Raw genomic sequence first — 115,343 nt, 5'->3', positions numbered from 1 at the left:
TTCGGCGCCGCGTTCGGTGACGATGTCGGTGGCGCCGAATTCGAGGGCGAGCTTCTGCCGCGAGGCGTGGCGGCTCATGGCGATGATCCGCTCGGCGCCGAGTTCTCTGGCGGCGATGACACCGCACAGGCCGACCGCTCCGTCGCCGACCACCACGGCGGTGGAGCCGGGCCTGACCTCAGCGGCGAGGGCCGCGTACCAGCCGGTGCCCATCACGTCGGACACGGCGAGCAGGCCGGGCACGAACGCGCCGTCCGGGTGGCCGTCGGTGGCGACGAGGGTGCCGTGGGCGTTGGGGATGCGGACGTAGTCGGCCTGGCAGGTGCTCATGAACTCGCGGTGGAGACAGCTGGACTGCCAGCCGCCGCGGCAGTTCGCGCAGGTGTTGTCGGAGGTGGCGAACGAACCGACGACGAACTGGCCCGGCTTGACGGAGGTGACCCCGCTGCCGACCTCCTCGACGACGCCGACGTACTCGTGCCCCATCGGATGCGGGTCGCCGATCGGCTCCAGACCTCGGTAGGGCCACAGGTCCGAACCGCACACGCAGGTGGCGACCGTGCGGATGACCGCGTCGGTCGGGTGGGCGATCTTCGGGTCGTCCAGGGTTTCGAAACGCACGTCGCCGGGGGCGTGGATGACTGCTCCGCGCATGAGGGTGCTTCTTTCGGTGCCGGGGTCGGTGTGTGCGGCAGCCGGAACGAGGACGAACGGCTGCTCGCGGTCGAGCCTCACAGGCGGGGGCAGGCGCGAAAAGAGGAGAAAACCATCCCGGGAGGGAAACATCCTGGGAGTAATTCCTCCCCCCTTTCCCGGGTGGGATCGGTGTCATGCTGGGAAGCATGACCGGCAACATCCCCCTCAATGAGCTGGGAGAATTCCTCAAAAAGCGCCGCTCCGAGCTGAGCCCGCGCACGGTAGGCCTGCCCGAGAGCGGCCGCCCCCGCCGGGTGGCGGGGCTGCGCCGTGAGGAAGTCGCCCAGCTCGCCAGCATCAGCACCGACTACTACACCCGTCTCGAACAGGGCCGCATGCAGGCATCGGCGCCGGTCCTGGACGTCCTGGCCCGGGTACTGCACCTGGACGACGACGAGCGGGGCTACCTCTTCCAGCTCGCGGGCAAACCCACCACGCGCACCCGGCGGCGCGGCAGGCAGAAGGTCCAGCCGCAGTTGCAGCGGGTCCTGGACGACCTCACCGCCACCCCGGCCATCGTGCAGGGGCGGCGCGGCGACATCCTCGCCTGGAACGCGCTGGCCGCCGCCCTGGTCACCGACTTCTCCCGCATCCCGGAAAAACACCGCAACTACCCGCGGATCATCTTCACCGATCCGGCGATGCGCACCCTGTACGCCGACTGGGAGTCCTCCGCCCACATCGCCGTGACCCAGCTGCGGATGGAGGCCGCGCGGTATCCCGAGGATCCCCGGTTGACCGAGCTGGTCGGTGAACTGTCCATGCGGGACAAGCAGTTCGCCCAGTGGTGGGGCGACCACCGCGTCGCCGCCCGCACGGTGGGCACGAAGACACTGAACCATCCGGTCGTGGGCGAGCTGGTGCTGGACTGGGACACCCTGACCGCCAACACCGACCCCGACCAGCATCTGACCGTATGGACGGCCCCGCCCGGTTCCCCCACCCACGAACGGCTGCGCATCCTCGCCTCCTGGGCCGCCGACCACGACCTGCCCGCCTCCGCGTCCCCGACCTGACCCAGGCGGTCAGAGCAGCGCCTCGGCGGTGATGGGGAGTTGGCGGACGCGGCGGCCGGTGGCGTTGTGGACCGCGTTGGCGATGGCGGGTGCCACACCGACGTGGACGACCTCGCCGAGGCCCTTGACGCCGAGCGGGTCGGCCTCGGGGTCCTCGCCGTCCAGGTAGATCGCCTTGACGTCGGGGACGTCGGCGTTGACGGGGACGAGGTAGTCGGCCAGGTTGGCGTTGACGATCCGTCCGTCGCGGTGGTCGGTGACGGTGTGTTCCAGCAGCGCCGTGCCGATGCCGCCCACGATGCCGCCGATCGCCTGGCTCTCGGCGAGCTTGGGGCTGATGATGCGGCCCGCGTCGTACACACCCAGCATCCGCCGCACCCGCACCAGCCCGAGTGTCGCGTCGACCGCGACCTCCGCGAAGGTCGCGTTGTAGGCGTAGAAGGAGTGCCGCTGCGATCCGGACGGTCCGGTGAAGGAGCCGAGAGCTTCGAGGTGGGTGCGGTTGTTGCGGGCCAGCAGTGTCCGGTAGGTCTCGCCGCGCGTGGGGTTGTTCTTCAGGTGCAGCCGGCCGCCACGGACCACGATGTCGTCCGCTTCCGCCCCGTACAGCGGCGATTCACGGTCCTCGACGGCCAGGGTGATGGCCTGGCGTCGCACCGTGTCGCAGCCGTCGAGGACGGCGGAGCCGACGCTGGCCATGGTCATCGAGCCGCCGTGCGGCGGGGTCGGCGGGTAGCGGGAGTCGCCGAGCCGGAAGGTGACGGTGCGCATGGTCAGCCCGAGGGCGTCGGCGGCGACCTGGGTCTGGGAGGTGTAGGTGCCCGGCCCCATGTCGCTGGAGGCGGCCTCGACCACGGCGGTTCCGTCCGCGTCCAGGCGGACCCGGGCCTTGGCGGTGTTGCGCGCGGTGTCGTAGACGCCCGCGGCCATGCCCAGGCCGATCAGCCAGTCGCCCTCACGGCGGGAGCGCGGCCGGGAGGCGCGGCGGTGCCAGCCGAACTCGCGGGCCCCGGTGGTGTAGCACTCGCGCAGACGGCGGGTGGAGAACGGCAGCCCGGACGACTCGTCCTCGTTCGGTTCGTTGCGGCGGCGCAGTTCGATCGGGTCGATGCCGAGTGTGTCCGCGAGTTCGTCCATGGCTGACTCGATGACGAACGACGCCGTGGCGAAGCCGGGGCCGCGCATCCAGATCGGGGTGTGCACGTCCAGCGGCACCGTCCGGTACGCCTGGCTCACATGGGGCATGCTGTAGAGCATCTGCCCGGCGGGCAGGACCGCCTCGGTGAACGTCTCGTACGAGGAGGTCTCGGCGTCGATGTCGTGGACCGCGGCGGACAGACGGCCGCGCCGGTCGCTGCCCAGCCGCAGCCGGTACGCGTAGGAGGGCCGGAAGCCGGTCCCGAAGTACATCTGCCCGCGACTCAGCACCAGCTTGACCGGACGGCCCGTCTCCCGGGCGGCCAGCGCGGCGACGACCACGTGGGGCCAGCAGCGCAGCCCGCTGCCGAAGGCCCCGCCGACGAAGGGCGAGATGACGCGGACGGAGTCCATGGGCAGGCCGAACACCGTGGAGAGTTCGGTCTGCGTGCCCACCACCCACTGCGTCTTGTCCCACACGGTCAGCTGGTCGCCGTCCCAGCGGGCGATGGTGGCGTGCGGCTCCATCGGGTTGTGGTTGTTGCGCGCCAGCCGGTACGTCAGGTCCAGCCGCACGGCGGAGGAGCGCAGACCGGCTTCCGCGTCGCCGCGCGCGTAATGCGTCGGATCGCCCGGTTCGGCCTCGGTGAGGTCGGTCGAGGGCTGCTGGGCGTCGTAGCCGACCTTGACCAGGCTCGCGCCGTGCTGCGCCGCCTCCAGGGTGGTGGCGACGACGACGGCGACCGGCTGGCCGTGGAAGAGCACCCGGTCGTCCTGGAACACCCGCAGCCGACGGCCGCCGGGCGGATTGTTGGAGCCGGGGTTGTCGCGGTACGGCAGCGTCGGGGCGTTGCGGTGGTGGAGCACGCGCAGTACGCCCGGGTGGGCTTCGGCGTCGCCGGTGTCGATCGAGGTGACGCGGCCGCGCCCCACGGAGGCGTCGACGATGACGGCGTGCACGGCACCGTCGACCTCGTGCTCGGCGGCGTACAGCGCCTTCCCGGTGACCTTCAGCCGGCCGTCCACCCGGGACAGCGGCGCGCCCACGGCTGACTGCGGCTGGGGGCTCACTTCGTACCTCCTACGATGCGCAGCTGGCGTTCGACGGTCCGTTTCAGCAGCTCGACCTTGAATCGGTTGTGCTGGAGCGGACGGGCTCCGGCCGCCGCTCGCTCGGCGGCCGCCGCCCACAGGGGTGCGGAGGGGCGCTCACCGACGAGGTGCCGCTCGACCTCGGGCAGTTTCCACGGCACGGTCCCCACGCCACCGGCGGCGACCCTCGCCTCACGGATCACCCCACCCCGGATGTGCAGGGCGACCGCCGCCGAGGTCAGGGCGAACTCATAGGACTGCCGGTCACGCACCTTCAGATAGCCCGACCTGAGCGGACGCGGATGCGCCGGGATCTCGACCGCTGTGATCAACTCACCTTTGCGCAGGGCGTGTTCGCGGTGCGGGGTGTTGCCGGGCCGCAGCAGGAAGTCGGCGAAGGGGACCTGACGCTCCCCGTCCGGCCCCGTCAGACGCACCCGCGCGTCCAGGGCCGCGAACGCCACGGCGACGTCGGAGGGATGGGTGGCCACGCAGTGGCCGGAGGCGCCGAGGATCGCGTGAGTGCGGTTGACCCCCTCCCGGGCGGCACAACCCGAGCCGGGCGCACGCTTGTCGCAGTCGGCGGTCACGTCACGGAAGTACGTGCACCGGGTGCGCTGCATGATGTTGCCGCCGATGGTGGCCATGTTCCGCAGCTGGGCCGACGCGCTCAGCTCCAGCGCCTCGGACACGACCGGGTACAACGTCCGCACCTTGGGGTGCGCCGCGGCCCCGGCCATGGTCACCAGGGCACCGATGCGCAGCCCGCCGCGCTCGGTGGCGGTGACCTCGTCCAGCGGCAGAGCGCTGATGTCGACCAGCGTCCCGGGGCGTTCGACGGTCTCGCGCATCAGGTCGACCAGGGTGGTGCCTCCGGCGATGTAACGCCCACCGCGGTGACCGGCGGCGAGGGCTTCCCCGGTGTCGGAGGCGCGGGTGTAGGAGAAGGGATGCATGACGGCCCGGCCTCACTTCCGGCGCGCGGTCCGCTGGACCGCGCGCACGATGTTCACGTAGCAGCCGCAGCGGCAGATGTTGCCGCTCATCCACTCCCGGATCTCCTCCGGCGAACCGGTGTGCCCCTCCTGGACGCACCCCACACCGGACATGATCTGGCCAGGGGTGCAGTAGCCGCACTGGAAGGCGTCCTCCTCGATGAACGCCTGCTGCAGGGGATGGAGTTGGTCGTCGCCGTCGGCCAGGCCCTCGATCGTGGTGACCTCGGCGCCCTCCAGCCGCACGGCCAGCGTCAGACAGGAGTTGACCCGGCGCCCGTCGACCAGGACCGTGCACGCCCCACAGGCACCCGCGTCGCAGCCCTTCTTCGACCCGGTCAGACCGAAGTGCTCGCGCAGCAGGTCCAGCAGCGAGGTGCGGTTGTCCACCGTGACGGTCCGCCGGGTCCCGTTGACCGTCAGGGAGACATGGCTGGAGGGCGCCGGTGCCGAGGCGGCCGCGTCTCCGGAGCCGACGAGGACCGCCGACCCTCCGATCACGCCACCCGCGACGACGACACCACCGACCGCCGTACTGGTGGTGACGAAGGTGCGCCGGGTGGGCGCGGAGGAGGTAACAGCAGGTTCAGGGGATTCGGTTGGCATACCTAAGCCTTCGCATCACGGACGGATCGGCCCGTGGGAAGTCTGGCATCACGCGTCACGCCCGTGGCAGGGAGAGTTTTGTCCCCCCTTGGTTCGGCCGACGGTGGCGAGGGCCGCCGCATACTGCTCGTCGGTGACCGGCTCCAGCCAGGTGGTGCCGTCGCCACTCTCGTCGCCGACGACCATGGCGATGTGGGCCAGCAGCGTGGTGTCGGTGGCGCCGTGCCAGTGCTCTTCGCCCGCCGGACACTTCACGGTCTCGCCCGCGCTCACGCGCGCCACATGGCCGTCGCGGGTGCCCACCAGACCGACGCCGTCGGTGATGTACAGGACCTGCCCCTTGGCGTGGGAGTGCCAGTTGGTGCGGGCCCCGGGGGTGAACCGCACCAGGGCGGAGGCCAGCCGGGCCGGGTCGGAGGGCGCCTCGATCGGGTTGAGGTAGACGTCGCCGGTGAAGCGCTCGGGCGGGGCCTTGACGGTGGGGGTCTCGGTGATGTGTTCCACGACAGCTTTCCTCGATCGGATCAGGAGGGGAGGGTTCGGATTCGGTACCGGTGGCTGCGCCGGGCGGTCAGACGCCGCGCTCGTCGGCGATCTTCTTCAGCTGGGTGATCGCCGTCATGGCGTTGGGCCAGCCCGCGTAGAAGGCCAGGTGCGTGATCGCCTCGGACAGCTCCCGTACGCTCAGGCCGTTGTCGAGAGCGACGCCCAGGTGGTAGCCGAGCTGCTCGCCGCGGTAGAGAGCGGCCAGCACGCTCACGGTGACCAGACTCCGGTCGCGCGGCGAGAGTCCGGGCTGTTGCCAGACGTCCCCGAACAGGACCTCGTTGGTCAGCTCGACGAGCTTCGGCGCGATCTCGGCCAGTTCCGGGGGTGCGGACTGCGTCGGCATGAGGGGTGACTCCTTGTTCGTCACGAGGGGGTGGTTGCCGCCATCGAGGAAACCGCAGCTCAAGGCGGCGGGGGAGAGCCTGCTGTTACAGGTACTGACAGAGCCCCCCACGTGCGGGCCGCCCGGCCTGCGGCGCGAAGAGGTCGCCCTGCCGCGCACCGAGGCCGACCAGCCCACCCCGAACGGCGGCCTAACTGGATAGGGCAATCCGATTGCTAGGGTGGTCGGCATGAACCCTGGCGCCCAGCCCTCCGACGATCCCGCCGCCCCGCCGCTGCGGAGTGACGCCGAGCGCAACCGGGAGCGGATCATCGCCGCGGCGCGCACGGTGTTCGGGCGGGAGGGGCTGAACGCCTCCATGGCTTCCGTGGCCCGTGAGGCGGGGGTGGGGATCGCCACCATGTTCCGTCGCTTCCCCGCGAAGGAGGAGCTGGTCGCCGCCGTCTTCTCCGACCGCATGGACGCGTACGCCGACGCGGTCGCGGCCGCCCTGGACGACCCCGACCCGTGGCACGGTTTCGTCGGCTACATCGAGGCGGCCTGTGCGATGCAGGCCGCCGACTACGGCTTCGCCGACGTGCTGACCATGACGTTTCCCACCGCCAAGGCGCTGGAGGAGCGCCGCGACGAGGCGTACGGGGCCATGGTGGAACTCATCGACCGGGCCAAGGCGACGGGGCGTCTGCGCGAGGACTTCGACCCCTCGGATCTGGTGCTCCTGCACATGGCCAACGCCGGTGTCGTGAACGCCACGGGCGACGCCGCGCCGGATGCGTGGCGGCGCGTCGTCGCCCTGATGATCCAGTCATTCGAGGCCCCCGCCCGTGGCGCCCTGCCCGACTCGCCCGAACACGACGCCCTCTACCGGGCCATGCTCCGCGCCGGTCCGGGAGGCCCCACCGCCCCGGCGCCGGGCAAGAGCGGCTGACCTCAGGCCGGACCGGCCTTCGGGACGATGGCGGCAGGGCTGGTGCGGGTCTTGAGGACGAAGTCGAACCGCATGGTCCTGTAGGGGCCCGGGAAACCGCGTCCGGCGATGTCCTCGGGGGCTTCGTGCAGGAGGGTGTCGGCCCGCAGCGCGGGAGGGGCCAGGGTGCCGCCGACGAAGTCGACGGGGATGACGGGGTCGCCCGTGAAGTAGATCTCGCCCCGCCAGGGCGTGACGAGATCGGCGTGATGGATCTCGTAGTGGATGTGCGCCGGGCGGTAGAGGCTGCGTCCGAGGGCCGCGACGGCTTCGGTGACCCCGTCGACCGCCGTGACGTGGGGGTCGGCGTAGGCGACCGGGGTGATGGTGGTGAAGGTGTAGCGGCCGTCGTCGTCCGTGAAGAGGTGTCCGCGCAAGTTGTGCCGGGGCACTCCGTCGTCGTAAAGCCCGGAGTAGTCGCCGTTGTTGGCCGCGTGGTAGACGTCCAGCGTGGCGCCCGCGAGCGGTTGGCCGTGGCCGTCCACGACGCGGCCGGAGGCGACCAGCGGGGTCCCGGGTTCGTCGGGCCGCATCGGCAGGGTGCCGGGGTTGCCGACGTGCGGGGAGCCGGGAAGGTAGGTGGGGCTGTTGACGTCCTCGGAGGGCGTGTAGCCGTCCCGGCCGCCCTGGAAGACCTCGCTGAACAGCGGCATGGCGACCAGCGCCAGGGGAGCGCCGGTGGCCGTCTGGATCCGCTGTAGCAGGTCGGTGACCGCGTTGAGGTCGTCGAAGGTCAGCCCTTCCTCGTCGCGCATCCGCGCCAGGGCGCTCTTGAACGCCTCCACGAGACGCACCGCGCGGGGGTTGATCAGCGCTGGGTCGACGTAGGACGGATCGGTGATCGTGGTCATGCCGGACTGCTCCTTGGGGGAGGGGCGTCAGAGGCTGAAGACGCGCTCGGCCCGGTCGCGCTGGGTCGTGTGCAGCTCCCAGTAGACGGGGGAGATCTGCTCGGGCTGGGCCGTCGGCAGGCCGGGGATCACGGCGGTGCCGATCGATACGTCGATGCCGATGTGGGCGGCCTGGATTCCGGTGCCGGTCAGCTCGTTGTGCAGGTTGATCGCCCAGTTGCGCAGGGCCGCCGCGGCGGCGTTGACGTTGGCGACCCGCGGGTCGGGCTCGATGGAGCCCGCGCCGGTGGTGTAGAGCAGGGTGCCCGCGCCGGATGCGCGCATCGCGGGCAGCACGGCCTTGGTGGCGGCGATGGCCCCGTAGAGCTGGAAGTTCATCTCGAACTCCACCTGGGACGGTTCGGTCTCGGCCGGGGCGGTCAGGGTGGTGACGCCGAACGTCCCCACCGGGGAGTACTCCAGGACATCGATCCCGCCGAACCGCGTGGCGGCGTCCTTGAGCGCCTGGCCGAGCGCGTCGCGGTCGAGTACGTCCGCGGGGAACGCGGCGGCGGTGACGCCCTCGGCGGTGAGCTTGCCGACGAGGGCGTCCAGCTTCTCGCGGCTACGGGAGATCAGGGCGACGTCGAAGCCGCGCGAGCCGAAGGTGCGGGCGATGGCCAGCCCCAGCTGGGGCCCGGCTCCGACGATGGCGATGCTGGTCACGGCGAGTCCTTTCATGAAGGCGTGCGGAGGGAGGAGCACGATCCGGATAGGTCTATCCGTTTCGCTGCCGCCACGGTACCAGCAAAAGTGGATAAGGCAATCCACTTTCGACGGGAGTGGCCGGGCCGGGCACCCTCGGCCAGGTCAGGGCCTGGGTGGGTGGGGGCGGACGAGGCCGGTCTGGTAGGCGATGACGACGAGTTGGGCGCGGTCGCGGGCGTGGAGTTTGGCCATGGCGTGGTGGATGTGGGTGCGTACGGTCAGGGGGCTGAGGTACAGCTTCTCCGCGATCTCGGCGTTGGTGAGTCCCTCGGCGGCCAGAGCCATGACCTCGCGTTCGCGGTCGGTGAGGTCGGCCAGGCTCTTCCGGGCTGCGGGGTGGATGCCGGGCTGCGGGGCGGCGAGGAAGCGGGTGATGAGGTTGCGGGTGGCCTGGGGGGAGAGGAGGGAGTCCCCGGCGACGACGGTACGGATGCCCGCGACCAGGCCCTCGGCGCCGACGTCCTTGCCCAGGAACCCGCTGGCTCCCGCGTGCAGGGCCTTGGCGACGTGCTCCTCGGTCTCGAACGTGGTGAGGATGAGGACGCGGGTGGTGGCGAGGCCGGGGTCGGCGCAGATCGTGGCGGTGGCGGTGAGGCCGTCGGTGCCGGGCATGCGGATGTCCATGACGACGATGTCGGGGTGATGGGCGCGAGCGAGGGCGATGGCCTCGTCGCCGTCGGCGGCTTCGCCGACCACCTCCATGTCGGGGCGGGAGTCGACGAGGATCCGGAAGGTCTCGCGCAGCAGGGCCTGGTCGTCGGCGAGCAGGACGCGGATGGTCATGGGGTGCTGTCCTTGGCGGAGGTGAAGGGGGTCAGGGGGAGTTCGACGGTGACTTCGAAGCCGCCGGTGGGGCGGCGCCCGGCGCGTAGGTGTCCGCCGATGGACAGGGCGCGTTCGCGCATGCCTGCGAGGCCGTAGCCGCTCCCGGGAGCCGGGCTGGCGGAGGGACCGGTTCCGTGGTCGGTGACGCTGACGGCCAGTCGGTCGTGGTGATAGGTGAGGTCCACTTCCGCCGTGCGGGTGTGGGCGTGCTTGGTGACGTTGGTCAGTGCTTCCTGCACGATGCGGTAGGCGGTGAGGTCCGCTCCGGGGGAGAGCGGCTGCGGCTGCCCATGGGTGGTGAGGGTGACGGTGAGTCCGGCGGAGGTGTGCGCGGCGACCAGTTCGGGAAGTTGGGCGAGGCCCGGTGCGGGCTGCAGCGAGTCCTCGGAGGCGCCGCTCTGGCGCAGCAGTCCGACGGTGGCCTTCATCTCGCGCAGGGCCGCGGCGGTGGCGTCGCCGAGGGCGTTGACCATCTTCTCGGCCTGGGCGGGATGGCTGCGGATGAGCAGTGCGGCGGTGGTGGCCTGGGCGTTGGCCAGCGCGAGGTGGTGAGCGGCGACGTCGTGGAGTTCACGGGCGAAGCGCATGCGTTCCTCGGCGACGCGGTGCCGGGCCTCCTCCTCCCGCGTGTGTTCGGCGTATTCGGCGCGGGCCTGCACTGCTCCCAGGTACGCCCTGCGGAACCGGGCCGTGGAACCCAGGGCGGTCGGCAGCAGCAGCCAGGCGATGGGGCCGATCACGTTGAGCGCCACCGAATCCCCGGCGGGATCGGCGATCAGGGCGGCGCCGACGACGAGGATCACGGCGGCGAGGGTGAAGTTCCGGGCCGTCGTACGTTCGGTGCGCGCGGCCAGCGCGTAAAGCGCCACCATGAGCGGCGCCAGCAGCAGAACGGTCATCACATAGCCCGTCATGGCCATACCGGTGGCGCACAGCAGCGCGACGGCGGTGGCGAGGCGGGGGCGGGTGCGGCGGCACAGCAGCGCGGCGCAGGAGATACCGGCCAGCAGCACGCCGGGCCACCAGTCGGCGGGGGCGGCCACGTTGGAGACGCTGTACCTGCTGCCGGGGAAGGCCAGGACGAGGAGCAGCAGCGCCACCGCGGAGTCGACCGTACGGGGATGACCGCGCGGGTAACGCTGCCAGGTCGTGATCATCGTGCTTCCTGTCGGGTGTGGTGATCGTGGTGGAGGGCCGCCTTGTCGGTCGTCGCGGCAGCGGTGGCCGCATCGTGGGTCAGGGCGTGGCCCTCGACGTCGACATGGGGTACGACCCGCTCCAGTCGGCGGGGCATCGTCCAGGCACGCGTACCCAGCAGCGCGAGGACGGCGGGCACGATCGTCATCCGTACGACGAACGCGTCGAACAGCACGGCGATGGCCATACCGAATCCGATCATCTTGATCAGCGTTTCGCCGACCCCGATGAACCCGGAGAACACCGCGATCATGATCACGGCGGCGGCGACCACCACGCGAGCGCTGTGGCGGAAACCGGAGACGATCGCCTGCCCGGGACGTTCACCCCGCAGATGGGCCTCCCGGATGCGCGTGACGAGGAAGACCTCGTAGTCCATGGCGAGGCCGAAGACGATACCGACCATGACGATCGGCATGGTGTTCATGATCGGGCCGGTCTGGTTCACGCCCAACAGGCCGGCGAGCCATCCCCACTGGAAGACGGCGACGACCGCACCGAGGGCTGCCAGCACCGACAGCAGGAATCCCAGGGCCGCCTTGAGCGGAACCAGCACGGAGCGGAACACGATCAGCAGCAACAGGAACGCCAGTCCCACCACGAGCCCGAGGTAGGGCACCAGAGCGCCCTGGACCTTCTGGTCACTGTCGATGGTGCCCGCCGTGCTGCCGCTGACCATGAACGTCGCGTCGGTGGCCTTCTCGATCGCCGGGCGGTCGCCGCGCAGGGCGTGGATCAGATCAGTGGTCCGCTCGTCGTGGGGAGCGGTTGCCGGGGTGGCGGAGAAGACGGCGGTGTCTCCCGCGGTATTGAAACGCGCCGCCGAGACGGACACGACACCGTCGGCGGAGCTGATCTCCCGGGCGGTCGCGGCCACGGAAGTCTTGGGGTCCTTCGCCGACTTGGCGTCCACGACGATGGTCAGCGGGCCGTTGAACCCGGGGCCGAAGCCCTCGGCCAGGGCGTCGTACGCGCGACGCTCGGTGGTCGAGGTCGGCTTGGACTCGTCCCCGGCCGTGCCCAGGTGCAACTGCGCCGCGGGCAGGGCGATCACACCCAATGCCACCACCGCCGTGAGCATCACGGCCAGCGGGCGGCGGACAACCAGGCGGGCCCACCGGCTTCCCCCGTTCGCCTTGTCCCCGTCGGCACCGGGGTGTGCGCCGACGCGTGCGGCTCGCCGTGCCGAGCGCGCCAGGACGGCCCGGGGAAAGACGCCGAGCATGGCCGGGATCAGGGTCACGGCGACCAGCACCGACAGGGCCACGGTGCCGGCCGCGGCCAGTCCCATCTGGGTCAGCGTCGGGATGCCCACGACCGACAGACCGGCCAGACCGATCACGACCGTCAGGCCCGCGAAGACCACCGACGACCCGGCCGTGCCCACGGCCACTCCCGCCGCGGCCTGCGGAGCGAGGCCCCGGGCGCATTCCTCCCGGTAGCGGGAGACGATGAACATCGCGTAGTCGATACCGACCGCAAGACCCAGCATCAGCGCCAGCGTGCTGGTGGCGCTGGACAGGCCCAGCGGGCTGCTCAGCGCGAGGATCGTCGCGGTGCCGATCCCGACACCGACCAACGCGGTCAGCAGCGGCAGCCCGGCAGCGGCCAGCGAACCGAACGTGACCAGCAGGACCAGAGCCGCCACCACGACGCCGACCAGCTCGGTCACGCCGCCCGAGGGCTGAGAGGCCAGTACCGAACCGCTGACCTCGACCGTCAGACCCGCGTCCCGGCCCTCTTCAACCGCCTTTTCCAGCTCCTGCTTCGCGGCGTCGCCGACGTCCTTGGCCTTCACCTCGAACGTGACCGTCGCATACGCCGTCGATCCGTCCTCGCTGACCGCGTCCACCCGGAGCGGACCGGCCGCCCGGACGACCTGATCGACCTTGCCGACCTGGTCCACGACCTGGTCGATGACCGTCCGGTTCCGCTGCTCGGTGACCTGCTGCCCGTCGGGCGCCACGAACACGATCTTCGCGCTTGCGCCCTCAGAGCCTGCGCTCCCGAGGCCGTTGCCGGGGAAGCGCCGCTCAATGAGATCGAACGCCCGCTGTGATTCCGTGCCCGGCATCGAGTAGGTGCCGTCCGGTGCGGCCGGCGCCATCGCGGACGCTGTTCCCGCAGCGACGAGCGTCACCACCCACAGCAACAGGACGCGCCAGCGCCGCCGGAAGGCCAACCGGCCCAGTCGATCAAGAAAGACAGCCACAGGAAAGGTCTCCACATCCGAACTCGGGGAACCCGTCCAGCCTGTCCGGGCAGCCCCCGCCCGTCTTCGTGTGGCCGCCGATAGGCCCCTACCGCATGTGCAGTAGACGCTCCTTCGCAACGGCGATCCGTGCGGGGCGGGTCCTGGGGCCGAAGATGGCCAGGGCGATCGCCCCGAATATCCAGGTGCCGGCGATGAAGAAGAAGACGAACTGGTAGCCCGTCTTGTTGTAGAGGGCCGCGACGATCAGTGGGCCCGCGGCATTCGACAGCCGGCCCAGACCGTAGGAGATTCCGGTCCCCAGCGAACGGCTATGAGTGTCGAAGAGTTCGGGGGAGTAGGCGTAGGCCAGGGCCGTATAACCGCGCTCGAACAGGTTCACCAGGAAGCCGAAGACGACGATCAGGACCGGATTGAAGGTGAGCCCGTAGAAGAGGCCGCACAGCGCGATGGCCGTGCCGAAGGCCACCAGGCACCACTTGCGTTCGAACCGGTCGGTGACCAGGGAGGCCAGGAAGGAGCCGAGCGGTGCGCCGACCGTCGTGAGAGCGACGTAGAAGACCGACTTCTCGACGCTGAAGCCTTCCTTGGCCAGCAGGGTGGGGGCCCAGCTCGAATAGCCGAAGAATCCGATGGTCTGCGTCACCCACAGAACCGTGAGCAGGAGTGTCGGCGCGAGGTACTTCTTCTGGAGCAGGAGGCGCAGCGGGGCCTTGGTGGTCGGTGCCTCGTCGACCGGAGGCGCGGGCTCGGGGAGGGGTCCCATCTCGGCGGCGACCTGGAATTCGATCTGGTTGAGGACCGCGTCCGCCTTGCGGTAGTCGCCTCTGCTTTCGTGCCAGCGGGGCGACTCTTTGATGTGCCGTGTGAAGAAAACGAAGAGGATACCGAGGGAACCGAAGAGGAAGACCAGCCGCCACGACCAGTCGGAGAGCGGCACGACCGCGCTGGCGATGAGGTTGGTGGCCGGGGTGCCGCAGATGCCGATGACGATGGCGTACGCCTGGAACTTGCCACGGACGGCGGCAGGGTAGATCTCGTTGACATAGATGACCGCCACGACGGTCATGGCGGACAGCCCCGCCGAGGTGAGGACCCGGAATACGCCGAGCGAGACGATGTCCCAGGAGAAGACCGAGGCGAAGGAGAAGACCCCGAAGAACAGCGTGGTCAGGGTCAGCGCTCTTTTACGCCCCCACCGGTCGGCGATGCCGCTGGCGATGATGGATCCGAAGAACATGCCGACGAACGACAGCGAGGTGACATAGGCCACTTGGTCGATCGTGATGCCCCACACGTCGATGAGCTTGGGGGCGGTGGTGGCGAATGTGTTGATGTCCGCGAACTCGAAGAAGTAGGCGAAGGAGACGGCCAGCAGGGTGGTTTTGTGGAATCGGGAGATCGGCAGTCGGTCAAGCCGGTTCACCGCATTGGAGTGCTGCATGGAATGGCTACCTTGTCCGAGAAGTGCGATGGGACGTGGGGCAGACAGCCTCGCCCGGCCAGTAGAGCCGCATCGGGTTGTCGACGAGCAGCTTGTGCTGCTGCTCCGTGGTGACCGCCACCTGTGGGACGTAGTCGACCAGAAGCCCGTCATCGGGCATGTGGTCGGTGAGATTCGGATGGGGCCAGTCGGTACCCCACAGCACGAGATCCGGGAATTCCTCGACGGCTCGGCGAGCGAAGGGCACGACATCGGTGTAGGCGTGCCGCTGGCCGTCAAGAGCCGCCGGTCCGGTGGCGCTGAGGCGCTCGGGGCAGGTCACCTTCACCCATACGGTGTTGCGTTCGACGAATCGCAGGAAGCGGGCGAACTCAGGTCCGTTCACCGGTTCGGTGACGTCCGGCCGCCCCATGTGGTCCACCACCAGTGGGGTGGGCAGCGAGGCGAAGTAACCTTCCAGCTCGTGCAGGTCGGCGCTTTCGAAGTAGAGGACGATGTGCCAGCCAAGTGGCGCGATCTTCTCCGCGATGGTGGTCAGGTCGTCCCTGGGCGTGGTGTTGACCAAGCGCCTCAGGAAGTTGAAGCGCACACCGCGCACGCCCGCCGCGTGGAGCCTGTGCAACTCGGCGTCAGTGATGTCCGGACGGCCAGTGGCGATACCCCGTGCCCTGCCGCCGGACGCCTCGACGGCATCGACCATGGCGGTGTTGTCCGCTCCGTGGCAGGTGGCCTGGACGATGACATTGCGGCTGACGCCCAGGTGGTCGCGGAGCGCGAAAAGTTGCTCCTTGCCTCCGTCGCAGGGCGTGTACTTCCGTTCCGGAGCGAAGGGGTATTCGGCCTGTGGGCCGAATACGTGGCAATGGGTGTCGATGGTCCCCGGCGGTAGCGTGAAGGCGGGCTTGGACGGGTTCTGGTACCAGTCCAGCCATCCCGGGGTCTTGGGGGAGTGTGCGCTCACGGGATCTCCTCTGGGGCCGACCTCAGTCGATGTATCGCAGACCGGCGGCCTTGAGCGGTTCGCGCATCGCGTACATGTCGAGGCCGAGTTCCCCCGCGGCGAACCGCCGGCGCTTGTCCGCTTCGCTGGTCTCACGCCGATGGGCCGCTTCGGCGACCGCGCCGACGCGCTCGGCGGGCACGACGACCACGCCGTCGGTGTCCGCGGCCACCACATCGCCAGGGCGGACCATAGCGTTGGCGCAGACAACGGGAACGTTGACCGATCCCAGGGTGGCCTTGACGGTCCCCTTGGAGTTGATCGCCCGGCTGAAGACGGGGAAGTCCATCTCCTCAAGCGCTGCGACGTCGCGGCAGCCACCGTCGATGACCAGGCCCACGCCTCCCCGGGCGCGTACCGACGTGGCCAGGAGTTCACCGAAGAATCCGTCCTCGCACTCGGTGGTGCAGGCTGCCACGAGGACGTCGCCCGGCTGCAGCTGTTCCGCCGCCACGTGCAGCATCCAGTTGTCCCCCGGCTGGAGCAGTACGGTGACGGCTGGACCGCAGAGCTTCGCGCCGGGGTAGACGGGCCGGATGTAGGGGCGCATCAAGCCGCAGCGTCCCATGGCCTCGTGGAGGGTACTGACGCCGAAGGGCGCGAGCGCCTCGACGTCCGGGCGGGGAGGGCGGGTGATGTCGCGGTAGACGACTCCGAGTTCGTGCATGGTCTTGCTGTTCCTTCCGCGGGGTCAGCGTCCCTGCTGTTTCAGCAGTGCGTTCAGGCGTGGGTAGACGGTGCGGGCGTTGCGTTCGTGGATGTCGGCCAGATCGTCAGCGGACAGCCCGGCGTTCTCCGCATAGCGACGGGTGTCGTCGAAGTGGTGGCCTGTCCTCGGATCGATGTCGCGGACGGCGCCGATCATCTCCGAGGCGAAGAGGATGTTCCGGGCAGGGATGACGTCGAACAGGAGGTTGCTGCCCGGCTGGTGGTAGACACAGGTGTCGAAGAAGACGTTGCCCAGCACGTGCTCTTCCAGCGGCGGCTTCTCAAGGGCCATCGCCAGGCCACGGAAGCGGCCCCAGTGATAGGGAACGGCGCCACCGCCGTGGGGGATGATCAGGCGCAACGTGGGGAAGTCGGAGAACAGGTCCCCCTGGACGAGCTGCATGAACACCGTGGTGTCGGCGTTGAGATAGTGCGCGCCGGTGGTGTGGAAGGCGGGGTTCACGCTGGTACTCACGTGAACCATCGCCGGGATGTCGTATTCGACCATCTTCTCGTAGACGGGGTACCACGACCGGTCGGTCAGTGGCGGGGCCGTCCAGTGGCCGCCCGACGGATCGGGATTCAGATTCAGTGCGACGGCCCCGAGATCCTCGACGCACCGGGTGAGTTCCGGGACGCAGGTGGCCGGGTCGACGCCCGGCGACTGGGGGAGCATCGCAGCGGGAACGAAGCGCTCCGGGTACAGCTCGCTGACGCGGAAGCAGAGATCGTTGCAGATGGCCGCCCACTCGGAGGAGGTGCTGAAGTCACCGATGTGGTGGGCCATGAAGGACGCCCGGGGGGAGAAGAGCGTCACGTCGATGCCACGTTCGTCCATCAGGCGCAGCTGGTTCGCCTCGATGCTCTGGCGCAGGTCGTCATCGCTGATGTGCGGATCGGCGCGGCTGGGTGCGACGGCCGGGTCGGTGAGCCCGGCGATCTGCTGATCGCGCCACGTCCCCAGGGCCGGGGGTGCGGTGGTGTAGTGGCCGTGGCAGTCGATGATCAACGCTGTCCCTCCTCGTGGCGCCAGACGCGGTGGGGGACCAGGACGTCGCCAGCCATGATCAGCCGTGCGGTGCGGACCAGGGCCGACTTCGTGACGTGCTGGGTATCGGTCGGGCTCAGGCCGAGTTCGACGGTGAACTCACCGGCCGGGTGCTCCACCGAGACAGTGATGTCAGTGCCGTCGGCAACGGTGGCCATCTCGTGAGCGACCGTGCCGTCCAGCACGCAGGCCGTGGCCACGGTGACCGCGGCGAGGACGCCGATCGACTCGTGGCAGACATGCGGGATGAAGCTGCGGGTGTTGATCGTGCCGCCGCGGACCGGAGGGGAGACGAGCGTCATCTTGGGATAGTTCTTCGCGGTCACGTCGCCGAGCCCCATCAGCGCGCCGCAGGTGAGGCGTAGAGCTTCCAAGCGGTCCCTCAGTTCCTTGTCGACGTTCAGAGCGGCGACGGACTCGTGGCCGGTGCGATGGAGGTCGGAGGCGTCGACGATCACCAGTGGCTGCCCGTTGTCGACGCAGGTGACATCGACGGGCCCGATGCCCTCGACCGCGACGCGGTCGCGGGTGCGGCCCGTGGGCAGCAGAGCCGAGCAGACGGAGCCCGCGGTGTCGAGGAAGTTGATCGTGATGGGCGCCGCCGTACCGCGAACGCCGTCGATACGGGTGTCGCCCGCGTAGTCGACGTAACGGCCCGATTCGCCTTCCGGTGTACGGACGGTGATCTCGGCGACCAGCCCGGTGTTCAGGGTGAGTACGCGTGCCGTGGTCGTGTCGCCTTCCGGGACGAGCAGACCGGACTCGATGGCGAAGGGTACGACGGCCGCCAGCATATTGCCGCAGTTGGGTGTGGTGTCGACGCTATCGCTGCCGGGTTGCAGCTGTGCGAACTGGAAGTCGAGATCCGTGTCCGCTCGACTGCTGGGTCCGACGATGCCGGCCTTGCTGGTCAACGGGTTCGCGCCGCCCAAGCCGTCAAGCTGACGAGGATCGGGCGACCCCATGGCCGCCAGAAGCACCGCGTCACGCGCGGCGCGATCCGACGGCATGTCGTCGGCGCGGAAGAAGGGCCCCCGAGAAGTGCCGCCACGCATGAACCAGCAGGGAACCGCCACCTGGCTGCCTCGCAGCCGGGGAGGTGGACTCCCGGCAGGCGGGGACGTCGTGGGCTGCACGATTGCTCTCCTCTCGGTGTGATGTTGCCCGTCAACCTAACTGTCGGCGATATTGTTAACAATATGGCTGACGAAAAAACTTTGGTCGCGGACCAGCCGTAGGTGATGCGCCCCTGGGCCCTGCCGACCTGTGCCCGACGCCAGCGGATACTGGGGCGTATGCGTATCGACTTTGATCCTCAGACCGTCGGCCGGAACCCGTTCTACAAGCTGCTGACCTCGGTCGTCGTGCCCCGGCCCATCGCCTGGGTGTCCACCATCAACCCGGACACGCAGTCCGCGAATCTCGCGCCGCACTCCTTCTTCACCGTCGCCTGCGTGTCGCCGCCCGTCGTGCAGTTCACCTCCGTCGGGCGGAAGGACTCGCTGCGCAATGTGGAGGAGACCGGGGAGTTCGTGGTGAACCTCGCGCCGGAGCGGATGTTCGAGACGATCAATGGGACGGCTACGGACTTTCCGCGCGGGGTGAGCGAGTTCGAGGCGGTGGGGGTCGCGCGGGAGGAGAGCGTGCGGGTGCGGCCGCCGAGGGTGGCGGAGTCGCCGGTGGCGCTGGAGTGCGAGCTGCACAGCACCGTGCTGCTCGGGGACTCGACGGTGGTGTTCGGGCGGGTGGTGCATGCCGCGGTCGACGACGGGGTGATGGTCGACGGGCATCCGGAGGTCGGCAGGCTGCGGCCGCTGGCGCGGCTGGGGAAGAACGAGTGGGGGACGGTCGGCGAGGTACTGGAGATCGAGCGGGTCCGGTACGCGGAGTGGGCGGCGGGGGAGAAGGAGGCGTAGCGGTGATCGAGGTGGTGGCCTTCGACGTCGGTTCCACCCTGGTCCGGGAGGACCGCTACTGGGCCGCGTGGGCCGACTGGCTCGGCGTGCCCCGGCATACGCTGTCCGCCCTGGTGGGGGCCGTGGTCGCGCAGGGGCGGGACGACTCGGACGCGATCCGGCTGGCGAAGCCGGGGGTGGATGTCGACGCGGAGCGCCGGGCGTGGGACGCGTCGGCGCGGGCGGACTGGCTGGAGGAGCGCGATCTGTATCCGGACGCGCGGCCCGCGCTCGGGGCGCTGCGTGCGCTGGGGGTACGGATCGTGGTGGCCGGGAACCAGCCGGTGCGTACGGGGGAGCTGCTGCGCGGGCTGGAGCTGCCGGTGGACGCCATCGCGACGTCCGGCGAGTGGGGCGTGGCCAAGCCCGATCCGGGGTTCTTCGAGCGGGTCGTCGCGCTCGGCGGGGCCGCGCCGGACCGGACGCTGTATGTGGGCGACCATCCGGTGTTCGACGTCCGGGCGGCGCGGGCCGCCGGGCTGCGCGCCGCCCACCTCCGCCGGGGGCCCTGGGGGCACCTGTGGGCTGCCAGCGATGACGTGGCGCGGGCGGACTGGCGGATCTCGGAGTTGGGGGAGCTGGTCGAGCTGATGGGCTCCAGCTCAGGGGAGAGGTCGTACGGAGTGTGATGCATTCACACCCCGCGTGAACGGAGTGCTTGCATATATCTATCGCACACCCTCCCGCCACGCGTCCCGTGGCGGTTGACTCATCACATACCGCTCAGGGGGCGCCAGACCTGAGCGAAGGGGCCGCCGGACCTCCTCCCTCCTCGGCCGGCGGCCCATCCCCCATACGTCAGCCCGCGGACTCGGCCGCGTGCGCGCTCAGCACGTCGAAGCCGATCAGGGCGAAGAGCAGCAGGCCCAGCAGGATGCGGTAGATCACGAACGGCATGAAGCTCTTGGTGGAGATGAACTTCATGAACCAGGCGATGACGGCGTAGCCGACGACGAAGGCGATGACGGTCGCGAAGAGCGTCGGACCCCACTCGGTGTGTCCCTCGGACGCGTCCTTCAGCTCGAAGAGTCCGGAGGCCAGGACGGCCGGGACGGCGAGGAGGAAGGAGTAGCGGGCCGCGGCCTCGCGGGTGTAGCCCATGAGCAGGCCACCGCTGATGGTCGCGCCGGACCGGGAAACACCGGGGACGAGCGCCATCGCCTGGCATATGCCGAAGATCAGGCCGTCCCGGACGCTCAGCTCCTGCAGCGACTTGCGCTGCTTGGCGACACGGTGCTTGCCGCCCGTCTCGTCGCGGGCGGCGAGCCGGTCCGCGAAGCCGAGCACGACGCCCATGACGACGAGGGTGGTGGCGATGAGCCGCAGATCGCGGAACGGGCCCTCGATGGCGTCCTGGAGTGTGAGGCCGAGCACACCGATGGGTATCGAGCCGACGATCACCAGCCAGCCCATCTGGGCATCGTGATCGCCGCGCCACTCCTTGTTGAACAAGGAGCGGAACCAGGCGCTCACGATCCGGGCTATGTCCTTGCGGAAGTAGATGAGCACCGCCAGCTCGGTGCCGATCTGGGTGATCGCGGTGAAGGCGGGACCAGGGTCGTTCCAGCCCGCGAAGGCGGCGGTGAGGCGCAGATGGGCGCTGGAGGAGATCGGAAGAAACTCGGTCAGCCCCTGGACCAGCCCGAGGATGAATGATTCAAACCACGACATTGCGTCTACGCTATCCAAAGGCTGATCATGCGCTGCTCCGGGGCATGCCGGAACAGGCGGGGCGGCCGAGGTGAAGGTCGGTGGCCGGGGTTCGGCAACCGGTTGTGGTGGCAGCGTAGCGTCCCTGGGGGAACGGCCTGCCAAGGGCCCGGTCCGAAGGCCGTTTTAGCCGTGTGGGTCATCAACTCACGCCCGCCGCAAGCGGCCGCGCTTGCGCCAGGCCACGACCACCCCGCCGAGAGCGGGTACGGCGATACAGGCCAGCGCGATGAGGAAGACGGGCGAGGTGGGTGTGGCGGCGTGGCCGCCCGCCACCACGTACGCCGCCGTGTTCGGCACACAGCCGAGCCCGGTCGCCAGCAGGAACGCGGGCCAGCCCATCCGCGAGACCGCCGCGCAGTAGTTCGCGGCGGCGAACGGCACACCCGGGAAGAGCCGGATCGCCAGCATCGAGCGGAAGCCGTGCCGACTGAGCTGCCGGTCGGCCGCGCCCAGCCAGCGGCCCCGCAGCAGTGGGCGCAGCGCGTCCTGCCCCAGCAGTCTGCCCAGGCCGAACGAGATCCCGGCGCCGAGCACCGTTCCGGCGACGGCCGCCGCGAGGCCGACCTGGGCGCCGAGGAGCACACCCGCCGCCAGGTTCAGCAGCGGCCGGGGCACCAGCGCGGCGGTGCACAGCCCGTACGCGGCCGCGAACAGCACCACGGCCGCCGGGCCCGACAGCTGCAGCGGCCAGCCGTCCGCCAGTAGCCGGTGCGGCTGCCACACCCACACCGCGGTCGCGGCACCGGCCAGCAGCGCGGCGAGCAGCCCCAGCCGTGACCACGGCGAGAGCAGCACGGCGCGGGCGCGGCGCACGGCCGGTTTCGGGGCGGGGACGGCTACGTCGAGCATCGGGGGAGCGTAACCGACCGGGCCACGGGCGCGCTGTGATGTCGTTCGCTCGTCGGCTGGTTGTCGCCCGGCCGATACACCCGGGCGCGTCCCAGGGGTTCGCACCCACCACACCGGCCCCGCGCGCCACGAAAACCATTCGACGGTGACCGAACAGTGCGCAATGATCACGGCATGTTCCGGTATGCCTTCCTCATGACGACGTCCGCGGTCGCGGATGCTCCGAAGGCTGCCGCCATCTTCTCCGACGTCGCCGCCACCGTCGTGGCCGTGACAGCCGCCCCCGCCGACGGCGCCCGAAGCTGACCCTCCTCGGACCACTCCGACGGACCCCGCAGGGGAGGGTCGGCCAGGCACTGGGGTCCGCGCTTCCCTTGTCGTTCCGAGGAGGAACAGCCGCATGTCCGCCACGTCCAAGATGCCCAAGCAGGCCTACGCGCGCACCAAGCCGCATCTGAACATCGGCACCATGGGCCACGTCGACCACGGCAAGACCACGCTCACCGCCGCCATCACCAAGGTCCTCAGCGAGCGCGGCTCCGGCGGCACCTATGTGCCGTTCGACCGCATCGACCGGGCGCCGGAGGAGGCCGCGCGCGGCATCACCATCAACATCGCGCACGTCGAGTACGAGACCGACACCCGGCACTACGCGCACGTCGACATGCCCGGCCACGCCGACTTCATCAAGAACATGGTGACCGGCGCGGCCCAGCTCGACGGCGCCATCCTCGTCGTCTCCGCGCTCGACGGCGTCATGCCGCAGACCGCCGAACACGTGCTGCTCGCCCGGCAGGTGGGGGTCGACCACATCGTCGTCGCCCTCAACAAGGCCGACGCGGGCGACCCCGAACTCACCGACCTGGTCGAGCTGGAGGTGCGCGACCTGCTGTCCGCGCACGGCTATCCCGGCGAGACCACGCCCGTCGTACGGGTCTCCGGGCTGCGCGCGCTGGACGGCGACCCGCGGTGGACCGGCGCGATCGAGGCGCTGCTCGACGCCGTCGACATCTACGTACCGACGCCGGTGCGCTACACCGACGCCCCGTTCCTGCTGCCGGTGGAGAACGTACTCACCATCACGGGGCGCGGCACGGTGGTCACCGGCGCCATCGAGCGCGGCACGGTGCGCGTCGGCGACCGCGTCGAGGTGCTCGGCGCGGACGTGACGACGGTCGTCACCGGCGTCGAGACGTTCGGCAAACCCATGGAGTCCGCCGAGGCGGGCGACAACGTGGCGCTGCTGCTGCGCGGGGTGGCCCGGGACGCGGTGCGCCGTGGCGATGTGGTCGCGGCGCCCGGCAGCGTCGTGCCCCGGCGGCGCTTCACCGCGAGCGTGTACGTGCTGTCGGCGGCCGAGGGCGGCCGCCGCACCCCGGTGGTCACCGGCTACCGGCCGCAGTTCTACCTCCGTACGGCCGATGTGGTCGGCGAGGTGGACCTCGGCGCCGCCGGGGTGGCCCGGCCCGGTGACACCGTCACCCTGGCGGTGGAGCTGGGCCGCGCGGTGCCGCTGGAGCCGGGGCTCGGCTTCGCGATCCGCGAGGGCGGCCGCACGGTGGGCGCGGGCACGGTGCTCACCGTCCAGCCGTAGGGGCCGGTGCCCGCTCGCCCACCCCGCCCGGGGCGGGCGAGCGGGAGCCGGGACGGCACAATGGGACGGTGAACGAGCCGATACCCGTGACCCGGGCCGTGGACCACGGCACCGCCAAGCTGATGCCGGACATCGACCGCCCGCGCGCCTGGCTGCTCACGGTGGACGGCGCACCCCAGTCGTACGTCGACCTGGACGACCCCGGCCATCTGGAGTTCGAGTACGCGCGACGGCTCGGTCACGTCCTCGACGAGGCGGGCGGGACCGGCGCGCCCCTCGACGCCCTGCACCTGGGCGGCGGGGCGCTGACCCTGCCCCGCTATCTGGCCGCCACCCGGCCCGGCTCCCGGCAGCAGGTCATCGAGGCCGACGGCGGGCTGCTGGAACTGGTCGCCGAGCGACTGCCGCTGCCGCCGGGCGGCGCGGGCATCACCGTGCGCCTGGCGGACGCCCGCGCCGCGCTGGAGGCCGCGCCCGAGGCGTCCGCCGATGTCATCGTGGCCGATGTGTTCGGCGGCTCGCGGGTGCCCGCGCACCTCACGTCGGTCGCGTACGCGCGCGCCGCGGCCCGGGCGCTGCGCCCCGGGGGCTGCTATATGGCCAACCTCGCCGACAGCGCGCCGTTCACCTTCCTCCGCTCCCAACTGGCCACGTTCCGCGCCGTGTTCGTGGAGGTGTGCCTGATCGCGGAGCCCGCGGTGCTGCGCGGCCGCCGGTTCGGGAACGCGGTGCTGGTGGCGTCGCAGGGCGAGTTGCCGGTGGGGGCGCTGGCGCGGCGTACCGCGGCCGACGCGTTCCCGGCGCGGGTGGAGTACGGGGCGGCGCTGGAGCGGTTCATCGGCGACGCGGTGCCGGTGCGGGACGAGGACGCGGTGCCGTCGCCGGAGCCGCCGGGCGGCGCGTTCAGCGTCGGCTGACGGTACGGCGGCGGGCGCCACGTACAAGCGGCCCTCAGAGCTTCTCCGGCGCCGCCAACGGCGCGGTGACGGGCGTCCCCTCCGCCACCGGCTCCGGCTCGCGGCGCCGCAGCTGGCGTACGTCCGGTACGCACAGCACCGCGAGCGTCAGCAGCAGGATCAGCGCCGAGCTGCCCCACAGCGCGGCCGACCGCCCGAAGGCGCTCTCGGCCGGGCCCGCGAGGGCGGTGGCGAGGGGGACCATGGCGATGGAGCCCAGCCAGTCGTACGCCGCCACCCGCGACAGCTTGTCCTCGGGGATCTCCTGGTGCAGCGCGGTCATCCAGGACACCCCGAACACCTCGACCGACGCCCCGGCGACGAACATCACCGCGCACAGCCAGGGCACGGACAGCGGGACGGCGAGCGCGGCCGACGGCAGGGCGAACGGCAGGACGCACAGGCTGCCCGCGAGCAGGAGCCGCCGTGGTCTCCAGCGCATCATCGTCAGCCCGCCGACGACGGTTCCCGCGCCGAACGCCGCGAGCGCGAGTCCCCAGGGCCGTGCGCCGCCCAGATGTTCCTCGGCGATCAGTGGCCCGTACACCGCCTCTGCCGCGGCCACCACGGCGTTGACGACCGAGAACTGCACCACGATGGCCCACAGCCACGGCCGTCCGATGAACTCCCGCCAGCCCTCGCGCAGATCGCGCAGCATGCCGCCGCCGGGCTCGCGCGGTGCGATGTGGCTGACGTCGAGCAGCCCGCGCAGCGCTCCGGCCGCGGCGAAGGCGACGGCGTCGATGGCCAGCACCCAGCCCGGTCCGACGATCGCCACCAGCGCGCCGCCCAGCGCGGCACCGCCGATCTGCGAGCCGTGGGTGCCGACGCGGAACAACGCGAAGGCGCGGGCGGACTGTTCGGCGGTGACGCTGGAGAGCAGCATGCCCTCGGAGGCGGGGCCGAAGAACGCCTGCCCGATGCCGCCGAGCGCGGCGAGCACGGCCATCTGCCACAGCCGCGCCTCACCGGTGAGCACGAGCACCGCGAAGACGCCCTGCGAGGCGCAGTTGAGGGTGTTGGCCGCGACCATCACCCGGTGCCGCGGCAGCCGGTCCGCCAGCGCGCCGCCGATCAGCAGGAAGGCGACGAGCGGGAGGGTGCGGGCCGCGGCGACGAGCCCGACGTCGCCGCTGTCCCCGCCCGCGTCCAGGACCGCGAACGCCGCCGCGATGAGGGCCCCGGCGTTTCCGAGGCCCGTCACCACCGCGGCGGCGGTCAGCAGCGTGTAGTTGCGGCCCGCCCAGGCGGGGCGGAGCGACGGGGGACGCGAGGCCGGGGGAGTGGTCACGCAGCGGACTATTCCCGGGGGCGGGCCCCGGCGTCCAACCCAATTCCGGCCGCGCCCATCAGCTGGTGACTATCCCTCGGACTCCACCGGGCGCAGGCTGCTCATGATTTTCTTGATGGTGGCGTCCGGGACCTCGTCCTTGACGCCCTTGGCGGAGTAGAGCACCCAGGTCGCGAAGTCGCCGTTGATGTCCGTGTAGGTGACGGTGACCGCCTTGCCGTCGGTGACGCACTTGTCGGTCTTCTTGACGCCGGTGACCGTCGCCGTGGAGGTGTAGCCCTTGAGCCCGTGGGCGCTCTTGAACGGCTTGGGCTCGGTGACCTTGCGGGTGCCGGTCTCCTTCTGGTCGAAGCCGGCGAAGACCCAGTTCTCGGCCTCGACCTTGGCGGCGTCGGCCTCGGTCTTGGCGCCCTGCGCGCCCTTGGTGCCTGCCCCGGCGATGCCGCTGGTGTTCTCCTCGCCGTCCTCGTCCTTGACGGTGCAGGCGTTTTCCTTGTACTTGGCCGGGGCGGACATGATGACGAGCGGGTTGCCCTTGTCGTCCTCGAAGCCGATGCTCAGATCCGGCTTCTGCACCGCCCAGTTCGCGGGCACGTCGAACGCGTCGTGCCGCTTGGGGCTGACGACCGTCTGCCAGCCGGGGATGACCGGCTTCACCTCGGTCGCGTCGCCACCGGCGCGCGGGTTGTCCTCGTCGCCCCCGGCGGAGGGGTCCTCGGCCGGGGCGGACGAGGACGCGGGGGCGGAGGGCTTCTTGTCGTCCTTCGCCTGTTCGTCCTTGCCGTCGTCCTGGTTCAGGACGACGACGCCGGTGATCACGGCCGCCGCGACGACCGCCACCGCGGCGACGATCGCGATGGTCGCCGTGCGCTTCTTCTTGTCCTGCGGCGGCTGCGGCGCCCCGGCCGGTCCGGAGGGCGTATTCCAGCCGTGTGCGGGCTGGTTCTGCGGGTGCCCGTAACCCGGCTGCTGTCCCGGCTGGCCGGGGTAGCCCGGCTGTGGCTGCTGATACGGATTCGGCTGCTGCTGTCCCTGCTGCCCGTACCCCGGCTGCTGGTTGCCCTGCTGTCCGTACCCCTGCTGCCCGTAACCCGGCTGCTGGTATGGGTTGGGCTGTTGGTACCCCGGTTGCTGATAGGGGTTCTGATCCTGCGGGTTCTGCTCGCCCCCGGGCGGCTGCTGTCCTGGCCACATGGCCGATAACGATAGATGGGGTCGCCGACAGCGGCTACGGCCGCCCCTTCCCCGGATTTGCTACCCAGTGGTAACTTCCCCGGTATGTCAGAGACCCTGCCCTCCATCGGCGACATGCTCGCGGCCACCGTGCCCATGGTGCGCACCCTGAACCTGGAGTTCGTCGAGGCGTCGCCCGAACGCGCCGTGGTGCGCCTGCCCGACCAGCCCGACTTCCACAACCACGTCGGCGGACCGCACGCGGGGGCGATGTTCACGCTGGCCGAATCCGCGTCCGGCGCGGTCGTGCTCGCCGCCTTCGGCGACCAGCTCCAGCGCGCCGTGCCGCTGGCCGTGCGCGCCGAGATCGACTACAAGAAGCTGGCCAAGGGCCCGGTCACCGCGACCGCCCGGCTCGGCCGCCCGGCGGCCGAGGTGGTGGCCGGACTCGACGCGGGCGAGCGCCCCGAATTCCCCGTACGGATCGAGATCACGCGCGAGGACGGAGCGGTCACCGGGGAGATGTCCATCACCTGGACGCTGCGTCCGAAGGACTGAGACGCGCTCTCCCGCCGCCCGTACGGGCCCCTCCCGCGAGCCGACGTGGCCGGGAGCATCCATCGTGGAATGTGGCGACCGCGCCGATTGAGTACGCTTCCCGGGTGCGCTCGATCGGGCGTGCGCCGACAAGGGATCGGCATACGGGAGGGAACCGGCGTTGCACATCGAGGAATGGCTTGAGACCGTACCCGCGATCAGTGTGTATCTGCTCGTCGGCCTGGTCATCGGCCTCGAAAGCCTGGGCATCCCGCTCCCCGGAGAGATCGTCCTCGTCAGCGCCTCGCTGCTGGCCGCCTCCCAGGACCACATCAACCCCTACATCCTCGGTGGCTGCGCCATCGCGGGAGCCGTGATCGGCGACTCGATCGGCTATCTGATCGGGCGCAGGGGCGGTCAGCCCCTGCTCGCCTGGCTGGCCCGTAAATTCCCCAAGCACTTCGGCGCCGAGCAGGTGGCGACCGCCGAGCGGTCCTTCCAGAAGTGGGGCATGTGGGCGGTCTTCGTGGGCCGCTTCATAGCGCTGCTGCGCATCTTCGCGGGTCCGCTCGCCGGGGTGCTGCGCATGCCGTACTGGAAGTTCGCCATCGCCAACGTGCTCGGTGGCATCGTCTGGGCGGGCGGCACCACCGCGGTCATCTACTCCGTCGGGAAGGTCGCCGAGGACTGGCTCAAGCGCTTCTCCTGGCTCGGGCTCGTCCTCGCGCTGTGCTTCGGCCTCGGCTCGATGCTGCTGATGAAGTGGCGCTCGAAGAAGGCCCACGCGGCCCGGGAGGCCCAGCAGCCGGTGGCGGCGGCCGAGGCTGGACCCGAGGCCGTCAAGGCTGGATCTCAGGCTGGGGCCGCCAAGGCCGGAGCCGGGGCGGCCGAGCCGGAGCGCGTCCCGGCCGCCGAGTAGCCGCTACCGCTCACTCCTGCCTGGCCCGCTCCTCCGCCGCGGCGCGGTGGTGGCGGGCCAGCTCCACATAGCCGTCGGCGTTGAGCCGGACATGCTCCCGCTCCTCGTCGGTCAGCTCGCGCCTGACCTTCGCCGGAACGCCCGCGACCAGCGAGCCCGGCGGCACCCGCATCCCCTGCGGGACCAGCGCCTGGGCCGCGATCAGCGAGCCCGCGCCGATGTGCGCGCCGTTCAGCACCGTGGCGCCCATGCCGACCAGGACGTCGTCCTCGACGGTGCAGCCGTGCAGCACCGCGTTGTGGCCCACGGTCACCCGCTCGCCGACGGTGGCCGGGAAGCCGGGGTCGGCGTGCACGGTGCAGTTGTCCTGGATGTTGCTCTGCGTGCCCACGCTGATCGGCGCGGTGTCTCCGCGCAGCACCGCGTGGTACCAGACGCTCGCTCCCGTGGCCACCGACACATCGCCGATCACCACGGACGTCGGGGCGATGAACGCCTCCGGATCGACCTTCGGCTCCTTGCCGCCCACGCCCGCGATCAGTGCCCGCTCCGCCACCGCTGTCTCCTCCGGGTTCGTAACTCTCGCCGTCTCCCGGCACGTTAGCCCGTCGTCAGCAGCACACTGCCCACCAGGGCGAGCCCGGCGCCGGTCGCCTGCACCGCGCGCAGCCGCTCGCCCAGCAGGACGCGGGCGGCGAGCGAGGTCACCACGGGGTACAGCGAGGCGAGGACGGCGGCGATGGTGACCGGCCCCGAGTGGGCGGCCAGGTTGTACGTGCCGTTGGCGGCGACGTCGGCCAGCCCCACGAAGGCGAGTGCGGGCAGTGACGCCACGACGACGCGCATGCCGCCCTCGGGCAGCGCGCGGGTGCCGCGCCGAACCGAGATCAGCAGCGCGGTGCCGCCGACCACCACGTTGCACACCCGCTGTGTGAACAGCGCGAGGAAGAGCCCGGTCAGGGTGGTGGACGCCTCGGCGATCAGCGCCATCACCGAGCCGAAGCCCAGCGCGGCGACCAGGGTGAGCAGCAGGGTCTGCCGCTGGACGGGCGTGCCGCCGGTCTGCGGCCCCCCGGCCAGGACCACCCCGGCCACCGCCACCACGATCCCGGCCAGCTGGAGCAGCCCGGGCCGCTCGCCGAGCACGACCGCGACCGCGAGCGGCACCATGACCCCGCCCAGGGCGCCGAGCGGGGAGACGACGCCCATCGGGCCGAGCGCGAGCGCGCGGTAGAAGCAGAGCATGGCGGCCGGGCCCACCACGCCCGCCGCCGCGGCGAACCACAGCTGCGGCCCGGCCTCGGACCAGCCGCCGGTGGCCACCACGATCGCGCCGAGCACGGTCACCGCGATGATCTGCGAGACGACGACCACCGTGAGCGCGGGGGTGCGCCGGGTGAGCAGCCCTCCGCCGAAGTCGGCCAGCCCCCACATCAGGCTGGTGGCGAGTGCGAAGAGTGCGGACATGGAGGGACCTCGCCGTACAGTGTGATGGACGCTGGAGTACACCCCACCGTAGTTCACTATGCTCGACTTCGCCATTCACCATATTGGACTGGACTGGATTCTGTGACGGACCTCGATCAGCTCACGCAGTCGCTCGCCCGCAACCTCAAGCGCTGGCGCAACGAACGCGGCTACACCCTCGACGCCCTCGCGGCCCGCGCCGGGGTCAGCCGGGGCATGATCATCCAGATTGAGCAGGCCCGTACGAACCCCAGTGTCGGCATCACCGTGAAGCTCGCCGACGCGCTCGGCGTGAGCATCACGACGCTGCTCGACTACGAACAGGGCCCCCAGGTGACCTTCGTCCCCGCCGACCAGGCCGTACGGATGTGGTCCACCGAGGCGGGCAGCTACACCGCGCTGCTGGTGGGCACCGAGGCGAGGGGGCCGCTGGAGATGTGGGAGTGGCGGCTGATGCCCGGCGACGGCAGCGAGTCCGACCCGCACCCGGCCGGGACGTACGAGCTGCTGCGGGTGACGGCGGGCGAGCTGACCCTCGTCATCGGGGACCGGGAGCACACCGTGCCGACCGGTACCTCGGCCGCCTTCGAGGCCAACACCCCGCACACCTACCGCAACGACGGCGAGGTACCGGTGGAGATGACCATGGCCGTCTCGGTGCCGCCCGCCCGCTGAAACCCGGGCCTGCGCACCCCTCCCGGCCTGCTAGTTTGAGCCGTATGAGTACCCCGATGGACGCCTTCGACGAGGTCCGTCCCGCCGTGGAATGCCTGGACCTGCTGACCGCCCCGGTCGCCGGCGCGCTGCGCGACTGGCGCGGCGCCGAGCCCGTGGAGCAGGTGCTGTACGTGGACACCGACCCGGACAAGGCCGACACCGCCGTGCTGGTCGAGAACTACGGCGCCTGGCTGCTGGAGCAGTCCGCCAACTGCGTCGTGGTGGCCGGGAAGCGGGGCGGCGAGGTCACGCTCGCCGCGTGCCTGGTCCTCGCCCACACCCGCGCGGACGTCAACGGTGTGGTACGCCGCCAGCTGGGCGCCCGTAAGGCGTCGTTCGCGCCGATCGAGACGGCGACCGGCGAGAGCGGCATGGAGTTCGGCGGCATCACCCCGATCGGGCTGCCCGCCGACTGGCCGCTGCTGCTGGATGCCGCCGTCGCCGACATCCCGTACGCGCTCATCGGCAGCGGCAGCCGCCGGGGCAAGCTCATCGTGCCGGGCAAGGTGCTGGCCGGGCTGCCCGGCGCGGTCGTCCTGGAGGGGCTCGGCGCGTAGCGGTCAGCCCCGGCGCTGGGACAGATCCAGCGACAGCGCGGTGGAGTGCTCGGCGAAGCCGAGGCTCCGGTACAGCCGCTCGGCGTCGTCCGTGGCGTGCAGATCGACCCGGGTGACGCCCTGCCCGGCGAACCAGTCGAGCAGCGCCTCCGTCGTGGCGCGCGCGTAACCGCGGCCCTGGTAGCGGGGGTCGGTGCACACGTTGAAGATGAATCCGAAGCGCCCGGTGGGATGGATCGGCGCGGGCAGCCGCTCCTCCAGCCGCCCCATCGCGCACGCCCCCAGATGCGGGCCGCCGGGCTCGTCTGTGAGATCGCCGTCCACGACGAACGCCCCGAGCGCCCGCTCCGGCTCGTTCAACTGACGCCGTGCGATCTCCTCGGCCCGCGCCTCCCACGGCCCCGGCTCGTCCTCGCCGCGCATCGCCTGGAACATCAGCCGCCGCAGCCGGACCAGTTCGGCGGCGTCGTCGGGGCGGGCGGCCCGTATGCGGATCATGGAGCGAAGCTATCCGCCGGGCCGTGCCGCGCCCAAACGGTTTACCCGCCCAGCCGTGGGATCTCGATGGCCGGGCAGCGGTCCATGACCATCTCCAGGCCCGCCGCGCGGGTGCGCTCGTACGCCGCCGGGTCGATGACGCCGAGCTGGAACCACACCGCCTTGGCGCCGATCTCCACCGCCTGGTCGGCGATGGGCCCGGCCAGGTCGGAGTTGACGAACACGTCGACCACGTCGACGGGGAACGGGATCTCGGCGAGCGTGGCATAGCCGGGCTCGCCGAGGACCGGTTCGGCCTTCGGGTGCACGGGTACGACGCGCTTGCCGTGGCGCTGGAGCACCCCGGCCACGCCGTAGGCCGCGCGGGCCTGGTTGTTGGACAGGCCGACGACGGCCCAGGTGTCGCCCAGCTCGCGCAGGATCGTGCGGACCGTCGCTGCGTCGCCGTACATGGGGGCCTCCTGCGGGTGCGGTGTCCGGTGTCCATGGTCCTGTGTCCACGGGCGGAAACGGACACCGCGCCCCGGAGATTCCCTGACCGGGGGAGGGGTCAGGAGGCCATGCGCTCGCGCAGGCTGCGGGGCCTCATGTCGGTCCACACCTCGTCGACGTAGGCGGAGCACTCGTCCTTGGTGCCCTCCTTGCCGACGGTCTGCCAGCCGTCGGGGACGTCGAGGTCGGCGGGCCACAGGGAGTACTGGTCCTCGTCGTTGCGGAGCACCTGGTAGCGGGCGTTGTCGTCCATGAGTTTTCTCCTGTCGTGCGGTACGGATCTTCTGGTGGATGTGCTGGATGTGCTGGATGTGGTGGATGTGGTGCCTAAGCCCCCGTCGGCTGGTCGCCGGACGGGGCGTTCGTGGACAGCCCGCGCAGGGTCGGGCTGGCGGTGGCGAGGACGGCCGCGGCGGCCATTCCGGCCGAGCACACCAGGATCGCCTGGTCGCCCGGCAGGGCCTGGGTGAGCAGACCGCCCAGCGCGGGGCCCGCCGCGCCCGCGACGCCGCAGGCCAGGGCGAGGGCGCTGGTGAGCCTGCCGCGCAGCTCGTCGGGGGTGCGCAGCAACTGCTCCGTCATGATCGCGGTGTTGGCGGTGGGCGGGAACAGCGCCATCAGGGCGAACAGCACCCCGGTCAGATAGCCGCTGTGCACGACGGCGGCGACCGGGGTGAGCACGGTCAGCCCCCAGAACACCGCCACGATGGCGCGGTAGGGGCCGAGGCGGCTGTGGAGTACGGGCGCGGCGAGCGCGCCCGCGACGCCGCCCACCCCGAGCATGGCCGCCATCACCCCGACCTCCCCGGAGGGCACCCCCCGGGTTCCGGCGAGCACGATGACGACGAGGTAGAAGGCGCTGAAAAACAGGTTCAGCACGACCGCGCACAGGATGGTGACCCGGATGCGGCGCTCCTGCCACACCCACCGCAGACCGGCCAGCATCTCGTGGCCGAGCCTGCCCGGCGGGGCGGCGGGCCGCTCCGGTTTCGGCAGCCGCAGGAAGAGCAGCGCCACGAAGGAGAGCGTGTGCATGACGGCGTCGGCCAGGAAGGGGACGAAGCGCCCCACGGCGAACAGGAAACCGCCGGTCGCGGTGCCCGAGAGCTGACCCATCGACGCCCGCGCCGTGTTCATCGAGACCGCCGCGGGCAGCTGGGTGGTGTCCACCAGCAGCGGCAGCGCGGCGTTCTCCGCCGGTTCGAAGAGGGCGGCGGCGGCCCCGAACACGGCCGCGACGGCCACCATGTGCGGCACGGTGGCCGCGTCGGCCCACACCGCGACCACCAGGCTGATGGCGGACACCGCCTGGGCTGCCTCGCAGACCAGCATCAGCGCCTTACGGTCGTACCGGTCCACCAGCACCCCGGCGGGCAGCCCGGCCACCATCTGCGCGGCGGCGATCGTGCCCATCACCAGACCCGACGCGGCGCCCGAACCGGTGAGCGCCAGCACCAGCAGCGGGAACGCGATCATCGTCGCGTGGAACCCGAACTCCGACAGCGCCTGGCTGCCCCACAGCAGCCGGTAGCCGCGGTTGCGCGACAGCGGCACCGGCGGGGGCGCGGACGGGGGCGCCTCCACCGGGCCCGACGACGCGGCGCCCGGGCCCGACGGCACGCCACGCTCCCCGCTCATGCGCCACCCCGGCAGTCCTGGGCGATGCGGCGCAGCGCGTCCGCGAAGTCCTCGGCCACCGCCGCCACGGTCGACTCCTCGTGGACACCGGGACGGTAGTACCAGGTGAAGCCGAGGCGGCCGTTCTGTACCGCCCCCACGACCTCCAGCAGATGTGATCCGCCTTCGCGGGGGTCATGGTCCTGGCCGAACGAGCCGTGCTCGGCGTGGACGAGGCCGTCCTTGGCCTCGGCGGAGGCGGACCGGGAGTCCCACTGGCCCAGGTAGTTGAAGACGACCTGGGGCCCGGCGCCGGTGCCGGTCAGCCGCTCCCGTACCTCGGGCGACCCGAACGTCCGCAGCGCGCCGAAGCCGAAGCCATTGCCGGGGACGGCCCGCAGCCGCCGCCTGACCGACTTCACCAGGCCGCGCCAGTCGACTGCCGAGGTGTCCCGGGCGGCGGGCAGGTCGAAGGAGACCGGGTACATCGTGGTGAACCAGCCCACCGTACGGGAGAGATCGGCGCCCTCGATGACGTCCTCGCGCCCGTGGCCCTCCAGTTCGACGGAGACCCGGTCCTGTCCGGTCCAGCGGGACAGCGCCAGCGCGAGGGCGGCCAGCAGTACGTCGTTGATGCGGGTGCGGTACGCGGTGGGGGCGGCGCGCAGCAGCGCCTCGGTGTCCGCCTCGTCGATCTCCACCGGGACCGCCCGGCTCTCGGTTCCCGGGGCGGGCGTCTCATGGTCGACCGGCAGCGGTCGCGCGTCCAGGGCCGTGGCCCAGTGGTCGGCCTCGTGGTCCAGGGCGCCGTCGCCGACCTGCTCGGCGAGGTGCAGGGCCCAGTCCCGGAACGAGGTCGACTTGGTGCCGAGGTCGACCGCCTCGCCGCGCACGCTCTGCTGGTACGCGGTGTCCAGGTCGTCCAGCACGATCCGCCAGGACACTCCGTCGATGACGAGGTGGTGGGCGGTCAGGAAGAGGAACGGCCGCCGGGCGTCGCCGAACCGGAAGAGTGCGGCCTTCAGCAGCGGACCGCTGCCGAGGTCGAAGCCCGCGTGGAGGGCGTCGGCCGTCTCCTCCATGGCCGTATCCGCCCCGCCTGGCGGCAGTCCGGACAGGTCGTACCGGGCGAGGACGGCCCCCGCTTCGGGCTCCGGGTTGTACTGCCGCCACTCGCCGCCGTCTTGGTCGCCGTCTCGCGTGAACCGCATCCGCAGCGCGTCGTGGTGGACGAGGAGAGCGGACAGGGCTTGTTCCAGTGCGGCCTCGTCCACGTCCTGGTCCAGCTCCAGCAGGGTGGACTGGTTGAAGTGGTGCGGATTGACGGTGTGGGTGGCGAAGAACCAGCGCTGGATCGGGGTGAGCGGAAGGTCTCCGGTCACCGGCTCCGCGCCGCCCTCCTGCTCTTCCGTCGTGGCCACGGCGGCCAGGGCGGCCACCGACTGATGGCTGAACAGATCCTTGGTGGTCACCCGCAGCCCCGACTGGCGGGCGCGGGAGACGACCTGGATGCTCAGGATGGAATCCCCGCCGAGGTCGAAGAAGTTGTCGTGCACGCCGACCCGGTCAAGGCCGAGGACATCCGCCCAGATCGCCGCGATCCGGCTCTCCATCGGGGTGCGCGGCGCCACATGGTCCGCGCCAGGAGCCGGTGCCGGATCAGGGTCGGGCAGGGCGCGGCGGTCGACCTTTCCGTTGGGGGTGAGCGGCAGTTCCGCGAGGGTGGCGAACGCCGAGGGCACCATGTGGGGCGGCAGGATCCCGCCCAGGAAGTCGCGCAGCGAGCCCGCGGTCGGTGCCGCGTCCGCCGCCGGGACCACGTAGCCGACCAGCCGCTTCAGCCCGGACGGATGCTCGGGCGTGGCCCCGGTGTTCCGTACGGCCACCACCGCATCGCGCACCTCGGGGCTGCGCCGCAGCGCGCTCTCCACCTCGCCCAGCTCGATCCGGAAGCCCCGGACCTTGACCTGGTCGTCGGCCCGGCCGACGAACCGCAGCTCGCCCTCGGCGGTCCAGCGCACCACATCGCCCGTGCGGTACATCCGCCCGCCCGCAGGGCCGAACGGATCGGCCAGGAAGCGGGACGCGGTGAGCCCCGGCCGCCCCAGATAGCCGCGCGCCAGAGCGGCCCCGGCCACGTACAGCTCCCCGGCCACGCCCACCGGAACCGGGCGCAGCGCGGAATCCAGTACGTAGGCCCGAGTGTTGGGGATCGGCCCGCCGATCGGCGGCGCCCCCGAACCGGCGGCCAGCGGCCCGGACCAGGTGCTCACCACGGTCGCCTCGGTCGGGCCGTACGAGTTGACCATCCGGCGTCCGGGCGCCCAGCGGTCCACCAGTTCGGCGGAGCACGCGTCACCGCCGACGATCAGTGTGCGCAGCTCCGGCATCCCCGCCTCCCGCGCCGCCTCCGGCACGGTGGCCAGCGCGGCCGGGGGGATGAGGGTGTGGGTGATCCGCTGCTCGGTGAGCACCTGGGCCAGCCGCTCGCCGAGCAGCGGTCCCTCCTCCGCGACCACGAGCGCCGCGCCCCTGGTCAGGGATATGCACAGCTCCAGTACGGAGGCGTCGAAGCTCGGCGAGGCGAACTGCAGGACCCGGTCCCCGGCCCGGACGTCGTAGTGTTCGGCGGCGGCGGACGAGAAGCTCGCCAGCCCCGCGTGGGTGACCACGACCGCCTTGGGCACCCCGGTGGACCCGGAGGTGTAGATGACGTACGCGGGATGGTCCGGTGTCAGCGCGGGGACGACGGGCGCCTCGGCGGGGCCGTCCCCGGCCCATACCGACGCCGGGTCGTCGAGCACCACCAGCGGTTCGGCGTCGCGCAGCATGAACGCCACCCGCTCCGCCGGGTAGTGGGGGTCGACCGGCAGGAACGCGCCGCCCGCCTTCACCACCGCCAGCTGCGCCACCACCATCTCCACCGACCGTGGCAGCACCAGCGCCACCCGCTGCTCCGGCCCCACACCGCGCCCGATCAGCCGGTGTGCCAGCCGGTTCGCCGCCACCTCCAGCTCGGCGAAGGTGAGCGTGCCCGCCCCGTACCGTACGGCGGTGGCGTCCGGGGACATCGCCGCCTGCCGCTCGAACAGCTCGGCCAGCGTGGCCGCGGGGACGGGGCGCCCGGTGGCGTTCCACTCCACGAGGGTGCGCCGCAGCTCGGCCGGGGTGGCGAGCGGCAGCGCGCCCACCGCCCGGTCCGGGTCGTCGGCGATGCCGGTGAGGAGCGTACGGAGGGCCGCGCCGATGCGCTCGGCCGTCGGCGCGTCGAACAGGTCGGTGCTGTAGCTGATCAGCCCGCGCAGCACACCACCCTCGGCCTCGGCGAACTCCAGCGTGAGGTCGAAGCTCGCGGTGCTGGTCTCCGGGGCGATGTCCTCCAGGGCGAGACCGGGCAGGTCCAGCGGCCCGCCGGGGATGTTCTGCAGCACCACCATCGCCTGGAACAGCGGTGTCCGGCTGGTGTCGCGGACGGGCTGCACCTCGTCCACCACCCGCTCGAACGGCACGCTCTGGTGGGCGAAGGCGTCCAGGACGGTGCCGCGCACATCGGCGAGGAAGTCGGTGAAGCCGCGCTCGGGGTCGACCGAGGAGCGCAGCACCAGGGTGTTGACGAAGAAGCCGATCAGGTGCTCGGCCTCGGCGCGCTCCCGGCCCGAGGTGACCGTGCCCACGGAGATGTCCTCCTGGCCCGACAGCCGGGCCAGCAGCACCTGGGCGGCCGCCACCAGTGTCATGAAGAGGGTGGTGCCACGGGTCTGTCCGTACTCCTTGAGGCGCCGGTTCACCTCGGCGGACACCTCGAACTCGGCCGTCGCGCCGTGTCCGCCGCGCTCCGCCGGACGGGGCCGGTCGGTGGGCAGCTCCAGTGGCTCGGTGTCGCGCAACTGCCGCTTCCAGTAGGCCAGTTGCTCATCGGCGTACGGGCCGGACACTTCGGCCCGCTGCCAGGCCGCGAAGTCGGCGTACCCCACCGGAAGCGGTGGCAGCTGCGCCGCCTCGCCGCTCAGCGCCGCCCGGTACAGCTCGCCCAGATCGCCCATGAGCACACTGTTGGACCAGCCGTCCGTGATGATGTGATGCAGCGTCAGGGTGAGGGCGTGGTCCTCGGCGGTGAGCCGGATCAGACCGACCCGCAGCAGTGGGCCGCGCCGCAGGTCGAAGGGGCGTTCCCGCTCCCGCGCCAGCAGCTCCGTCAGCTCCGCCTCCCGCCGGTCGGCGGGCAGGTCCGACAGATCGTGGCGGGTGAGCCGGACCGGGGAGGGCTCGTGCACGATCTGCACGCCGCGCCCGTCCACCGCGTCGAAGGTGGTACGCAGCGACTCGTGCCGGGCCACCAGCGCGGTCAGCGCCTCCTCCAGCGCCCGGACGTCGAGGTGGCCGCGCATCCGCAGCGCCAGCGGGGTGAGGTACTCGGTGCTGTCCGGTGCGAAGGAGTCCAGGAACCACAGGCGCTGCTGCGGATACGACAGCGGCAGCTCCGCGTCCCGGGACACCGGGACGATCGGCGCGGACGCTTCCCCCGCGCCACCGCCGCTCGCCTCGGTAAGGGCCGAGGCCAGGGCGGCCACCGTCGAGTGGGTGAACACCAGCCGGGGTGACACCTCCGCCCCGAACGCCTCCCGCAGCCGCGAGGTGAGCCGGATGCTGAGGATGGAGTCACCGCCGAGGACGAAGAAGTCGTCCTCGGCACCGACCCGTTCGGCCCCCAGCACCTCGGCCAGGATCCGCGCCGTACGCCGCTCGGCCTCGTCGCGCGGGGCCACGTAGGCCGCGCGCTCCGGGGCGGCGCCGGGCGCGGGCAGCGCCGCGCGGTCCAGCTTGCCGTTGCGGCTCAGCGGCAGCGCGTCCAGCGGGACGAACACGGACGGCACCATGTAGTCGGGGAGGGCGGCCGCCGTGCGGGTGCGCAACTCCGCGAGGTCCACGGCCGGTTCGCCGCCGGACACCACATACGCCACCAGCCGCTTCACCCCGGGCCGGTCCTCCCGGGCCACCACCGCCACGTCCGCCACCCCTGGGTGCGCGGTCAGCACGGTCTCCACCTCGCCCGGCTCGATCCGGAAGCCCCGGACCTTCACCTGGTGGTCGGCGCGGCCCACGAACTCCACCGTGCCGTCCGGCCGCCGCCGCGCCAGGTCCCCGGTGCGGTACATCCGCTCCCCGGCGGGCCCGTACGGATCGGCGAGGAAGGCCGCCGCCGTCGCACCGGGCCGCCCCAGATAGCCACGGGCCACGCCCTCACCGGCGACGAAGAGTTCACCGACGACACCCGGCGGTACGATCCGCAGCCGCGCGTCCAGGACGTACACCCGCGTGTTGTCCAGCGGCCCGCCGATCGGCACCACATCGGGCACCCGGTCGGCCCGGGACATCGGGAACGCGGTCGCGAAGGTCGTCGTCTCAGTCGGCCCGTAGCCGTCCACGACGGTCAGCCCGGGGCACGCCGCCAGCACCCGGCGCACCGCGCCCGCTGGCACCACATCGCCGCCGGTCCACACCTCGCGCAGCCCCGCGAAACAGTCGGGGGCGTCCTGTGCCAGCAGCCGGAACAGCCCGGCGGTCAGCCACAGCCCCGTCACCCCGTGGTCGGCCACCAGCCGCCGCAGCGCCGCCGCGTCCAGCTCGCCCGGCGGGGCCACCACCACCTGGCCGCCGCGCAGCAGCGGCACCCACACCTCGTAGGTGGCGGCGTCGAACGCCACCGGGGAGTGCAGCGCCACCCGGTCGTGTCCGCCGCCCCCGAAGGCCCGGTGGAAGGCGAGCGCCGCCACATCGCGGTGGCGCACCCCCACGGCCTTCGGCTCCCCGGTCGACCCGGAGGTGAACATCACGTACGCCAGGTTGTCCCGGCGCACCGGCACGGCGGGCGGGACGCGCTCGCCGTCGCGTACGGCGGCCACGTCGTCCGCCGTCAGCACGACCTTCGCGCCCGTGGCCGCGAGCAGCGTCCGCTGCCGTGCGCGCGGCGCGCGAGCGTCCACCGGTACGTACACCCCGCCCGCCCTGACGACCGCGAGCTGGGCCACGACCAGTTCGGCCGACCGGTCCATGAGCAGCGCCACCCGGCCCTCGTGGCACACCCCCGACTCGGCCAGAGACGCGGCCAGTTGGCCGGACCACGCGTCGAGGTCGCGGTAGCTGAGGGCGGTGGCGCCATCCGTGACGGCGATGGCGTCCGGGGTGCGCGCGGCCTGCTCGGCGAACAGCTCCGCGAGCGAGCCCTGTGGCAGCGGCCGCGCGGTGTCGTTCCACTCCCGCACCGCCCGGCGCTCCTCGTCGCCGGTCAGCAGCCGCAGATCGTCCAGGGAGCGCCCGGCGCCATCGGCGATGCCGGTCAGCAGCGTCTCCAGATGGCGCGCCGCCCGCTCCGCCGTCGCCGCGTCGAACAGCGCGGGATCGTAGGCGATGTCGAACCCGAGCCGGTCGCCGAGATAGGCGCGCAGGCACAGCGGGAAGGTGGTGGCGTCCTCGGCCCGCACCTCCCGGATGGCGATCCCGGCACCGGACGCCGACTCCTCGTCGAACGGATAGTTCTCGAACACCACCATGGAGTCGAACAGCCCCTCGGCGGCGGGCAGTTCGCTCAGGGCCTGGATCCGGGCGAGGGAGACGAAGTCGAAGCGGCGGGACTCGCTCTGCTGGTCCTGGAGTTCCCGCAGCCACCCCGCCACCTCGCGGCCGCCATCGGCCACGGCCCGGGTGGGGACCGTGTTGATGAACATGCCGACCATCGTCTCCACACCCGGCAGCCCGTCAGGGCGGCCCGAGGCGGTGGTGCCGAACACCACGTCGCTCTCGCCGCCGTACCGGGACAACAGCAGCGCCCAGGCACCCTGCACGACCGTGTTCACGGTCAGCCCACGGCCACGGGCCATCTCGCGCAGCCGGGCGGACACCTCCCGGGACAGCTCCAGCCGGGTCAGCTCGCCGGAGGTGGCGCGGTGTGCCTCCCGGGGCGGCCGGTCGTACGGCAGCGGGGTCCGGGCCTCGAAGCCCGCCAGGACGTCCCGCCAGTGGCGCTCGGCGCGCTCCTGGTCCTGCTCCCGCAGCCAGCGCAGGAAGTCCCGGAACGGGCGCCGCGCGGGCGGGCTCACGGTGCGGCCCTCGGTGAGCGCCGCGTAGTGCTCGCACACCTCGGCGAAGATCTGCCCGGTGGACCAGCCGTCGAGCATCAGATGGTGTGAGGTCCACACCAGCATGACCTCGTCGTCGCTCTGCCGCGCGATCGCGATCCGGGACAGCGGGGCACGCGTCAGCTCCATCCCGGCCGCCCGGTCCTCGGCGAGCAGCCGCTCCAGCGCGGCCTGCCGCTCGTCCGGCGTCAGATCCCGCCAGTCGTGGCGGGCGGTGGGCAGGGCGACATGACGGCGTACGACCTGGACGGGCTCCTCCAGACCCTCCCAGCGGACCTCGCTGCGCAGCACCGGCGTACGGTCGGTGACCCGCTGCCAGGCGGCGGCGAACGCGTCCGGGTCGGCGATGCCGCCGACGCGCAGCGCGATCTGGTCGAAGTAGGCGCCCTGGGTGTCGACCAGGCCGTGGAAGAGCATGCCCGCCTGCAGCGGGGTCAGCGGATAGATGTCCTCCACGTCCCGGCCGTCGCCCGCGATCAGGTCCACCTGGCGCTGGTCGAGCCGGGCGAGCGGGAAGTCGGAGGGGCTGCGGCCGCCCGCGCCGGGCTCCGCGCAGTGCGCCACGATCTCCCGCAGCGCGGCGACCACGTCCTCGGCGAGACGGCGCACGGTCGCCTCGTCGTACATCAGCTCCGGGTACGTCCAGCCCAGCTCCAGACGGCCGTCCTGGACGGCCCCGGTGACCTCCAGCAGATACGTACGGGTCTCGCCGTCCGGCGCGTCCTTACCCGTCGAGGGCAGCGCGCCCCGGATGAGACCGGTGGCGTCTTCCGTGGCGGCGACATCCCACTGGCCGTGGTAGTTGAACCCGATCTGCGGCGCCGGGCCGCCACGCAACCGCTCGCCCGCCGTGGGGGAGAGGTGGCGCAGCGCGCCGTAGCTCAGCCCGCGGTGCGGGACGGCGTGCAGCTGCTCCTTGACGGACCGCAGCGTGTCCCGCCAGCCCGCGCCCGGCGCCACGGTCAGCGCGAGCGGGAACTCGGCGGTGAACCAGCCGACCGTACGGGAGAGATCCAGCTCGTCGAAGAGGTCCTCGCGGCCGTGGCCCTCCACCCCGATCAGCGCGGTGTCGCCGCCGGTCCAGCGGGCCAGACTGCGGCCGAGCGCGCTGAGCAGCACATCGTTGATCTGGGTGCGGTAGACCTCGGGGACGTCGCGCAGCAGCGCCTCGGTCTCGGCGCGGGTCAGGCGCGTGGTCACCGTGGCCGCCGTCTCCTGGGTGTTGGCGCCCTCGCGGTCGACGGGGAGCGGGGCGGGCGCGGTGTGCGCGGCCCGCTCCCAGTACGCCAGGTCGCCGTCGAGCCCGCCGGAGCGTACGTGCTCCGCCAGCCGGGCCGCCCAGTGCGCGTAGGCGCTGCTCGCCGGGGGCAGTACGGGCGTGGCACCGGCCGTGGCCTGGTCGTACGCGGTCTCCAGGTCGCCGAGGAGGACGCGCCACGAGACGCCGTCGACCACCAGATGGTGCACGGTGAGCAGCAGCTCGGGCGGCCGCTGCGGACCGTAGGTGAACAGCAGCGCCCGCAGCACCGCGCCCTCGGCGATGTCCAGCCCGCTCTGGGCCGCGACCGTGGCCTCGCGCACGGCGCGCGACCGCGCCTCGTCGCCGAGGCCGGACAGATCGTGCCGCTCCAGCAGCGGGCCGGGCGCGGTGGCCAGGACCTCCTGCCGCCACTGGCCGTCGATGACCAGGAACCGGGTGCGCAGCGCCGGGTGGTGCGCCACGAGCGCGTCCAACGCTCGGCGCAGGCTCAACTCATCTGTCTCACCAGTGAGTTGGAGCCGGTGAGTCATGGTGAAGTGGTGCGGATCGCCGGGCCGCCGCTCGTCCAGGTACCAGTGCTGGATCGGGGTCAGCGGCGCCGGACCGGTCGGCGGACCGGCCGGGGCGTGGTCCCGCGCGGGGGCGGAGCCGATGCTCAGCGCGAGTTCCGCGATGGTCTGGTGGCGGAAGACGTCCTTGGAGGTGATCCGCAGCCCGGCCTGGCGGGCCCGGGAGACGATCTGGATGCTGAGGATCGAATCGCCGCCGAGCGCGAAGAAGTTGTCCTCCACGCCGACCCGGGGGGTGCCCAGCACCTCGGACCACACCCGCGCGAGCACGGTCTCCGGCTCGGTGCGCGGCGCCAGATACGCGGTCTCCGCGTCCGGCCGCACAGGCGGCGCGGGCAGCGCCCGCCGGTCGACCTTTCCGGCGTCGGTGCGGGGCATCCGCTCCAGCGTCACGAAGGCCGCCGGGACCATGTAGTCGGGCAGGGTCCGCTTGAGCAGGGTGCGCAGCTCCGTCGCGCCGGGCGCGGTGTCCAGTTCGGTGGCCACGAGGTAGCACACCAGCCGCCGGTGGCCGGTGTCCTCCCGGACCACCACCACGGCGTCCTCGACCGCTGGATGGCTCAGTACGGCGGCCTCGATCTCACCGGGCTCGATGCGGAAGCCACGGATCTTGACCTGTTCGTCGGTGCGGCCGAGGAATTCGAGCACCCCGTCCGCCGTCCAGCGGGCCCGGTCGCCCGTGCGGTACATCCGGGAGCCGGGCGGGCCGTACGGATCGGCGGTGAAGTGGCGCGCGGTCAGCCCCGGCCTGCCGAGATAGCCGCGCACCACCTGGGCCCCGGCCAGATGCAGTTCGCCCGGCACTCCGGGCGGCACCGGCCGCAGCGCCTCGTCCAGGACGTACGCCCGCAGATTGTGCCCGGGGCGCCCGATGAGCGGCCGGTCGCCGAGGTCGGCGAGGCGCCCGTACACCGCGTCGACGGCGCACTCGGTGGGCCCGTAGAAGTTGTACGCCGCCACGCCGGGCACCGCGCGCAGCTCCCGCCACAGCGCCGCCCCCAGCGCCTCGCCGCCCACCATCACGATGCGCGGCTTGTGGTTGCCACTGAAGAGCCCGGTGGCCATCAGCTCCTGCAGATACGAGGGCGTGAGGTCGAGGAAGTCCAGCTCACGGGCGCGGATCAGCTCGACCAGGGCGTCCGGGTCGAGCCGTACCGCGTCGTCGATCAAGTGCACCTCCTGGCCCGCCGCCAGGAACACGGCGCCCTCCCAGGACGTGTCGAAGGAGAACGCGGCGGTCAGCGCGGCGCGCAGCGGACGGCCCGCCTCGGCCGCGTGCGGCGCGATGAGCCCGGCCAGATGGTCGTGCCACAGGTTGACCAGCTGGCCGTGCTCGACCGCGACACCCTTGGGGCGGCCCGTGGACCCCGAGGTGTAGTTGATGTACGCGGTGTTCGCGGGGCGCAGCGGGACGCGCCGGTCCCGGTCGGTGGGGTCGGTGGCGGGCAGGCTGTCGAGGGGCGCGTCGCGCAGCGCCTCGGGGGTGAGGACGGTCCCGGGCGCCGCGTCGTCCAAAATGAACTGAGCGCGCTCGGCGGGCAGTTCGGGATCCACGTACAGATACGTACCGCCCGCCTTGAGGACGGCGAGCTGCGCCACCATCAGCTCGGCGGTGCGCGGCAGCCTGACCGCGACCACCTGCTCGGGACCGGCCCCGAGGGCGATCAGATGGTGGGCCAGCCGGTTGGCGCGGGCGTTCAGCTCCGCGAAGTCGTAACGGGCGCCCGAGGCCACCAGCGCGGTGGCGTGCGGGGTGCGGGCGGCCTGCTCCTCGAAGAGGCGCGGGAAGGTGGTGTCCGCCACCGGCAGCGCGGTGGCGTTCCACTCCTCCAGCACGGTGTGCCGCTCCCGCGCGGTCAGCAGCGGGAGTTCGCCCACCGGGCGGCCCGGGTCGTCCGCCACCGCCTCCAGCAGCAGCCGCAGCTGGCGGGTCATCCGCCGCACGGTCTCCGCGTCGAACAGATCAGTGTTGTACTCCACGAAGCCGGTCAGGGCGCCCTGGTGCTCCACGAAGTCGAAGCCGAGGTCGAACGCGGCGGTCCGGCTCGGAATGCGGACGGCCTCCACGGCCAGCCCGGGCAGGCTCGGCACCTCGCTGCCCAGGTTGTGCAGCGCCACCATCACCTGGAAAAGCGGGGTGCGGCTGGTGTCCCGCTCCGGCTGGAGCGTGTCCACGATCCGCTCGAACGGCACGTCCTGGTGGGCGAAGGCGTCGAGGACGGTGTCGCGCACCTCCTGGAGCAGTTCGCCGAACGGGCGGTCCGCGCGCACCCGGCTCCGCAGCACGAGGGTGTTCACGAACATCCCGACGAGCCGCTCCAGCTCGGGCCGCTCCCGGCCGGAGGTCACGGTGCCCACCGCGATGTCCTCCTGCCCCGACCAGCGCGCCAGCAGCACCTGGCAGGTGGCGAGCAGGGTCATGAAGAGGGTGCCGTCGCCGCGCCGCCCGGTCTCGCGGAGCCGGTCCACCAGCTCCGCGTCCAGGGTGAAGTCCAGCAGCGCCCCGTTCTTGGTCTGCACGGCCGGGCGCGGCCGGTCGGTGGGCAGCTCCAGCGGGGCCAGCTCGGCGAGGGTCTTGCGCCAGTGGTCCAGCTGCGGTTCCACGGTGGCGGCGCCGCCTCGCGGATCGCGCTGCCAGGCCGCGTAGTCGGCGTAACCCAGCGGCAGCGGGGGCAGTTCGGGGCTGCGGCCCGCCACCGCCGCCGCGTACAGCTCGCTCAGATCGTCGCTGATGACGGCGGTGGACCAGCCATCCGTGACGATGTGATGCATCGTCAGCGTGAGGACGTGTTCCTCGTCGTCCAGCCGGATCAGCGACGCCCGCAGCAGCGGCCCGGTGGCCAGGTCGAAGGCGGTGGCGCCCTCGCGCTCCAGCAGCCGCTCCAGCTCCCGTTCACGCTCGGTGGCGGGGAACGCGGTGAGGTCGTGGCACGGCAGCTCGACCCGGTACGGGTCGTTGATCCGCTGCACGCCGTGGCCGTCCACCTCGGCGAACGTGGTGCGCAACGGCTCGTGCCGGGCTACTAGGCCGTCGAGGGCGGTGTGCAGGGCGCCGGTGTCGATCCGCCCGCGCAGCCGCAGCGCGAACGGGGTCACATACTCGGTGTCGCGGTCGTCGAAGCCGTCCAGGAACCACAGCCGCTGCTGCGCGTACGACAGTGGCAGGTCACCGCCCCGCGCCACCGCCGGGATCACCTCGCGCGGCGCGGCGCCGCCGTCCGGTGCCGCGCTCAGCGCGGTGGCGAGGGCGGCGACGGTGGCATGGGTGAACAGCGACCGTGGCGAGACGTCCGTGCCGAAGGCGGTACGCAGCCGGGAGGCCACCCGGATGGCGAGGATCGAATCGCCGCCCAGGGCGAAGAAGTTGTCCTCGGCCCCGGCTTCCTCGACGCCCAGGACATCGGCCCACACCCGGGCCACCGTGGCCTCCGCCTCGGTGCGCGGGGCGATCCGCTCGGCGCTCGTCGCGAAGCCGTCCGCGCCCGGGGCGGGCAGCGCCGCCCGGTCCAGCTTGCCGTTGGCGGTCAGCGGCAGGGTGTCCAGGGGCACGTAGGCGGCCGGAATCATGTGCTCGGGCAGGTTCTGCCCCAGGAATTCCCGCAGTTCGGCGGCGGGTGGCGAGGCCTCCTGGCGAGCGGCCACGGTGTAGGCGACCAGCCGCCGCACCCCGGGCGTGTCCTCGCGCGCGATCACCACGGCGTGTGCCACCGCCGGATGCGCGGTCAGGGCGGCCTCGATCTCACCGGGTTCGATCCGGAAGCCACGGATCTTCACCTGGTCGTCGGCGCGGCCCAGATACTCCAGCTCGCCGTCCGCGCTCCACCGGGCCCGGTCGCCGGTGCGGTACATCCGGTGTCCCGGCGGGCCGAACGGATCGGCGACGAAGCGGGACGCGGTCAGCCCCGGCCGCCGCAGATAGCCACGGGCCAGCCCGGCGCCCGCCACGTACAGCTCGCCGACCGCACCCGGCGGCACCGGCTGGAGCGCGCCGTCGAGGACGTAGATCCGCAGGTCGGGGATGCCGGTGCCGATGCCACTGCCGGTGGCGCTCGCCGCCGTGGCGCGGTCGAGGGCGGTGTGGGTGACGTGCACGGTGGTCTCGGTGATCCCGTACATGTTGACCAGCACGGGCGCGGTGTCCGCGTGCCGCGCGTACCAGCCCTCCAGGCGGCGCGGGTCCAGCGCCTCACCGCCGAAGATCACCCGGCGCAGCGAAAGCCGCGCCCCGGGGCTCTCTTCGTCGGCGCGCATCAGGGCGTAGAACGCCGACGGCGTCTGGTTGAGGACCGTCACCCGGTCGTCCGCCAGCAGCCGCAGGAACTCCTGCGGGGAGCGCGAGACCGCGTACGGGACCACCACGAGCCGTCCGCCGTGCAGCAGCGGCCCCCAGATCTCCCAGACGGAGAAGTCGAAGGCGTAGGAGTGGAACAGCGTCCACACATCGGTCTGGTCGAACGAGAACCACGGGCGGGTCCGCGAGAACAGCCGGACCACATTGGCGTGCGGGATGACCACGCCCTTGGGGCTACCGGTCGAGCCCGAGGTGTAGATGGCGTACGCCGGGCTGTCCGGCAGCGGCCGGGCGGCGGCCGGGAGAGTGGCCGGGCGGTCCCGCAGATCGGCGGCCACCGCCGGATCGTCCAGGCACAGCCGGGGCACGGCGGTGTCCGCCGCGATCCGCTCGGCCAGGTCGGCGGTGGTCAGCAGCAGCACGGGTTCGGTGTCGGCGAGCATATGGGCGATCCGCCCGGCGGGCTGGTCCGGATCGATCGGCAGATAGGCCGCACCGGTCTTCAGCACGGCCACGACCGCCACGATCATGTCGAGCGAGCGGGGCAGCGCCAGCGCCACATACCGCTCCCGCGCCGCGCCCCCGGCGACGAGCCGATGGGCCAACTTCCCTGCGTGCGCGTCGAGTTCGGCGTACGACAGGGACTCCCCGGCGCAGCTGACGGCAATCGCGTCCGGGGTCCGGGCGGCCTGCTCCTCGAACAGGTCCACCACGGTGTGCTCCGGTGTGCCCTGCTCCGAGCCGTTCCACTCCACCAGGATCCGCTGCCGCTCCTCGGCCGTCGTCCACGGCAGGGCCCTCAGCGGGCGGTCGGGGTCGGCCGCGATCCCGGTCAGCAGCTGGCACAGCCGGTCGGCGAGGGCGGACGCGGTCCCGGCGTCGAACAGCTCCGGGTCGTAGCCGAGGTCGAAGCCGAGCCGGTCGGAGAGATGGGCCCGCAGGCTCAGCGGGAAGTTCGTGGCATCGGTCGACTGGACGTCGAGGATGCGCAGCCCCGCCTCGCGCGCCGAGGAGTCGTCGAAGGGGTAGTTCTCGAACGCCACCATGCTGTCGAAGAGCGGCGTACCGGCCGGGACCTCGCTCCAGGCCGACAGCTGGGCCAGCGAGGCGGATTCGAAGCGCCGCGCCTCCGACTGCGCCACCTGGAGGTCCCGCAGCCACGCGGCGGTGTTCCGGGCGCCGTCGACCGCTACCCGGGTGGGCAGGGTGTTGATGAACATGCCCACCATCGACTCGACCCCGGCCAGCTCCGCCGGGCGGCCCGAGACGGTGGTGCCGAAGACCACGTCACTCTCGCCGCTGTACCGGGACAGCAGCAGCGCCCAGGCGCCCTGCACGATGGTGTTGACGGTCAGCCCGTGCCGCCGGGCCGCCTCGCGCAGCTCCGCCGACACCCCGGCCCCGAGCGCCACCGCCACGGTCGCCGAGGAACCGGCCCGGTGCGACTCCAGGGGCTTGCGGTCGTACGGCAGCGGCGTGGGCGCGGTGACCCCCGCGAGCAGCGCCCGCCAGTGCTCCTCGGCCTCCCGGCCGTCCTGCCGGTCCAGCCAGTGCAGATAGTCGCGGAAGGGCCGCCGGGCGGTCAGCGCCGGGCGCTCTCCCCGGGCCGCCGCCGCGTACCGCTCGCACACCTCGGTGAAGACCTGGGCCAGGCTCCAGCCGTCCAGGATCAGATGGTGCGAGGTCCAGATCAACGCCACCTGGTCATCGGGGAGTTGGACCAGGGTCAGCCGCATCAGCGGCGGCGCCGTCAGATCCAGGCCACGCGCCAGATCGTCGGCCCGGAGCCGGTCCAGCTCGGCCGGGTGCCGCTCCTCCGGAAGCTCGCGCGCGTCCACATGTGTGACGGGCACGGCGGCCCGCTGGCGTACGAACTGCACCGGCCGCTCGACGTCCTCCCACACCACGCCGCTGCGCAGCACCGGGGTGCGGTCGACCGTCTGCTGCCACGCGAGCGCGAACGCGTGCGGATCGCTCACCCCGGCCAGGGTCAGCGTGGCCTGGTCCAGATACACGTCCTGCCCGTCGCCCACCAGACGGTGGAAGAGCATGCCCTCCTGGAGCGGAGTCAGCGGATAGATGTCCTCGGTGCCGCGCCCGTCACCGACCAGCCGGTCCACGCCCGCCTGGTCCAGCCGGGCGAGCGGGAAGTCCGACGGCGTACGGCCACCGGCGTCCGGCTCGGCGCAGTGGCCGACGATCTCCCGCAGCGCCGCCAGCATCGCGTCCGCGAGCCCGCGCACCGTGCCCTCGTCGTGGACGCGGTCGGAGTAGAGCCAGGTCAGCTCCAGCTCCCCGGCGGACACCACGCCCGACACATCGAGCGGATACGTCGAGGGCTCATCGGGGTCGAGATCCTGCCCCAGGCTCTCCCCGGTGAGGGTGAACGCGTCGTCGCCCGGTACGGAGTCCCACTGGCCGTGGTAGTTGAAGCAGATGCCCGGCAGCGGGGTGTCGCGCAGCGCGCGGGCGGGGGAGTCCGGCGCGCTCAGATGAGCCAGCGCCTCGTAGCTCAGCCCCCGGCGGGGCAGCGCCCGCAACTGCTCCTTCACGGACTTCAGGACCGCGCCCCAGCCGCCGCCGGGCACGGTGAGCGCCACCGGGTACTGGGTGGTGAACCAGCCGACGGTACGGGACAGTTCGACGCTGTCGTCGATCTCCTCGCGGCCGTGGCCCTCCATGGCCACCAGCACCCGCTCGGTATGCGTCCAGTCGGCGAGCACCCGGCCGAGCGCGCTCATCAGTACGTCGTTGATCTGCGTCCGGTACACCCCCGGCACCCGGCGCAGCAGCGCGTCCGTCGTGTCGCGGTCGAGCCGCACCCGGACCGTGCGGGTGGTTCCGGCGGTGGCGTGTCCCGGGTGGTCGACGGGCAGCTCCGCGCCGTCCGCCCGCGCCACGTCCTCCCAGTACGGCAGGTCGCCGTCCAGCTCCCCGGCGAGGACGTGGCCGCTGAGCCGGTGGGCCCAGTGGGTGAACGAGGTGCCGACCGGGTCGAGCCGCACCGGCTCCCCGGCCACGGCCTGACGATACGCGGCCTCCAGATCGCCCAGCAGAATGCGCCACGACACGCTGTCCACGGCCAGGTGGTGGACGGCCAGGAACAGCCGCGGCCGGGTCGTCGCACCGCGCAGGATCAGCGCGCCACGCAGCAACGCGCCCGTGGCCAGGTCGAGTTCGGCGCGCGCGGCCTCGGCGGCCGCCTCGGCCGCGGTGTGCGCCGCGTCCCCCTCCAGCTCCGACAGATCGTGACGGCGGATCAGCGGCCCCGCCACCGAAGCGTCGGCGTGCTGGCGCCACGCGCCGCCCTCCCGTACGAACCGGGTCCGCAGCGCCGGGTGGTGGGCGGCCACCGCCTCCAGGGCGGTGTGCAGCGCGGTCTCGTCCAGGTCGTACGGCAGGTCCACCACCATCGACATGGTGAAGTGGCGCAGCGGGCCGTGGGTGGCGAAGAACCAGTGCTGGATCGGGGTCAGCGGCGCCGGGCCCATCGGCTCGGCGGCCGTGTCCTCCGTATCAGCGGCGCCGCGCGGGGCGATGGCGGCGGCCAGGTCGGCGATGGTCTGGTGGAGGAAGATGTCCCGGGAGCTGAGCCGCAGCCCGGCCTGGCGCGCCCGTGAGACGGCCTGGATGCTGAGGATCGAGTCGCCGCCCAGCTCGAAGAAGTTGTCCGTCACCCCGACCTGCTCGGCGCCCAGCACCTCGGCCCAGATGCGCGCCAGTTCCTCTTCCGCCGGGGTGCGCGGCGCCGTGTAGGCGTTCTCCCGCCGGTCGGTGTCGGGGTGCGGGGCGGGCAGCGCGCGCCGGTCGAGCTTGCCGCTCGTGGTGAGCGGCATGGCGTCGAGGGCGAGGAAGGCGCCCGGAATCATATGGCCGGGAAGTGTGCGCCCGAGGGCGGCCCGTAGTTCCTGCACAGTGGGCGGCGTGGCGGTGGCGGCCGGTACGTAGTAGGCGGCCAGCCGCGCGTGGTCGCGCTCGTCGGTCACGGCGATCACGGCCGCCTCGGCGACGGACGGCAGATCGAGCAGCGCGGCCTCGATCTCGCCCGGTTCGACCCGGTGGCCCCGGATCTTCACCTGGTCATCCGCGCGCCCGAGGTAGTCCAGCTCCCCGGTGGCGGTCCAGCGGGCCACATCGCCGGTGCGGTACATCCGGCCACCCGACGGCCCGAACGGATCGGCCATGAAGCGCTCGGCGGTGAGCCCCGGGCGGTGCGGATAGCCGCGCGCCAGCTGGTCCCCGGCGAGATACAGCTCGCCCGCGACCCCGGCGGGCACCGGCCGGAGCCGGGCGTCGAGTACGTAGGCGCGCAGATTGCCCAGCGGCCGCCCCACCACCGGGCGCCCGGCGCCGCCGATCCGGGCGGCGAGCGCGTCGACGGTGCACTCGGTCGGACCGTAGAAGTTGTACGCCGTGGTGCCGGACACCTCCGCCAGCTGCCGCCACAGCGTCTGGCCGATGGCCTCGCCGCCCAGCATCAGCACCCGGGGGCGGTGCCGGGCGTCGGTGAGCAGCCCGGCCGGGAGGAGCTGCCGCAGATACGACGGCGTGAGGTCGAGGAAGTCGATCCGGTGCGCCGCGATGTGGTCGACCAGCGCGGCCGGGTCGAGCCGGGTGGTCTCGTCGATGAGGTGCAGCTCATGGCCGTCCGCCAGCAGCAGCAACCCCTCCAGCGAGGTGTCGAAGGAGAACGACGCGGTCAGCGCGGCGCGCAGCGGACCGCCGCCCGCCTCCGCCACGAAGCCGTGCCGGTGGCCCACCAGCAGGTTCACCATGGCCCGGTGCGAGACCGCGACACCCTTGGGGCGGCCGGTGGAGCCTGAGGTGTAGATGACGTACGCCGCGCCGTCCCGGTGCAGCGCGGCGACCCGGTCGGCGTCGGTGGGGTCGGTCGCGGGCAGCGTGGCGGGGACCGCGCGCAGCGCCGCCTCGTCCAGCACCAGCATCGGTTCGGCGTCCGACAGGAGGAACGCGACGCGCTCCTCGGGGAGTTCGGGATCGATGGGCAGATACACGCCACCCGCCTTGAGGACGCCGAGGATCGCCACGACCATGTCGGCGGTGCGCGGCAGCTTCACCCCGACGGTCCGCTCGGGGCCGACACCCTGCCCGATCAGCTGGTGCGCCAGCCGGTTGGCGGCCGCGTTGAGCGACGCGAAGTCGTACGTCTCCGCCCCGGCCACCAGCGCCGTGGCCGCCGGGGTACGGGCCGCCTGGGCCTCGAACACGGCGGGGAAGGTCAGCGCCGGGGCGGCCAGGGCAGGACCCCGCTCCCACTCCGCCACCTGCCGCCGCTCCTCCGCCGTCAGCAGCGGGAGTTCCCGCAGCGGCCGGTCCGGTGCGGCGCTCGCCCCCTCCAGCAGCACCAGCAGATGGCCCGCCATGCGCTCGGCGGTCTCCGCGTCGAACAGCTCGGTGCTGTACTCCAGCAGCCCCCGCAACTCCTCGTCTTCCTCCACGAACTCCACGCTGAGGTCGAAGGTGGAGGACTGCCGGGGCACATCGACGGATTCCGCCGTCAGCCCGGCCGGGCGCGGCGCGCCCCGGGGGTTGCTGTGGAGCAGCACCATGACGTCGAACAGCGGGTTGCGCCCGGCCTCCCGGCGCGCCCCCACGGCCTCCACCAGCCGCTCGAACGGCGTCTCATCGTGCGCGAACGCGTCGAGGACCGTCGCACCCGCCTCATCGATCAGCTCGCGGTACGAACGCGCCACATCGACCCCGGAGCGCAGCACCACGGTGTTCACGAAGAACCCCACGGCGCGCTCCAGTTCGGTGCGGCCACGCCCGGAGGTGACCGTACCGAGCGCGATGTCGTCCTGCCCCGACCAGCGGGCGAACAGCCCCTGGCACGCGGCGACCAGCACCGTGAACAGCGTGGTGCGCCGCTCCGCCGCCAGCTCCTTCAGCCGCGCCGCGACCTCCCGGCCCACGGTGAACTCGTACACCGCGCCCGCCGACGTGCGCACCGAGGGCCGGGGCCGGTCGGTGGGCAGCTCCAGCGGGACGGCGCCCGTGAGCCGGTCCTTCCAGTGGTCGAGCTGCTTGTCCAGCGCGGCCCCGGAGAGCCGGTTCCGCTGCCACACCGCGAAGTCCGGGTACTGCACCGGAACCGGCGGCAGCGAGGCCCGCGCGGTCCCCTCGGCTCCGTACAGCGCGCACAGCTCGTCCAGCAGGATGCCCATGGACCAGCCGTCGGTGACGATGTGATGGGCGGTCAGCAGCAGTACGTGTTCCTCGTCCGCCAGCCGTATCAGCAGCGCCCGCAGCAGGGGCCCGGTGCGCAGGTCGAACGGGCGCGAGTACTCGGCGAGCAGCGTGCCGTCCAGCGCCTCGGGCCCGCTTGTCAGGTCGGTGACCGGCAGCGGAACCTCGGTGGCTTCGCGCACCACCTGCGACGGCTGCCCGTCCCCGTCCTCGAAGACGGTCCGCAGCGCCTCGTGCCGTGCCACCAGGGCATCCAGCGCCCGGGAGAGCGCGGCCACGTTCAGGGCGCCGGTCAGCCGCAGGGCGACGGCGCTGTTGTAGCCCGCCTCGTCCGGCTGGAGGGTGTGCAGGAACCACAGCCGCTGCTGGGCGAAGGACAGCGGAAGGGTCTGGGCGCGGTCCGCGCGGGGGATCGCCGCGGTGCGTGCGGCCTTGCCCGCGAGACGGCGGCGGAGGGCTTCCCGCATTTCCTCGGGCAGGGCGGAGGCGCGGCTGTTCCTCGAAGACGTCATGTTCTCGTTCCTCACCGTTCGTCGTGGTCGCTGCCGCCGGAAACGGCGTCTTCGAGTTCGCGCAGGATGTGTTCCTCGACCAGATCGGCGAGGGCGGAGACCGTGTGGGCGGTCATGATGTCCCGTGGCGTCAGGTCGAGGCCGAAGGCCTCACCCGCGCGGGAGGCGATCAGCAGGCTGCGGACGGAGTCACCGCCCAGGGCGAAGAAGTCGTCCTCGGCGCCGACCGGTTCCACCCCCAGCACCTCGGACCAGATCTCCGCGATGACCTCCTCGGTGGGGGTCCTCGGCTCGATGTGGCCCGCGGCCGGGGCCGCGGTGGCCGGTCCTGGCGCGGGCAGCGCCGCGCGGTCCGTCTTGCCGTTCTCGGTGAGCGGGAGGCGGTCCAGGACGGCGAACGCGGACGGCACCATGTAGCCGGGCAGCGTACGTCCCAGCTCGGCGCGCAGCTCGGCGTCGGCCGGGGCGGTCGCACCCGGCGCGGGCACCAGGTGCGCCACCAGCCTGCGGACGCCGGGCTCGTCCTCCCGGACCGTCACCACGGCCTCGGCGACCGAGGGGTGGCCGGTCAGGGCGGTCTCCACCTCACCGGCCTCGATGCGGTAGCCGTGCAGCTTGATCTGGTGGTCGGTGCGGCCCAGGTGGTGGATGCGGCCCTCGGCGTCGTAGCGGGCGAGGTCGCCGGTGCGGTACATCCTGCTGCCCACGGGCCCGAAGGGGTCCGCGACGAAGCGGGACGCGGTCAGGCCGGGGCGGTTCAGATAGCCGCGGGCCAGCGACGGGCCGCTGATCCACAGCTCGCCGGGCACCCCCGGGGGCACCGGGCGCAGCCGCGCGTCGAGCAGCCGGACCCGGGTGTTGGGGACGGGCCGCCCGATGGGCGGTGGGGCGCCGTCCGCGATGAGCGGATCGGACCAGGTGGCGACGACGGTGGCCTCGGTGGGCCCGTACGAGTTGATCATGCGGTGGTGCGGGGCCCACCGGGTCGTCAGCTCCGGACCGCAGGCGTCTCCGCCCACGATCAGCGTGCGCAGCTCGGGCAGCTCCTTCTCGGTTCCGTCGGGCAGCGTGGCCAGCGCGGCGGGCGGGATGAGGGTGTGGGTGACGCGCTGCTCGCGCAGGACGCGCGCCAGGTGCTCGCCCAGCAGCGGCCCGGGCTCCGGCACCACCAGCGCGGCACCGTGCGGCAGCGCCATGCACAGCTCCAGGACGGAGGCGTCGAAGCTGGGCGAGGCGAACTGCAGGACGCGGTCGCCCTCCCGCACCTCGTAGTGCTCGGCCTCGGCGGCGGCGAAGTTCCCGATCCCCCGGTGGGTGACGACCACGCCCTTGGGGGTGCCGGTGGACCCGGACGTGTAGATCACATAGGCCGGGTCGTCGGGGTCGACGGGGCGCGACCGGTCCCGGTCGGTGGGCCGGTGCGCGGGCTCACCAGAAGCCTCCGCCGTCTCGGCCTCGCCGAGGCTGTCGAGGGTGAGGTGCGGCGCGGCGTCCTCCAGCATCAGCGCGACGCGCTCGGCGGGATAGCCGGGGTCGACGGGCAGATGGGCACCGCCCGCCTTGGCCACCGCGAGCTGGGCGACGACGATCTCCACCGACCGGGGCAGCACCAGGGCCACGATCCGGCCGGGGCCCACGCCCTGGGCGATGAGCCGGTGGGCGAGGCGGTTGGCCCGGGTGTCCAGCTCCGCGTAGGTCAGCTGGACGCCGGGCGCGAGGACGGCGGGGGCGTCGGGGTGACGGTCCGCGGCGGCCTCGAAGAGCCGCGCAAGCGTCGTCTGTTCGGCGGGCCGGTCGGTGTCGTTCCAGTCCTCCAGGAGCCGCTTGCGCATCGCGGCGGGCAGGATGTCGATCCGGTCCAGCGGCAGGTCGTCGGGCGCCTCGGCGAGGGCGCCGAGGACCTGCGTCAGCTGGGCGGCCAGCCCCTCGGCGGTGGACTCCTCGAAGTGCCGGGGGTCGTAGCCGAGTTCGACGGACATCTCGGTGCCGGGCGAGACGACCACGGTCAGCGCGTAGTTGGTGCTCTCCAGGGCCTGGAGTTCACGCACCCGCAGCCCGTGTTCTGCGGCGGCGGAGCTGTTGATCGGGTAGTTCTCGAACACCACCAGGCTCTCGAAGAGGTCCGCACCGCCTGGTACGTCGCTCCAGCCCTGGAGCCGGGCGAGCGGGACATGGCCGAAGCCGCGCGCGTCCGCCTGGTCGGCCTGGAGGCCGCGCAGCCAGTCGACGGCGGTGGCATCGCTGGCACCGTCGTTCACGGTCACCCGCACCGGCAGGGTGTTGATGAAGATGCCGGTGATGCTGTCGGCGCCGGGCAGTTCGGTCGGCCGTCCCGAGACGGTCGCCCCGAAGCAGACGTCCGCGTCTCCGCTCAAGCGAGACACGAGCAAGCCCCAAGCGCCCTGGACGATCGTATTGAGAGTGAGCCGGTGCCGCCGGGCGAAGTCCTCCACGGCTGCGGTCTCCTGCTCACCGAGCCGCTGCGACAGCCACTTCGAGGACCGGGTGGCGGCGTCCGCCGTCGGCTTGCGGTCGTAGGGGAGGGGAGTGGGTGCGGTGAACCCGGCAAGCGTCCGGCGCCAGTGCGCTTCGGCCTGCGCGCGGTCCTGGCGGCCGAGCCATGCCACGTAGTCCGCGAACGGCCTGCGGGCCTGGAGCCGTGGCTGTTCCCCCGAGGCCAGGGCGCCATGCGCCGCGAAGACGTCCGTCAGCACCTGGAAGACGCTCCAGCCGTCGAGCAGCACATGGTGGAAGGTCCACAGCACCTGCACCTCGGTCGGCGAGAGCCGGGCCAGGGTGAGCCGCAGCAGCGGCGCCGCGTCGAGGTCGAGCCCCCGGGCGCGGTCCTGGTCGAGCAGCCGCTCCAGCGCGGCCCGGCGCTCGTCCTCCGTGAACCCGCTCCAGTCCAGCTCCTCGACCGGTACGGCCGCGCTGCGGCGCACGATCTGCAGCGGCTCGGGCACCTCCTGGACCACCACCTCGCTGCGCAGCACCGGCGTGCGGTCGACGACGTGCTGCCAGGCGGCGGCGAGGACCCGGGAGTCCCTGACCCCGTCCAGGATGAAGCTCGCCTGCTCCACATAGAGCCCCTGGCCGCGCTGGGCCAGCCCGTGGAAGACCAGGCCGTTCTGGGTGGGCGTCAGCGGATAGATGTCGGCCACATCGCGGCCGTCGCCCGCCAGCCGGTCGACGGTCGCCTGATCCAGGGCGGCCAGCGGGAAGTCCGAGGGCGTGCGTCCGCCCGCCTCCGGCTCCGTGCACAGCCGCATGATCGCGCGCAGCTCACGCAGGGTCTCCTCGGCGAGCCGGAGCACCGTGTCGCGATGGTGCCGGTCCCGCGAGTAGGACCAGGTCAGTTCGAGCGTCTTGTGCTCGACCCGGCCGACCACATCGAGGAGATGCGGCCGGGGCGCCTCCGGGCTCAGGTCGCCCTCCAGCCCGCTGCGCAGGGCGTGCAGCAGACCGTCACCGGGCAGCTCCCAGTCGAGCTGACCGAGGTAGTTGAAGCTGATCTGCGGCCGCGCCGTGTCCGCGAGCGGCGCGTCCGGGGCGAGATGGCGCAGCGCCCCGTAGCTCAGCCCGTTCCCGGGGACGGCCCGCAGCCGCTCCTTGACGGTCTTCAGCGCCTCCTCAAGGCCGGTTGCGGCGCCGCCGTCCAGGGCGACGGGGAACATGCTGGTGAACCAGCCGACCGTACGGGAGAGATCGACACCGTCGAAGATCTCCTCGCGGCCGTGCCCCTCCAGGGCGACCAGCACCCGGTCCTGGCCGGTCCAGCGGCCGAGCACCCGGCCCAGCGCGCACAGCAGGACGTCGTTGATCCGGGTCAGATAGGCGCCCGGCACGTCCTGGAGCAGGACCCGGGTCTCCTCGGCGCCGAGCCGGACCGTCACCGTCTCCTCACTGGCGGCGGTGTTCGGCCCCTCGCCGTCCGTGGGGAGAGCCGGGCTGCCGTGCGCGGCGGTCCAGTGGTCCCGCTCCGCGTCGAAGCCCCCGGCGACGGTGTGTTCGCTCAACTGCCGCGACCACGCGCGGAACGAGGTGGTCTTCCGGCCGAGGCGCCCCGGCTGCCCGTCCACGAGCAGCCGGTACGCGGTGTCCAGATCCTCCAGCAGGATCCGCCAGGAGACCGCGTCCACCACCAGATGGTGGGCGATCAGGGAGAGCACCGGGCGCTCCCCGTCGCCGAGGACGAACAGCACGGCCTTGAACAACGGCCCCTGAGCCAGGTCGAATCCGGCCCGAACCCGTCGCGTCGCCTCCCGCATCGCCTCCTCCCGCAGCGCGGGGTCGGTGGCGGACAGGTCGTGGACATCGAGCACCGGCTCGGTGCCGCCCGGCGGGACGCTGTGCTGGTGCCAGTGGCCGTGCTCGGCGGGCTGGGTCTCGTAGCGCAGCCGCAGCGCGTCGTGGTGGTCGACCAGGGTGTCCAGGGCGGCGCGCAGCGCGGGCTCGTCCACCGGCCCGGTCAGCTCGGCGGACACCGACTGGGTGAAGTGGCCGGGGCTGTCCGGGAGGGTGTCGAACATCCAGTGCTGCACGGGGGTGAGCGGCACCTCGCCGACCACCGGCCCCTGCTCGGCCGCGACGGCCGTGGCGGGGACGTCCCGCGCGGCGGCGGCCAGGTCCGCGACGGTCTGGTGGACGAAGAGATGGCGCGGGGTCAGCTCGATGCCCGCGCGGCGTGCCGAGGAGACGATCTGGATGCTGAGGATGGAGTCGCCGCCGAGCGTGAAGTAGTTGTCGTCGACGCCGACCCGCTCCACGCCCAGCACCTCCGCCCAGATCTCGGCGAGGGCCTTCTCGGTCTCCGTACGGGGCGCGACATGACCACTGGTGGGGGCGGCCCAGTCCGGGGCGGGCAGCGCCCGCCGGTCGAGCTTGCCGCTGGGGTTCAGCGGCAGCCGCTCCAGGGTGACGACGGCCGCGGGCACCATGTGGTCCGGCACGCTGGTGGCGAGGAACGCGCGCATCGCGGCGGCGTCGGCCGGCCCGGTCCCGTGGGCCGGGACGACGTACCCCACCAGCCGCTTGTGGCCCGAGGTCTCGATGACGGCCGCGGCCGCCTCGGCGACCTCCGGGTGGCGCGCCAGCGCCGCCTCCACCTCGCCCAGCTCGATGCGGAAACCCCGCACCTTGACCTGGTCGTCGGTCCTGCCGAGGTACTCCAGCTGCCCGTCCGCGTCCCACCGCACCAGGTCGCCGGTGCGGTACATCCGGCTGCCCGCGGGTCCGAACGGGTCGGCCGTGAAGCGGTCCGCGGTCAGCCCGGGGCGGCCGAAGTACCCCCGGGCCAGGCCCGCTCCGGCCAAGTACAGCTCTCCGGGCACCCCGACCGGCACCGGCCGCAGCCGCGCGTCCAGCGCGTACGCCCGGGTGGCGGCGATGGGGGAGCCGATCGGCGGGGTGCGCCCGGGGTCGGCGGGGTCGCAGTGCCAGGCGGTGGCGTAGACGGTGGCCTCGGTGGGGCCGTAGATATTGGCCACCCGGCAGCCCGGGATGGCCGTACGGACCTCCTGGACCGTACGGGCCGCGAGCCCCTCGCCCGCCAGCACCACGGCGTCGGCCGTGACGGAGACGCCGCCCTTGCCGAGCACCTGCCCGAGGGCCGAGGGCACGGCGCTGATCAGGGACGCCGTCCACGGCTCGGCACGCTCGGCCAGGGTGAGCAGATCGCGGACGATCTCCAGCGAACCGCCCACCAGCAGCGGGCAGATGATCTCGAAGACCGACACATCGAAGTTGAGCGAGGTCGACGCCACGACGTGGGACAGCCCGTCCGCGCCGAACTCCTTCCCCGCCCACTCGGCCAGCGCCGCCACACCCTGGTGGGTGGCCACGACGCCCTTGGGCGTGCCGGTCGACCCGGAGGTGTGGATGACGTACGCCGGATGGCCGGGCACCAGCGGGGTGGTGCGCTCGGCGTCGACGATGTCCCGTACGCCCAGTGCGGACAGCGCCCGCTCCGACTCCGCGTCGTCCAGCAGGATCCGGTGACCCGGTCCGTCCGGGATCCGGGGAGCGGTCTCGCCGGTGGTCAGGACGATGTCCGGGGCGATGTCGGCGATCAGATACGCGATGCGCTCCGCCGGGTACGCGGGGTCGACCGGGAGATATCCGGCGCCGCTCTTGAGCACCGCCAGCACCGCCACCACCAGCTCCGGTGTGCGCGGCAGGGAGAGCGCCACGAAGCGCTCGGGACCGGCTCCCGCGCCGATCAGCAGCCGGGCGAGCCGGTTGGCGCGCTCGTTCAGCTCCCGGTACGTCAGCTCCGTGTCCGCTCCCCGCACGGCCACCGCGTCCGGCATACGGGCCGCCCGCGCCTCGAACAGCTCCGGCAGGACCGCGCGCGGCGCCGGGGAGACGCGACCGCTGAACTCGTCCAGGATGCGGCGGGTCTCGCTCTCGCCGATCAGCGGCAGCTCCTCCAGCCGCCGTTCCGGATCGGCCGCCATCTGGGCCAGCAGCCCGTGCAGGCAGCCGCCCAGCCGCTCGACCGTGGCGGCGTCGAAGGCGGCCGGGTCGTAGTCCAGCGAGATCGTCAGCCGCTCCTCGGGCGCCACCACGACGCTGAGCGCGTAGTTCGTCGGCTCCAGGTCCCGCTCCTGATGGATGCGGAGGCCGTGGGCCGCGATGGCCTCGCTGTCGAAGGGGTAGTTCTCGAAGACCACGATGCTGTCGAAGAGACCGACGCCGCCGGGCACCTCGCTCCAGCTCTGCAGCTGCGCCAGGGACACGAACTCGAAGCGCCGGGACTCCGACTGCGCCGTCTGCAGCTCCCGCAGCCAGCTCATCAGCGGGCTCCGGCCGTCCACCCGGACCCGGGTGGGGATGGTGTTGATGAACACGCCGACCATCGACTCCACACCCGGCAGCGCGGCCGGGCGGCCCGAGACGGTCGTCCCGAACGCGACGTCGTCCGCCCCGCTGTAGCGGGACAGCAGCAGCCCCCAGGCGCCCTGCACCACCGTGTTCATGGTCAGTCCGCCCCGCTGGGCGACCTGACGCAGCCGCGCCGACTCCTCGGCGCCGAGGGCGACCCGGTACGTGCCCGAGGACGCCGTACGGTGCGCCTCGGCCGCCGGCCGGTCGCGGGGCAGTTCGGTCGGGGCGGTGAAGCCCTCCAGCGCGCCGCGCCAGAACCGCTCGGCCTCCGCCGTGTCCTGCTCACCGAGCCAGCCCAGATACTCCCGGAAGGGCCGCCGGGTCGGCACGACGGCGCCGCGCCCGGTGGTGAGCGCCGCGTACCGCTCGCAGACCTCGTCGAAGACCTGCGCCGCGCTCCAGCCGTCGAGCAGCACATGGTGGAACGTCCAGACCAGCCGCACCTCGTCGGCCGACAGCCGGATCATGGCCAGCCGCATCAGGGGCGCGCTGCCGAGGTCGATGCCCTCGGCCCGGTCGTCGGTGAGCAGCCTGCTCAGCTCGGCCTCGCGCCACGCGTCGGACCGTCCGGTCCAGTCGTGGTGGGCGATCCGCAGAGTGGCCCGGCGCCGGACGACCTGAAGCGGCTCCGGGGTGTCCGCCCAGACCAGATGGGTGCGCAGGATCGGGTTGGCGTCCGCGGTCCGCTGCCACGCCGTGGCCAGCGCCCGCGGGTCCGTCACCCCGGTCAGCCGCAGCTGCACCTGGTTGAAGTAGGCGTCGGACGCCGGGTCCACGAGGCTGTGGAACAGCATCCCGGCCTGCATCGGGGTCAGCGGGTAGAGGTCCTCCACCGACCGCCCGTCGGCGGCCACCCGGTCCACCGCGGCCTGGTCCAGCCGGGCCAGCGCGAAGTCCGACGGGGTACGGCCGCCCGCGGCGGGGTCGGCGCAGTGCGCGACGATGCCCTCCAGGGCGCGCAGCATCTCCTCGGCCAGCCGGGACACCGTCTCCTCGGAGTGCGTTCCGGAGCCGTAGTACCAGGTGATCTCCAGGCACCGCCGCTCGACCCGGCCCACGATGTCCAGCAGATGCGCCCGGGGCGAGTCCGGCGCGGCGTCGCCGCCCAGACCGCCTCGTACGGTACGGACCAGGGCGTCGTCGGCGGTCCCGCCGGTGTCCGACCAGTCGAACTGGCCGAGGTAGTTGAAGCTGATCCGCGGCTCCGCCGCGTCCGCGAGCGGCGAGCCCGGAGCCAGATGGCGCAGCGCGCCGTAGCCGATGCCCTGGGCGGGCACCGCGCGCAACTGCTCCTTGACGGACTTCAGCGTCTCGCCCCAGCCGCCGCCAGCAACGACGCCGGGAATGTCGAGGGCGACCGGGAACATGGTGGTGAACCAGCCGACGGTACGGGACAGGTCCACCCCGTCCAGCAGGTGTTCCTCGCGGCCGTGCCCCTCCAGGTCGACGGCGACCCGCCGCCGCCCGGTCCACTCGGCCAGCACCCGGCCCAGCGCGGAGAGCAGTACGTCGTCCACGCGGGTGCGGTAGACCTCGGGCACCTGCTGGAGCAGCGCGGTGGTCCGCTCCCGGTCCAGGGTCACGGTGACCGACCGCATGGCCGCGACGGTGTTGCCGCCCTCGCCTTCGGTGTCGATGGGAATCCCGGCGGCGCAGTCGGCGGCCACCGCCTGCCAGTGCGGGAGTTCGGCGTCGAAGCCACCGGCCGTGGTGTGCTCGGTGAGCCGCCGCGACCAGTCCCGTACGGAGGTGGTGCGCGCGCCGAGGTCGGCGGGGCCGCCGCCGAGCAGCTGGCGGTAGGCGGTCTCCAGGTCCTCCAGCAGCACGCGCCAGGAGACGCCGTCGACCACCAGGTGGTGCACGGTCAGGAAGAGCGACGGCGGCGCCCCGGCGCCCGGGCGCAGCAGCCGGGCGGCCAGCAGCGGCCCCCGGTCCAGGACGAAACCGGCGTTGGCCTCGGCCATGGCCGCCTCCTCGGCGGCCCGCCGCTCGTCCTCCCCGAGCCCCGACAGGTCCACCTCGCGCAGCGGGTCGGGGCCGGTCTCGTCCGGCGGCGGGCAGTACTGCCGTACGGTGCCGTCCGCGCGGCGCTCGTACCGCATCCGCAGCGCGTCGTGGTGGACCAGCAGCGCCCGCAGGGCTTGGCGGAGCGCCGAGGAGTCCGGGTCCCGGTCGAGTTCGACCACGACGGACTGGTTGAAGTGCTCGGGCCGGGGGCTGTCCGTCCCGAGGAACCAGTGCTGGATCGGGGTGAGCGGCAGGTCGCCGCTCACCGGGCCCGTGTCGGCGGCGGGCCGGGCGGTGGCGGCGACGGTGGCGACGGTGGCGAGTGCGGCGATGGTGGGGTGCTTGAAGAGTTCCCTGGGCGTCACCGACAGGCCCGCCTGCCGGGCGCGGGAGGCGACCTGGATGCTGAGGATCGAGTCCCCGCCGAGCATGAAGAAGTTGTCCTCGACGCCGATCCGCTCCCGGCCCAGCAGCGGAGCCATGATCTCCGCGAGGATCCGTTCGGCGTCGGTGCGCGGCGCCACGTACTCGGCGCCCGCCGTGGCCGCCGACCAGTCGGGTGCCGGGAGGCGGCGGCGGTCCACCTTGCCGTTGCCGGTGAGCGGCAGTTCGGCCAGGGCGATGAAGACCGAGGGCACCATGTAGTCGGGCAGCCCCTGGCCCAGCCGGGACCGCAGCTCCTCCGGCTCCGGCACGGTGGCGCCGCGCGCCGGGACCAGATAGGCGGCCAGCAGCTTCCGCTCACCGTCCCGCGCGAGGGCGACGACCGCCTCGGCGATGTCCGGGTGGCGGGTGAGCGCGGCCTCGATCTCGCCCGGTTCGATGCGGAAGCCCCGTACCTTCATCTGGTCGTCGGAGCGGCCCACGAAGGCGAGTTCGCCGTCGGCGGTCCAGGACACCAGGTCCCCGGTGCGGTACATCCGCGAGCCGGGCGGCCCGAACGGATCGGCGACATAGCGCTCGGCCGTCGGGCCGGGCCGGTTCCGGTAGCCACGGGCGAGCCCGGCGCCCGCGATGTACAACTCGCCCGGAATCCCCGGGGGTTGGGGCTGGAGCGCGCCGTCCAGGACGTACGCGCGGGTGTTGTCCAGCGGCCGTCCGATGGGCAGCGTCCCGGGCAGCTCCTCACCGGCGCGGAAGGGGCGCCGGGTGGCGAACGTCGTGGTCTCGGTGGGCCCGTAGCCGTCGACGACCGTCAGCTCCGGGCAGGCGTCGAGCACCCGGCGCACCGCCGCGGGCGGTACCGCCTCGCCGCCGGTCCACACCTCCCGGGCGCCGCGCAGGCACTCCGGCGCCTCCTGCGCCAGGAGCCGGAAGAGCCCGGCGGTCAGCCACAGGCAGCTCACCCCGTGGCCGGTGATCGCCTGGCGTACGGCGTCCGCGTCCACGTCGCCCACCGGGGCGAGGACGGCCGTACCGCCGCGCAGCAGCGGCACCCACACCTCGTAGGTGGAGGCGTCGAACGCCTGCGGGGAGTGCACCAGCACCCGGTCATGGCCCGCGAAGGCGCGGTCATGGACGAGGGCGGTCACATCGCGGTGCCGGACCGCGACGCCCTTGGGCCGCCCGGTGGAGCCCGAAGTGAACATCAGATACGCCGTGTTGTCGGGGAAGATCTCCACCGAGGGCGGTCCCGACGGCTCCTCGCCGCTTTCGGTGCCGGGCCCGACCAGCAGCGTCCGCCCGTCGTGCCCGAGGTCGGCCGCGGTCCGCTCCCAGGCCCGGTCGGTCAGCAGGACGTCCGCCGCCGCCTCGGCCAGCACCAGCCGGAGCCGGGCCCCGGGCGCGCGGGTGTCCAGCGGTACGTACACCCCGCCCGCCTTGACGATGGCCAGCTGGGCGACCACCAGTTCCACGGACCGGTCCATCAGCACGGCCACCGGCCGCTCCGGCCCGGTCCCGAGCGCGGCGAGCCGGTGAGCCAGTTGGTTGGCCCGCGCGTCCAGCTCCCGGTAGCTCACCGGGCCGCCGTCGCCGTCCAGCGCGGGCGCGTCCGGCGTACGGCGCACCTGCTCGGCGAAGAGGGCGGCCACCGAGCCCTCGGGCAGCGCGGTCGTGGTGTCGTTCCACTCCCGGAGCACCTGGGTGCGGCGGGCGTCGCTGAGCACGGGGAGGCGCGCGGGCGCCCGGTCCGGGCCGGTGGCCATGTTCGTCAGCAGCACCGACAGATACTCGGCCATGCGCTGAATCGTGGCGGCGTCGAACAGCGACGGGTCGTAGCCGAGCCGCAGCGCCATCTCCTCGCCGGGGTAGACCACCAGGCTCAGCGGGTAGTTCGTCGTCTCGACGCCTTCGAGGTCCCGCAGCGCCAGCCCGTGCGCGGCGGCGAGATCCCCGCCGACCGGGTAGTTCTCGAACACCACGATGCTGTCGAAGAGGTTCACCCGCTCGGCGAGCCCCGTCATGGACCGCAGCCGGGTGAGCGGTACGAAGTCGAACCGCCGGTCCTCGGTCTGCCGCTCCTGCACCTCCCGCAGCCACGACAGCAGGGTGCCGTCGGCGGGCACCTCCAGCCGGGTCGGCACGGTCGTGATGAAGAGCCCGGTCATCGCCTCGACACCGGCCAGCTCCGGCGGGCGGCCGGAGACCGTGGTCCCGAAGACGACGTCCTCGCGGCCCGTGTACCGGGCGAGCAGCAGCGTCCAGGCGCCCTGGAGCAGGGTGTTCATGGTGAGCCCCGCGCCCCTGGCCAGCTCCGCCAGCCGTCCGGACGCGTCGGCGGGCAGCGTGACCCGCACCTCGCCGGTGGACTCCGCGTGATGGGTCCCGGTGGGCTCCCGGTCGAAGGGCAGCGGAGTGGGCTCCGCCAGACCCCCGAGCCGCGAGCGCCAGTGCTCCTCGGCCTCCGCCCAGTCGCGGTCCCGCAGCCAGGCGACATAGTCACGGAACGGACGGCGGCTGGGCAGCGCGGCCCCCGCCCCGGAGGCGTGGCAGGCGAAGACGTCCGACAGAACCTGGAACAGGCTCCAGCCGTCCAGGATCAGATGGTGGAACGTCCACACCACCTGGACCTCGGTGTCGGAAAGCCGGGCGAGCGCCAGCCGCATCAGCGGCGCGGCGGCCAGGTCGAGCCCCCGCTCCCGGTCCTCGGCGAGGAACCGCCGCGACTCCTCCCGGCGCTCGGACGCGGACAGCCCGCGCCAGTCGAGCTGGGTCACCGGCACCCGCACCCCGCGCTCCACCACCTGCACCGGCTCGGGCACCCCGTCCCACTCCGCGCGGCTGCGCAGCACCGGCGTACGGTCGGCGACCCGCTGCCAGGCGGCGGCCAGCCGCCGCGGGTCGGGCACCCCGTCGAGGACGAAGGTCAGCTGCTGGAAGTAGGCGCGCCGGTCGTCCTCGGACAGCCCGTGGAAGAGCATGCCCGCCTGGGTGGGGGTCAGCGGGTAGATGTCCTCCACCCCGCTGCCGTCGCCCACCAGCCGGTCCACCGTGGACTGGTCGAGGGCGGCGAGCGGGAAGTCGGACGGGGTGCGGCCGCCCGCGCCGGGCGCGGCGGCGTGCCGGGCGATGGCGCGCAGGGCCCGCAGGAACTCCCCGGCGAGCCCCGCGACGGTCTCCTCCGTGTGCAGGTTCGCGGAGTAGAACCAGGTGAACGCGAGCGTCTGGTCCTCGACCCGGCCGACGACCTCCAGCGGATGCGGCCGCAGCGCCTCCGGGTCGGAGTCCAGGGCCAGTTCGCGGTGGAGGCCGCGGAAGAGCCCGTCGCCGTCGCCCGGCAGCTCGAACTGGCCGAGGTAGTTGAAGCTGACCCCGGCGGCGGGACCGGCCGAAATCCCCTCGGTACGGGCGAGATGGGCGAGCGCCCCGTACCCGAGGCCGCGCTGCGGTACGGACCGCAGCTGCTCCTTGACGGACTGGAGGACATCGCCCCAGTCACCCTCGGGAAGGTCCAGCGCCACGGGGAAGCGGGTGGTGAACCAGCCGACCGTACGGGACAGATCCACCTCCTCGAAGATCTCCTCGCGGCCGTGGCCCTCCAGGTCCACCGGCACACCGGTGCGCCCGGTCCACTGGCCCAGCACCCGGGCCAGCGCGCTCAGCAGCACATCGTTGACCTGGGTCCGGTAGACGTCGGGCAGCGTCTGGAGCAGGGCCGCGGTCTCGTCCCGGTCGAGCGTGACGGTGACCGACCGGGCCGAGGCGTAGGTGTTCTCTCCGTTCAGGTCCAGCGGCAGCGACGGATCACAGCGCTCGGCCAGGTCCGTCCAGTACACGGCCTGGGCCTCGAACCCCCCGGCCCGCGCGTGGTCGTTGAGCCGCCGGGCCCATCGGCGCAGCGGGGAGGAGACGGCGGGCAGTGCGGCCGCCGCGCCCCGGGCCAGGGCGTGGTAGGCGCTGTCCAGGTCCTCCAGCAGGATGCGCCAGGAGACCCCGTCCACCACGGCGTGGTGCACGGTGAGGTGGAGCACCGGCCGCCCCCCGGCGGCGGTGTCCTCCGCACCGGCGTTCTCCGCACCGGCGTTGTTCTCCAGCACCGCGCGCAGCAGGGGCCCGGCCGTCAGGTCGAAGGCGCCGAGGTGGGGTTCGCCGCTCCCGGTGTGGCGGAGCAGCAGGTCCGTCGTCCCGCCGTCGTCGATCCGCTGGTAGCGGACGTCGCCCTCGTGGGGGAAGCGGGAGCGCAGCGCGTCATGGTGGCGTACGACCGCTTCCACGGCGCCGCGCAGCGCGTCCTCGTCCACGTCCTCGGGCAGGACGAGAGAGATCGTCTGGTTGAAGTGTCCGGCCCGCTCGGAGTCGGTCTCGAACAGCCAGTGCTGGATCGGCGTCAGCGGCAGATCCCCGGTGGCCGCTTCCGTGACGGCGCCGCGCTGCGGCTGGGCGGCCGCGCTGTCCAGGTGCAGGGCGAGGGCGGCGATGGTCTGGTGGCGGTAGACATCGCGCGAGGTGACGGAGAGCCCGGCCTGCCGCGCCTGGGAGACCACCTGGATGCTGAGGATGGAGTCGCCGCCGAGGGAGAAGAAGTTGTCCTCCACCCCGATGCGTTCCACATGGAGGATCCGCGCCCAGACCGCGGCGAGGGTCCGCTCGGTCGCGGTGCGCGGTGCCACATAGCCCGGTGCCGCCGCCTGACCCCAGTCCGGGTCGGGGAGACGGCTGCGGTCGAGCTTGCCGTTGGGGTTGAGCGGCATCCGCTCCATGGCCAGGACGGAGGCGGGCACCATGTAGTCGGGCAGGCTGCCCTGGAGGAACGTGCGCAGCGCGGCCGGGTCCGGGGTGGCGCCCGGCGCGGGCACGACGTAGGCGACCAGCCGCTTGTGGCCGCCGGTCTCCTTCGCGACGGCGGCGGCCTCGGCGACATCGGGGTGGCGCAGCAACGCCGTCTCGACCTCGCCCAGTTCGATGCGGAAGCCGCGGATCTTCACCTGGTCGTCCGCCCGGCCCATGTATTCGAGCTGGCCGTCGCTGCCCCAGCGCACCAGGTCGCCGGTGCGGTACATCCGGCTGCCCGGCGTGCCGAACGGGTCCGCGAGAAAGCGGTCGGAGGTCAGCCCGGACCGGTTGAGGTAGCCCCGGGCGAGGCCGTGGCCGCCGAGGTACAGCTCGCCGGTCACCCCGGGCGGCACCAGCCGCAGCGTCGGGTCCAGGACATAGGCGCGGGTGTCGGCGACGGGCCTGCCGATGGGCGGCGCCTGCCGGGGGTCGTCGCCCGGGGAGAACCAGGCGGTGGCGTACACGGTCGCCTCGGTCGGTCCGTACATGTTGACGATGCGGCAGGAGGGCAGCGCGGCGCGGATGTCCCGTACGGTCTGGGCGGGCAGCGCCTCGCCCGCCAGGACGACGGTCCCGGCGGCGATGTGTCCGGCCTCGGCCTCCCCGCCGAGGAGCCGGGCGAACACCGAGGGCACGCCGCTGATCAGCCCGGTCGCGCTCGGCCGGTTCGCGGGGTCGGCGAGGGCCAGCAGATCCTGGACGATCTCGATGCTGCCGCCCGCCAGCAGCGGGCACAGGATCTCGAACACGGACACGTCGAAGTTGAGCGAGGTGGAGGCCACCACCCCGGTCAGCCGCTCCCGGCCCAGCTCGGCCCCGGCCCAGGCGGCCAGGCCCGCCACGCTCTGGTGGGTGACCACGACGCCCTTGGGCGTGCCGGTGGACCCGGAGGTGTAGATGACGTACGCGGGGTGGGCGCGGTCCAGCGGCCCGGTGCGCTCGGCGTCGGTGATGTCGCCGTCCGCCCGCCGCTCCAGCTCGGCGCGGACGGCGGGGTCGTCCAGCACCAGCGGCTCGACCCCGCCGGGCAGGCCGCCCGCGATGTCACCGGTGGTGAGGATGGTCGAGGGCGCGGCGTCGTCCAGCATGAACGCGATGCGCTCGGCCGGGTAGCCGGGGTCCACCGGCAGATACCCGGCGCCCGACTTGAGCACCGCCAGCAGGACGACGACGAGGTCGGCCGAGCGCGGCAGGGCCAGCGCCACCAGCCGCTCGGGGCCGGCGCCCCGGTCGATCAGCAGCCGGGCGAGCCGGTTGGCGCGCCGGTTCACCTCGTCGTAGGAGAGCCGGGTGCCGCCGCAGGTCACGGCGGTGGCCTCGGGCTGTCGCGCGGCCTGCGCGGCGAAGAGTTCGGGCAGGGTGGCGTCGGTCGCGGGCTGGCCGGTGCCGTTCCAGGAGTCGAGCAGCTTGTGCCACTCGGCGTCGCTCAGCATCTGCAGCTCGATCAGGGTGCTGCCGGGGTCGGCCACCATCCGGGTCAGCAGCCGGAGCAGATGCCCGGCCATCTGTTCCATCGTCCGGGCGTCGAACAGATCGGAGTTGTACTCGACGGTGAGGCCGAGCGAGCCGTCGTCCCGGGGCAGGAACTCCAGCACCAGATCGAACCGCGCGGCGGGCCGTGGCAGGGAGTGCTCGGCGATCCCCAGACCCCCGGCCTCCCGGGCGGGCACCATGGCGTTCTGCTGCACGACCAGCGCCTGCACCAGCGGGTTGCGGCTGGCGTCGCGCTTGACGCCCAGCTCCTCGACGACCCGCTCGAACGGCAGCCGGTCGTGGCTGAACGCGTCGAGCACCGTCTCGCGCATCGCGTCCACGAACTGCTCGACGGTGCTGTCCCCGTCGACGTCGGCGCGCAGCACCAGCGTGTTGACGAAGAACCCGGCGACCGACTCCAGCTCCTTGCGGTGGCGTCCGCTGGTCACGGTGCCGAACGCCACGTCCCGCTGGCCCGAGTAGCGGGAGAACAGGACCGCGACGGACGACGCGAGCAGGGTGAACAGCGTGGTGTTCCGCTCCCGGCCGAGCCGTCCCAGGGCGGCCACCAGATCGGCGGGCAGCTCGCGCCGGTGCACCGCCCCGGCGGTGGTGCGCACCGGGGGGCGGGGGCGGTCGGTGGGCAGCTCCAGGGTCTGCATCCCGGCGAGCCGGGTCCGCCAGTACGTGAGATCCGCGTCCTGCCCGGGCGGGGCGGGGCAGTTCTCCTCCCAGACGGCGAAGTCCGGGTACTGCAGGGCGGGTTCGGCGAGGTCCGGGCCGGTTCCGGTGGCCTCCGCCTCGTACAGCGTGGTCAGTTCGCGCACCAGGAGGCCGACCGACCAGCCGTCGGTGACGATGTGGTGCTGGGCCAGCAGCAGGACGTGGTCGTCGTCGGCGAGCCGGATGAGCAGCGCCCGGGTCAGCGGGCCCTCGGCGAGGTCGTAGGGGCGGTTCAGCTCGTCGGTCAGCAGCCGGTCGACGGCGGCCTCCCGCTCCGGGGCGGGCCGCCCGCCGAGGTCGGCGTGGTCGAGCGGGACGGTCCCGTGGTCGGCGATGCGCTGCACCCCGTGCCCGTCCACGGTGACGAACGTGGTGCGCAGCGCGTCGTGGCGGGCGGCCAGAGTGCCGAGCGCGCGGCGCAGCGCGTCCTGGTCGAGCGGACCGCTCAGCCGCAGGCCGGCCCCGGTGTTGTACTCGGTGCCGCCGGACGTCAGATCGTCCAGGAACCACAGCCGCCGCTGGGCGGCCGACAGCGGGAGCGGCCGGTCGCGCGGGGCGGGCGGGATCGGCGCCTCCGGCGCCTTCGCGGGCTCCTCCGGCAGCCGGGCGGCCAGCCGGGCCACGGTCCGGGCGTCCAGCAGCTCACGCAGCGTCAGTTCGACGCCCAGCTCGGCCCGGAGCCGGGACAGCAGCCGGACGCCGAGGATGGAGTCGCCGCCCAGCCCCAGGAAGTCGTCCTCGACGCCCACGGTGTCCACCGGAAGCACCTCGGTCCAGACGCGGACGAGGGCGGCCTCGGCGGGGGTGCGCGGCGCGATGTGGCGGGAGTGCCCCTTGGCGGTGGGGGACGGGGCGGGCAGCGCCTGCCGGTCGATCTTGCGGTGCGGGGTGAGGGGGAACGCGTCCAGGACGACATACGCGGACGGCACCATATGGGCGGGCAGCAGCCGGGCCGCCGCGGCCCGCAGCGCCGGCCCTTGCGGCCGCTTGTCGCCGCTGGTGGGCACCACATAGGCCACCAGCCGCTTCAGCCCCGGCTCGTCCTCCCGGACGGTGACCACCGCGGCCTGTACGTCCGGGTGGCGGGCGAGCGCGGCCTCGATCTCGCCCAGTTCGATACGGAAGCCACGGACCTTGACCTGGTGGTCGGTCCGGCCCAGGAACTCCACCTCACCATCGGCGTTCCAGCGGGCCAGGTCGCCGGTGCGGTACATCCGGGCGCCGGGCGGCCCGAAGGGGACCGCGACGAAGCGGTCGGCGGTCAGCCCCGGGCGGTCGAGGTAGCCCCGGGCCACTCCCGCGCCGCTGATGTACAGCTCCCCGACTGAGCCCACCGGGACCGGCCGCATCGCCTCGTCCAGTACGAACACCCGGGTGTTGGGCAGCGGGCGGCCGATCGGCGGGTTGCCGGAGCCCGCCTCCAGGGCGTCCGTCCAGGTGGCCACGACGGTGGCCTCGGTCGGCCCGTACGAGTTCACCATCCGCCGGCCCGGCGCCCACAGGTCCACCAGAGGCGCGGGGCACGCCTCCGCGCCCACGATCAGGGTGCGGAACTCCGGCAGCCCGTCGTGCAGTTCCTCGGCGGGCACCGTCGCCAGCGCCGCCGGGGGGATCAGGGCATGGGTCACCCGGTGTTCGCGCAGCACGGCGGCCAGTTCGGCGCCGAGCAGCGGACCCTCCGGGGGCACCACCAGGGCCGCCCCGGCGAGCAGGGAGGAGCACAGCTCCAGTACGGAGGCGTCGAAGCTCGGCGAGGAGAACTGCAGCACCCGGTCACCCGGCCGGACCTGGTAGTGCTCCGTGGTCGCCGCCGAGAAGTTGCCCAGCCCGGCGTGCGGCACCACCACACCCTTGGGCACCCCGGTGGAGCCCGAGGTGTAGATGACGTACGCCGGATGCTCCGGCAGCAGCGGGCCGAGCAGTTCCGCCTCGCCGGGCGTGTGCTCGGGGCCCGTCACATCCCGGATGTGCGCCGGATCGTCGAGCACCACCACCGGCCGGGCGTCGGCCAGCATCATGGCCCGGCGCTCCTCCGGGTGCGCGGGATCCACCGGCAGGAACGCGGCCCCGGCCTTGGCGATGGCCAGCTCGGCCACCACCAGCTCGGCCGAGCGCGGCAGGACCAGGGCCACCACCCGCTCGGGCCCCACACCGCGCCCGATGAGGTGGTGGGCCAGCCGGTTCGCCCAGGCGTCGACCTCACCGAACGACCACGTCCGGTCCCCGGCCACCAGCGCCGCGGCCCCGGGGGTACGGGACGCCCAGGACGCGAACAGCTCACCCAGCGGTGCGCGGGAAGCGGCCCGGGACGTGGCGTTCCATGCCGAGGGAGGCAGGCCCGGGGCGTCCTGGGGCGCGGACGCCGGACCCGATGCGTTGTCGTAGTCGTCCATCATGTCGGTGCGGCCCTTCAGAGCGGTTGAAAGGTGGAACACGGGTGATGAGGTGCCGCGCACGGCCGTGGCATGGGGGAGACGGCCGTGGTGGGGAGCGCGGTGGGGACCCTCGGTGGGGAATCTCAGACGAGCGCGCTCTTGCGGGCCATCCGGCCCGAGAGCTGAATGCGGTCGACCGCGCCGGTGTGCGGATCGCGGACGAACCGGCCACCGGGAATCCGGCGCCCGGAGGACGGGTCCACCAGGTCGCAGGTCAGGTCCTCGTGGCAGACCAGTGGCGCGGGGACGTCACCGTCCACGGACAGGGCGAGGGCGCCGCTGTCGCTCATCGTCACCTGGTACTCGACATCGCCGTTGAGGTAGGTCCCGGCGCACTGCGCCGTCGCGGCCATGGGGGACGCCGGAGGCGGGGTGGCGGGACGTGGCCGGGCGGGGGCCCCGGGGACCCGGATCTCGGTCAACTCCTCCAGTTCGGCGGAGAGTTCATGCCACATGTCGGCGCCGCTGTTGGAGTTGCTGGTGAAGGCGACCACGGTGCCGGTGCGCGGATCGGCCCGCAGATAGCAGGAGGTGCCCTGGGCGTTTCCGTCGTGTCCGAACCAGGTGTCCCCGTCCCGCCCGAAGAGCGCGAACCCCAGCCCCCAGCCGTCGGCGAGGACCCCGGGGTCGGCGCCGGGCACCGGCCGCCGCATCTCCTCGGCCAGCTCCGGCGGCAGTAACTCGGCCGCGCCGCCGGGGACATGGGCCAGGGCCAGCGCCACCAGGTCCAGGGCGCTGGTCATCAGCGCCCCGGCCGCGGCCTCCGCCGGGGCGAGGTTCTGCCGCACCGGCCGGGTCCGGCCCGACGCCTTGTTGGCCGAGTGGCCCCGGGCGGCCTGCCGCCGCGGCGCACCGGTCGCGCCGATGAAGGACGGCACGGTACCCAGCGGCTCCAGCAGGATGGACCGTACGGCCTCCTGCCAGCTCATCCCGGTGACCGTCTCGATCAACCGACCGGCCGCGACATAGCCCGCGTTGGAGTAGGAGAAGTCGGTCCCCGGCTCCATCACCAGCTGGCGGTCGTTGCAGTGGGCCTGCAGATAGCGCGCCGTGGTGAGCGCCGCGACATGGTCGGAGTCGGGCCCGGACGCGAGCCCGGCGGTGTGGCTGAGCACCTGCCGTACGGTGCACGGCGGCCCGGCCCGCCGCAGCTCCGGCACATGGTCGCCGAGCTGGTCGTCCAGCTCCACATCGCCATCGGCGACCAGGAGCATGACGACGGTGGCGGTGTAGCACTTGGTGAGGGAGCCGATGGGCACCGCGGCGTCGGCGGTGAACGGCTCCCCGGTTATCGAGTCCAGCACCCCGGTGTGCAGGGCGCGGGTGGATCCGCCGCTGTGGACGGCGAGTTGGGCTCCGGGCACCTGATGGGCACGCGCCAGGGCGTGGAGACGGTCCTCGAGGCGGTGGCGGGCCGTGGTGGTCCGCCGTTCGTCTCCGGACGTCCTCATGGGCCGGTGTAACACGGTGCACTCCTTGCCGAGGATGGAAGAGACGGGAGGGAAAGAGAAGGACAAAGACAGGCCCGGCCGGTCACGGCAGCCTGCTCATGGACGTGACGTCCCGGGGGACGATCCGGAAGCTCTGCCAGTGCGTGGGCATCGGGTCCTCGTCCTCGTCCCGGGGCACGTGGTGGTAGTCGACGCTGACCCAGGCGACCGGGTCGGTGATCTTCTCGCCGTTGGTGTACTTGTCCACCGAGGCGGCGCAGCCCTTCGCGGTGTTGCCGTAGGCCAGCCGCTCGCACTCCCGGTACTGCGAGAAGTACACGTCGTGGTGCGTGAACTTCTCGGTGTCGGCCGGGCCCCGGTACTGGTCGCTGTCGCCGTTGTCGATCTCCCAGGACATGGGGTGGCCGTCGTCGTTCTCGGCCTTCGGGTTCATCACCCGCCAGAAGCGGGCGGGCGCCAGATCCGCGCCCGTCTCCTTGGACAGCACGGTGCGCTTGGTGGTGCGCTGGGGCGTGCCGCTGCCCTCGAAGTCGTACTGCTCGACGACGTTCCGCGACTGGCCGTTCACATCGAAGTCCAGCCGCCAGAAGATGTTGTGCGAGTGGTTCTCGCTGAACCGGGTGGAGCCCACGCCGGTCGGCCAGCCGCTGGTGGCGTCGGAGAACGCGAACGGCGAGAGGGAGCCGGTGGCGCCCGCGCGCGGGGTGATGGCACCGTCGTCGGAGAAGTGCCACTCCATGATGTAGTCGTACCAGCCGATCTCGGACACCGAGAACACGGTCAGATCGGTCCCGTGCCGCACGGCCTTCTCCACCGAGCTCTTGTACGCGAACGGCCGAGGCTGCTCCTGGCTGCACATCACGGGGGTGTCCTGGTAGGTCCCGAGCTTGCCGGTGGGGCAGTCGTCCTTCGACAGCTTGGTGAGCGTGCCCTGTTCGAGGTCGCCGAAGCCGATGGACGAGACGTCGTAGAAGCGCGGCTGACCGCTGTCGTAGGGCACGTGCACCTCGGCGAGTGATGCCTTCTTGAGCACGCGGGTCGGGGTACCCCGGTTGGGCGTGTACGTCACATCGCTCAGCTCCACACCGGTGCTGCGGTCGATGTTCCAGCACATCTGCCAGCGGGCGCCGTTCTTGAGCGTCTGGTCGATGCGGTCGGCCTTGGGGCAGGAGGGCTCCGCCGAGGCCTTCCGGGGAGCGGCGGACGCCGGGCCCGGCACCCACAGCGTCAGCAGACCCACCACGGCCATGAGCACACGGGCACGCCGAAACGAACTGAACACGAACGAAGCTCCCCTCACAGGCCGATGACGGCGGTGCGCCCGGCCGAGAGATCGATGACGATCCTGCTGGTGTCGATCCACTTGCCGCCCGGTACGCGCACGAAGAGCTGTACGCACCGGTGGGCGCCGCACCGCGACACCTGCTCGGCGCCCTTGACGCCCTCGGCGCGGGACCCGAGGAACGCCATGCCCTGGATCTTCAGCTGCGAGGGCGAGGTCAGCCGCTTCTTCGTCTCCGCCGTGAAGGCGGCGCGCATCCCGTCACCGAGACGGCGGTCGGCGAGGATGATCTTCACTGCCTGCCGGACCTCGGCCAGGGTGGGCGCGGGCTGGACCTTCTGCTGCCGGTCCGAGCGGAGGACCTTGCCGGAGCGCAGGTCGACGACCCGGGTGATCAGGCTGTCGGAGGCGTAGTCGTAGAGCTGGACCTCGGCCTCGCTGTCCGGGCCGGAGGCGGCCGTCTTGGCGCGCGGCGGACGGCGGGTGTCCAGCACCTCGGCGCCGGAACCGCCCGCGGCGTTCTTCTCGCCGTCCTGGGTGGCCTTGTCGGTCTTCTTCCCGCCCTGGGGTGTGGGTTGCCGCTCGGTGGCGGCCGCGACGGCGATCCGGGACGCCTCCCGGGTCTCGTCCGACGTCAGCGGCCCGGTGTGCGAGGCGACGTTGGCGGCCGGTTCCGACTGGCCGGGAGCGGGTGTTCCGGTGGCCTTCAGCGCCACCAGCCCTCCGCCGGTCAGCACCGCGGCCAGGCCCACGGCCGCGGATATGCGCCATCCCCGTTTCCGGTGGCCGCTCTCGTCGGCCGAACCGTCCCCAGTGGCGTTGATCGTCATCACCCAGCCGTTCCCGTTGTCGGTCAAGTGAGCCCCGGGCAGGGCTCAGTGACAGCACCGGCAGGCATCAAGGGGTGTGACCGCTGGGGCGCGCGTTCGCCGTCTCAGCCGTCTCATGCGGCTCATCCGCATGAATCGAGACGCTTCTTCACGCTTCTACGCCCAGCGCGCGCATCCCCCCGGACTCTGCGCTGTCCACTGTCGGCTCACGTTTTCACCCCTCCGGGCGCGGTAACAGTCGCATTTGTAATGAAGGCACCGTGAGAAACGCATGTGCCGGTGGGCAGCTTTTCGCCGAGTACCACGGTTTCAGGGGTGGGACGCGTGACATCCGGGGAATGCTGGGGGAGGCCCGGCGGCCGCAAAGTGTCCGGGAGCAAAGCCGGTTGGCGGAGGGTCTGCCATCATGCTCACATGAGCCATTTGATCACCATTCGCTGTGACATTTGTGGCGCCACTTGTACATCCGACGCGGCCGACAGCGTGAGCGCGGCACGAGCCGCCATGGTCCCGCTGAGCTGGGCCAGGACGCTCCGGGATGGCCAGGTGATCGATGTGTGCTCCGCGTGTCGCGTACGGGAAAAGGTGCCGGAAACGCTGGACCGGGAGGCCGGTTGCTCATGCGAGGGCGGCGAACTCTTCGACGTTCTGGGACACGACAGATTCGGGCATCGGCTGGCCAACACCTTGCTGCGGGCCGGTGTCGACAGTATCGAACGGTTGTCCAGTCTCTCCGCCCGGCAGTTGCGCGATCTGGACGGAATCGGAGCCGCGAGCGCGCGGCGCGCACTCAGCTGTCTCCGCGCCGAACCGGGCGGTTAGCGACGCCCTCGAACATTTCATCGGAACTGGAGTTCGGGGAGTGAGAAATCGGCCAAATGATCGATCCGTGCCCCTGTCCATGACCCGTACACCCATGACCCGTACACCGACTGTCGAGAGGTGAACGTGAACCCGATTTCCGCCGCCGCGTCCTCCAGCACCCCCATGTACACCAGCGGGCGGCACCGCGCGCTCTGGGTCGTGGCCGTGGTGTTCTCCGCCGGGCTGCTGGCGCCGCCGCTGTTCCTCGGCGCCGCCCGGAAGGGGATCGTGCGGCACACCGTCCCGGCCGTCTACGCGGCGCTCATCTACCCGATCGCCCTGGGCAGGCAGTGGCTGCCCAACCCGGGCGACTGGATCTCCTGGACACTCGCCGCGGTGGTGCTCACCGCGGCGGCCCACGCCGCCCTCCTGGCCACCTCCCGCGAAGGAGCCGCGGCGTAGGGTGGCCGGATGCAGGAGCAGTACCGGACGGTCGCGCGCGAGGGCGTGCACGAGGTCGAGATCAACAAGTCCCGCTTCCTCTGCACGCTCGCGCCCGCCGCGACCGAGCAGGAGGCCCAGGAGGTCATCCAGCGGATCCGCAAGGAACACCCCACCGCCAACCACAACTGCTTCGCCTACGTCATCGGCGCCGACGGCGACGTACAGAAGGCGGGCGACGACGGGGAGCCGGGCGGCACCGCGGGCGTACCGATGCTGCAGATGCTGCTGCGCCGGGAGACGCGGTACGTGGTGGCCGTGGTCACCCGCTACTTCGGCGGGGTGAAGCTCGGCGCGGGCGGGCTGATCCGCGCGTACGGCGGCGCGGTCGGCGAGGCGCTGGACGCGCTGGGCACCGTCACCCGGCGGCGGTTCCGGCTGGCCACGGTCACCGTCGACCACCAGCGTGCCGGGAAGCTGGAGAACGATCTGCGCACGACGGGCCGGGTGGTACGGGACGTCCGGTACGCGGAGGCGGTGACCATCGAGGTGGGGCTGCCCGAGGCGGACGTGGCGGCCTTCCGCGGCTGGCTGGCGGACGCCACGGCGGGGGCGGCCGGTCTGGAACTGGGCGGCGAGGCCTACGAAGAGGCCCCCTGAGGCCTGCGGGCAGGCCTCCAGGCATACGAAGACCCCCCCGGCGGAGGCTGATCCGGGGCTAGACCGGGGCCTGCGCGGCGGCGGTGGGCTCCGGGACGGATTTACGGCGCAGATGCATTCTGGCCGGGCGTCCCGGGCCACCGGACTTGACCGGGGACCGCAGCCGCACCGCGGCGTCCAGCCCGCCACCGGGGGCCGCGTTCAGCGTGGCCTCGCCGCCGCTGGCGTGGGCCAGCCGCTGGACCAGCGAGAGACCGAGGCCGGTGCCGCCCTTGGGGGAGTCGGGCGCCCGCCAGAAGCGGTCGAAGGCCCGGCGGCGCTGTTCGGCGGTCATGCCCGGGCCCTGGTCGATGACGTGCACCTCGACCCAGGTGGGGCGGCCGTCCCGGTGCAGATGGCGGCGGTCCGGCGCGGGGATGCGCAGGTCGAGGGTGACGGTGCTGCCCAGTGGCGACGAACGCAGCGCGTTGGAGATCAGGTTGTCCAGGATCTGTTCGACGGCCCCGGGCACCGCGAGGGCGTGCCCGACCCGGGTGCCGCGCAGGACGAGATGGGCGTGGTGCTTCTGGAACATCGGGGTCCAGGTGCGCAGCCGCTCCGCGCACAGCTCGTCCAGGTCGACCAGCTCAGGGGTCACGGCGCCCTCTTCCATCCGGGCCATCGCCAGCAGCCCCCCGACCATCCGGGCCAGCCGGTCCGTCTCGGTCGTCGCGGCGGTGAGCTGGGGGCGGGCGTGCTCGGCGAGATCGGGTTCCATGTTGTCCAGGCGCAGCCGCAGCGCCGCGAGCGGCGTCTTGAGCTGGTGGGACGCCTCGGCCGCGAACGCGCGCTGGGCCTCCAGCAGATGGGCCAGCCGGGCGGCGGTCTGGTTGAAGGTGGCCGCCAGGCTGCGTACCTCCGGCGGTCCCGAGGTCACCGGGGCGGGCGTGGGGGCCTTGCCGTCGGCCAGCCGGTGCGCGAAGCGCTCCAGCTCCACGATGGGACGGCTGGTCCAGCGGGCGAAGACCAGCGCCACCACGGCGGCCCCGGTCAGGATCGCGAGCCCGGCCAGGGCCAGCAGCAGCCACGCGCGGTGCACCTTGGAGTGCACCGCGTCGGTGGGAACGGTGAGCCGGACCGCGCCCTGGAGCTGGTTCCCGTGGACCACGGGAAGGGCGACGGAGAGATAGCTGACGCCGCCGATGGTGGAGGTCCGTACGTCGACCGCGTCACGGCCGCCCAGCGCCGCCGCGATCTCGGGCCGGGACGTCACGTCCCGCGCCTGGTCGGCGGGGAGCGGATGGGAGGCGGCGAGCACTCTGCCGTCGGCGGCCACGATGAGCACCTCACCGCCGATGCGCTCGGCGCAGTGGATGACCCGCGTCGGCAGTTCCCGCTCCTCCCGGCCCGCCATGATGGACAGGGACGCGTACGCGGACACCGACTCGGCCTCGTCCTCGGCCGCGGAGATCACCCGCTCCTTCTCGGACCGGCTGTAGATGTAGCCGAGCGGGATCTCGAAACACAGCAGTACCAGGACGGCGAGGCTCAGATAGCCGAGCAGCAGACGACGGGTCACGGCCGGGCGGCCTCCGGAACTCCGGTGTGCACGGCGAGCCGGAAGCCGACACCGCGCAGGGTCTGGATCCACGCCGGATCGCCGAGCTTGCGGCGCAGGGTGGCGACGTGCACGTCCAGGGTCTTGGTCGGCCCGTGGAAATGCGGGTCCCACACCCGGTCGAGGATCTGCTGACGCGAGTACACGGCGCCGGGGTCCTCGGTGAGCAGGGCCAGCAGCTCGAACTCCTTCGGCGTGAGGGCCACCGGGGTGCCGCCCACCCACACCTGCCGGGTCCTGCGGTCCACGATCAGCGGCTCCTGGCCCTCCAGGGTCTGGTGGGTGGCCGAGGCCGGGGCCGGGGGCCGGGCGGGGGCCGGTTCCGGTTCGAAGACCGGCGGGGGAGGCGCGACAGTATGCACCGCCGAGGGCGCGGTCTCGGCGCGCTGGGTGCGGCGGGTCACGGCGCGGATGCGGGCGATCAGCTCCCGCATGCTGAATGGTTTCGCCAAGTAGTCGTCCGCTCCCAGTTCCAGCCCGAGTACCCGGTCGGCCTCCTCGCCGCGCGCGGTGAGCATGATGATGGGTACGTCGGAGACCTGGCGGATGCCGCGGCAGACGTCGATGCCGTCCATGTCCGGCAGTCCCAGGTCGAGCAGAACGATGTCCCCGTACGGCCCTTCCAGCCCGGCGGCACCCGTACCGACATGACTGGCGGTGAGCCCGTATCGCCGTAACCCCTCGACGAGGGGCTCGGCGATCGTCTCGTCGTCCTCGATCAGCAGTGCTCGTACGGTCATGGGTCCTGTCTACCGCAGCGCCGGATGCGCGTCCCGGTTTTTGTAATGTTGCGAGTGCGGACCCGAATATTGGGGAAGAACTTGCAATGCTCTAGTGTCCGTTTAGCCCTCGTCTGACACACGCCTCCCTACGGTGAATGGCATCTGGTGACAATCACCCGTCAGGGAGGCACGATGCAGACTCTGCTCGAACACGCCCGCTCGTTCCGGCACCGGGAAGATTTCGACAGCGGCGCATACCGGAAACTGGCCGACGGGCAATCTCCGCAAGCCCTTTTCATCACCTGCGCGGATTCCCGGGTCATTCCGGCGCTCATTACGGGGGCCCGGCCCGGGGAGATATTCGAGCTGCGCAACGCGGGGAACATCGTTCCCCCGCACGGCAAGCAGGTGGTGTCCGGCGAGGTGGCCACCATCGAATACGCGCTGGAGGTGCTGGGCGTCCGGGACGTGATCGTCTGCGGCCATTCGCACTGCGGCGCGATGGGGGCGCTGGCCTCCGGGGCCGATCTGTCCCTGATGCCCGGCGTGGGCGCCTGGCTCGACGTCGCCCGGCCGGGGCTGACCCCGAAGCTCGGTTCCACCGAAGGGGCTCCGTGCGTAACGGAATTGGCCCAGCTGAATGTCCGTAATCAGCTCGACACACTCAAGGAATACCCGGCCGCCCGGCGACGCCTGGAGAATGGCCAACTGCGGCTGCACGGCTGGTTCTACCAGGTCGACAGTGCCGAGTTGTGGGAACTCGAAGCGGACGGCGATTTCCGGGTGCACTCATGACGACCGGACGCCATGCCCGGGGCCGGGCGTCCACGGAAGCGACCGGGCCGCCGCTATACGTCGACGACTGGCCCGCCCATGCCCCCGCCCATACCCCCGCATATGCCCCGGATGACGGAAACGGTCCGGCAACGCAAACCTTCGAGCCGTTAAAAGGGATGGTTAAGACTCCCGGTGGCGGGGCCGGTGCTGGCCCCGCCACCGGGGCCGAACCCAGTGGCCGTACCGGCGCCGGTAGGGAAGACGGCGCCGGGCGCGATCCCAAGGGGCGCGACTCCCAGGGGCACGGCCCCAAGGGGCGTGACTCCCCGGGGCGCGGCCCCAAGGGCGGCCCCTTCGCCGGGGCCAACCTCGGCACCGAGATCAGCGCCTCGCTCGTCGTCTTCCTGGTGGCCCTGCCCCTGTGCATCGGCGTCGCCGTCGCCTCGGGCGCCCCCGCCGAACTCGGCATCATCACCGGTGTGATCGGCGGCCTCGTCGTCGGCATGACCCCGGGCTCCACCCTCCAGGTGAGCGGGCCCGCCGCCGGGCTCGCCGCGCTCGTCGCCGAGACGGTGGAGGCACAGGGCATCTCCATGCTCGGCGTGATCGTGCTGGGCTCCGGAATCCTGCAGATCGTGCTGGGGCTGGTCCGCCTCGGCCGGATGTTCCAGGCCACCTCCGTCGCCGTCGTACAGGGCATGCTCGCCGGGATCGGCCTGCCGCTGATGTTCAGCCAGGCGTATCCGCTGGCCGACAACGCGGCCCCCGGCACGGCCATCGAGAACATGCTTGGCGTCCCCGGCCTCATCGCCGACACCCTGGCGAACCCGCAGGCGGCCATCGCGGCCGGGCTCGGCATCGCCACGGTCGTCCTCAGCTTCGTCTGGAAGAAGGTGCCGGGGCCGCTCAGCAAGCTCCCCGCCGCGCTGGTCGCCGTCGCCATCGGCATCGGTATCGCCGCGCTGCCCGGCGTCGAGGTGAAGACCCTCCAGGTCGGCAATCTGCTGGCCGCGATCCAGGTCCCGGGCGCCGAACAGTTCGCCGGGCTCGCCGATCCCGCGATCCTCACCGCCATCGTCACCTTCACCGTCATCGCCTCGGCGGAGAGCCTGTTCACGGCCGCCGCCGTCGACCGGATGCACGACGGCAAGCGCACCCAGTACAACAAGGAACTGATCGCCCAGGGCGCGGGCAACACTCTCTGCGGCTTCCTCGGCTCGCTCCCCATGACCGCCGTCGTCGCCCGCAGCTCGGCCAACGTCCAGTCCGGCGCCAAGACCCGGCTCTCCCGTACGCTGCACGGCCTGTGGCTGCTGGCCTTCGCGCTGCTGCTGCCCAGCGTCCTCGCCCTGATCCCGATCTCGGTGCTGGCCGGTGTCCTCGTGCACAGCGGCTGGAAGCTGCTCGCCCCCGAGCAGTTCCCGAAGATGTGGCACCAGGACCGCGGCGAGTTCTTCGTGATGTCCGCCACCACGCTCGCCATCGTCGCCACCGCACTGCTCGAAGGGGTGCTGATCGGGCTCGCGGCCGGGATCGTGCTGGCCGCGCTGCGGATGTCGCAGACCTCCGTCGAGCACTCCGTCGAGGGCGACACCGCCAAGGTCGTCATGAAGGGGAACGCCACCTTCCTGCGGCTGCCGAAGCTCATCGACGCGCTCGAAGCCGTCGGCGCCGCCGAGACGGAGCGGATCCGGCTCGACCTGATGGGCGTCACCCATCTCGACCACGCCTGCCGCAACCAGGTCGAGGAGTTCGTCGCGCAGAAGCGGGCCACCCCCGGTGTGCGGGTGGAACTGCTGATGCCGAACGAGCTGAAGGCGGCCAAGGAGCCGGATCCCGCGCCCGGCCCGATGGCCGAGTCGACGGCCGGGTCGATGGCCGACGCGGCCGCCGGTCCCGGCCCCACCGCCGAGTGGTACTACCTCGACCCGCGCCCGGTGGACGGCCACCACGACGGCTACGACACGGCCTACAGCACGGGCTACGACTCGGCCTACAGCACGGGCTACGGCACCAGCGTCGGCACGGGCTATGGCGCCACCCATGGCACCGCCTACCCCGAGGGCGTCGACCTCTTCGACGACCACCGGTGGGGCGAGACACGCAGGTAACACACGGACACACGGGTACAAAAGCGAGGTCCGTGCGGACCCGGGCACCGATCGCGGTTAACGTGGTCGGTGCCCGTAGCGCTGATCCGGTACGGGCGCGTTGCTGATCACCGGGGTGGAGGAAGGACAAGCGTGCGGGTCGGAGTCGATCGTTGAGAATTCTGCACACCTCCGACTGGCACCTCGGGCGGTCCTTCCACCGCGTCAGCCTGCTCGCGGCGCAGCGGGAGTTCCTCGACCACCTCGTGGCGACCGTGCGGGAGCGGGAGGTGGACGCCGTCCTCGTCGCGGGCGACGTCTACGACCGGGCCGTACCGCCGCTGGCCGCCGTCGAACTCTTCGACGACGCGCTGCACCGGCTCGCCGACCTCGGCGTGCCGACCGTCATGATCTCCGGCAACCATGACTCCCCGCGCCGGCTGGGCGTCGGCGCCGGGCTCATCGAGCGGGCCGGGATCCATCTGCGCACCGACCCCGCCGGATGCGGCACCCCCGTCGTCCTCGCCGACCGCCACGGCGACGTGGCGTTCTACGGTCTGCCGTACCTGGAACCCCGCCTCGTACGCGAGGAGTTGGACGCCCCCGACGCCGGGCACCCGGCCGTCCTCGGCGCCGCCATGGACCGGGTGCGCGCCGACCTCGCCGCCCGGCCGCCCGGCACCCGGTCCGTCGTCCTCGCGCACGCCTTCGTCACCGGCGGCGCGGTCAGCGACAGCGAACGGGACATCACGGTCGGCGGCGTCGCCTGCGTCCCCGCCGAGGTCTTCGACGGCGTCGACTATGTGGCGCTCGGTCATCTGCACGGCTGTCAGACCCTCACCGAGCGCGTCCGCTACTCGGGCTCGCCGCTCGCGTACTCCTTCTCCGAGGCCACGCACCGCAAGTCGATGTGGCTGGTGGAGCTGAACGCTGATGGTGCGCTCGGCGCCACTGAGCGCGTCGACTGCCCCGTACCGCGCCCGCTGGCCCGCCTCCGGGGGCGGCTGGACGACCTGCTCGCCGACCCGGACCTCGCCCGGCACGAGTCGGCGTGGGTCGAGGCGACGCTGACCGATCCGGCGCGGCCGTACGAGCCGATGGCCCGGCTCGCGGAGCGCTTCCCGCACGTCCTCACCCTGGTCTTCGACCCGGAGCGGCCCCCCGAGGACCCGCTCGCCTCCTACGCGCAGCGGCTGCGCGGCCGTACGGACCGGGAGATCGCCGAGGACTTCGTGGCCCACGTACGGGGCGGGCGGGGACCCGACGCGGGGGAGTCCGTGCTGCTCGGCGACGCCCTCGAAACCGTCCGCGTGGAGGGGGAGGACGACCCGCGATGAGGCTCCACCAGCTGACCGTCACCGCCTTCGGCCCCTTCGGCGCCACGCAGCGGGTCGACTTCGACGACCTGTCCGCCGCCGGGCTCTTCCTGCTGCACGGGCCCACCGGCGCGGGCAAGACGTCCGTCCTCGACGCCGTCTGCTACGGCCTCTACGGGCAGGTGCCCGGCGCCCGGCAGGGCACCGGCCTCTCCCTGCGCAGCGACCACGCCGACCCGCTGACCCCGACCGAGGTCGTCCTCGAACTCACCGTCGGCGGACGGCGCCTGGAGATCACCCGGCGGCCCGAGCAGCCCCGGCCCAAGAAGCGGGGCACCGGTGTGACCCGCGAGAAGGCGCAGAGCCTGCTGCGCGCCTACGACCCCGAATCCCGCACCTGGAAGGCGCTCAGCCGCTCGCACCAGGAGATCGGCGCGGAGATCGAACAGCTGCTGGGCATGAGCCGGGATCAGTTCTGCCAGGTGGTGCTGTTGCCGCAGGGCGACTTCGCCCGCTTCCTCCGCGCGGACGAACCCGCCCGGGCCAAGCTGCTGGGCCGACTCTTCGACACCAGCCGCTTCGCCGCCGTCGAGGAACGCCTCGCCGAGCTGCGGCGCGCCGCCGAGAAGCGCGTTCTCGGCGGCGACGAACGGCTCCTCGCCCTCGCCCACCGCATGGCCCAGGCCGCGGGCCGCTCCGCCGAACTGGACGCCCACCCGCTCCCGGACGCCACCGCCGGGGAACCGGGCCTGGCCGGAGCCGTCCTGGAGTGGGCCGCCCTCGCCCGCGCGGGCGCGCGCGAACGGCGCGACATCACGGCGTCCGCGCTGCGCGGCGCCGAAGCCGTGCACGAGGCCGCCCGGCGGGCGGCCGACGCGGAGAGCGCACGCGCCGAACTGCAGCATCGCCACGCCGAGGCGCGCCGCCGCGCGGACGACCTGGAGCAGCGCCGCGCCGAACGCGACCGCCTCCACGCCCTCTTGGACCGCGCCCGCGCCGCCGACGCCGTGACCCCGGCCCTGGACCTGCGCACCACCGCCGCCGAAGCCCACCACCGCGCGACCGCCGCCGAACGCCAGGCCCGCACCCACCTGTCCACCGACCCCACCCTCCCGACCCACATCCCACCCCAGCGCCCCGCCCCGGACGGCCGTACGGTGACTGGCCACGAGGCCCCCGGCCGGGACGGCGAGGCCGCCGGACAGTCGCCGCCCGAGCACGCCACGGCTCAGGCGAGGCCGCAGCCCAGCGCGGATGACGCGCCGCCTGCCGAGCCGGGCGGCGCGGTGCCGCACGCGCGTGGCATCGCGGGGTCCGGCAACGCCGCGTGGGGCGGGCGAGGTGCCACGTCGCCGCAGGCCTCTGGCAACGGCCCGGCCGCCGGGCAGGCGGTGCCGCAAGCCGCCGAGGCAGGCGATGCGGTGCCGCACGGGCGTGCGTCCGGCGAGCCGCGTGCCCACGGGGGAGAGGGCCGGGCGCCCGGCGGGGAAGGTACGGCAGGGGCCGTCGCGGCGGAGCTGCCGCCGCAGGCTTCCGGCGATGGGGCGTCAGCCCGGCCCGTTGGGCAGGCGGGACCGGAGGCTGTCGAGGCGGGCTGCGGGGTGCCGCACGCCGGAGGCGGCCACGGCCAGTCGCTCGCCGGGGCCGGGGTTGAGTGGCTGGCTCGGGTGGAGCAGTGGGTGCGGGGGGAGTTGGGGGCGTTGGCGGCGGCTCGGCGGGGGGAGGCGCGAGTCCGCGCCGTGGTCGCCGAGATCGCCGAGCTGGACCGGGAGGCGCGGGCCGATGACGAGGCCGTCGAGGAGGCCGCCGAATGGCTCGCCGGGTGGGAGCCCGCGCGGCTCGCGCATCAGGCGCGTATCGAGGCCGCGCACGAGGCCGCCACCCGGGCCGAACAGCTCGGCGCGCGCATCGAGCCCGCCGAGCGGCGGCTCGACGCCGCCCGCGAGCGCGACCGGCTCGCCGACCAGGCGGAGCGGGCCCGGGAGGAGGCGTTGCGGTGCCGGGAGCGGTCGGGCGCCGCCCGGGAGGGCTGGCTGGACCTCAAGGACCGGCGGCTGCGCGGGATCGCCGCCGAGCTGGCGGCCGGGCTGCGCCCCGGCGAGCCGTGCGCGGTGTGCGGGGGCTGTGAGCACCCGAGCCCGGCGCGCCCCGGGGCCGGGCATGTGGACCGTACGGCGGAGGAGGCCGCGCTGGAGGCGTACCAGCGGGCCGAGGCGGGCCGCGAGGAGGCCGAAGGCCGGTCGCAGCGGCTCGAAAAGGCTATGGCGGGCGCCGAGGCCGGGGCGGACGGCGGCGCGGTGCACGAACTGGACCGCGCCCTGGCCGAGTTGCGCACCGCGTACGCCGGGGCCCGCACCGCGGCCGCCGACGGGCGCGACGCCCGTGCGGCCCTCGACCGGGCCGAGGGCGAGCACGCCCGGCGGCTGGCCCAGCGGCAGGAGGCCGAGCGGCGCTCGGCGGCCCGTACGTCGCACCGCGAGGCGCTGGCCCGGGAGCGGGCCGCGCTGCTGGCCGAGCTGGAGGAGGCCCGCGGCGGGGACGCCACGGTGGCAGAGCGCGCGGCGCGGCTGGAGCGGCAGGCCGCGCTGCTGGCGCGGACGGCCGAGGCGGTACGCGACGCCGAGGCCGCCGCGCGGCGGCTCAAGGAGGCCGACGCGCACCTCGCCGACGCCGCGTACCGCGCGGGCTTCGACACGCCCGAGGCGGCGGCCGCCGCAGTCCTCCCCGCCGACCGGCGGCGCGAGGCGCAGCGCCGCCTGGACGCGTGGCAGACCGAGGCGGCGGCCGTCGACGCCGAGCTGGCCGACCCGCGGCTCACCGCCGCCGCGCAGGCGCCGCCCGCCGACCTCGCTGCGGCCCGGGCCGCCGCCGACGCGGCCACCCGCGCCCTGCGCGACGCCTCGGCGGCCGACGCGGCGGCCCGTACCCGCTGCCAGGACCTGGACGGACTCTCCGCGCGGGCCGTCGCGGACGCGCGCACGCTCGCCCCGCTGCGCGAGGAGTACGACCGCGTCGCCCGCCTCGCCACCCTCGCCGCCGGTACCTCGGCCGACAACGAGCGGCGGATGCGGCTGGAGGCGTACGTACTGGCCGCGCGGCTGGAACAGGTCGCGGCCGCGGCCAGCGCGCGGCTGCGGCACATGTCCTCCGGGCGCTACACCCTGGTGCACTCCGACGCCCGGGCGGGCGGCCGCGGCCGCTCCGGGCTCGGGCTGCACGTCATCGACGCCTGGACCGGCCGCGAGCGCGACACCGCCACCCTCTCCGGCGGCGAGACGTTCTTCGCCTCCCTCGCCCTCGCGCTCGGCCTCGCCGACGTCGTCACCGACGAGGCGGGCGGCGTCCGGCTCGACACGCTCTTCATCGACGAGGGCTTCGGCAGCCTGGACGAACAGACCCTGGACGAGGTCCTGGACGTCCTGGACTCGCTGCGCGAACGGGACCGTACGGTCGGCATCGTCAGCCACGTCGCGGATCTGCGCCAGCGGATCCCGGCGCGGCTGGAGGTGGTGAAGGGGCGCGAGGGCTCGGCGGTGCGCCACCGCACCGCCACCGCCGCCCTGGGGTGACCCCGTCAGGCCGAGCCCGTCAGGCCCGGGTCACGGTGCGCTCGTAGACGTACAGGTCGCCCCGGTCCGCCGTGCGCGAGAAGTCCGCGCGGTGCAGTACCCGCTGGGAGGGGATGTTCCACGGCTCGGTGGTCGCGATGACGGTACGGACCTCCGCCCGCTCCGCGGCCCACTCCATCATCAGCCGCAGCGCACCGGTCGCCCAGCCCGCGCCGCGCGCCGAGTGGGACAGGTCGTAGCCGACCTCCACCTCGTACTCGCCGGGCGCGGGCGGCCCGTGGAAGCCGATGCTGCCGAGGGCGACGCCGTCCTCGGCGCGCAGGATGGCGTAGGTGCCCCAGGGTGACTCGTAGTACCCCGCCGCCGCGGCGCGCGCGGTCATTCCGGCGGCACCGATGGACGCGTCGCCGGGGACGCCGTCGATCCAGTCGAGATCGCCGGGCTTGCCGTCGGCCACGACGGCCGCGTCCCCGGGCGTGTGCTCGCGCAGCGTCATCCGGTCGTTCCGCAGCACGAACCGGCCGTTCTCGTGCGCCTGCTGGTACGCCACCTGGGGCCCTTCCTCGCCTGAGCCACGGCGAGGATGCGCGCGGCCCAGCGAGACTGTACCGGGGTAGCCCCCCTAGCGAGCGGCGGCCGTGGTGAGGGCCGTGAACAGGGGCTTGGCCTCGGTGGTCCGGGGCAGGCCGCTGACCTGGGCGTCTCCCGCCTCCACCACACGCCAGCGGCCGTCCTCGCGCAGGGCCAGGTCCGTGGTGATGAAGCGGCAGGCCAGCTGGCGGACGGCCGGGGCCACCTCGGACAGGTCCGGGGCGGGGGTCAGGCCGGGCGTGTCGGGGTGGGGGCCTATGAGGGCCGGTTCGCCGTCGAGCCACCAGACCCGGGCCTCGCCCACCGGCCGGTACGGCTCGTACGCGCGCAGCACCACACCCCCGGTGAGGTAGTCGCCCTGCAGCTCCACGAAGCGGGCGACGACCGAGGCCAGCCGGGCGGTGTCGGCGAGGTCGGGGACGTAGCACGCCTCCGCCCACTCGTGCTTGCGGGACTTGACCCAGTCCTTCACCACCGCCGGACCCGCCCCGCCGAGCCGCGCGGCCAGCCGCGCCAGCGCGTCCGGCGCCACCGCCCGGCCGGGCGGCAGCGGCAGCCAGGCGCTGCGCGGGGTCAGCGGGGCGAAGACCTCGTACCAGCCGGGGAGTTCATGCGCGGTGCGGTACCGCTCCGGCGAGGTGAGCAGGGTGTGGCCGCGGTCGGCGAGGGCGGCGGACAGTTCGGCGTACCGCCCGGCGGACAGCATCCAGCCGCGGTACCAGACGGGACCGGCGTCGCGCTCGCCCCGCGCCACCGCCCGCACCGCGCCCGCCGGGTCCCCGGCGATCAGGGCCTCGTGGTCGACCAGCGCGACCGTCGCCCCGGTCGCGCGCACGGTCCGGGCCTCCTCGGCGAACTCGGGGTCGACACGGCGCGGTGCCAGCGGATCGCGGGAGAAGAGGAATACGGGACGCATGGAACGGACCCTAAGAAGCGGGGCGGCCGGGGCACAACACGATCGCGGATACCGTCCGGCCACCCCGTCAAAGGTCCTCCGGAGGGTCAGAGCGCGGACAGCTCCGCCACCAGGTCGTCCAGCCCCAGCGACCCCTGGGACAGCGCCGCCATGTGCCACTTCTTGGCGTCGAAGGCGTCGCCGTGCGCCTTACGGGCCGCCTCCCGCCCGGTCAGCCAGGCCCGCTCGCCCAGCTTGTAGCCGATGGCCTGGCCCGGCATGCCCAGGTAGCGCACCAGCTCGCTGTCGAGGAAGTCGGCGGGGCGGCCGCAGTGCTGCCCGAAGAACTCCCGAGCCAGCCCCGGCGTCCAGCGCTCACCGGGGTGGAACGGCGAGTGGCCGGGGATCTCCAGCTCCAGGTGCATGCCGATGTCGACGATCACCCGCAGCGCCCGCATCATCTGCGCGTCGAGGTAGCCGAGCCGCCGCTCCGGGTCGGTCAGATAGCCCAGCTCGTCCATCAGCCGCTCCGCGTACAGCGCCCAGCCCTCCGCGTTGGCGCTGACCATGCCGACCGTGGCCTGGTAGCGGGAGAGCCGGTCGGCGACGTGGGCCCACTGGGCGAGCTGCAGATGGTGGCCCGGGACGCCCTCGTGGTACCAGGTCGAGACCAGGTCGTAGACGGGGAAGCGGGTCTCGCCCATGGTGGGCAGCCAGGTGCGGCCGGGGCGGGAGAAGTCCACCGACGGCTGGGTGTAGTACGGGGCGGCCGCGCTCCCCGGCGGGGCGATCATCGACTCGACCCGCTTGACCCGCTCGGCGAGGTCGAAGTGGGTGCCGTCCAGCTGCTCGATGGCCTCGTCCATCAGCCCCTGCAGCCAGACCCGGGTCTCCTCGACGCCCTCGATGTGCACGCCGTGCTCGTCGAGGTGGCGCAGCGCCTCCCACGGGGTGGAGCCGGGCAGGATCTTCTCCGCCTCGGCGCGCATCTCGGCGTGGATGCGGTGGTATTCGGCCCAGCCGTACGCGTACGCCTCGTCCAGGTCCAGATCGGTGCCGTTCCACATGCGGGACCAGCGCTGGTAGCGCTCGCGCCCCACCACCTCCGGGGCGCCCTCGACGCCCGGGCCGTACACATCGCGCAGCCAGTCGCGGAGGGCGGCCAGCGCCCCGGTGGCCGCGGCCGCCGCCTCGTCCAGCTCGGCGCGCAGCGCGTCCGGCCCCTCGGCGGCGAAGTCGGCGAACCAGCCGCCGTCGGTGCCGATCCACTCGTCCAGCTGGCCGAGAACCGTGGCCACCTGCCGGGGACCTGCGGGCAGGTCGCGCCGCAGCCCCTCGGCGAGCGAGGCGCGGTAGCCCTCCAGCGCGCCGGGGACGGCGCGCAGCCGGGCCGCGATCGCCGACCAGTCGTCGTCGGTGGCGGTCGGCATCACGGTGAAGACGCTGCGCACCGAGTGCAGCGGGGAGTGCAGATTGCTGACCGCGCGCAGCGACTCACCGGCCTCGTGCACGGCGAGTTCGGCGGTCAGCCGCTCCCGCAGCAGCCGCCCGCAGCGCCGCTCGGCGTCACTGTCCGCACCGGGCCGCGCCTCGGCCTCGGTCAGCCGCTCCAGGGTGGTGCGCGCCAGCTCGGCGGCGGCCTCCGCGCCCGTGGGGGAGAAGTCGGGCAGACGGCGTGCGCTCTCGGGAACGCCCAGGAAGGTGCCGGTGATCGGATCGAGTGCGATGAGGGCGTCGACGTAGGTGTCGGCGACCTGTCGGGGCAGCGGAGCGTTCTTGGAATCGGACATGGGGCCATCCTCGTACGACCGGGGGCGCGGCGTCATCAGCGTAGGCATGTCACGCGCCCGCGCCGCCGAGGCGTGGCCGGGACCCGCGCCCGGGCCCCGGCCGACCGCTCATCAGCCGGTCTGCGGGGCAGGCGCCGGGGCCGGGGCGGGCACCTGTGCCGGGTCGAGCTGGGCGGTGATCACGAGCGTTCCCTGCTCGATCTGGTAGTCCAGCGGCAGCCCGAGGCCGCGCATCGCCGCGACCATCCCGGTATTGGCCGACCGGGTGACCGCGTACACGCATTCGCTGCCCGTCTCGACGGCCATCGCGACCAGCCGCCGCAGCAGCTCCCCGCCGATGCCGCGCCGCTGCCACGCGTCCTCGACGATCAGCGCGACCTCGGTCTCGTCCCCGTCCCAGAGCAGATGGCCGAGGGCCACCAGCCGTCCGGAGGTGGTGTACGCGGCGAGGGTGCGGCCGAAGCGCGGGCTGAGCAGGTGGTCCAGATAGCGGTCGGCGTCGCCGACCGGACCGTGGTAGCGCCCGCCGAGCGTGGCGGGCGAGCAGCGCTCGTGCATCGCGCGGGCCGCGGCCAGGTCCCGGGTGTCGGCCCGGCGTACGGTGACCTCGTTGCCCTCGGGCAGCGTCAGCACATCGCGGCGGTGCGGCAGCCGAGGGCCGAGCCGGGAGTCCAGCTCGACCAGCGCGCGGGCGCGCGCGAACTCGGTCGGGGTGAACGGCAGATGCGGCCGCTCGATGATGAGCGCCCCGCCGGACGGGTCCCGCAGCCGTATCACGGTCTCCTCCAGCACCCCCTCGACCGGCGGCGTGTCCTCCAGCGGGCGGCCACCGAGCGAGGTGGCCGGAAGCGAGTGGAGGGTGCAGCGGCCGAGCAACTGACGCAGCGCCAGCGGAAGTTCGGCGCCGTCCAGCGCGGTACGGGTCGCCAGCGTCAGCACCCGGGTGGGCGCGTCCACCAGATCGTGGGCGTCCGCGCACTCGATCCAGGTGTCGCTGCCGCCCCCGGCGGCGATCGCGCGCCTCAACTCGTCGACGGGTACGGCGGCGGGGGCGCGCAGCAGGAACTCGTCCACGGTCCCGTCGGCCAGCGGATGGGTCTGCAGCGAGAGGATGTCGACCCGGTGACCGGCCAGCGCCCCGCACAGCACGGCCAGGGTGCCCGGCTCGTCCCGTACGGTCGTCCGTATACGCCACAGCGCGGTCGCGGTGTCTTCCTGCGGGGAGTTCTCCGGGGCGCCCGCGGCCTCGGCCGCATCGGTCCGCATGTCGTCCGCGGGCTCCGGTGAGGACTCCGGCACCGGCGGGGCGTGGCCGTGTAGTCGGCGCCACCAGGCGGGCAGCCGCCAGCCGTCACGGAGCCGGGTGGGACGGTGGTCGGATGTCGCTCGAGGAGTCATGGAAAACAGCCTCGCGCAACGGTGTTGCGTGATCACAAACGCTCTGTGACCTATGGGTTAAGTGTGCATCTGCTCGCAGAAGCTCATTTTGTCCGATACTAAAAGGTCACGCGATCAAGGAGTCACGCATTCGAATGGTCACGCGATCGAGGCGAGGCGGATTCACCTGTTTCCCCCACCCGCGAGCCGCCGCAGCACCCGCCCGCAGCGGCGCGCGTACGCCCGCTGGAAGAGCGGCACCAGCGGCGCCACCGCCCGGGTCAGCCGCACCGCCGGTCGGCTGAACGCCGTGACCGTCAGCCACACCGAGCCGTCCCGCTCCCGGCTCACCACGAACGACTCCTCGCCGCACTCCGGATGGCCCGGCAGCGTCCCGTACGCGAAGCCGATCTCCGCCTCATCCGCCACCGTCCACACCACCTCGCACGGCGCGCGAAACCGCAGCGGCCCGGCCCCCAGCCCCACCACGACTGTCCGCCCCTCGGCGGCGGGCCCGTCGGCGCGGATCGTGACCCCGACCGCCCGGTGCATCCGCCAGTCCAGCACCGCACGCCCCGCGGCCGCGAACACCTCCGGGCCCACTCCGACCCGGGTCCGTACCCGCAGCTGCCCGTACCCGGCGGGCAGCGGCCAGCGCCGCGTGGCGCCCACCTCCGGATAGGTGAGGCGGGAGGACGGAACGGAGGAGCCCATGGGCGGTACGGTACGCGTCCCCCGGAAAGGGGGCCGCGCACCGTGAGCGACGGGCTGCCGCTACTGGCCGACCAGGCCCGGTTTGAGGGCCTTGGTGAACAGGACCGTGCCGCCCACCTCCAGCAGGCGGACCGTCAGCTCGCCGCTGTCGCCGTCGATCTCCACCTCGCCGTAGAACTGGTAGCCCTCGGCGGGCGAGACGTTCGCGCGGTCCGGGGCCTTGACGAAGGGCTGCTCCGGGCCGAACGTGCCGTCCAGCTTCACCGCCGGGAAGGATCCAGCGTTGATCGGGCCGGTGACGAACTCCCAGAACGGCGCGAAGTCCTTGAACGCCGCCCGCGACGGGTCGTAGTGCTGCGCCGAGGTGTAGTGGACGTCGGCCGTCAGCCAGACCGTGCCGGTGATCTTCTGGTGCTTGATGTGCCGCAGCAGCTCCGCCAGCTGCAGCTCACGGCCCAGCGGGGCGCCCGGGTCGCCCTGGGCCAGCGCCTCGAAGTCGCTGTTCCCGTCCGGGACGACCAGGCCCAGCGGCATGTCGCAGGCGATCACCTTCCACACCGCGCGCGACCGCGACAGCTCCCGCTTCAGCCACGTCAGCTGCTCGGCGCCCAGGATGCCCTGGGTGTCCTCGGGCTGGCGGCCGGGCGAGTTGGCGTCGCGGTACGTACGGCAGTCCAGCACGAACACGTCCAGCAGCGGGCCGTGGTGCTGGACCCGGTACACCCGGCCGCTCGCGTCCGGCCGCAGGCTGCTGATCGGGAAGTACTCGGCGAACGCCTGCCGGGCGCGGGCCGCCAGCACGTCCACCTTCTTCTCGGTGTAGCGGTCGTCGGCCAGGATCTCGCCCGGGTACCAGTTGTTCACCACCTCGTGGTCGTCCCACTGGGTGATGGTCGGCACCTCGGCGTGGAACCGGCGCAGATTGGTGTCCAGCAGGTTGTAGCGGAAGTTGCCGCGGTACTCGTCCAGGGTCTCGGCGACCTTGGACTTCTCCGGCGTCATGAGGTTCCGCCAGGTCGAGCCGTCGGGCAGCTTGACGGTCTCGGTCAGCGGGCCGTCGGCGTAGATGTTGTCGCCGCTGCACAGGAAGAAGTCCGGGTTGCGGCGGCGCATCTCCTCGAAGACGCGGTAGCCGCCCTGGTCCGGGTTGATGCCCCAGCCCTGCCCGGCCAGGTCGCCCGACCAGACGAAGCGCACGCCCTCGCGGCGCTCGGGCACCGTACGGAACGTCCCGTACACCGGCTCACCGGTGCGGCGCGGGTCCTCCGGGTCGGCGAGCAGCACCCGGTAGTGCACCTGGCTGCCGGACGGCAGACCGTGCAGCGCGGTGCGGCCGGTGAAGTCCGTGCCCGGCCCGACCAGCGGCCCCCGCCAGCGGCGCGGGCGCGTGAAGGACTCCGTCGCGGAGGTCTCCACGATCATCCGGGCGGGCCGGTCGGAGCGCACCCACACCAGACCGGACGACGACGTCACGTCCCCGGTCTGCACGCCCCACCGGGCGCTCGGGCGGCCCGACAGCGCCTGCGCGGGCGCCGCCGATGCCACCCCCGACGCCGCGGCGGGCAGCGCCAGCGCCGCGGACGCGGCCGCCGACCCCTGCAGTACTGAACGCCGCCCGATCCCTCTGCCGGATTCCCGCGCCATGGTGGAGCCTCCCGTTGCTCGTAGAACAGCTGTGCAGGTCTGTTGCTATCGGTGCGAGATGCCTCATTCCCGAACGGACAGTAAACAGCAGGCTGTTCCCAGGAGACCCGGCGCGGCGCGGCGGCTACAGACCGCCCGCCACCCGCAGCACCGCTCCCGTCGTGTACGACGCCTCCGGGGAGAGCAGCCACACCACCGCGCCCGCGATCTCGTCCGGCTCTCCCGGACGGCCCATCGGCACCCGCTCCGGATTCCGCCACGGCCGCTCCGGGTCACCCATCCGCGCGTGGATGTCGGTGAGCGTCATACCCGGCTGGACCGAGTTGACCCGGATGCCCTCGGCGGCCAGTTCCTTCGACAGACCGACCGTCATCGCGTCCACGGCCGCCTTGCTGGCCGCGTAGTGCACGTACTCCCCGGGGCTGCCGGTCGTCGCCGCGCCGGAGGAGACGTTCACGATGGCGCCGCCCTGGCCGCCGTGCCGGGTGGACATCTCCCGGGCCGCGCGCCGCGCGCACAGCAGGGCGCCGGTCACGTTGACGTCCACGACCCGCCGCATGACCTCGGGCGACGTCTCGGTGAAGCGGCCCAACGGCCCGGTGATCCCGGCGTTGTTGACCAGCCCGGTGACCGGGCCCAGCTCCTCGCGCACCGCGTCGAACATCGCCTCGACCTGCTCCGCGACGCTCGTGTCGGCCTGGACGACGGTGGCCCGTACGCCCTCCGCGCGCACCAGTTCCGCGATCTGTTCCGCGGCCTCCCGCGCCTGCTCGTAGCCGATCGCCACGCTGTGCCCGGCGCGCGCCAGCCGCACCGCCACCGCCGCCCCGATGCCACGGCTTCCGCCCGTCACGACCGTGACCTGGTCCATTGCCTCAGCTCCCGCCCCGTTACGTCCCCGATCGAATGATCATGACGATAGCTGATCGTGCATTGGTCTTGACCAAGTGTGGGCCCCGCCCTATGGTCACATGGATACTGCAACAATCTTTAATAAAGAAGCGCGCATAAACAGCAGGGGGAGATCAGGGTGGGGACCACGCAGCTCGACTCGGTGCCGGAGCCGAAGTACTGGCATCTGAAGACCGTGCTCAGCGACGCGCTCGACTCGGAGTTCGCGGTCGGGGAGATCCTGCCCAACGAGCGTGAGCTGGCCGCCCGCTTCGGCGTCGCCCGCGCCACCCTCCGGCAGGCTCTCGAACAGCTGGAGCTGGAGGGCAGGCTGCAGCGCCGCCGTGGGGTCGGCACCACCGTCGCGCCGCCGCGCGTCGGCGTGGCCGTCGGGGACTACACCCACACCTGGACCGAGGCGGGCGACGACGCCTGGGCCTGCGTCGACAGCGTCGAGGCCGTGCCGCCCGCCGCGGTCGTGCGGCTCCTCGACACCGACGCCGACGCCCCCGTGCACCGGGTGCGGCGCACCCGGGTGAGCCAGGGCCAGCCGCTCGCCGCCGAGCTGCTGTACGTACCGGCCGCGTCCGTTCCCGGCCTCGCCGCCATCGAGACCCCCAGCGGGCTGGCCCGCGCCCGGGCCGTGCTGCGTGAGCTGAGCCGCCTGAAGCTGGAGGGCCGGGAGCAGTCGGTGGAGCTGGGGTCGGCGCGGGCGGACGACGCCAAGGAGCTGGACCGGCTGCCCGGCGCGCCCGTCCTCGTGGTGACCACCCGCTACGTCGCGGAGAACCGCACCGCGGCGGTCGCCGTGGCCACCTACCGCGCCGACACCTGCCGCCTCACCTTCGGCGACCAGAGCGGCGTCGAGCTGCTGGCGGGCTGAGCCGACCTGGTCCGGTCCGCTTGTACGGGCCTCAGCTTCTACGGACCTCAGCTTCTACGGGCCTCAGCTTCTACGGGCCTCAGCGGCGAGCGGTCACCGTGCTGTCCACCGCGAACAGCTCCGCCTCCACATGGTCCAGCGCCAGCCGCAGCGCGCCCGTCGTCACCGCGGCCTCGCCCAGCAGCGACTGGGCGACCTGCGGCGGGCGCAGGCAGTAGCGGGCCAGCTCGTCGCGGAGTGGGTCCAGCATGCCGTCGAGGTCCGCGGCCCAGCCGCCCACCACGACCACCTCGGGGTCGAGCGCCAGCACCAGGGCCGCCGTGTCGTGCACGAGCCGCCGGATGAAGCGGTCCACGGCCGCGCGGGCCCGCGCGTCGCCGTCCCGGGCGAGCGCGAAGACCCGTACGACCTGCGCCTCGTCCAGCGGGTTCAGCGGTTCGCCGGTGGTGGACAGCACCTCTTCGGGGCTCGCCTCGCGGCCCAGCAGATGCAGCGCGCCGATCTCCCCGGCCGCGCCGCCGTAGCCTCGGTGCAGCCGCCCGCCGATCAGCGAACCGGCGCCCGGACTCAGCCCGGCCAGGACGAAGACGACGTCGTCGGAGCCGGACGCGGCGCCCTTCCAGTGCTCGGCCACGGCCGCCGTGTTCGCGTCGTTCTCCACCAGCACCGGGCACTGGAACGAGCGCCGCAGCCGCTCGCCGAGCGGCAGGCCCGTCCAGCCCGGCAGGGCGGTGCACAGATGGACGGTGCCGTCGGCCTCCACGATGCCGGGGCTGCCCACCCCGACCGCCCGCAGCGAGGGGCGCGCGACCCCGGCGCTCCGGAGCAGATCCGCGGCGGCGGCCCGCACCCGGTCCAGCCGTTCGTCCGCCGGTGCCTTCTCGGACACCTCGCGCACCGCCGAGCCGAGCGCCCGCCCGTCCAGATCCGACAGCAGGGCGGCGACCCGGTGCGCTCCTATCTCTATGCCCAGCAGATGTCCGGCCTCGGCGCGGAAGCGGAAGCGGCGCGCGGGGCGGCCCTGGCGGCGGACCCCGCCCTCCTCGGCGGGCACCTCCGCCGCGAGCCCACTGTCGATCAGCCCGTCGACCACGCCCTCGACCGTGGGCCGGGACAGGCCGGTGGCCAGGGTGAGGTCGGTGAGCGACGCGGAGGCGGCGTCCGGCGGCGCGGAAGCGGTGGCGGCGCGCAGCGCCTGCAGCACCACGGCGGAGTTGATGCGCCGCAGCAGGGACGGATCCCCGCCGGTCAGCCGCCCCACGTCGGTCCCCCTCCCACTGAGTGTGTGCCGGATCGTATCTGCTGGGGGCGGGCACGGCGAGCCGCCCGCGAACCCGCGTACGCCCCGGCACCTGACGGGCGGCCAGATGTCGGTCCCGGGTTGTTTACTGATGGCATGACCAGTACGGCGGACCACCTGGCCACGATCGACGTTCTGCGCGCCCGGGACTTTCCCGCGCAGCGCCGGGGCCCGGGGTTCCACGTCGCCGACCTCCGGGTGAGCGAGGACTTCTGGGACGCGGACCTGACCCGGGTGGAGGAGGTGCTGGAGGAGTTCGAGGCCGAGCTGAGCGTCCTCGTCCAGGTGCTGACCTTACGGTGGGGCGCCCCCAGCGTCCTCGACCTCGCGGACGTCCTGGAGCGCTCGGCGATGGGCGAGCCGGTGCCGCCGCTGCTGGACGACCTGTGCGGCTATGTGCCCGCGCTGCACCTCTGGCAGGTGGACGGGCGCTGGGTAGGCCTCGGGGTGGGGCAGGGCGACCGGGAGCTGCCGTTCCAGCTGCTGGTGGCGATAGGGGAGCCGGGCGCCGCCTGAGGCCAGCCGTCAGCCGGGTCAGCCCGGGGCCTGCGCGTCCGCCTCGGCGGCGGCGCGCAGCCGGGCGTACTCCTCCGCCATCGCCGCCTTCGTCCAGTGCGCGTTGAGCCCGCTGGGGTTGGGCAGGGCCCAGACGCGGGTGTCCCCGATGGTCCGTTCCTGCGGGCCGATCTTCGCCCGCTTGTCGCCGAACGCGACCCGGTAGGCGGTGACGCCCGCCACCGCGAGCCAGCGCGGCCGCAGGCGGCGGACCTTCTCCTCCAGGATCCGGCCGCCCTCCCGGTACTCCTCGTCCGACAGCTCGTCGGCCCGCGCGCTGGCCCGGGACACCACATTGGTGATGCCCAGCCCGTACGACGGCAGCTCCCCCTGCTCGGAGGGGTGCAGCAACCGAGGGGTGAACCCCGACGCGTGCAGCACCGGCCAGAACCGGTTGCCCGGGCGGGCGAAGTGGTGGCCGGTGGCGGCGGTCATCAGCCCGGGGTTGATGCCGCAGAAGAGGACCCGCAGGCCGTCCCCGACCACATCGGGGACGACGCGGTCGCGGGCGGCCTCCAGCTCGTCGGGGGTCACCGGGGCAGTTCCTCGGGGGTCACCGGGGCGTCAGAGGATCGAGCCCGGTGCGTACGCCGCCGCCTCGGGGTGCTGCTTGGCGATCTCCTCGATCCGGGCGACCACTACGCCGACCTGGTCGGCGGCCGCGCCCGTGAACGACAGCTTGTCGGCCATCAGCGCCTCCAGCGCCGCCCGGTCCAGCGGAATCCGCTCATCGGCGGCGAGGGAGTCGAGCAGCTCGTTGCGCTCGGCGCCCTGCTCGCGCATCGCGAGGGCGGCGGCGACCGCGTGCTCCTTGATCGCCTCATGGGCGATCTCGCGGCCCACCCCGGCCCGCACGGCGCCCATCAGCACCTTGGTGGTGGCGAGGAAGGGCAGGTAGCGGTCCAGCTCGCGGGCGACGACGGCGGGGAAGGCGCCGAACTCGTCGAGCACGGTCAGGAACGTCTCCAGCAGCCCGTCGAAGGCGAAGAACGCGTCCGGCAGCGCGACCCGGCGCACCACCGAGCAGGACACATCGCCCTCGTTCCACTGGTCGCCCGCCAGCTCGCCGGTCATCGAGGCGTAGCCGCGCAGGATCACGGCGAGGCCGTTGACGCGCTCGCAGGAGCGGGTGTTCATCTTGTGCGGCATCGCGGACGAGCCGACCTGGCCCGGCTTGAAGCCCTCGGTCACCAGCTCGTGCCCGGCCATCAGCCGGATCGTCTTGGCCAGCGAGGACGGGGCCGAGGCCAGCTGCACCAGGGCGGTGACGACCTCGTAGTCCACCGAGCGCGGGTAGACCTGGCCGACCGAGGTGAACGCCTGCGCGAAGCCGAGGTGACCGGCGATCCGGTCCTCCAGCTCGGCCAGCTTCCGGGCGTCGCCGCCCAGCAGGTCCAGCATGTCCTGCGCGGTGCCGACCGGGCCCTTGATGCCGCGCAGCGGGTACCGGCCGAGCAGGTCCTCCAGCCGCCCGTAGGCCACCAGCAGCTCGTCCGCCGCGGTCGCGAAGCGCTTGCCGAGGGTGGTGGCCTGCGCGGCGACGTTGTGCGAGCGGCCCGCCATCACCAGCTCGGCGTTGTCCGCGGCCAGCTTGCCGAGCCGGACCAGCGCGGCGACCGTACGGTCCCGGACCAGCTCCAGGGAGAGCCGGATCTGCAGCTGCTCGACGTTCTCGGTCAGGTCACGGGAGGTCATGCCCTTGTGGACGTGCTCATGACCGGCGAGGGCGTTGAACTCCTCGATACGGGCCTTCACATCGTGCCGGGTGACCTTCTCGCGCTCGGCGATCGAGGCGAGGTCGACGTCCTCCAGGACCCGCTCGTAGTCGGCGAGGGCCGCGTCCGGCACCTCGATGCCCAGGTCCTTCTGGGCACGCAGTACGGCGAGCCACAGCCGCCGCTCCAGCGTCACCTTGTACTCGGGGGACCACAGGACGGCCAGCTCCGCGGAGGCGTAGCGGCCGGCCAGGACGTTCGGAATGCGCGGCTTACCAGTCACGTGCACAGAGTCTACTGGCCGTATCCCCAGGCCAGACCGGTGCCCACCGGTCCGGCCCGACCGGCGCCCACCGGCCTGCCCCGGTCAGCCCCCGGTCAGCCCTCGTACGGCAGGAGTTCGCCCCGCTTCGGCGCCCGGCCGTCGCCCGAGGAACGGCCCGTCAGCCGCCGGACGATCCACGGGCCCAGGTGCTCGCGGGCGAACCGCGCGTCCGAGGTGCGGCGGGCCAGCCAGCCCGGGCGGACCGCGGGCGGCAGCGGCGCGTCCCAGTCCCCCTCCGGCTCATGGCCCAGCGCCTGCCAGACGGCCTCGGCGACCCGCCGGTGCCCCTCGGCGTTCAGATGGAGCCGGTCGTCCGCCCACATCCGGGGATCGCCGACCGCCTCGGAGGCGAACACGTCCACGACCAGCGCGTCATGCCGTGCGGCCAGCTCGTCCACGAAGGAGAACAGCTGCTCCATCCGCGGCTGGAACCGCTCGAACACCGGGCCGCGCCGCCCGGGGCTGCGCATCAGCACCAGCGTCTTGCAGCTGGGCGCGAGCCGCTCGGCCGCCTCCTCCAGGAGGCCGCACACCCGTCCGACGTCGCATTTCGGCCGCAGGACGTCGTTCCCGCCGCCGACCAGCGTGACCAGGTCCGCGCCCATCGCGGCCGCCGGTCCCGTCTGCTCGTCGACGATCTGGCCGATCAGCTTCCCGCGCACGGCGAGATTGGCGTACTGGAATCCGGGGGTGCGGGCCGCCAGGCGGGCGGCGAGGAGATCCGCCCAGCCGCGGTAGCCGCCGTCCGGGAGGACGTCGGACATGCCCTCGGTGAAGGAGTCGCCGACCGCGACATAACTGGTGTAGGTGGTGTTCGTCTGCATGGCTCGGGCGATCTTATCCGGTGCACGTGGGCTGCGCGGAGGCCGAGGCGCGCGCATTATGAGCCGCATGGCGCTGACCCACATCTACTTCGAGGGCGGCGCCCGGAACGGGACGACGGCGAGCTGGAACCTCGAACCGGGCGCGGACATCTACGACGACAACATCTTCCGGCCGCCCGAGCTGTACCGGCGGACGGACCGCACGAAGGTGATCGGGCACGTCGAGTACGTCGTCTTCCGCTACGACCCCACGGCCCCCCGGCCCCGCGGTCGCCCTTGAGCGGCCCCGCCCGGGTATGGCCGGGAATGTGCGGCGGGGGCGGCGCGCGGATGCGAACGGGTCGCTCGGTTGGGCGGAGCAGGGTTCCGGAAGGCGCCGAGTAGGGCAGTCTGGTGCCCGTGGATGCCTTTGAATGCGACCGTACGACGATGGCGATCGTCGCCGCCGCCCTCGCCGACGACGGTGAGGGTGCCGCGGCCCTGCTGGAGCCGCTGGAGACGCGCGACGTATGCCGGGTCGCCGTCCGGCTCGCCGCGATGGCCGCCGACGCGCTGCTGGCCGTGGCCGAGGAGGGCGGCGGCGGACGGGAGGAGGCGCTGGCGCACTGGCAGGCGTGCATCATCGCCCATGAGTCCAGACGGGACCAGTGACGGCCCGGTTCCGCCGCTTCCCGTCACGCCGCCTCGGTACGCGCGCCGCCTCGGCGCGCCCGTCACGCCACCAGGAGGCGCAGCACGTCCTCCATCGTGACCAGCCCCTCCAACCGCCCCTCCGCGTCGATCACGGGCGCGAGATGGGTTCCGCTGTCGCGCATCGCGGTCAGTACGTCGTCCAGCGGCGTCTGGGACCGCACCCGGGCGACCGGCCGCAGCTGGTCGGGGCGGAACGGAACATCGCGCGGATGTTCGTCCAGCGCGTCCTTCACATGCAGATAGCCCAGGATCTGCCCCGCGTCGTCGATCACGGGGAAGCGGGAGAACCCGGTTTCGGCCGACATCCGCTCCAGCTCCTCGGGCGTCACCCCGAGCCGCGCCGAGACCACCCGGTCCAACGGCAGCACCACGTCCCGCACCGGCCGCCGCCCCAGCTCCAGCGACTCCCGCAGCCGCTCGGCACCCCGGTCGTCCAGCAGTCCGGCCTGGCTGGAGTCCGCGACCATACGGGCCAGTTCGTCATCCGAGAACGTGGCCGTCACCTCGCCCCGGGGCTCGACCCGCAACAGCTTCAGCAACGCGTTCGCGAACGCGTTGACGGAGAAGATGACCGGGCGCAGCGCCCGCGCGAGCGCCACCAGCGGCGGCCCGAGCAGCAGCGCGGTACGTACCGGCTCGGCCAGCGCCACGTTCTTCGGCACCATCTCGCCGACCAGCATGTGCAGATACGTCGCCAGGCTCAGCGCGATCACGAACGAGATGGGATGGATCAGCCCGAGGGAAAGACCGGCCGCGTGGAACAGCGGCTCCAGCAGATGCGCCATGGCCGGTTCCGCGACGGCGCCCAGCACCAGCGTGCACAGCGTGATGCCGAGCTGGGCCGCGGCCAGCAGCGCGGAGACGTGCTCCAGCCCCCACAGCACGGCCCGCGCCCGGCGGTCGCCCCGCTCGGCGTACGGCTCGATCTGGCTGCGCCGCACCGAGATCAGGGCGAACTCGGCGCCCACGAAGAACGCGTTCGCGACCAGCGTCAGCAGACCGATCAGCAGCTGTACGGCGATCATGGTCCGGCCCCGCCGTGGTCCCGGCCCCGGTCATGGCCCTGATCGTGGTCATGGCCGTGGTGGCCGTGGTGGTGGGGGAGCGGGGCGTGCAGCCGGACCCGGGCGGCGCGGTGGCCCGCCGCGTTCACCACCTCCATCCGCCAGCCCTCCGGCTCGACCGTGTCGCCCACGACCGGGATACGGCCCAGCGCGGCCGCGATCAGCCCGGCCAGCGTCTCGTACGGCCCCGGGGGCACCCGCAGCCCGATCTGCTCCAGCTGATCGACCCGGGCGGCGCCGTCCGCGTCGTACACCGCCCGGCCCTCGGCGTCCTCGCCCGCCGGGGCCAGGTCGGGGGTCTCGTGCGGGTCGTGCTCGTCGCGTACCTCGCCGACCACCTCTTCGACGATGTCCTCCAGGGTGACGACCCCGGCCGTGCCGCCGTACTCGTCGATGACCACGGCCATGCTGCGCATGACCGAGAGCCGGTCCAGCAGCCGGTCCACGGTGAGCGACTCGGGGACCAGCATGGCCTCGCGCATCAGCTCGGACACCGGGTGGCGCGGCCGCGCCTCGGCGGGGATCGCCAGGACGTCCTTGATGTGGACGATGCCCGCCACCTCGTCCAGGCTGTCGCGGTGCACGGGGAAGCGGGACAGCCCGGTGGCGCGGGTCGCGTTGGCGACGTCCTCGGCGGTGGCCCGTACGTCCAGCGCGATCACCTGCACCCGGGGCGTCATCACGTTCTGCGCGGTCAGCTCGCCCAGGTTGAGGGTGCGGACGAACAGCTCCGCGGTGTCCTCCTCCAACGCGCCCTCCTTCGCGGAGTGCCGGGCGAGCGCGATCAGCTCCTGCGGGCCGCGCGCCCCGGCCAGCTCCTCGGCGGGCTCCAGGCCCATCCGGCGCACCAAGCGGTTGGCGGTGTTGTTGAGGTGGGCGATCAGCGGGCGGAAGGCCGCGCTGAAGGCGCGCTGCGGGGTGGCGACGGTCCGGGCGACCGGGAGCGGGCGGGAGATCGCCCAGTTCTTGGGGACCAGCTCGCCGACCACCATCATCACCACCGTCGACAGGGCGGTGCCGATGACGAGGGCCGTGGTGTGGGCGACGGAGGGGGACATCCCGAGCGCGCCGAGCGGCCCGCCCAGCAGCGCGGCGATGGACGGCTCGGCGAGCATGCCCACGACCAGGTTGGTGACGGTGATGCCGAGCTGGGCGCCCGAGAGCTGGTACGTCAGGCCGCGCACGGCCTTCAGCGCGCTGTCCGCACCGCGCTCGCCGCGCTCCACCGCCCGGTCCAGCTCGCTGCGCTCGACCGTGGTCAGCGAGAACTCCGCCGCCACGAACGCGCCGCATGCGAGCGCCAGCAGGAGCGCCACGGCCAGGAGGAGGACTTCGGTCATGGGGTCACCTCCGTCCCATGATCCGGCAGGGCCCGGAGGAGCGCGCGACGGGAGCCGCCGCGCACTCTCATCGTAAAGCGGCGGCAAGGCCCCGGGCCGGGGCGAAGTCCCCGGGTCCTCAGCGCGTCAGCGGCTTCACCCAGCGGCTCCACTGCGGCTCCCGGGCGTACCCGGCCGCGCTCCAGGCGTGGTGGGCGAGCGCGTTCTCGTCGAGCACCATGGCGTCCCCGCGCCGCCCGCCGAGCGCCGCGAACCGCTCCTCGGCCGCCGCGAGCAGCGCGGTCGCCACGCCCTGGCGGCGCTGGCCGGGGTGGACCGCGAGCCGGTACAGATGGCAGCGCCAGCCGTCGAAGCCCGCTATGACGGTCCCGGCGAGCGCCCCGTCCCGCTCGGCCAGCAGCAGCGCCTCGGGGTCCCGGGTGATCAGCCGGGCCACCCCGTCCCGGTCGTCGCTGATGCTCGTACCTTCCGCGGCCTCGCGCCAGAAGGCGAGCACGGCGTCGGCGTCCGAGGGGGTGGCGTGGCGGGTATGAAGATCATTCATGGAGTGAGCCAAGCAGAGCACCGGCCCCTCCGGCGACCCCTTTTTTTGCGAGATCAGGGGGTGCGCGAGATCAGGGGGTGCGCGAGGTCAAGGCATGAGCGGGCGCCAGGTGTCGGTGGCGGTCGCGGCGAGCGCGAGCGGGCCGAGGACGACCAGCAGCAGCACGGGCGACATGGTCAGCAGGACCGCCGCTGCGGCCGTGGACCCGGCCAGCAGCACCGGTACGAGCGGCTGCCCCGGCACCGACCGGAACGCCGAGGCGAGGACGGCCCGCCAGCGCACCCCGTCCCGCCAGGCCGCGGCGCACCGCAGCCCCAGGGCGGCGAGGGCGGCGGTCGCGACGGCGAAGGCCGGACCGGCGCCCGGCCCGCCGTGGGCGTCCAGGGCGAGCGCGTCCAGCCACAGCAGCGCCAGCACCCCGGCGGGGGCGAGCCAGACGGACGGCCCCGAGCGCAGCACCCGGCGCAGCGCGGCCAGGAAGTGGCGTGGCGTCACGCCCGTTCCGCCGTGCGCCTGCTCGCGCAGCACGGTGCAGCCCGCCACCAGGGCGGGGTACGCGGTGACCACGGGCAGCGAGGCGACCAGCAGGAACACCCCGAGCAGCAGACAGTCGGCGAACGGCGCGAACCAGAAGCGGCGCATCGGCCCGGCCCCCTATCCCTTGAGCCCGGAGGTGTGCACGCCCTCGACCAGCAGCCGCTGGAAGGCGAGGAAGAACAGCAGCACGGGCACGAGGGTGAGCACCGACATCGCGAACATCGGCCCGAACGCGGCGCTGCCGGACTGGTCGACGAACATCCGCAGGCCCAGCTGCAGCGTGTAGTCCCGTGGGTCGGCGAGATACATCAGCTGGGAGAGGAAGTCGTTCCAGCTCCAGATGAACGAGAAGATCGTCGTGGTCACCAGGGCCGGTTTGAGCAGCGGCATGATGACGTGCCAGAAGGTGCGGTACGGCCCGCAGCCGTCGATGACCGCCGCCTCGTCCAGTTCGCGCGGCAGCGAGCGGATGAACTGGACGATCAGGAAGACGAAGAAGGCCTCGGTGGCCAGGAACTTCGGCAGGATGAGCGGCAGGAACGTGCCGACCATGCCGAGCTTCTGGAAGATGATGTACTGCGGGATCAGCACGACGTGCATCGGCAGCATCAGCGTCCCGATCATCACCGCGAAGTAGAGCCCGCGGCCCCGGAAGCGCAGCCGGGCGAAGGCGTACGCGGCCAGGGAGCAGGACACCACGTTGCCGAGGACCGCGCCGGTGGAGATGAGCAGCGAGTTGCCGAACAGCCGCCACAGCGTGATGCCGCTGATCCCCTCGGCCGCCTTGGTGTAGTTGCCCGGGGTGAAGACCTCCGGGACGGGGCTCAGATTCGAGATGATCTCGGTGCCGGACTTCACTGACGCCGTGACCAGCCACAGCACCGGATAGAGCAGTACGAGGCCGAGCGCCACGCAGACGAGGTGCCACACCGCGGAACGCACGCGTGGGGTGGTGGTGGCGGCGGGGGCCGGGGACGTCGCGGTCGTCATGACGTCTCCTCCTGTCCGTAGAAGACCCACAGCCGGGAACTGCGGAAGACGAGGAACGTGACCAGGGCGATGACGGCCAGCAGGACCCACGCCATCGCGGAGGCGTATCCCATGTGGAAGTTGGTGAAGGCCTGTTGGTACAGGTACAGCGAGTAGAAGAGGGTCGAGTCGGACGGCCCTCCGGTGCCGTTGCTGACCACGAACGCGGAGGTGAAGGACTGGAAGGAGTGGATGATCTCCATGATCAGGTTGAAGAAGAGGACCGGCGTCAGCATCGGCAGCGTGATGGAGAAGAAGGTACGGATCCGGCTCGCCCCGTCGATCGAGGACGCCTCGTACAGCTCCTTCGGGATCTGCTTCAGCCCGGCCAGGAAGATCACCATCGGTGCGCCGAACTGCCAGACGGTCAGCATGATCAGCGGATACAGGGCGTAGTCCGGGTTGTCGGTGAGGCCGCCGATCTCCAGGCCGAAGAAGGCCAGCGAGCGGTCGGTGAGACCGCCGGTGGCGAACAGGGACCGCCACACCAGGGCGACGCTGACGCTCGCGCCGAGCAGTGACGGAGCGTAGAACGCGGCGCGGTACAGGCCGACTCCACGGCTGGCGCGGTTCAGCAGCAGCGCCACGGCGAGCGCGGCCGCGAGCTTGAGCGGCGCGCCGATGAGGACGAACTTCAGGGTCACGCCCACCGAGGTGAGGAACCGGTCGTCCTCCAGCATGTAGCGGTAGTTGGCCAGACCTACCCACTGCGGCTTCGAGAAGAGGTCGTAGTCGGTGAACGACAGATACAGCGAGGCGAGCATCGGGCCGAGGGTCAGGACGACCGCGCCGATCAGCCAGGGCGCCAGGAAGACATGTGCCGACAGCACCGATGAACGGCGGCGGCGCCGCGCCGGGGCGACGGCGTCGGTGACACCGCTGGGGCGGGGCAGGGGACGGGGCGGTGCGGTCGCCTGGGCCATGCGTGCTCCTCCGAGGCGAGGGTGGATGACGGCGGCAACGGTTGCACGGGAAAGCGCTTGCGGCAAGAGGCGGGCGCGGTTGAACTTTTCCCTGATGATTCGGTTCTTGACATTGACTGAGTGCTGCACGCAAGCGTAATTTCCGGCTCAGTCTGAAACAGAGTGGCAACGTTTGCAGTCGCTCGTCCGCCGTCCCCGCCCCGCAGAGTGAAGGGCCGCGATGTCCGCAACACGCCGTCCCCCCACCCCCGTCTCGCCCTCGCGCCGCCGACTCCTCACCTCGCTCGGCGCACTGGGCCTGGGCGCCGCCACCGCCGGGTGCGCCACCGCGCGGGCCGCCGACGACGACACGGTGACGCTCGACTTCCAGTGGTGGGGCGCCGACGATCGCAACCTGGCCACCGCCAAGGCGCTGCGGCTCTTCGAACGCCGCCATCCGAAGGTGAAGGTGTCGGTCTCCTTCACCGGCTACGACGCCTACTTCCAGCGGCTCGCCACCCAGGTCGCGGCCGGTGGCGGCCCCGACGTGCTGCAGATGGACTACTACCAGGCGCGGGCGTACGCCGACTACGGACTGCTCGCGGACCTCGGCGGCCCCGAGTTCTCCGCCCTCTCCCTGGACCAGGTGCCCGCCGCCTATGTGAACGCCAACCGCCTGGGCGGGAAGCTGTACGCGGTCCCGACCGGACTCGTGTCACAGGCCCTGTTCGTCGACCCGGTCCTCTGGCGCAAGGCGGGCGTCGGTCTGCCGAAGAAGGGCTGGACCTGGGACGACCTCCTGCACGACGTCGGCCCCGCCGTGAAGCGGGCGGTGCCGGGCCGAAGCCCGCTCACCGACTTCGGCGTCTACAGCGAGTGCTTCAACGTCTGGCTCGCCCAGCGCGGCAAGACGATCTACAAACCCGATACCTCGCTCGGCTTCACCACGGCCGATCTCGCCGCGTTCTGGGAGCTGACCTCGCGGCTGCGGGACAAGGGCATCTTCACCCCGCCCCACATCACCGCCTCCTACGACGGTTCGACGGAAAGCTCTCCGATGGTACGGAAGCTCTCCACCGCCGAGTTCAAGCTCACCTCCACGGTCACGCCCTACTTCGAGGCCTACGGCGAGGTCGCCGCCGTGCCGTTCCCCACGGTGTCCTCCGGCGCCCCGCTCGGACTGACCGCAGGGGCCGGGATGATGTGCGTCCAGCAGCGCAGCCCGCACAAGCGGGAGGCCGCGCTGCTGCTGGACTTCCTGCTCAACGACCCGGAGGCGGGCCGCGCGCTCGGCGTCGTACGCGGCCTCCCGCCGAACCGGCCGAACCTCGACCGCCTCGCGCCCGGCTTCACCAAGGGCGACCGCATGGTCTACGAGTACGTCACCGCGTACGAGAAGGACTTCGCGCCCGCCCCGCTGCCGCCGCCCGGCTCCGACGAGGACAAGCTGGAGTTCGAGAGCGTCTACCAGGACGTGATCTTCGGCAAGCAGAGCGTACGGGCGGCCGCCGCCCAGATGATGGAGAAGTTCCACACCACCGTGCCGCAGGGCTGAGCCATGATCATCCGCGAACTGCGGGTCACCCCGATCGCCTTCCGTGACCCCCCGCTGCTCAACGCCGACGGAGTACACCAGCCGCACGTCCTGCGCGCGGTCGTCGAACTCGTCGTGGACGACGGCCGGGGCGGCGAGGTGACCGGCCTGGGCGAATGCGCCGGTCACGCCTGGCAGCTCGACTGGCTGACCCTCGTCGGCGCCCAGCTGGCGGGCCTCCCCGTCTACGACACGGCGGCGGTCGGCCGGACCGTCCGCGCGCTGCTGTCCGGCCGGGCGGACGGCGTCGACTACGGCCCCGACGCGCCGTGGCGGCGCTGGTCCGACCGTACGAGCCCGCCCGAATCGCGCGGCCCCGCCCCGATTCCCGCGCCCGCCTTCGACGTACGGCGCGTGTACGCGGCGATCGAGGTCGCGTGCCTGGACGCGCAGGGCAGACTGACTGGCGTACCGGTGGTCGATCTGCTGGGCGGCCGGGTACGGGACGCCGTGCCCTACAGCGCGTACCTCTTTTACAAATGGGAGCGGCACCCCGCACGCGACGGCGCCCCCGCGATCGAGGACGAGTGGGGCGCCGCCCTGGACCCCGAGGGCATCGTCGCCCAGGCGCGGCGCATGGTGGATCGGTACGGTTTCCGCTCGCTCAAGCTCAAGGGCGGGGTCTTCCCACCCGATCAGGAGATCGCGGCCATCCACGCGCTGCGGGCGGCGTTCCCCGGGCATCCGCTCCGTATCGATCCCAACGCCGCGTGGACGCTACGGACCTCGCTGACGGCGGTCCGCGAACTCGAAGGCGTCCTCGAATACCTGGAGGACCCGGTGGCCGGGGCAAAGGACATGGGCGCCCTCGCCGCGCGGACCTCGATCCCGCTCGCCACCAACATGTGCGTGAACTCGCTGGAGACCATGCGGCCCGCCCTCGACCACGGCGCGGTGCGGATCGTGCTGGCCGATCACCACATCTGGGGCGGGCTGCGGACCACCGCCGCGCTGGGGGACGTCTGCAAGGCGGTCGGCTGGGGGCTGTCCATGCACTCCAACTCGCACCTGGGCATCAGCCTCGCCGCGATGACCCACGTAGCCGCCGCCACCGAGGAGCTGGCCTACGCGTGCGACACCCACTACCCGTGGAACGCCGCCGATGACGTGGTGGCGCCCGGTGCGCTGGCCTTCGCCGACGGAGCCGTGCGGGTCCCGCCGGGCCCGGGTCTCGGGGTCGAGCTGGACCGCGCCGTCCTCGACCGGCTGCACGCCACATACCTGGACCTGGGGCGCGAGCACCGGCACGACGCGCTCTACATGAGGACCGTGGAGCCGGACTTCGACCCGGCGCTGCCGCGCTGGTAGTTCCGTACGGCTCTCACTCCACCGCGGCCGTCGACCCCCGCACCACCAGATGCGTCTCCAGCACCCGCTGCATCGGCTCCGCCCCCTCCACCGCGGGCGTGCCCAGGATGCGGGACAGCAGATCGACGGCGGCCCGCGCGGCGTACGCCTTCGGCACGGACACCGTGGTCAGCGGGGGCGCGGCCATCCCGGACAGCGCGAAGTCGTCGCAGCCCACCACGCTCATCTCGTCCGGCACCCGCACCCCGCGCGCCGTGAACCGGCTGATGAGCCCGAACGCGACGATGTCGTTGAACGCAACCACCGCGCTCGCCCCGCTGGCGAGCACCACATCGGCCGCGCCGGTGATCCCGCCGTCGAACTGCGGGGCCACGCTCCCCACGTGGACGATCTCGACCTTGCCCGACTCCGCCATCGCCTCGACGCCCGCCGCCCGCTCCCGCGCCGCCCAGGAGCTGCGCGGCCCGCCGACGTACGCGATCTTGCGGTGGCCCAGGGCGTGCAGATGGGCCACCGCGTCGGTCATGCCCGCCATCAGGTCGGCCGTGACGCTCGCGAAGCCGGGCTCCCTGCGGTGCAGCAGCACGGTCGGCTTGGCGGCGAGTTCGTCCAGCGACCGCAGTTCCTCGCCGCTCAGATGCGGGGAGACCAGGACGAGCCCGTCCACCTGCGGGGCCAGCGTGCGGATCGCGTCCAGCTCCAGGGCCTCGTCGCGCTCGGCGTCGGATACGAATACCGCGTAGTCGAGGCCCCGGGCCCGGGACTGGACGCCCTTGCAGCACTCCGCGTAGAAGGGGTTCAGCAGGTCGGGGACGATCACGCCCAGATGGCCGGTACGTCCCGTGATCAAGCCCTGTGCCGCGCGGTTGGGCTGGTAGCCGAGCCGGTCGGCGGCGGCCCGCACCCGCTCGCGCGTGACGACGCTGACCGTTCCCCCGGGGGCCAGCGCCCGCGACACCGTGGACGGCGAGACCCCTGAGGCCTTCGCGACGTCTCGAATGGTCACCTGCACGACCTGAGGTTTGCACCCCCGCTCCTGTTACGTCAATGCACGTCGGTCACGCTCCGTGCAGCTCTTCGATCACCGGGGCGAAGGCCTCCATCTGGTGCTCCAGCACGGTGAAGTACGAGAAGCCGAAGCGCTCGCGGTGGGCCCGCAGCTGGTCCGCCATGTCCTTGGGGTCGCCCAGCAGCAGCGCGGGGTGTTCCAGCAGCTGGTCCTCGGTGAGGTCGGGGGCGTACGGCCGCAGCTCGCGGGCCTTGGCGCGGTGGTCGCCGGTGTTGTCGACGATCTGGATCAGATAGTTCAGCTCGGCGGGATCCGGTCCCCTTCCGGCTTCGGCCGCGAAGCCGCGGAAGGCCGCCACCCGCTCCTCCAGCGCCTCCGGGCTGATCATCTGCAGCGGGACGGCTGCGTCGTCCGGGGCCGGGACCGCACCCGTGAACGCCGCGATCTCCGCATGACGTGCGGCCACCCGCAGCAGCCGGTTGCCGTTGCCGCCCAGGACCAGCGGCGGGCGCGGGGCCTGGGCGGGGCGCGGCCGCTGCTCGGGGTCGGTCAGCAGCCGCTCTAGCTCATGGACGGTGTGCTCCAGGTGGTCCACCCGCTCGCGCGGCGATCCGAACGGCAGCCCGGCGCTGTCGTGCTCCGCCTTCACATACCCCGCCCCGAGGCCCAGCTCCAGCCGTCCCCCGGTGAGCGCGTCGCAGGTGGCCACCTCACGGGCCAGCAGGGCCGGGTTCCAGAAGCCCAGGTTGAGGACGAAGGTGCCGAGCCGTGGCCGCTCGGTGACCTCGGCGGCGGCCACCAGCGCCGCGAACGGCGCGGGCATGCCCAGATGGTCGGGGACGAGCAGCACGTCGTAGCCCAGACCCTCGGCGCGGCGGCACTTCTCGCGCCACGTCGGGGCCGATTCGAGCGTGAGCAGATTGACTCCGAAACGGAACGGCCTTGCCATGCGCCCTCCTTGATCGGGAAATAACCCGAACGTAGCGGAGAACGGCTCTCGTTGGTCAGCCCTCGTGTGCCACGTACGCCCTGGTGAAGATCTGCATGCGGTTCAGCACCGACTCGGCCGTGGGCCGCTCCATCCGGTCGACGATCCGGCCGTCGTCGAGGAAGAGCACCAGGTCGGAGTGGGCGGCGGCGCTCGGGTCATGGGTCACCATGACCACCGTCTGGCCCAGGTCGTCCACCGCCTCGCGCAGGAAGGTCAGCACCTCCAGACCCGCGCGCGAGTCCAGGTTGCCGGTCGGCTCGTCCGCGAAGATCAGCTCGGGGCGGGAGGCCAGCGCCCGGGCGCAGGCCACCCGCTGCTGCTGGCCGCCGGACAGCTGGGCGGGCCGGTGCTTGAGGCGGTCCCGCAGCCCGAGGGTGTCGATGACCCGCTCCAGCCACGCCGGATCCGGCTTCTGGCCCGCGATGTCCATCGGCAGGGTGATGTTCTCGGCCGCGTTCAGGGTGGGCAGCAGATTGAACGACTGGAACATAAAGCCGATCCGGTCGCGGCGCAGCTGCGTGAGCTGGCGGTCGCCCAGTCCGGTGATCTCGGTGTCGCCCAGCCAGACCTGGCCCGAGGAGACCGTGTCGAGACCCGCCAGGCAGTGCATCAGGGTGGACTTGCCGGAGCCGGACGGCCCCATCACCGCGGTGAACCTGCCCCGCTCGATCTCCACGTCCACCGCGTCCAGCGCGACCACGGCGGTCTCGCCGCTGCCGTACGCCTTGGTCAGGTCGCGGGCCCGGGCCGCCGGGCGAGCGCCGCCCGCCGCGTCCCCGTCTGTCTTCGTTGCCGCCGGTGTGGACACAAACGCCTCCCGTGTCGGAACGGTTTGCCCTCGATGGTAGGGACCGGCATGGATTTGCGCGCCATTGGCGCCGCTAGCAATTATGCGCTAGCGTGAGGGTGTGGCTAAGACACAGCTGAACGTCCGGGTCGATGAGACCACCGCTGAGGTGGCCCGGGAGCGTGCACTGCAGCGGGGAGTGAGCGTGAACCGCTACATCGAAGAGCTGGTCCGGCAGGACGCGGGCGAGGTGGGCCAGAAGTTCGTGGAAGCCGCCGCCGACTTCATGAAGCAGTACGAGTCGGTCTTCGACGAGGAGTTCGGCCGGGAGCCCGGACGGCAGCTCGGGGGCGAAGCGCGCCGTTGACCGTGCGTATCGACCTCGCCTGGCTTCTGATGATCGCCGAACACAACACCCCGGGGGACCCGCGCGTCACCGACTACGGCGTGCTGGTGGCCGCCGTGAGCCGCCACGAGGCGGAGATATTCGGCACCCCGATCTACACCGACCCACAGGAACGGGCTGCCGCGCTCTTGCAGCTGCTGCTCCTCGTCCCGGCCCTGGAGCGGTCGAACGCGCTGTTCGCGTCGGCCGTCGCGTACGCGTACCTGGTCGCGAGCGGGCTGAAAGTGACCACCTCGCCCGAGCGGGTGCGGGATCTGGCGCGCCTGGTGCACGACGGCGCGGTGGATGTGCACGCGATCGCGGACGAGCTGCGCAGCTGGAGCGTGTAGCCGTTACGCCGGAGGGCGCCGCGCCACGCCCAGGGTGCAGTGCGACGTGGGCAGCGGCAGCCCTCGCTCGGGGAGCCGCAGCGACCGGCGGGTGACGGGCTCGAAGCCCGCCCGCGCCAGCTCCGCCCGTACGTCGCGTCCTGTGTGGCAGCCGCCGAACATCAGCGGCCACACCGTCCGGTCCAGCACCCCCTGGGCCGCCGCCATCGCCCGCCCCTCGGCCCGTCCGTGCTCCAGGAACCGCAGTTCCCCGCCCGGCCGCAGCACCCGCAGCAGCTCCGCCAGGGCGCGCTGGACGTCCCGTACGGAACACAGCACCAGGCAGGCCACCGCCGCGTCGAACGCCTCGCTCTTGACCGGCAGCGCCTCCGCGACCCCGGGCGCCACGTCCACCGGCACCTCCGCCCGGTGGCCCGCCCGCACCGCGAGACGGCGCAGATGGCGCTCGGGCTCGATGGCGACGACCTCGGAGACGGTGTTCGGGTAGTGCGCGAAGTTCAGGCCGTTCCCGGCGCCGATCTCGATGACCCGGCCGGACAGCCCGGCCAGCAGCTCACTACGGAGTTCGGCGACCCCGGCCCGTTCGTCGGCCAGGGGGCTGACCTTGGCATAGAAGCGGGCGAAGAGCGGGTGGTGGACGGTTTCACGCGGGGGCCGACGGAGGCGGACGGGCATGGGTGACACCCCTTTTCCAGCGGGACGGCTGTGTACCGGTACCGGGAGTCTGCCCATGCCGCCCCCACCGCTACGCCGTGCGGTGCTCCTTCACGAAAGCTCCTTGGCGAACTGCTCCGCGTCCCAGACGCCGTCCAGCCGTGGGGCCAGCCACCCCGGGGCGGCCGCGCGGAAGTCGGCGGGCGAAAGGGCCCCGGCCCGCTCGGGGACGGCGCCCAGCAGCGGGGCGCCCGCCGCCTCGGGCAGATCGGTCCGGTTGCAGCGGGAGGCGAGGTCCGCGTCGGCGGGCCAGCTGCCGATGACGACGCCGGGGAAGCGCAGGCCCCGGGCGCGCAGCGCCTCCGCCGTGAGGGCCGTGGCGTTGAGCGTGCCCAGCCCCGCGTGCGCGACGACCAGGACGGGGGCGTCGAGCAGCCGGGCCGCGTCGGCGAGCGTCGCGCCGGTCTCGTCGAACCGTACGAGCAGCCCGCCCGCGCCCTCGACGAGCACCAGATCGTGCTCGGCGGCCAGCTTCTCCGCCGCCTCCGCGATCTCCCGTGGCCGCACGGCGGGGCGCCCGGCGCGGCGCGCCGCGGTGTCGGGCGCCAGCGGCTCGGGGTAGCGGGCGAGTT

General features: G+C 72.7%; 80 protein-coding genes (2 of these 80 running past the window's edge). 25 read left to right on the top strand and 55 right to left on the bottom strand.

Features of this window, described 5'->3' with window-relative positions; genetic code table 11:
* A protein-coding gene (locus tag ACWC5C_RS10685) for a zinc-dependent alcohol dehydrogenase family protein (RefSeq protein WP_450875069.1) crosses the window boundary here: on the bottom strand, positions 1–654 show its 5' portion. It extends 363 nt beyond the left edge of the window; only the first 654 of its 1,017 coding nucleotides appear in the window; it begins with the start codon at positions 652–654; its stop codon lies off the left edge, out of view.
* 176 nt (positions 655–830) lie between these two features.
* Between ACWC5C_RS10685 and ACWC5C_RS10680 the strand changes: the two genes are divergently transcribed.
* Entirely contained in the window at positions 831–1,712 is an 882-nt protein-coding gene (locus tag ACWC5C_RS10680) for a helix-turn-helix domain-containing protein (RefSeq protein ID WP_450875068.1), read from the top strand.
* 9 nt (positions 1,713–1,721) lie between these two features.
* On the opposite strand, the gene ACWC5C_RS10675 is transcribed toward ACWC5C_RS10680, so the two are convergent.
* The 5 genes from ACWC5C_RS10675 to ACWC5C_RS10655 all read right to left on the bottom strand — a co-directional run bounded on the left by ACWC5C_RS10675 (position 1,722) and on the right by ACWC5C_RS10655 (position 6,434).
* Complete coding sequence (locus ACWC5C_RS10675; RefSeq protein ID WP_450875067.1) at positions 1,722–3,920, bottom strand: xanthine dehydrogenase family protein molybdopterin-binding subunit; 2,199 nt, start codon at positions 3,918–3,920, stop codon at positions 1,722–1,724.
* Positions 3,917–4,897, bottom strand: coding sequence for an FAD binding domain-containing protein (locus ACWC5C_RS10670; RefSeq protein WP_450875066.1), 981 nt, complete (start codon positions 4,895–4,897; stop codon positions 3,917–3,919). The genes ACWC5C_RS10675 and ACWC5C_RS10670 overlap by 4 nt, the downstream gene beginning before the upstream one ends.
* A gap of 12 nt (positions 4,898–4,909) precedes the next feature.
* Positions 4,910–5,542 carry a (2Fe-2S)-binding protein gene (locus ACWC5C_RS10665; RefSeq protein ID WP_450875065.1) on the bottom strand — a complete coding sequence of 211 codons (633 nt, stop codon included), beginning with the start codon at positions 5,540–5,542 and terminating at the stop codon, positions 4,910–4,912.
* A 48-nt stretch (positions 5,543–5,590) separates the two neighbouring features.
* Positions 5,591–6,046, bottom strand: coding sequence for a (R)-mandelonitrile lyase (locus tag ACWC5C_RS10660; protein WP_450875064.1), 456 nt, complete (start codon positions 6,044–6,046; stop codon positions 5,591–5,593).
* A 67-nt stretch (positions 6,047–6,113) separates the two neighbouring features.
* Positions 6,114–6,434, bottom strand: coding sequence for a carboxymuconolactone decarboxylase family protein (locus tag ACWC5C_RS10655; protein ID WP_385437471.1), 321 nt, complete (start codon positions 6,432–6,434; stop codon positions 6,114–6,116).
* A gap of 229 nt (positions 6,435–6,663) precedes the next feature.
* On the opposite strand from ACWC5C_RS10655, the gene ACWC5C_RS10650 reads away from it, so the two are divergent.
* Positions 6,664–7,362, top strand: a complete 699-nt coding sequence (locus ACWC5C_RS10650; RefSeq protein ID WP_450875063.1) for a TetR/AcrR family transcriptional regulator — start codon at positions 6,664–6,666, stop codon at positions 7,360–7,362.
* 2 nt (positions 7,363–7,364) lie between these two features.
* Here the strand turns inward: ACWC5C_RS10650 and ACWC5C_RS10645 are convergent, their stop codons facing one another.
* From ACWC5C_RS10645 to ACWC5C_RS10600, 10 genes are all read right to left on the bottom strand, one after another.
* Complete coding sequence (locus ACWC5C_RS10645; protein ID WP_450875062.1) at positions 7,365–8,252, bottom strand: dioxygenase family protein; 888 nt, start codon at positions 8,250–8,252, stop codon at positions 7,365–7,367.
* A gap of 27 nt (positions 8,253–8,279) precedes the next feature.
* Positions 8,280–8,957, bottom strand: a complete 678-nt coding sequence (locus tag ACWC5C_RS10640) for an SDR family NAD(P)-dependent oxidoreductase (protein WP_450875061.1) — start codon at positions 8,955–8,957, stop codon at positions 8,280–8,282.
* A 144-nt stretch (positions 8,958–9,101) separates the two neighbouring features.
* Positions 9,102–9,782 (bottom strand): response regulator transcription factor, encoded by a 681-nt coding sequence (locus tag ACWC5C_RS10635; protein WP_450875060.1) that lies wholly within the window; start codon positions 9,780–9,782, stop codon positions 9,102–9,104.
* Entirely contained in the window at positions 9,779–10,981 is a 1,203-nt protein-coding gene (locus ACWC5C_RS10630) for a sensor histidine kinase (RefSeq protein WP_450875059.1), read from the bottom strand. Before ACWC5C_RS10630 ends, ACWC5C_RS10635 begins: the two co-directional genes overlap by 4 nt.
* Complete coding sequence (locus tag ACWC5C_RS10625; protein WP_450875058.1) at positions 10,978–13,233, bottom strand: MMPL family transporter; 2,256 nt, start codon at positions 13,231–13,233, stop codon at positions 10,978–10,980. The genes ACWC5C_RS10630 and ACWC5C_RS10625 overlap by 4 nt, the downstream gene beginning before the upstream one ends.
* 88 nt (positions 13,234–13,321) lie before the next feature.
* Complete coding sequence (locus ACWC5C_RS10620; protein ID WP_450875057.1) at positions 13,322–14,677, bottom strand: MFS transporter; 1,356 nt, start codon at positions 14,675–14,677, stop codon at positions 13,322–13,324.
* A gap of 7 nt (positions 14,678–14,684) precedes the next feature.
* Entirely contained in the window at positions 14,685–15,638 is a 954-nt protein-coding gene (locus tag ACWC5C_RS10615) for an amidohydrolase family protein (protein WP_450875056.1), read from the bottom strand.
* A 22-nt stretch (positions 15,639–15,660) separates the two neighbouring features.
* Complete coding sequence (gene ligK / locus ACWC5C_RS10610; RefSeq protein ID WP_450875055.1) at positions 15,661–16,344, bottom strand: 4-carboxy-4-hydroxy-2-oxoadipate aldolase/oxaloacetate decarboxylase; 684 nt, start codon at positions 16,342–16,344, stop codon at positions 15,661–15,663.
* Positions 16,345–16,368: 24 nt separating this feature from the next.
* Positions 16,369–17,394 (bottom strand): amidohydrolase family protein, encoded by a 1,026-nt coding sequence (locus ACWC5C_RS10605; protein WP_450875054.1) that lies wholly within the window; start codon positions 17,392–17,394, stop codon positions 16,369–16,371.
* A complete protein-coding gene (locus ACWC5C_RS10600; RefSeq protein ID WP_450875053.1) occupies positions 17,391–18,569 on the bottom strand; it encodes a 4-oxalomesaconate tautomerase in 1,179 nt (392 codons plus the stop codon). Before ACWC5C_RS10600 ends, ACWC5C_RS10605 begins: the two co-directional genes overlap by 4 nt.
* A 159-nt stretch (positions 18,570–18,728) precedes the next feature.
* Between ACWC5C_RS10600 and ACWC5C_RS10595 the strand changes: the two genes are divergently transcribed.
* Together ACWC5C_RS10595 and ACWC5C_RS10590 are read left to right on the top strand one after the other, a co-directional pair.
* Entirely contained in the window at positions 18,729–19,349 is a 621-nt protein-coding gene (locus ACWC5C_RS10595) for a flavin reductase family protein (protein ID WP_450875052.1), read from the top strand.
* 2 nt (positions 19,350–19,351) lie between these two features.
* The gene (locus tag ACWC5C_RS10590) at positions 19,352–20,017 is read left to right on the top strand and encodes an HAD family hydrolase (protein ID WP_450875051.1); all 666 of its coding nucleotides are present in this window, start codon (positions 19,352–19,354) and stop codon (positions 20,015–20,017) included.
* Between the two features lie 169 nt (positions 20,018–20,186).
* Here ACWC5C_RS10590 and ACWC5C_RS10585 read toward each other — a convergent pair whose 3' ends face one another.
* Positions 20,187–21,059 carry an undecaprenyl-diphosphate phosphatase gene (locus ACWC5C_RS10585; RefSeq protein WP_450875050.1) on the bottom strand — a complete coding sequence of 291 codons (873 nt, stop codon included), beginning with the start codon at positions 21,057–21,059 and terminating at the stop codon, positions 20,187–20,189.
* Between the two features lie 186 nt (positions 21,060–21,245).
* A complete protein-coding gene (locus ACWC5C_RS10580) occupies positions 21,246–21,950 on the bottom strand; it encodes a TVP38/TMEM64 family protein (protein WP_450875049.1) in 705 nt (234 codons plus the stop codon).
* Positions 21,951–22,368: 418 nt separating this feature from the next.
* Between ACWC5C_RS10580 and tuf the strand changes: the two genes are divergently transcribed.
* Both tuf and ACWC5C_RS10570 read left to right on the top strand, forming a co-directional pair.
* Positions 22,369–23,544: an elongation factor Tu gene (tuf, locus tag ACWC5C_RS10575; protein ID WP_450875149.1), complete on the top strand. Its 1,176-nt coding sequence runs from the start codon at positions 22,369–22,371 to the stop codon at positions 23,542–23,544.
* Positions 23,545–23,612: 68 nt separating this feature from the next.
* Complete coding sequence (locus ACWC5C_RS10570) at positions 23,613–24,461, top strand: spermidine synthase (RefSeq protein WP_450875048.1); 849 nt, start codon at positions 23,613–23,615, stop codon at positions 24,459–24,461.
* Positions 24,462–24,495: 34 nt separating this feature from the next.
* Here the strand turns inward: ACWC5C_RS10570 and ACWC5C_RS10565 are convergent, their stop codons facing one another.
* Both ACWC5C_RS10565 and ACWC5C_RS10560 read right to left on the bottom strand, forming a co-directional pair.
* Entirely contained in the window at positions 24,496–25,791 is a 1,296-nt protein-coding gene (locus ACWC5C_RS10565) for an MFS transporter (RefSeq protein WP_450875047.1), read from the bottom strand.
* Between the two features lie 69 nt (positions 25,792–25,860).
* Positions 25,861–26,985, bottom strand: coding sequence for a hypothetical protein (locus tag ACWC5C_RS10560; RefSeq protein WP_450875046.1), 1,125 nt, complete (start codon positions 26,983–26,985; stop codon positions 25,861–25,863).
* Between the two features lie 84 nt (positions 26,986–27,069).
* Between ACWC5C_RS10560 and ACWC5C_RS10555 the strand changes: the two genes are divergently transcribed.
* Both ACWC5C_RS10555 and ACWC5C_RS10550 read left to right on the top strand, forming a co-directional pair.
* On the top strand, positions 27,070–27,522 hold the full coding sequence (locus ACWC5C_RS10555; RefSeq protein ID WP_450875045.1) for a DUF4442 domain-containing protein: 453 nt from the start codon (positions 27,070–27,072) through the stop codon (positions 27,520–27,522).
* Positions 27,523–27,682: 160 nt separating this feature from the next.
* Positions 27,683–28,420 carry a DedA family protein gene (locus ACWC5C_RS10550; protein ID WP_450875044.1) on the top strand — a complete coding sequence of 246 codons (738 nt, stop codon included), beginning with the start codon at positions 27,683–27,685 and terminating at the stop codon, positions 28,418–28,420.
* A gap of 10 nt (positions 28,421–28,430) precedes the next feature.
* On the opposite strand, the gene ACWC5C_RS10545 is transcribed toward ACWC5C_RS10550, so the two are convergent.
* Positions 28,431–28,976 carry a gamma carbonic anhydrase family protein gene (locus ACWC5C_RS10545; RefSeq protein ID WP_450875043.1) on the bottom strand — a complete coding sequence of 182 codons (546 nt, stop codon included), beginning with the start codon at positions 28,974–28,976 and terminating at the stop codon, positions 28,431–28,433.
* A gap of 44 nt (positions 28,977–29,020) precedes the next feature.
* Positions 29,021–29,887: an EamA family transporter gene (locus tag ACWC5C_RS10540; RefSeq protein ID WP_385437453.1), complete on the bottom strand. Its 867-nt coding sequence runs from the start codon at positions 29,885–29,887 to the stop codon at positions 29,021–29,023.
* Positions 29,888–29,989: 102 nt separating this feature from the next.
* On the opposite strand from ACWC5C_RS10540, the gene ACWC5C_RS10535 reads away from it, so the two are divergent.
* Complete coding sequence (locus ACWC5C_RS10535; protein WP_385437452.1) at positions 29,990–30,562, top strand: helix-turn-helix domain-containing protein; 573 nt, start codon at positions 29,990–29,992, stop codon at positions 30,560–30,562.
* Between the two features lie 44 nt (positions 30,563–30,606).
* Positions 30,607–31,161, top strand: coding sequence for a YbaK/EbsC family protein (locus ACWC5C_RS10530; RefSeq protein WP_450875042.1), 555 nt, complete (start codon positions 30,607–30,609; stop codon positions 31,159–31,161).
* Positions 31,162–31,164: 3 nt separating this feature from the next.
* Here ACWC5C_RS10530 and ACWC5C_RS10525 read toward each other — a convergent pair whose 3' ends face one another.
* The 9 genes from ACWC5C_RS10525 to ACWC5C_RS10485 all read right to left on the bottom strand — a co-directional run bounded on the left by ACWC5C_RS10525 (position 31,165) and on the right by ACWC5C_RS10485 (position 76,071).
* Positions 31,165–31,659, bottom strand: a complete 495-nt coding sequence (locus ACWC5C_RS10525; RefSeq protein WP_450875041.1) for a GNAT family N-acetyltransferase — start codon at positions 31,657–31,659, stop codon at positions 31,165–31,167.
* Between the two features lie 41 nt (positions 31,660–31,700).
* The gene (locus tag ACWC5C_RS10520; protein ID WP_385437450.1) at positions 31,701–32,111 is read right to left on the bottom strand and encodes a CoA-binding protein; all 411 of its coding nucleotides are present in this window, start codon (positions 32,109–32,111) and stop codon (positions 31,701–31,703) included.
* Positions 32,112–32,209: 98 nt separating this feature from the next.
* Positions 32,210–32,404, bottom strand: coding sequence for an MbtH family protein (locus ACWC5C_RS10515; protein WP_450875040.1), 195 nt, complete (start codon positions 32,402–32,404; stop codon positions 32,210–32,212).
* Between the two features lie 74 nt (positions 32,405–32,478).
* A complete protein-coding gene (locus ACWC5C_RS10510) occupies positions 32,479–33,789 on the bottom strand; it encodes an MFS transporter (protein ID WP_450875039.1) in 1,311 nt (436 codons plus the stop codon).
* Entirely contained in the window at positions 33,786–53,744 is a 19,959-nt protein-coding gene (locus tag ACWC5C_RS10505; RefSeq protein ID WP_450875038.1) for a non-ribosomal peptide synthase/polyketide synthase, read from the bottom strand. Before ACWC5C_RS10505 ends, ACWC5C_RS10510 begins: the two co-directional genes overlap by 4 nt.
* Positions 53,745–53,755: 11 nt before the next feature.
* Entirely contained in the window at positions 53,756–72,442 is an 18,687-nt protein-coding gene (locus ACWC5C_RS10500) for a non-ribosomal peptide synthase/polyketide synthase (protein ID WP_450875148.1), read from the bottom strand.
* Between the two features lie 122 nt (positions 72,443–72,564).
* The gene (locus tag ACWC5C_RS10495; RefSeq protein WP_450875037.1) at positions 72,565–73,932 is read right to left on the bottom strand and encodes a serine hydrolase domain-containing protein; all 1,368 of its coding nucleotides are present in this window, start codon (positions 73,930–73,932) and stop codon (positions 72,565–72,567) included.
* A gap of 82 nt (positions 73,933–74,014) precedes the next feature.
* Positions 74,015–75,214 carry a copper amine oxidase gene (locus ACWC5C_RS10490; RefSeq protein ID WP_450875036.1) on the bottom strand — a complete coding sequence of 400 codons (1,200 nt, stop codon included), beginning with the start codon at positions 75,212–75,214 and terminating at the stop codon, positions 74,015–74,017.
* Positions 75,215–75,228: 14 nt separating this feature from the next.
* Entirely contained in the window at positions 75,229–76,071 is an 843-nt protein-coding gene (locus ACWC5C_RS10485) for a hypothetical protein (RefSeq protein WP_450875035.1), read from the bottom strand.
* A gap of 387 nt (positions 76,072–76,458) precedes the next feature.
* On the opposite strand from ACWC5C_RS10485, the gene ACWC5C_RS10480 reads away from it, so the two are divergent.
* From ACWC5C_RS10480 to ACWC5C_RS10470, 3 genes are all read left to right on the top strand, one after another.
* Entirely contained in the window at positions 76,459–76,866 is a 408-nt protein-coding gene (locus tag ACWC5C_RS10480; protein WP_450875034.1) for a helix-hairpin-helix domain-containing protein, read from the top strand.
* A gap of 126 nt (positions 76,867–76,992) precedes the next feature.
* A complete protein-coding gene (locus ACWC5C_RS10475; protein ID WP_450875033.1) occupies positions 76,993–77,310 on the top strand; it encodes a hypothetical protein in 318 nt (105 codons plus the stop codon).
* A gap of 9 nt (positions 77,311–77,319) precedes the next feature.
* Positions 77,320–77,949, top strand: a complete 630-nt coding sequence (locus ACWC5C_RS10470; protein ID WP_385437435.1) for a YigZ family protein — start codon at positions 77,320–77,322, stop codon at positions 77,947–77,949.
* Between the two features lie 58 nt (positions 77,950–78,007).
* Here the strand turns inward: ACWC5C_RS10470 and ACWC5C_RS10465 are convergent, their stop codons facing one another.
* The gene (locus ACWC5C_RS10465) at positions 78,008–79,507 is read right to left on the bottom strand and encodes an ATP-binding protein (protein WP_450875032.1); all 1,500 of its coding nucleotides are present in this window, start codon (positions 79,505–79,507) and stop codon (positions 78,008–78,010) included.
* On the bottom strand, positions 79,504–80,286 hold the full coding sequence (locus tag ACWC5C_RS10460; RefSeq protein WP_450875031.1) for a response regulator transcription factor: 783 nt from the start codon (positions 80,284–80,286) through the stop codon (positions 79,504–79,506). Before ACWC5C_RS10460 ends, ACWC5C_RS10465 begins: the two co-directional genes overlap by 4 nt.
* A 174-nt stretch (positions 80,287–80,460) precedes the next feature.
* On the opposite strand from ACWC5C_RS10460, the gene ACWC5C_RS10455 reads away from it, so the two are divergent.
* From ACWC5C_RS10455 to ACWC5C_RS10440, 4 genes are all read left to right on the top strand, one after another.
* The gene (locus ACWC5C_RS10455) at positions 80,461–81,063 is read left to right on the top strand and encodes a carbonic anhydrase (RefSeq protein WP_385437431.1); all 603 of its coding nucleotides are present in this window, start codon (positions 80,461–80,463) and stop codon (positions 81,061–81,063) included.
* Between the two features lie 158 nt (positions 81,064–81,221).
* Positions 81,222–83,156 (top strand): SulP family inorganic anion transporter, encoded by a 1,935-nt coding sequence (locus tag ACWC5C_RS10450; RefSeq protein ID WP_450875030.1) that lies wholly within the window; start codon positions 81,222–81,224, stop codon positions 83,154–83,156.
* 152 nt (positions 83,157–83,308) lie between these two features.
* A complete protein-coding gene (locus ACWC5C_RS10445) occupies positions 83,309–84,472 on the top strand; it encodes an exonuclease SbcCD subunit D (protein ID WP_450875029.1) in 1,164 nt (387 codons plus the stop codon).
* Complete coding sequence (locus ACWC5C_RS10440) at positions 84,469–88,020, top strand: AAA family ATPase (RefSeq protein WP_450875028.1); 3,552 nt, start codon at positions 84,469–84,471, stop codon at positions 88,018–88,020. The genes ACWC5C_RS10445 and ACWC5C_RS10440 overlap by 4 nt, the downstream gene beginning before the upstream one ends.
* A 19-nt stretch (positions 88,021–88,039) precedes the next feature.
* Here the strand turns inward: ACWC5C_RS10440 and ACWC5C_RS10435 are convergent, their stop codons facing one another.
* The 7 genes from ACWC5C_RS10435 to ACWC5C_RS10405 form a co-directional block, all read right to left on the bottom strand.
* Positions 88,040–88,570, bottom strand: coding sequence for a GNAT family N-acetyltransferase (locus tag ACWC5C_RS10435; protein ID WP_450875027.1), 531 nt, complete (start codon positions 88,568–88,570; stop codon positions 88,040–88,042).
* A gap of 72 nt (positions 88,571–88,642) precedes the next feature.
* Entirely contained in the window at positions 88,643–89,527 is an 885-nt protein-coding gene (locus ACWC5C_RS10430; RefSeq protein WP_450875026.1) for an ATP-grasp domain-containing protein, read from the bottom strand.
* An 86-nt stretch (positions 89,528–89,613) separates the two neighbouring features.
* Complete coding sequence (locus ACWC5C_RS10425; protein WP_450875025.1) at positions 89,614–91,296, bottom strand: DUF885 domain-containing protein; 1,683 nt, start codon at positions 91,294–91,296, stop codon at positions 89,614–89,616.
* 111 nt (positions 91,297–91,407) lie between these two features.
* Positions 91,408–92,694 carry a GNAT family N-acetyltransferase gene (locus ACWC5C_RS10420; protein ID WP_450875024.1) on the bottom strand — a complete coding sequence of 429 codons (1,287 nt, stop codon included), beginning with the start codon at positions 92,692–92,694 and terminating at the stop codon, positions 91,408–91,410.
* A 162-nt stretch (positions 92,695–92,856) separates the two neighbouring features.
* Positions 92,857–93,387, bottom strand: a complete 531-nt coding sequence (locus tag ACWC5C_RS10415) for a DUF1990 family protein (protein WP_450875023.1) — start codon at positions 93,385–93,387, stop codon at positions 92,857–92,859.
* A gap of 60 nt (positions 93,388–93,447) precedes the next feature.
* Entirely contained in the window at positions 93,448–95,031 is a 1,584-nt protein-coding gene (locus ACWC5C_RS10410; RefSeq protein WP_450875022.1) for an alkaline phosphatase D family protein, read from the bottom strand.
* Positions 95,032–95,155: 124 nt separating this feature from the next.
* Positions 95,156–95,902 (bottom strand): SDR family oxidoreductase, encoded by a 747-nt coding sequence (locus ACWC5C_RS10405; RefSeq protein ID WP_450875021.1) that lies wholly within the window; start codon positions 95,900–95,902, stop codon positions 95,156–95,158.
* Positions 95,903–96,061: 159 nt separating this feature from the next.
* Here ACWC5C_RS10405 and ACWC5C_RS10400 point away from each other — a divergent pair, with 159 nt between their 5' ends.
* On the top strand, positions 96,062–96,805 hold the full coding sequence (locus tag ACWC5C_RS10400) for a GntR family transcriptional regulator (RefSeq protein WP_450875020.1): 744 nt from the start codon (positions 96,062–96,064) through the stop codon (positions 96,803–96,805).
* A 79-nt stretch (positions 96,806–96,884) separates the two neighbouring features.
* On the opposite strand, the gene ACWC5C_RS10395 is transcribed toward ACWC5C_RS10400, so the two are convergent.
* Positions 96,885–98,066: an ROK family protein gene (locus tag ACWC5C_RS10395; protein WP_450875019.1), complete on the bottom strand. Its 1,182-nt coding sequence runs from the start codon at positions 98,064–98,066 to the stop codon at positions 96,885–96,887.
* A gap of 135 nt (positions 98,067–98,201) precedes the next feature.
* Here ACWC5C_RS10395 and ACWC5C_RS10390 point away from each other — a divergent pair, with 135 nt between their 5' ends.
* On the top strand, positions 98,202–98,621 hold the full coding sequence (locus ACWC5C_RS10390; protein ID WP_385444289.1) for a hypothetical protein: 420 nt from the start codon (positions 98,202–98,204) through the stop codon (positions 98,619–98,621).
* Between the two features lie 18 nt (positions 98,622–98,639).
* Here ACWC5C_RS10390 and mug read toward each other — a convergent pair whose 3' ends face one another.
* The 3 genes from mug to ACWC5C_RS10375 all read right to left on the bottom strand — a co-directional run bounded on the left by mug (position 98,640) and on the right by ACWC5C_RS10375 (position 101,524).
* Entirely contained in the window at positions 98,640–99,194 is a 555-nt protein-coding gene (gene mug, locus ACWC5C_RS10385) for a G/U mismatch-specific DNA glycosylase (protein ID WP_385444288.1), read from the bottom strand.
* Between the two features lie 30 nt (positions 99,195–99,224).
* Complete coding sequence (gene purB, locus ACWC5C_RS10380; protein ID WP_450875018.1) at positions 99,225–100,658, bottom strand: adenylosuccinate lyase; 1,434 nt, start codon at positions 100,656–100,658, stop codon at positions 99,225–99,227.
* Between the two features lie 95 nt (positions 100,659–100,753).
* On the bottom strand, positions 100,754–101,524 hold the full coding sequence (locus ACWC5C_RS10375; protein WP_385444285.1) for an SGNH/GDSL hydrolase family protein: 771 nt from the start codon (positions 101,522–101,524) through the stop codon (positions 100,754–100,756).
* Positions 101,525–101,591: 67 nt separating this feature from the next.
* Between ACWC5C_RS10375 and ACWC5C_RS10370 the strand changes: the two genes are divergently transcribed.
* Both ACWC5C_RS10370 and ACWC5C_RS10365 read left to right on the top strand, forming a co-directional pair.
* The gene (locus ACWC5C_RS10370; RefSeq protein WP_450875017.1) at positions 101,592–101,804 is read left to right on the top strand and encodes a hypothetical protein; all 213 of its coding nucleotides are present in this window, start codon (positions 101,592–101,594) and stop codon (positions 101,802–101,804) included.
* 149 nt (positions 101,805–101,953) lie between these two features.
* The gene (locus tag ACWC5C_RS10365; RefSeq protein ID WP_039936516.1) at positions 101,954–102,175 is read left to right on the top strand and encodes a hypothetical protein; all 222 of its coding nucleotides are present in this window, start codon (positions 101,954–101,956) and stop codon (positions 102,173–102,175) included.
* A 62-nt stretch (positions 102,176–102,237) separates the two neighbouring features.
* Here the strand turns inward: ACWC5C_RS10365 and ACWC5C_RS10360 are convergent, their stop codons facing one another.
* The 6 genes from ACWC5C_RS10360 to ACWC5C_RS10335 form a co-directional block, all read right to left on the bottom strand.
* Positions 102,238–103,242, bottom strand: a complete 1,005-nt coding sequence (locus tag ACWC5C_RS10360; RefSeq protein WP_450875016.1) for a hemolysin family protein — start codon at positions 103,240–103,242, stop codon at positions 102,238–102,240.
* Positions 103,239–104,621, bottom strand: a complete 1,383-nt coding sequence (locus ACWC5C_RS10355) for a hemolysin family protein (protein ID WP_450875015.1) — start codon at positions 104,619–104,621, stop codon at positions 103,239–103,241. Before ACWC5C_RS10355 ends, ACWC5C_RS10360 begins: the two co-directional genes overlap by 4 nt.
* 118 nt (positions 104,622–104,739) lie before the next feature.
* Positions 104,740–105,165, bottom strand: a complete 426-nt coding sequence (locus ACWC5C_RS10350; protein WP_450875014.1) for a GNAT family N-acetyltransferase — start codon at positions 105,163–105,165, stop codon at positions 104,740–104,742.
* Positions 105,166–105,252: 87 nt separating this feature from the next.
* The gene (locus tag ACWC5C_RS10345) at positions 105,253–105,807 is read right to left on the bottom strand and encodes a hypothetical protein (RefSeq protein ID WP_450875013.1); all 555 of its coding nucleotides are present in this window, start codon (positions 105,805–105,807) and stop codon (positions 105,253–105,255) included.
* Positions 105,808–105,819: 12 nt separating this feature from the next.
* Positions 105,820–106,692 carry a carbohydrate ABC transporter permease gene (locus ACWC5C_RS10340; protein WP_450875012.1) on the bottom strand — a complete coding sequence of 291 codons (873 nt, stop codon included), beginning with the start codon at positions 106,690–106,692 and terminating at the stop codon, positions 105,820–105,822.
* The gene (locus ACWC5C_RS10335) at positions 106,689–107,654 is read right to left on the bottom strand and encodes a carbohydrate ABC transporter permease (protein ID WP_450875011.1); all 966 of its coding nucleotides are present in this window, start codon (positions 107,652–107,654) and stop codon (positions 106,689–106,691) included. Before ACWC5C_RS10335 ends, ACWC5C_RS10340 begins: the two co-directional genes overlap by 4 nt.
* A 220-nt stretch (positions 107,655–107,874) precedes the next feature.
* On the opposite strand from ACWC5C_RS10335, the gene ACWC5C_RS10330 reads away from it, so the two are divergent.
* Positions 107,875–109,188 (top strand): ABC transporter substrate-binding protein, encoded by a 1,314-nt coding sequence (locus tag ACWC5C_RS10330; protein WP_450875010.1) that lies wholly within the window; start codon positions 107,875–107,877, stop codon positions 109,186–109,188.
* A 3-nt stretch (positions 109,189–109,191) separates the two neighbouring features.
* A complete protein-coding gene (locus tag ACWC5C_RS10325; protein WP_450875009.1) occupies positions 109,192–110,535 on the top strand; it encodes an enolase C-terminal domain-like protein in 1,344 nt (447 codons plus the stop codon).
* 13 nt (positions 110,536–110,548) lie between these two features.
* On the opposite strand, the gene ACWC5C_RS10320 is transcribed toward ACWC5C_RS10325, so the two are convergent.
* The 3 genes from ACWC5C_RS10320 to ACWC5C_RS10310 are packed head-to-tail and all read right to left on the bottom strand — an operon-like array spanning position 110,549 to position 113,343.
* Positions 110,549–111,541, bottom strand: coding sequence for a LacI family DNA-binding transcriptional regulator (locus ACWC5C_RS10320; RefSeq protein ID WP_450875008.1), 993 nt, complete (start codon positions 111,539–111,541; stop codon positions 110,549–110,551).
* Between the two features lie 52 nt (positions 111,542–111,593).
* Positions 111,594–112,493, bottom strand: coding sequence for a TIGR03621 family F420-dependent LLM class oxidoreductase (locus ACWC5C_RS10315; protein WP_450875007.1), 900 nt, complete (start codon positions 112,491–112,493; stop codon positions 111,594–111,596).
* 55 nt (positions 112,494–112,548) lie between these two features.
* Positions 112,549–113,343 (bottom strand): ABC transporter ATP-binding protein, encoded by a 795-nt coding sequence (locus ACWC5C_RS10310; RefSeq protein ID WP_450875006.1) that lies wholly within the window; start codon positions 113,341–113,343, stop codon positions 112,549–112,551.
* Between the two features lie 100 nt (positions 113,344–113,443).
* Between ACWC5C_RS10310 and ACWC5C_RS10305 the strand changes: the two genes are divergently transcribed.
* Together ACWC5C_RS10305 and ACWC5C_RS10300 are read left to right on the top strand one after the other, a co-directional pair.
* Positions 113,444–113,689, top strand: a complete 246-nt coding sequence (locus tag ACWC5C_RS10305) for an antitoxin (protein ID WP_385444262.1) — start codon at positions 113,444–113,446, stop codon at positions 113,687–113,689.
* On the top strand, positions 113,686–114,057 hold the full coding sequence (locus tag ACWC5C_RS10300) for a fic family toxin-antitoxin system, toxin component (protein ID WP_385444260.1): 372 nt from the start codon (positions 113,686–113,688) through the stop codon (positions 114,055–114,057). Before ACWC5C_RS10305 ends, ACWC5C_RS10300 begins: the two co-directional genes overlap by 4 nt.
* Before the next feature lie 3 nt (positions 114,058–114,060).
* Here ACWC5C_RS10300 and ACWC5C_RS10295 read toward each other — a convergent pair whose 3' ends face one another.
* Together ACWC5C_RS10295 and bioD are read right to left on the bottom strand one after the other, a co-directional pair.
* On the bottom strand, positions 114,061–114,732 hold the full coding sequence (locus ACWC5C_RS10295) for a class I SAM-dependent methyltransferase (RefSeq protein WP_450875005.1): 672 nt from the start codon (positions 114,730–114,732) through the stop codon (positions 114,061–114,063).
* Positions 114,733–114,822: 90 nt separating this feature from the next.
* Positions 114,823–115,343, bottom strand: the 3' portion of a protein-coding gene (bioD, locus tag ACWC5C_RS10290; protein WP_450875004.1) for a dethiobiotin synthase. Its footprint extends 193 nt past the window's final position; 521 of the gene's 714 nt are visible here — the last part of the coding sequence; its start codon lies beyond the right edge, outside the window — the gene reads right to left on this strand; its stop codon occupies positions 114,823–114,825.

The sequence above is a fragment of the Streptomyces sp. NPDC001700 genome (genome assembly GCF_053596435.1).
This window is presented reverse-complemented; position numbering and strand designations above follow the sequence as displayed.

Coding starts and splice junctions, on each gene's coding strand:
- ACWC5C_RS10540 (WP_385437453.1), bottom strand. CDS start 29,887: ATGTCCGCACTCTTCGCACTCGCCACCAGCCTGATGTGGGGGCTGGCC.
- ACWC5C_RS10525 (WP_450875041.1), bottom strand. CDS start 31,659: ATGATCCGCATACGGGCCGCCCGCCCCGACGACGCCGCCGAACTGGTC.
- ACWC5C_RS10345 (WP_450875013.1), bottom strand. CDS start 105,807: ATGCGCCGCTTCTGGTTCGCGCCGTTCGCCGACTGTCTGCTGCTCGGG.
- ACWC5C_RS10370 (WP_450875017.1), top strand. CDS start 101,592: ATGGCGCTGACCCACATCTACTTCGAGGGCGGCGCCCGGAACGGGACG.
- ACWC5C_RS10585 (WP_450875050.1), bottom strand. CDS start 21,059: ATGTCGTGGTTTGAATCATTCATCCTCGGGCTGGTCCAGGGGCTGACC.
- ACWC5C_RS10470 (WP_385437435.1), top strand. CDS start 77,320: ATGCAGGAGCAGTACCGGACGGTCGCGCGCGAGGGCGTGCACGAGGTC.
- ACWC5C_RS10410 (WP_450875022.1), bottom strand. CDS start 95,031: ATGGCGCGGGAATCCGGCAGAGGGATCGGGCGGCGTTCAGTACTGCAG.
- ACWC5C_RS10375 (WP_385444285.1), bottom strand. CDS start 101,524: ATGCAGACGAACACCACCTACACCAGTTATGTCGCGGTCGGCGACTCC.
- ACWC5C_RS10480 (WP_450875034.1), top strand. CDS start 76,459: ATGAGCCATTTGATCACCATTCGCTGTGACATTTGTGGCGCCACTTGT.
- ACWC5C_RS10440 (WP_450875028.1), top strand. CDS start 84,469: ATGAGGCTCCACCAGCTGACCGTCACCGCCTTCGGCCCCTTCGGCGCC.
- ACWC5C_RS10415 (WP_450875023.1), bottom strand. CDS start 93,387: ATGGGCTCCTCCGTTCCGTCCTCCCGCCTCACCTATCCGGAGGTGGGC.
- ACWC5C_RS10315 (WP_450875007.1), bottom strand. CDS start 112,493: ATGGCAAGGCCGTTCCGTTTCGGAGTCAATCTGCTCACGCTCGAATCG.
- ACWC5C_RS10645 (WP_450875062.1), bottom strand. CDS start 8,252: ATGACCACGATCACCGATCCGTCCTACGTCGACCCAGCGCTGATCAAC.
- ACWC5C_RS10680 (WP_450875068.1), top strand. CDS start 831: ATGCTGGGAAGCATGACCGGCAACATCCCCCTCAATGAGCTGGGAGAA.
- ACWC5C_RS10390 (WP_385444289.1), top strand. CDS start 98,202: ATGACCAGTACGGCGGACCACCTGGCCACGATCGACGTTCTGCGCGCC.
- ACWC5C_RS10450 (WP_450875030.1), top strand. CDS start 81,222: ATGGTTAAGACTCCCGGTGGCGGGGCCGGTGCTGGCCCCGCCACCGGG.
- ACWC5C_RS10580 (WP_450875049.1), bottom strand. CDS start 21,950: ATGCTCGACGTAGCCGTCCCCGCCCCGAAACCGGCCGTGCGCCGCGCC.
- ACWC5C_RS10650 (WP_450875063.1), top strand. CDS start 6,664: ATGAACCCTGGCGCCCAGCCCTCCGACGATCCCGCCGCCCCGCCGCTG.
- ACWC5C_RS10635 (WP_450875060.1), bottom strand. CDS start 9,782: ATGACCATCCGCGTCCTGCTCGCCGACGACCAGGCCCTGCTGCGCGAG.
- ACWC5C_RS10340 (WP_450875012.1), bottom strand. CDS start 106,692: ATGACGACCGCGACGTCCCCGGCCCCCGCCGCCACCACCACCCCACGC.
- ACWC5C_RS10325 (WP_450875009.1), top strand. CDS start 109,192: ATGATCATCCGCGAACTGCGGGTCACCCCGATCGCCTTCCGTGACCCC.
- ligK (WP_450875055.1), bottom strand. CDS start 16,344: ATGCACGAACTCGGAGTCGTCTACCGCGACATCACCCGCCCTCCCCGC.
- ACWC5C_RS10665 (WP_450875065.1), bottom strand. CDS start 5,542: ATGCCAACCGAATCCCCTGAACCTGCTGTTACCTCCTCCGCGCCCACC.
- ACWC5C_RS10505 (WP_450875038.1), bottom strand. CDS start 53,744: ATGACGTCTTCGAGGAACAGCCGCGCCTCCGCCCTGCCCGAGGAAATG.
- ACWC5C_RS10405 (WP_450875021.1), bottom strand. CDS start 95,902: ATGGACCAGGTCACGGTCGTGACGGGCGGAAGCCGTGGCATCGGGGCG.
- ACWC5C_RS10515 (WP_450875040.1), bottom strand. CDS start 32,404: ATGGACGACAACGCCCGCTACCAGGTGCTCCGCAACGACGAGGACCAG.
- ACWC5C_RS10425 (WP_450875025.1), bottom strand. CDS start 91,296: ATGTCCGATTCCAAGAACGCTCCGCTGCCCCGACAGGTCGCCGACACC.
- ACWC5C_RS10630 (WP_450875059.1), bottom strand. CDS start 10,981: ATGATCACGACCTGGCAGCGTTACCCGCGCGGTCATCCCCGTACGGTC.
- ACWC5C_RS10365 (WP_039936516.1), top strand. CDS start 101,954: ATGGCGATCGTCGCCGCCGCCCTCGCCGACGACGGTGAGGGTGCCGCG.
- ACWC5C_RS10520 (WP_385437450.1), bottom strand. CDS start 32,111: ATGTACGGCGACGCAGCGACGGTCCGCACGATCCTGCGCGAGCTGGGC.
- ACWC5C_RS10530 (WP_450875042.1), top strand. CDS start 30,607: ATGAGTACCCCGATGGACGCCTTCGACGAGGTCCGTCCCGCCGTGGAA.
- ACWC5C_RS10555 (WP_450875045.1), top strand. CDS start 27,070: ATGTCAGAGACCCTGCCCTCCATCGGCGACATGCTCGCGGCCACCGTG.
- ACWC5C_RS10510 (WP_450875039.1), bottom strand. CDS start 33,789: ATGAGCGGGGAGCGTGGCGTGCCGTCGGGCCCGGGCGCCGCGTCGTCG.
- ACWC5C_RS10355 (WP_450875015.1), bottom strand. CDS start 104,621: ATGACCGAAGTCCTCCTCCTGGCCGTGGCGCTCCTGCTGGCGCTCGCA.
- ACWC5C_RS10350 (WP_450875014.1), bottom strand. CDS start 105,165: ATGAATGATCTTCATACCCGCCACGCCACCCCCTCGGACGCCGACGCC.
- ACWC5C_RS10460 (WP_450875031.1), bottom strand. CDS start 80,286: ATGACCGTACGAGCACTGCTGATCGAGGACGACGAGACGATCGCCGAG.
- ACWC5C_RS10360 (WP_450875016.1), bottom strand. CDS start 103,242: ATGATCGCCGTACAGCTGCTGATCGGTCTGCTGACGCTGGTCGCGAAC.
- ACWC5C_RS10430 (WP_450875026.1), bottom strand. CDS start 89,527: ATGCGTCCCGTATTCCTCTTCTCCCGCGATCCGCTGGCACCGCGCCGT.
- ACWC5C_RS10455 (WP_385437431.1), top strand. CDS start 80,461: ATGCAGACTCTGCTCGAACACGCCCGCTCGTTCCGGCACCGGGAAGAT.
- ACWC5C_RS10620 (WP_450875057.1), bottom strand. CDS start 14,677: ATGCAGCACTCCAATGCGGTGAACCGGCTTGACCGACTGCCGATCTCC.
- ACWC5C_RS10295 (WP_450875005.1), bottom strand. CDS start 114,732: ATGCCCGTCCGCCTCCGTCGGCCCCCGCGTGAAACCGTCCACCACCCG.
- ACWC5C_RS10330 (WP_450875010.1), top strand. CDS start 107,875: ATGTCCGCAACACGCCGTCCCCCCACCCCCGTCTCGCCCTCGCGCCGC.
- ACWC5C_RS10500 (WP_450875148.1), bottom strand. CDS start 72,442: ATGATGGACGACTACGACAACGCATCGGGTCCGGCGTCCGCGCCCCAG.
- ACWC5C_RS10595 (WP_450875052.1), top strand. CDS start 18,729: ATGCGTATCGACTTTGATCCTCAGACCGTCGGCCGGAACCCGTTCTAC.
- ACWC5C_RS10335 (WP_450875011.1), bottom strand. CDS start 107,654: ATGGCCCAGGCGACCGCACCGCCCCGTCCCCTGCCCCGCCCCAGCGGT.
- ACWC5C_RS10670 (WP_450875066.1), bottom strand. CDS start 4,897: ATGCATCCCTTCTCCTACACCCGCGCCTCCGACACCGGGGAAGCCCTC.
- ACWC5C_RS10655 (WP_385437471.1), bottom strand. CDS start 6,434: ATGCCGACGCAGTCCGCACCCCCGGAACTGGCCGAGATCGCGCCGAAG.
- tuf (WP_450875149.1), top strand. CDS start 22,369: ATGCCCAAGCAGGCCTACGCGCGCACCAAGCCGCATCTGAACATCGGC.
- ACWC5C_RS10560 (WP_450875046.1), bottom strand. CDS start 26,985: ATGTGGCCAGGACAGCAGCCGCCCGGGGGCGAGCAGAACCCGCAGGAT.
- ACWC5C_RS10495 (WP_450875037.1), bottom strand. CDS start 73,932: ATGAGGACGTCCGGAGACGAACGGCGGACCACCACGGCCCGCCACCGC.
- ACWC5C_RS10420 (WP_450875024.1), bottom strand. CDS start 92,694: ATGACTCCTCGAGCGACATCCGACCACCGTCCCACCCGGCTCCGTGAC.